Origin of the sequence: Nocardia vaccinii NBRC 15922, from assembly GCF_001613305.1 — a bacterium.
Lineage (GTDB): Bacteria > Actinomycetota > Actinomycetes > Mycobacteriales > Mycobacteriaceae > Nocardia > Nocardia vaccinii.
This window is the reverse complement of the sequence record NZ_BDCC01000060.1, coordinates 1-112,826: the sequence shown is the minus strand read 5'-3', so window position 1 is coordinate 112,826 and position 112,826 is coordinate 1. Positions and strand designations below refer to the sequence as shown.

The window sequence follows — 112,826 nt, the reverse complement described above, 5'->3', positions numbered from 1 at the left end:
TGTCGACATCGACTGGGTTGTCGACATCGACCTCCACGGCACCCAGCGCTTCGGTCAACTCTGTGCGTGGCAGGTTCTCCGCAAACCCCCGGAGCACCTGGCGCTCAGCCAAAAGCAAGGCCGTGCCCGGAGTGCCGCGCTGCGTGGTGTCGGAGTCACGCTGCTTATCGATCTGCCGCATCGGACGGTCTTGTGGAGCCCTGATAGGCACCAGCTCATGGCCGCGTTGAATCGGCTCGGGCGCTGATTCGTCCCTGAGAGTGGATCAGCTGCATGTCGCGCGTCTGGGAATCCGGTCGATGGCTTCCAGCCGACCGCTGCCGTTCGATCACCGAGTTCATCTCGATCGACCAGCGTTGCCGTTGTTCCCCTGCCACCGGCACTGCGGCGTGAGTGTCGTTCTCGCCGAACAACGCAAGATGACACGACCGACACGCCAGGGTGGTCCGAGACGGCAGCAGTTCGGCGGCGGATGCTGCTGCCGAGCGCGGAGGGTGGAAGTTGGCGGATGCGTCGGAAACGTGAGTGCAGGTGGGGACTTGAACCCCCGAACCGGGTCACCGGTGACACGGATGTGTGTGAGTGGGGAGTGGGATCTATGCTGACCCCTTCCAACAGGGCTGTACGGTAACAGGTTTGGACGAGCCTGGTCGGTGGCATTACGGTGAGTTGGATGCGCGACTGCGGTGGCGACTCCAATACGTCGGGTGATTGAAGACCGTGCCACCCCGGGGTCTCGCCCCTGAGGAGACCGGAACCGACTCTGGGTTCATTGCCCTGACCGAGGTACGGGACGCCGGAGAACGCTCGCTCATGCCGATGAGCGGGTACTCGATCGTGACCGACGCCCGGGCGGAGTCTTCATCGGGATACCGGCCAGATTTGGACAGGTAGTCCGACTGCGGGGCGAGACTTTTGCTCGGATTGTCGGCCACCGTTGGTAAGGCCAGGGCCAGAGGTAGCTGACGCCGGTTAGTTTCTCGGAGGCCGCCCAGAGCCGCTGACCGACGGCCGGATCGGCGGCCTCCCGGCTGAGCCGGGCCTCGGCGACCCGGCCTACCGTCTCCCAGAGCCTGGACGGGCCGAAGAACAGGCCGCCCCGTAAACCTGGCTCGGTGGCAGCGCGCAACTGCGGTAGCGCGCCCTGTTCCACCGGCTGGGTCGCCAGCAGGCCGACCCACGCAATCAGTCGCCCGAACCGGCCACGGTGCTCCCAGGCTCGCGGAGTCAGATTGGTACGGGTGAGACCGGGGTGGGCCAGCACGCTGATGATCGGCGATCCGGCAGCGTGCAGGCGGCGGTCAAGTTCGATGCCGAAGATCGTGGTGGCAAGTTTGGACCGGCCGTAGGCGCGAGCCGCCCGGTAGTCACGCTCGAACATCAGGTCATCGAAGTCCAAGTGAGCGTTCCTGTGGGTGATTGAGCTGAGGCTGACTACGCGGGCATTCGGCGCCGTGGCCAGGTTGCCGAGCAGCAGGCCGGTCAGCGCGAAGTGGCCCAGCATGTTGGTGCCGAGCTGTAACTCGAAGCCGTCGGCGGAAGTTCGGCGCGGGCCCAGCAGCACCACGCCGGCGTTGTTGACCAGCAGGTCGATCGCCGGATGGTCGGCGGACAGCTTCGCCGCGAATGCCCGCACGGAGGCAAGGGAGGCCAGGTCCAGCTCGCGCACCTCGACGTCACCACCGATCCGGCGGGCGGCCTCCTCGCCGGCGGCGGTGTTGCGGACGGCGAGCACGACGCGGGCACCATGGCGGGCCAGCTCGGTGGCGGTGATCAGGCCGAGGCCTGAGTTCGCGCCGGTCACTACGGCGACCCGGCCGCGTTGGTCGGGGATCTGGTCGGCGGTCCATCCGGTCATCTGCTGCTCCTGGGAATGTCGGTGCGATGGACCGTCGATGCTAGGAGCGATCCGGGCCGGCTCGGTCGTTCTCGGTTGCCTAGGTCTGCGGGACCTACCTTCGGTGGTCCGGGCCGCGGCACACTTGCGGTATGAGCAATCCGCATCCGTATGCTCGTGAGTTCGGTGATTTCCTGCGCGCGCGGCGCGGCCGGGTGCATCCACACGACGTCGGCCTGGAGCCCGGGGGGCGGCGCAAGGTCATTGGGCTGCGGCGCGAGGAACTGGCCATGCTCGCTGGGGTTACTATTGGATTAGTGACCCCTTAGCCAAGGGAGTGATCGTGATGGCGAATGGCCAGGTCACGGGCGGTAACCACACAATTCTAGACATTTATGCGCGGGTATCGCGTATCGGGGATGAGCGGCAGCGGTCCACGGGCGGGCAGGTCGAAGACTGCGAAGTCCGGGCGGCGGAGCTGGGCGCGGGGGTCGGGGAGGTGTTCATCGACGAGGGGCGCTCGGCGTGGAATCCGCGTGTGGAGCGCAAGGCGTGGGAAGCGTTGATGAAGCGGCTGGAGTCGGGCGCGACCGGTGGGGTGGTCGTGTTCGATATGGCGCGGTTCTCGCGTCGGCCGATCGAGGGGGAACGGCTGATTCTAGCGGCGGAACGCGGCCTGCTGGTCCTCGATAGTGAGGGCGAATACGATCTGTCGACTGCCAACGGCCGCAAGACTTTTCGCGATCAGTTGAATGCGGCGGCGTATGAGTCGGATCGGTTGTCGACGCGCGTGAAGCGCGGCAAGCGGGTCAAGGCCACGCGCGGGGAGTCCAACCACACCCATCGCCCGTTCGGGTACGAGCGTGACGGGACCACGGTCCGCGAGTCCGAGGCGGCGGTGATCCGGGAGATGGTGCGCCGGATCCTGGCCGGGGAAAGCTTGAGGAAGATCGCGATCGATCTCAACGATCGGGGCATCACGACCTCGGTCGGTGCACGGTGGACCGGGGACAAAGTGAAACTGGTCGCGACCAATCCGCGTAACGGCGGATACGTACCGTATCTGGGGGACATCGTCGCCCGGACCGAGGGGCCTGCGCTGATCGGCGAATCGGATTGGGATCGGCTGACCGGATTGTTCGCCGGGCGGGGCAAGGGACGACCCGCGACCGGGGAGTACGTATGTTCGGGTCTGGTGCAGTGCGGGAACTGCGGTCGCGGGTTGACCGGGCGGCCGCAATACAAGCGGGCACCGTATCCGGATGGGGAGACGCGGCGGCGGTATTGGTGCCAGAAGCGGTTGACCGGTGGCGGCTGCAACAAGGTGTCGGTGGATATGCGGCTGTTGGATACCGCGATCGGAAAGTTGGTGGTCGCGATCTTGTCGGATCCGCGTCATGCGGAGGCGATGAACGCCGCAGCGGTCGCGACGGCGGCCAAGCGGCGGCCGGTCGCCGATGAGCTGGCCCGCTCGCAGGAATTGGCGACGGTGTTGTCCGGTCGGCTCGGGCGCGGGGAGATCAGCTTGGAACGCTACGACGCTGCTGTCACGCCGTTGGATCGGCGTATCGACGAGTTGAAGGCCACCCTCGAGGCGATCGATGCCACGCGGGTGGTCGATGACTCGGCGAAGGCGCGCGCGGAATCCCTGGAAGTGTGGGAGGCACGGTGGAAAGAGGCCAACGTCGGGGAGAAGCGGTCGATGTTCAAACGCGCCCTGCACGGCAAGCGGGTAAAGATCAATCCCGCCACGACCCGGGGTCCGGTATTCGACCGGCACCGGATCGTTGTCGAGGACATCACCGCCGCCGCATGAACCGATGATTGCCGCGCCGGAACCGGCAACACCGGCATCGGGGCTGATGCAGCCCGTTCCGGCGGCCGACTCCGCGTGGGGCGAGAGGAAAAAGATTGCGCGGTCGGGGTTTACTTCCCCGCGCAGCGAGATACACTACGAGATCCAGTGTATCGACCAAAGCCTACAATACACCTAAAAATAGCATTGGAGACTATTGAGAGTATGCGGTGGGTGATGGTTCGTCAAGCTGGCACCACCCTGGCCGGTGGTGTGAACAAGTGAATCGTGATCGCTGGCCTCGATGCGTGCTACGGCAGTCGAGGAGTCGAAGCGGCACATAGGGAAACAGCAGAAACCGCGACAACCACCCCGCGACACCCCGCCACAAGCAGGAGGTTGCGGGTCAGGGAGGCTCCCATGCGCACGCCCGAGAACACCCACGAACACGACGACCCCGTGCCCGCCGACGACACGACCGTCGTTCCGCTACGCTCCGCCCGCCAGCGGCGCGCCCGCCCGGCCCCGCCGCCGTCGCGGGAGCCGGAGCAGTTGAGCTTCGACGACGACTGGATCGAGTACTGGCGCACGATCACCGACACGTGGGCACCGCTGGACCGTGACCAGATCTCGGCCATCGCCGCGATCGTCGAACAAATCGACATCCGCCGCGCCGCCGCCGACAACGACGCCCCGCGCCGTCGGCGACCAGAAGCCGCGTGAGCGCGCTCGTGAGCGAGGAAATCCCCGCCGGCGACTCGTTCGAGAAGGTCGAGCACCAGGATGCCGGCCGTTCCGCGGTGGACTGGACGGACCGGCCGACCGGCCGACGAACCGCGAGGTGGGCATCGTGATCGATCCAGTCGGTACTTGGCAACCGGTGGGCGGTGACGCTCGATGACCGGTCGCGACGAGACGGCGGCGGATTGGTCGGCGGATGGTGGTGCGGATGGGGCGTCGGATGCTCGGCGTCCTATAGCCGCCACCCCAAACGCCGAACACGACAACCGCCACACGGCAGCTCAGGCACGCATTCGAGGCAACCGAACGGAATCCAGAATGAATATCAATAACACTCATACATATTCACTCGGCGGGCGGCGCGGCGGACGTAGCGTGCATCGAGGCGGGCATCCGGACGCGGGTGCGTGGTTTCGTCTGCTCGATCGTGATCGTCGCCTGCTGGCACTGCTGTCCGAGCACAAGGCGTTCACGACCGACCAGATCGCATCGATGGAGTTCGCCTCGGTCCGCCGCGCGCAGGATCGGCTGCGGAAACTGCGCGAGATGGACATGCTCTTCGCCTTCCGCGAGTCCCTCTACGGCGGCGGCACCACCCAAACCCGCCACGCGCTCGGCTATTCCGGCGCACGCCTGATCGCGGCCCAGCGCGCCCAAAACCCTCCGGCCCCGGCCAAGTACGCCCTGGGGTTGGAGCGGCTGGCGTGCTCGCCGATGCTCAATCACCGCCTGGGCGTCAACGGCTTCTTCGCCGCACTGGCCGCCCACCGCAACCCGACCCGCGTCGGTCCGGCCACTCCGAGCTCGGTGCAGGGATTGACTCAGTGGTGGTCGGAGCGCCAATGCGCCGAGGTGTTCTGGACCCACGCCTCCGGCGAGGGCGATCTCCACCCCGACGGCTACGGCTGCTTCGAACATCACGGTCGCGCGGTGCGGTTCTTCCTCGAGTACGACACCGGCACCGAGTCGTTGAAGACCGTCGTCGCCAAACTCGGCGACTATGAAGGGTTCCCCACCGACAAGTTCGGGATCCTGTTGTTCTCGGTGCATTCGGCCCGCCGTGAGACCGGGCTACGGACCGCGCTGAACCGCGCGTTCGGCAGCTACGCCCCCGGCCTGATGATCGCGACCACCAGCCGCGATCTGACCCACCCCGACGGCCCGGCAGGACCGGTCTGGGCACTGTGGACAGCCGAGCGCGGTGATGCCCTGACCCAACGTGTACGGCTGGCCGATCTCCCCGAACGTGGCCCGCGCATCGCCCATCACACCAGTGCCGAGCAGTTGCCCTACAACGAGGCAGCCTTCGAACACGCCGACCCCCAGATCCAGAACCTGCTCTACCCCAACCAGACTCGGCCCGCCACCCGATCCCCGGCCTGGCAGAACACCGCCGAGGACAGCGTCCTCCTGGACTGGGACACCCCCGCTTAGAAAGTTGCCGCCCGGTTGGGAGTCGAGAATGCCGCCCGCGCCAGGATGATAATTGTGTGCTTGACGCCGCAGAGGGTGGCCTGCTTGCGGGGATGCTGTGCAGGACGCAGGTAGGTCGTTACGTGCGTACCGCCCTTCGATCCGAAAACGCCTGTGCCTCTTGCGTTTTCCGTGTGGGTTGGTCCGTCTTCATTGCCGGTTCTCGCCTTCCGAGGTCCAGACCACCTGTGTGGTGTCCAGATCGCCAAGCAGGTGTTTCCGAAGTTCTCGAGGTCCACTGAGCGCAACATCCATGAGAGTCGCGGCGTCGCGTCCGGTGAGTCCGAAGCGATCCGCCAGTTCTGATGGGACGGTCCTGGAGTTGCCTGCCATCTCCACGAACAGCCGATTGCGAGCCTGCTTGGCGGCGTGAAGTTCTGCCGATGCCGACCTGAATGCCTCCGACCTCGGCGGTGTTCGACCTTCCCGGCCGATATCGTTAAGCTCACCCGTTGCGTGAATAGCGGCGTTGGCACGCGCAATCCTCGTCAGCACCTCGGATACGCGGTCGGTATTCATGCGATCACGATATCCCGGGCTGCGAGTCGTTGGTCGAGCTCGTGTACCGACCGGGTATCCGCCCACGGAGAAAGTTGGTGGCGGCCCTCGAGGATGGCGGCGGCGAGCCGGGGAGACCGGTTCTGGTCTGCCAGCTCCGCAGCATGCCCGACGACGTCGGCCGCTTCCTCGATCTCATCGAGCTGAATCAGGGCACGTTCCAACTCCAGCAGGGTGACGGCTCTGTCTCGCGTGTAGGAGGTCGGCATCGTTGCCAACGCCTGTCGCGATGCCTCGGCCGCCGGGCGTGCATCACCGTGGACGGCCAGACAGTTTCCACGGTATGAGTGCATGATGCCTTCGCCCATGAAGTACGCCCGAGACTGGGAAGGGTGGCACGGTTGCAGCCCTGACAGTTCGGCTTGGGCATCATCGAGTGCGGCAAGGCACGGTGAGCGTTGATCGGCGAGTGCCAACGCTTCGGCGTTGCGGATCGCGACGTAGGCGCGCAGGTGACGGTCCTCACTCTGGGATACCCAACTGCGTGCAGCGACGGCGTAGTCCACCGCCACACGCGGACGCCGCTGCCACGTCGCGAGCTGGGAGAGGTGGCAGAGCATGTAACTGCCAAGATCGGAGTCCTCGGCTTCGTGGGCGTTCTCCCGTGCCTCGGTGTACAGCCGGGCCGACGTCGCGTGATCGCGGGCATCCCAGGCCAGCGATCCGGCCAGGCCCGTCCACTCGGCGTACAGCGACAACACATCGGGGCGTAGACCCGGCGGGCAGTTGCTCAGCATGGCAGCGGTGAACTGCTGCTGCGCCATGACAATCCCTTGCGCCGCAGGCGAACCGAGTGTGTCGTCGAGTTGCATCGCCTGATGCAGAGTTGCCCGCACCAGAGCCACCGCAGCCGAGTCCGGGCGGCCAGCACCGGAGACCAACCATGCCGCACGGTCGGCAGCCTCACTACCGAGTCCCAGGGTCGCTAACGTCCCGGCACCGACTGCACCGGCCTTGAACAGCTGACGCCGATTCACATCGTCCTCATTTTCCCGCAGTTGCTCGAAACGCGCGACGACGTCGGTTGGCGCTTTCGCGAGCATTGTCGAATAGCTGACCTGTCCAAGGCCGCCGATCGATGTTTCGCCCTTTTCCCAGCGTCTTACCGATCGCTCTGCTACTCCCAATGCTCTCGCAAAAGCGGCTTGTTTCATTCCGTAGGCGTAGCGAAGCATGACGCAATCTTTTTTGGTCCATGTCGCGACGATAACCATTGCAACCCCCTGCGGCGGATGTGGTGATCCCAACTGTAGCCACGGTGGCCGATTTTTGTCCGGCCCATGTCCGGAAATGTCCGGTAGTCCGGCGCGAACATTTCCGCAGGCCCCGCCGCCGGGTGAGATGCGGTGCCAACCGAGTGCATCGACCGACCAACTGTGACGCCCTGGTCGATGTCGTACGGGCTCCCTCGGCGGCGGGTGCCGGTCGCACACCGAGCTGCCCGTTTTGCTCTCCCCCCTTGGAGGTCCCAAACCCATGCACACCCTGGCCATGCATCACACCCTCGTTCTGACCGAACAAGCAACCCATGCTGCGCCCGAGACGCCGTTTTCCGTCGAGCGGGCGCACACCATCGTGCAGTTCCATGTGGCCTGCCGGGCGACCAAGTGCCCGCGCAAGGCCGCCGCGCTCCAAGTGCTGACCGAGGCTGGCCATTTGGTGCCGTCTGCGAGCCATCCGCGGTGAGCGCGGCGGCTCTAAAGCCGATCCGGCCTCAAAACCTGTCCCTACCAATCGATTAGGAATTCTTGATATGGGTATCTTCTCGGGGCGGCGTTCTCAGGGATTGCTGCATAATTCGACCCCCGTGCCTGGTATGCGTGAAGCGCTGGCGGAGGAGTTGTCGAGGGATAGGCAGTCGGCAAGTTTCCTCACTGGTGAGGCGAACGGATATGTGTATGCGTGCTGTCTGCGCGTGGTAGCGCAATTGGGTGTAGCGGACCTGCTCGCCGATGGGCCCGTGCATGTCGCGCATTTGGCCAAGCGTGTCAGCGCCGATGAACACGCGCTGTATCGCGTGCTGCGGCTGCTGGCCACGCGAGGGATTTTCCGGGAAACAGATTCCGGGGCTTTCGTATTGATGGACCTTGGGGCGTCGCTTCGCTCGGATTCCCGGTTCTCGGTTCGCGAGGGGATTTTGGCGGCTACGACCCCGGCGATCTATCGCGCGGGCGGTGAGTTGCTGCACTCGGTGATCACCGGCGAGCCCGCAGTGAACCATGTGTTCGGCGAGTCGTTGTTCGACTACTTCGGCACACACCCGTCGGACGGCGCAGAGTTCCATTCCGGGATGGGCCGGTATTCGGTGATCGAGAGCGAGAACTTCGCCCGAGTATGCCGGCTGCCCGAGACCGGCACGGTGGTGGATATGGGTGGAGGTCAAGGGACGCTGCTGCTGGGGATCCTGCAACGGCACCGCGCGCTTCGCGGGGTGTTGTTCGATCTTCCCCAGGTCGTCGGGAAGCACAGGCTGGGGGACTTGGACGATGCGAGCCGCTGGGAGGTGGTGGGCGGCAGCTTCTTCGACACAGTGCCTGCTGGGGATGTGTATGTGATCCAGTATGTCCTGCACAACTGGGACGACGAGCGCTGCCTGGCGATTCTGCGGAACTGTCGGCGCGGTTTGTCGTCTCCCGGTGGGCGGGTCTTCATCCACGACATGATCGTCCCGCCCGGCAACGAGCCCGATCAGTCCAAAGTCCTGGACATCGTCATGTTGTCCATCGTCACCGGCCGCGAACGGACCGAGCAGGAATTCGAACGCCTTCTCCACACAGCGGGTTTGCGGATCGTCACTATCACTCCGCCCACGCTCGGCGCTTTGTCCATCATCGAAGCCGAAGCGCTCTAACCGTTTCCTGCACGGATCCTTTTGATGATTCCCATAGACATTGGAGGAATACATGACGATATTCACTGCTGGTGTTGTCCCTCGAATAAGGATGTACACCGATGAATTCGCGGCCGATCCGCACCGTTTCTACCAGGAGATGTATCGCACCGGGGAATCGTTGCTGCCGGTCGAGCTCGCGCCGGGTATCAATGCCACGATGGCTGTCCGCCATCCGGTGGCGCTGCAGATTTTGCATGACCCAGATCATTTCCCGGCAGACCCTCGACGGTGGCAGCAGACGATACCGCCGTCCGAGCCGATCCTGGCGATGCTCGGCTACTACCCCTCGACCCGGTTCTGCGACGGCCCGGAACACCAGAGAGTTCGCCAACCCGTCAAGCTGGCGATCGATGCTGTCGATCCCAATCGTCTTCACGACGAGGTTGAACACGCAGCCCTGTCGCTGATCGAATCATTCAGCGAGAGCGGCACCGCCGACATCCTCTACGACTATTCGTTTCCCCTCGTGTTCACCGTCATGAATCGTCTGATGGGGTGCCCTGACGATCTCGCGGGGGAGATTGCCGACGGCATGACCCTGCGATTCAACGCGAAGGGCGACGAATCCGTGCGCGGCGCGAACCGGGCCAAAACCGGTTTTGAGGAGTTCGCCGCAGCGAAACGTCATCACCTCGGCAGCGACATCGCCTCAGCGATGATTCTGCACCCCCACAACCTGAATGACGCCGAACTGGTTGGTGCGTTCATGTCCTGCTACGGCGCGGGCATCCAGCCGCTGGTGAACCTCATCACCAACACGATCTGCCGCACCATGCTCGATGACCGGTTCGGTGGTGACCTGCTGGGCGGCAGCATGCTCGTGCGGGACGGCCTGGACGAGGAACTGTTCTGGGACCCATCGATGCGAGCCTTTTGCGTCCGCTACCCGACCACGCCGACGTTGTTCGAAGGCGTGTGGTTGCCGGTGGACGAACCGGTCCTGATCGGCATCACCGCATGCAACAACGATCCACAGATCCAAGGAGACCGGTGGGGGAATCGTTCGCACCTGTCCTGGGGAGCGGGCGCGCACATGTGCCCCGCCACCTCGATCGCTTACCTGATTGCGCAGGGCGCAGTCGAACAACTCCTCGATGCCCTCCCGGACATGCAGCTTGCCGGAAAGCCGACCTGGCGTTCGGGATCGTTCCAACGAGCCTTGGAAGGGCTGCGAGTCACCTTCCCGCCGTACACGATGCCTCCCCGAACACCGCCACCCCCTATCCTCCTGCCAGCAGCGCGTAGGACTCCATGATCGACGCGCCGAAAGTTACTGCCGCAGAGCACAAACGGCCTGCGGCTCGAGGTCGCACTGATGGTGACCTGATCCGCACGAGACCACCAAGGCGCAGTTGCGGGTCTGTGTCGTTCGCAGGGCCGAGGGCGATTCCACACTCCCAATGCAATGGCCTTTCAGGGCAGTTGCCAAACCCACCCACCCATCAAACGAGGGAAACGATGTCGGATACATCGATTCTGATCGGCATGACCGTAGCGCTGATAGCGGTCACGGCGGCCTACAGGTACCTACCTCTCGGATGTTGGTCCACCGCAACCTCTTTCGTTGCCAACCATCTGCACCATGCCGACACCAAAAGCACGCCCGTGCACGCCGAGGCACGGCCGCCGTGCTGGCCACACGACAGACTCGACCATCGACTGAGCCTCGACGAGGCCCACGAGATCCTGTCCTCCCGTCAGCATTACGACTGCGGCATCGAGTGCCCCCGAAAATCGGCCGCCCTCGCCGTGGTCGCCAGCACCGGCGGCTCCTCCAACCCGGATACGGCATGAGCCTGCGGGGGCCACTGCCGGAGCACACCTTCGTGTACGCGGACAGTGCGCTGGCCGAGGTGCTGTGCCACGCAAGCCTGATGGACCTGACGGTCCCACGGGCACGCGAACTGCGACAGATTCACCAGCACCACCGTCCGGATGAATGCGCCGTGCATCTGGAAGTGGCCTTTCTGCTCCTACTCGAAGGAGATGACGGGGATGGCGATGGGGACGACGGCTGACATGGGCCACGGATCTGGCCGACACGCACCACGGGCGATCAGACCTGACACCGCGGTGGGATGCGGCGCACCCCGAACCGCGGACCGCGCTTGCGCCGGACCCTGTGCCACCGCAGCTCGACATCCAGTACCTGGGATGACCGTTTCCTGAACCTCTCGCATCCGATCGCGCTCGAACCTGACTCTCGGCCGCAGTTCAGACGCTGCCGAGGAACTCAACAACCGAACGAAGGGGGCACGACTCGTGGTCCATGTGCAAATCCCTGTCCACATCGCCAGAGACACCACTCTGCGCGTCAAGATTCACGACGCATGTGGTCTGACCTGTACGTTCTGCCACAACGAAGGGACACCCGTCGCGGCCGACAACCGGCAACGGCTGCCCGGAGACTTCCTCTCAGCGGGAGCCAGCGGACGCGCGTCGATCTACGCCGCAACCAACGGTGCAAGATTCCTACCCGCTCCGGTGCCCGACAACGACGAATTCGCCGATGCGCTGCGGCTGCTCGGAAATGCCTTGGAGCTGACCGAACTACACCTGACCGGCGGCGAGCCGACCCTGCATCCGTCCGTCGCCAGGCTGACGAAGACCGCAGTCGACACCGGTTACCGGGTCGCCATGACCTCCAACGGTGAACGCGGCGAACGGGTGATACCCGACTGCGCTGCGGCCGGATTGGCTCGGGTGAACTTCTCGATATTCGGCACAACCGCCGCCGAACTTGCCGAGGTCCAACATGCGCGTTACCGCAATCCCGTTCTCGCACAACGGAAAATCGACGCACTCAAACGGTCGATTGCCGCGTGCGAATCCAACGGCGTCAATGCCAGCGCCAACATCGTGGTCCCCGACCACACTCACGCCGCCCGAGTGCATCGCCTCCTGGACCAATACTCACCACACTTGACGGTGCGTCTACTCAACTCGCTCGATCGTGGATCCGTCTCCATCGACGCCATCGAACACATCCTCACAGAACGCGGGGCCGTCGCCGAAGCGCACTACCTGACCGCAGGTGTATCCGGCGCGCGCACCGCCTACCGCCTGCCTGATCAGCGTCGCGTGTACTTCAAACAGATTCACCCGGTACGACTTCCGACGACATGCGCCGGATGCCGGTTCAACAACGGCACCGATTGCGAGGAAGGCTTCTACGGCGTACGGCTCTACTACGACCGGACCGGCACATTCCAGGTCGGCGTGTGCATCCAGCGCATGGACCTGTGCCTACCGCTACACGAATTTCTAGCCAGCCCACTGCCTCACGAGATCCTTACGTTGCGCAACACCGAATTCCAGAGGCTCGCCGCCCGGCGGGCCGGATAACGTCAACTCGACACGCCTACCCATAAGGAGAGCCACCCGTGGCCATCGAGCACGAAGCCAAGATTCTCGGCATCGATCCCGACACCATCGAGCGCAGGATCCAGGAAGAAGGCGGACGCAAACTCGGTGAACGCTTCATGCGCCGCTACGTCTATGACATCACACCCGGCGACGAGTCCAAGTGGATCAGGCTGCGCGACAACGGAACTGGCACCACACTCGCGGTAAAGGAGATCACCAGCGACGCCATCGACGGCACCCACGAAATAGAGGTGAGCGTGGACGACTTCGCCGCCACCAACGCCCTCCTCGAGATGCTCGGCTTCAAAGCCAAGTCATACCAGGAAACCAAACGAGTCAGCTTCACACTCGACGGCGCGCAACTCGAACTCGACACCTGGCCGCGAATCCCGCCCTACCTGGAGATCGAAGCCGCCACCAAGGCCGACGTCATTCGCACCGCCGAACTTCTCGGATACACCGAGTCGGAACTCACCGGCGAGAACACCATCAAGATCTACGCACGCCACGGCATCGACCTCAACACCATCTCCGAACTCCGCTTCTAATCGGAATATTAGTAGGATGAATTGCATTAAATGCAACACTGGCGTTGAGCGAGGTCAGTGTGGGCCGACTGCTGCGCACTATGGGATTGTCACCGCAGCGCCCGCTGTGGCGTGCCTACCAGCAGAACCCCGACGCCGTGGAGCGCTGGAAGCGCGAGGATTTCCCCGCCCTGCGCGAACAGGCGAAAAAATACGGTGCCACAATCCTTTTCGCCGACGAAGCCGGTATCCGCTCGGACTACCATACAGGCACGACCTGGGCACCGGTCGGCAAGACCCGGTCGTGCGCACCACCGGCGCCCGGCATTCGGTCAACATGCTCTCCGCGGTCACCGCCAAGGGCGGCCTGCGGTTCATGGTCCACGACGGCACGGTGAACTCGGCCGTGTTCATCGAATTCTGCAACGCCTGCTCTCGGGCAGCGACACACCCATCTACCTGGTCCTGGACGGTCACCCGGCCCATCGATCCAAGGCCACCCGCGAGTTCGCCGCCTCTTCCGACGGCCGGCTGCGCCTGGTCTTCCTACCCGGCTACTCACCCGAACTCAACCCCGACGAATGGGTCTGGAAGAACATCAAAGCCGACCGCATCGGCGTCACAGCAAGACCGACCTGGTCACCAAGGTCACCTCCGCCCTACACAGGCTGCAGAAACACCCCGACGTCATCCGCGGATTCTTCCACGACCCCAATCTTGCCTACATCGCCGCGTGAGTCGACATACTTACGAACTGATTAGTAAGATCGAATACCCGGCTGTGTATAGTAACAATAGGTGACGCTATTCGGTTGTAGAGACGTCCGTGTCATCTCAAAATTAGTCGGATGCTTGTTTTTTCGCCAGGTAACTTTTCAAGTTTGCAGAATCGACGATTTGCAGCGCAATGTCATCCATAATCATTAGTATATCCTTACGTAAGTCATCCCACTCGGAGAGTTCAATATAATGACTCTCCCCGTGCGCAATCTTGTTCCTAGCGCTAACTAATTGGTCATCGATTAGGTCTCTGTACTTCTCGTATGGCGTGAAGATGCAGCCGATCGACAAAAGCAGGTCCTTGAGAACCGGCGAACTCAAATTCGACTCGGTATCGATGTCCTCCTTTTTTATCGGTATAGTCGCTGGTTCGATGCCATTTTTACGAAGAAAGCGAATAACTTCGACGTGGGGGCCGATCCTTTGCGCCGGTGATGCGGCTCGTATCCGATTTCGCATACATACTGCGACAATCTCATCTCGCAGATCATCGAGGGGCAGATTGAGCGAGCTCAGATATAGCAGATAGAAGTGGATAGAGTTCTTGATAAATCCTTCCCAGTGCGCATAGAGGAGAGCTACCATAGGCCGAATTAGCGCAGCTTGCACCGCTCCTCGGCTCTGAGCTGCCTGCGCCGCGAAGATACTCATCTCTTTCTTTCGCCACGCCTGATCATCTGCAATTCTGTCGAATAATTGATCGACGGTTCGAATCTTCATTCGATCAGTTCGAGAAGAAGCTGATAGAGAATGGGATGGTCCTAGGGATGCGGCTAGATGCGCTAGTGCCACTTCTTGAGCCTTGTTTAAACTCAGGCTGCGACCACAAGTCTTTGATTCTTTGCCCCAGAGTCAACGCGTCCTTTTCTAGCCAAAACGATAGATTAGACGAAACTCCAACACCGACACATTCGAATGCCGATACCGAGAAGGCGCCTTTGAAGCTACTATCAGCGCCATCATAACGCCGAAAAGCGTCCTCACCGCCGGCGGCCGAGATCAACTTGAATGCGCTAGCGAACTCCAGGGACGCTTCCTCTCTGTCAAATTCGGAATCTGCCGCTAGTTCAAATACCCGATTGGAGAAGAACTCATCGATGTTCTTTATGTTAGCCAACTCATCGTTCTTGGTGTATCTGATAGCTAGGTACCGATATATAAGTTCAATCCCGTACCCTTCTTCCCTTAGCCGTTCACTAATACTCAGTGTAACTGTGTAGTGCTCATTTTCGGAGAGATCATTTAGCCACTCTGCCATTGTCGGATCGCGCAGGAGTATCTGCGCATTCCTGACCTCTTGGGGGGTTGCGACAGATCCGCCAGTGTTCAACCGGTCGAACAGCTCGTACTTAGCTGCCGCATCACTCTCAGGCTGAAGTATTTTTAGGTCGATTTTGGATCGTTTCAAAGCAAGTCGCTGGCCAGGAGTCAATTGCATCGAGTCCTGCTCGTTTGGCTGCTCATATACCATTCCCTCAAGCGAGGGCAGATATTTGGTGCCAGACAGTGTGCTGGCGGGCAGTAGAGCTCCTCCAGTCTGGTCCTTAAGCTCCCCCATGAACTCCAGAATAGTGCTTAGGCGCTGCAGGCCATCAACCACCTCCCAGACCCCGCTGTGTCGCTGATTCACAAAAATAGATGGAAGAGGTATTCCAAGAAGAAGACTCTCTATCAATCGAGATTTTTGCGCAATTTTCCAACGGAATAGCCGCTGGAACTCCGGGCGTATAACTAATTCCCCGTTGCGATACAGATTAGCCAATTCCCCGATCGACATCGAATAGGACTCTGTTCTGATCGTTTGACGACCAGCCTCAATCTCCTCTTGCAGGCTCATGAAATCCTTCCCCGAATGTGAAACCTATAACTGCTGTCTTCAAGTTCAGATCCTACGTGGAGCATGGGCCATCTTCCTTCACCGCTGTGTCGCGTCTGAGATGGACGGGCTACATAGACCTGGTGGTGCCGATAACTTTTGGGGTTCAGGAGACACCAGCGCGGAGTAGCCAAACCCCCGACCGCTCGGTGCTGCTATACACGCTCGTTACCGGTCTCAAGGAGCAACTCGGCTTGAGCATCAGGTAATCGAGACGGTGGCGGCCGTGCTGGTGTGCCACGGGTCGGACAGATCCTTGACCAGGCCATCTGGCATCGTTGGGTTCCTTGCTTTTGTTCGGCGCGGCGCCGACGATGGTTGAAGATGTCCCGACAGGCGGGAGCCCAACTGTTCCAGGAACGAACAAATAGAGACTGTGCGCGCCGAGATCGTCGAGACATGTGGGTCGATCGATGCGTTCATGGGTCAGTTGCGCCCGGATTGGCGGAATGGGCCGATCGCGGCGCCACCCTGGCTTGAGGATCGGCTCAAGCGACCTCGTACCGACCCGTGAGTAACGCTGCGGTGGGACGGCTCGCGGCCCGGTCCGGCCGGGACTGGGCCGACGCCGCTGAACTCGTGTCCCGGCGGGGGTCGGGAGGAGTATGGCCTGGATCTCCGGAACGGCTGAGGGCCTTCTCGGTGCGCAGTTTCATACGGTCCCGCAGACCAAACGACGATAGTTCGCTCATGTCTTCAAACACCTCATAACCGCCATGTCCCGGGGGCTCTTCAGCATCACCGTACCTACCGGGTGTCAATTCTGACGTCGAAATACCTGTCATCGGCTATCTCGAATATCCTGCACCACAGTCGTTCTCGCTGCAGACCACCCGCGCAGAGGCAATACAGGATATCGGACGACAACTACCGTTACCATTCCAATTCACATAGGCGCTACATCAGCTCCGCTTGCGTAGATCGTATTGGCCAAGCTTCACTATCAATGACTTCGTACTCCATGGGCGGTTCCAGCTTCTCCAGTACGGTAGCAACTTGCTCCGCTAAATCGCGCAGCGCATCAGCCAGGCGATCCGGCTGAGGCATATCGTCGATGGATTCTCCAACGGCGTGCACGAACTGTGCGGCTTTATTCAGCTCCAGCTCAGCCTTCACCGTCGCCTCGAATGGGGACTTGGCATTCTGTAGCTCCCGCAGCTCGGCCTCGGCATCTCTCTGCCGCTTGGCCAGATCCGCGTGAACGACCCGTGCACGCGCTCGGAGTCTGCGATCCTGGCTTGTTTTGATGTCCTGCTCGATGACCTTATAGACGTGCGGATCAGCCAAGAATGTCCGGACCCGCTTGACTCGCTCGGCCACCGGGAGGTTGATCTCTTCATCAACCTGTTTGCGGGCCTTATCGATCTGCTCCCGGCTGACACCGAACCGTTTTCGTACAGCCTCACGGCCCACCCGCTTTCCCGCCTTCACCTGTTGGCGAACATAGGCCAGCAGATCTTCGGGCGGGGCACCGTCGGACCGACGGTGGCGGCTCGGTTCATTTCCGCACCCCACGTCGGTCGGATATGCGTCCGACATCGGCTACGCGCTCGCAGCCTCGTCACTGGCCCCGGCGGTCAGCGCGCCAGCTTGCCGGACATCGGCATGCGGTATCGCCGCAACCGCCTGCTTGACCACAACCCCGATCTGTCGCGCCACCGGCATCGCCAGCTCGGGCTGTCGGCTCGTAACCAGACCCAACTGGTTCTCCAATTTGCGAGCTGCTTTCGCAAATGCGGAACCAGCCGGTGCCGTGAAGTACTTGAGGATCAACTGAGGATCGCTTGTCAAGAACCGACCGATCTCGGTCCCAGGTTCCTTTTTCCTGGTTTCCACGTTGATCTTGGTCCGGCCAACCGATGCCTCACACAGGATCATGCCGGTAGGGGCAATGTTCTTTTGAACATAGCTCGACTCGCCGGTATTGACGAAGCCCCAGACTTTGCGCATGAGGCGCTGGTGAGCTTCAGCATGTTCCGGGGTATCCGGAAGAGCCTTCACTCCGGGGCCATTCGGCAAAACCTCTGAGTACAGCTCGAACTTCGTGACGGCGTTCTTGGTCAACTCCCGATTATTGGCCACCACGTGCCGCTCTTCCATGACCTGCAGAACCGCATGTTGCAGTTGCTTGGCATCTGCAATTTGCCGTCCACTTGGTACGTCAATGCAGAAGCCCTCGTCGATTAGGGTCTGAGATTCGATCTGCTCGACCAGGTCTGAATCGAGAACGTGTTCCTGGGGTGCGGCATAGACGCTGTCGCCGTCAGCCTCTGGGCCAACGAACTGCGGCGATGATGCAGAAACAGACATTACGGCCACCTTCCGGTGCTCGGCTCAGGATCCCGCACCGTGCGGGCCTGGCGAGAGCACGAATCATGTTGCCACGCACTGACACAGCTACGCAAGCTCACGAATTGCCGCTCGGCCTATGAGGATTGAACTACGACCGTGCGGGCCGCGGATTGCTGTGGCGGTGGGACAGTGATGTGGGTGTCGGCCGAAATGTCTGTGCTGCAAGTCCTTATAGGAGTCATTGGAGGTTCGATCATGGCGGCGGAGAAGGCGCCCCGCGGCCAAAGCTATCGCATCGGGTTCGGATCGGCTCGCGGGATGGTCCCGCCGCCCGCGCCGGCATTGCCGGTCGACCTCGACCTCGCTGTCGTCGGTCCGATGGCGCGTACGGCCCGCGACCTCACGCTGCTACTCGACGTGATGGCCGGACCGGACCCGCTGCCCCACGGTCTGACATACGATGTGACACTGCCGCCTGCCCGTCACCAACGGCTCTGCGACTTCAATGTCGGCGGCTTCCAGGCCCCCGTAGTGTGCGCACCGAATCAGACCCGTGCGTCGGCGTCGGTGCCCCGGCCGCCGCCGGGCATGCGCACTCGAGTTCAAGAGGCCACTCCGGTGACGACACCGGCGAGCCCTCCTGCACCGAGCCAGGACCGAATACTGCACCGCTACGTCACCAGTCCCTGCACGACCACCCCCGCCGCGACGGGTGCCTGAACAGCAGAACCCCACGATGCCGCTTCGGCCGCACGCGCATCGTGGGGTTTTCGTTTGAAACCAGCCCTATTGCCACATTTCCGCACGTCATCTAGTATCAACTAAATAAATGCCGATCGGGCTGAGCACCGACTACTACCAGCGGATGGAGCAGGGGCGGGAGGTACGCCCGTCCGACGACGTCCTGGACGCGCTCGCCACCGCTCTCGGCCTCGACGACGAGGAACGCCGGCACCTGTTCACCCTGGCCCACGCCGTCCGCCGGCCGATGCCCACCCGGGTGAGTCGTGATCCGGAACGGGTGCCGGACAGTACACGTCGGCTGCTGCGGGTCATGAACACTCCCGCGGTCGTACTCGGCAGGCATCTCGACCTGCTCGACTGGAATCCGATTGCCGAGGCGCTGCTCGGCGCCCCGGACGGCTACCCGCCCGACCGGCTCAACATGCTCTTGCTGCTCTTCGACGACACGCTGACCCGCGAGCGGAGCTGCCCGGACTGGGAACGACAGGCCCAGGATTACATCGGCATGATGCGTGCCGCGGTCGCCACAGATCCCACCCACCCGCGCGCCACCGCGATAGTCGGTGAGCTGAGCATCCTCAGCGCTGAGTTCCGGCGGCTGTGGGCTCGCCACGACGTACGCGAGTCTGTCAGCGGCGCCAAGACCTTCCGGATCCCCGAGGTCGGGGACATCGTCCTGGAGTGGGACACCTACCCACTTCCGGGAAATCCCGGTCCGGTCATGCTGGTCTTCACCGCCGAGCCGGGAAGCGCCGACGCGGACCGGCTACAGCTCCTGGCGGCGCTGCACGCGACCCGCACGGCGCTCGACAACAAGCTCCCTCAGCAGGACACCACCACGAGGAACGTAAGCCAGGGAATCTCGATAACCGCTGAACCAGAGTGCCCGCCCCGTCGATGAGTGCGCACCACCGCGAACCGGTAATGATCGGTCACGTCGCCGTCATGGGTGATAACCACATCATCGGGCAAACCCCGCGCGGTTGTTGGTCTCAGCTCCTCCGCAGGGCCGGCTACAGCCGTCAGAGTGCACGCTCATTCCGCATACCGAGCGGTTTTGGCCATTCACAGCTTCCGCGGCAGATTCCGGCCAGAGCTTCTGGGCGGGGTGATGAGTTGGGATCGGTGGCGTCGGCGTGCGCCCGTTCTGTCACCGTCTCGCCCGATTCGTGCTCGTCTGGTGGCGGTGCGGTGGCGGGAGTCTGACCGGAATCCGTATCGTTCGGCGCGGACTGGGCGTACGGACGTACGGTACGAGGGTAGACACATCGAACGTCGAGCAAGCGTCCGGTCTGTTTCGGACGAGCGGTAAAGCACGAAATACCTTGGTGCGCAAGGGTATTAATCTGGTGCAAATTGCACTGTCCTATGCAGCGTGAAGCAATGTTCGAAGTCGCGTGCACGCATCGGCGGGTGCAGCCTCGTGCACCCGCCGACGGTGTTGTCAGAGTTCGATGGTGTCGGCCGGGGAGGGTAGTCGGTTCTGGATCAGCAGACCGAGTCGTCTTCTTCCAGCGTCGCCGCTGAATCCAGATGCGACGGAACCTACTTTCCAGAAGTCGGCCCCCGCCAGGCATCTGCAATATCCGATCGGGTTCGGCTTGAACGAAACCATCGTTGCCGCACTGGATCTTCTGCCCGAACGCGCTGGACACCGGCCTGCAACGCCGACGTCGAGCCCCGCGACGGCGCCGCCGTCGCCGAGATCACCGGCCTGATCGACCTGACGGGCTGGCCACCCGGCATGCGGGTGATCATCCGCCGCGAACGCCCGCACCCCGGCGCGCAACTGCGGTTCACCGACCACAACGGCAACCGGCTCACCGCGTTCTCCACCAACACACGCAAAGGCCAGCTCGCCGACCTCGAACTGCGCCATCACCGACGCCCGCTGCGAAGACCGCATCCGCGCCGTCAAGGACACCGGCCTGCGCAACCTGCGCTTCCGGGGCTTCGATGCCAACCGGATCTGGCTGGCCATCCTCGCGCTCGCCCTCGATCTGATCGCCCAGCTGCAGACCCTCGCCCTGCACGACCACACCGCCTGCGGCTGGGAACCGAAAGCCCTACGCCTGCATCTGTTCTCACTACCCGCGCGCCTGGTCCGTCACGTCCGTCGAGTCTGGCTGCGCCTACCGCGCACCGCACCCGCAACCAACCTTCGGGAATTGAGTTGCAGTTTCGATTGCTCGACCATGGCGGCTCGCTTCACATCCCATGCGCTGTCGCTCAGCGAGCCGTTGAAGGATCCGGTGATGAGTGTGAGGTTGCCGATCCGGTCGACGTGTTGCTGCCGGTGCTGTTCCGCGGCGATTCGGTCGGTCTCGTTGGCGATGTCAACTGGCCAGTTCGCCTTCCAGTTCCGGGGCTCACCGTAAAGACGCCCGACGTTGACCTCATGACCGGTTGCGGCGGTTAGCCACGCCGAGAGCAGGACGTCTCGCCGTCCACGGGCCAGGCGCACGACTTTTCAAGGGCCAGAACGAGCAAAAGGTGGGGCCGGTGAACCGGCCCCACCTGCGCCTATATGTCGGGGTTAGCGGACGGTATTTGAAACAGTGGGAACCGGACTGGCTCCAGAAGGTGATCGCCAAGATCGACGCTGCTCCGGCCCGCCGGCCTTCGTCGGTAGGTAGCAGCGCGGTGAAACCGCGGCGGTTGGATCGGAGACTGTCGCCAGTCACAGTCGCCGACTTGGTTGAGGGATATCAAGGTGGTGCGTCGACGAATCGGCTGTGCGAGCAGTACGGACTTTCGAAGGGTGGGCTACTGAAGATCCTTCAGGAGCATGGGGTGCAGATGCGGAACCAGCCTATGACGGAGGGAGAGATTGACTGGGCGGTAGTGCTTTACACGGAGGGGCAGTCCCTCAACGCTGTTGCACGGCAACTCGGCAAATCAAAAGGAAGTGTGTGGAAAACGCTGCAGGGGCGAGGAGTGGTTATGCGGCCCTCTACGAGGTGATCGACGGGGATGCAAACTGGATGTGCAGGCAGATTGCCGTGGGCTGTCGGAACGCCTACATTCGTCGGAGCCAAGCTGGCAGCTGATCGATGGAGAACGTCAGCTGCCCGCCAGGGGCATCCTCCAAAGGGGTCGCAAGGATCCAGCCATTTGGCAGATGGATGTGTAAGTCGTAGTACGCCACACCTCCAACGGCGTGAAGGGCACGCTGCCGCACGCTCGCAAAGTCGATGGTCACGTCGTTCGTCGCGCCGAGGGTCGGCCGAATGATTATCTCGGGAATCAGGCCATCTTTCGCGGACACGCCAAACAGGTGCTGGCCATGGTGGGCCGCGAGCTGATCAAGCAGCCACCTGACCGAGTTCTCTTGCCGCGGTGCCAGCTGGCCTGCGATAAGGCTTGAGCAACCCCGTCTGCGACCCGACAGAATGTCACCTGTTCATCGGCGGTCATTGGCAACACTGGAGGGTCATTTGGATCAGAGGTTGCAGTCATTGTTCCGGTCGTTTGATCGACCTCAAGGCGGCGATGAACCAGCGAATGCCTCATCGCGGTGGTCGCAACGTAGCTCGCCATCACTCGATCCCACACATCAGCCATCGTGCCGAAGGGCGTCAGCGGCGACACATTTCCGCCAGTGGCCTGCTGTGTCTTGAACTCAATCCGATAGCGGTTCCTCGCACCGGGACCTTGGTTCAGACTCAGTTCAACAAGCAGATCGAGTACCTTCCACGCTGCACCGAAAATCATCGCTCTAACAACTCGCAGATCGACGCCATCGCTGCCGTCGTAGGACTGGGTTCCATCGTTGGCGAGCACCCGCACCTGCGCTGGAGGAACATGAATGTTCGCGCTTATCGTTCCGCCGTCACCCAACTCGATGATGTTGCGTCCATCGACTTTAGGAACGAACGAAGCCGTATGCTGCAAAACGTATCGCTCATAGGCAGTCTCGTTATCGAACTCGGCGATGCTGGTCGGCATTTGCAATTCCTCTCGTTCAGACGTTTGGGGGCGGACCGCACACCCAGTCACGTCGTCGAACTAGCGCTCGATCCTACGAAACTGATCGTATAAGGCCGATGACTCAACGAAGCGTTGGTGCTAATATATTTGGCGTCGAGCCGGTCCGAACAGTAGTCCTGATTACTAATCCAGCAGCGATTCAATATCAGGTGCCATGTCTGGAGCGGCTTGCTTCCACACCTGGAATCCAATCACCATACCTGCTGCAGTCATCTGGAAATTATGAGCCCTAGACGAATCATACCGATCCAGGATGAGAGCAAGATCGGGGTTTAATTCCCTGATACATGCTTTTGTTTTTTCTGGCGACCAAGCTTGTTTTTGGTACAAGTCTCTGACCGGATTTCCCACCCAGCTGCTGATAGCGTTTACAAGGTCAACACTTTCGCCTCTGACAACAAATTCTCTGATAGCTGCATCGGTGAACCGGTAGCCCGCCCCTTCGTGCCCCTCGCTCCACTCATAGTAATTTGGGTCGCATCCTCGGAGTTCACGAGCAACTAAGTCTTGAGAAAACGAGTCATAGAAAATGTGCGGATACTTTGAAGCGATCAGCCGATACGCTGGTTCACCTAGGAGTTGAAAGCCGACGCCACACGCACCCATGTGATCATATTCGACGGGGTTGAGTGGTATTTTTCCATAGAATGGCTTCAGTCGCGCATCGAGCTGGTCAACCAACTCATCTAGTGTAGAAACTTGCGGAACTCGGTATTGCATTATAGAAATGACAGCCAAGGCGCGCGCCTGTGAAGCCGAGATACATGGCGCGCACCTCAATGCTTGCCTGAAGATCACTTTTCGAGAGGACTGTTCTTCTCCTTCACTAGTGGCGAGCTTCACGAGAAGATCGGACAGCATATCTCCGAGCGAACGATCGCCGGTCTCCGCGTAGCTCTTTTGAGCGTCATATACCGCCGACAGAACGCCCGGATCTTTAAAGCCATCAAGGTTGCCAAACCCACTAATAAGCTTATCGATGAGGAGGTCGATAAAATCACGAGCACGACCGTCAGCAGTCTTCCTCGCTACTCCAGCGAGAACTAGCATGTTCTCGCTAAATGTTTGCATGGCTATCTCTTTGGCCTGCTCACGTGTAACCTCGCCCAAGTTCACCACGACGGAGCCAGCAGCCTGGATCTGGAGGGCCCCATCACGAGCTTGTTGGTGTTGGTTATTCATTATTGCAGCCAACCAAGATGGGCCTGATCCAAATAATAATCAAGGTCAGGCAATTCGGGATAAAAGCGGGCTAGATTCGCCCGGGCAATTGCAATCCCCACCGTCGTTAGCTCAAACGTGCCAATCGGCGAATCGTGCCACCCTATGACAAAACCATCCATCTCAGGAATATTCTGGACAAGATCGTCGTAGACCTCGTTCCTTTGCATCAGATGCGACATCAGGAGTTCAACATATTCATTCCTTTCTTTAGAGGGATCCCGAGCAACGCCCTCCGCTATCATCTCATCCACGTTCTGATAAACGAGTTGAAGTCTGAAAGGATGCCTGCGTGCAGTTATGAATGGGTGCTCAATGGCATCTGCGAGCGGCCGGAGCTTCTCAGGTACGTTGTCGATCGTGAAGCCATTCGTGAACAGTGCAGGATATAATTTTGGAAGGTTTTCCAGCAGGTCCCATGTGACGGTCGCAGTCCCCACTCCGGCGTAGGCCATGTGCCGGTAGGCTGCCGGACTGCTGGGGAGCTTGCCAATTAGAGGTGAGAGAATTTTGCGCAGGCCAGCATAGAAATCATCGACGGTTCGCCATGGAGTGTGCCGCGTATATCTGATGGCCAGAATCGCAGACAAGGAGGCGATCTGCTCTTTGGTTAGTTTCGGAACAACCGAGAGCGCCTCGGTGAGAATGATCCCGTGTAGCGAGTCAGAAGACTCGGAAACTCGCTCCGCGAGCAAGTCAACCAGTGTATGACCGAGATCCCAGTCTCCCGATGTCGCATACTCGGTTTGCGCGCTATATATCGCTCGTTGAATGGCGGGTTCACTAGCCGATTCAACTCCGGAAGGGTATAGATCCTGCAACCGCCGCATCAACACTTCGGTGAATTGTTCAACTCGCTCGAACGCTTTCGCCATCGCGCTCTCGCTGAGCTCGGTGAAATTCTGCTTGAATACGACCATCGCGATTTCAACCACATCCGCGGCGCTGAGGCCGTGGTTATGTACCTCAACATTATTGGCCTGAATCTGTTGCGCATAGTCTCCAGCGCGCTGATCTACGTCTCTCATTTCCGTGAGTCGCCCATCCCGCCATCAAAATACACATCACCATCGGCCATGATCTGCTTGGCATTGTCCTTCGCAACCTGAGACCGGTTGCTGTTGCCTTGGACCTGTACCGAACGCTCTCCGGTCTGCGATCGTCCGCCGCCCCGCCTTAAGATGCTCCGTGGCCCATTCGATGTCGGCCAGGGGAACGTCAGTACGAATCCGAGAAGAGCAACGGCACTGACTGCTACGAACGCCCAACCTGGCCAGGTGCCACCGAGTGGTACAAGGCCAACAAACAGACTCACCGCGCCGAACAGCACGGTACCGATCCAACCGAAGTACCGCATCCCGCGACCTCCTAGCCTCGACGTAGATGTAGAGGCTACAGCCTGGTCCCGACACGGTTTGCTTGGCCGACATGGGATCTGTATAGGACGTCGTCGGACCAAGCTCGGGGGACTGCCGAACGGATGTCAGAGCTGTTCGGAATGTCTGGTGGGTCGTTCTGACACATCCGCGGTCATACGGTTCAAGTAGCGTCCGCTATCCTCCGTTTCAGTCGGGGTAACCGGACGTTACTTGAAACAGTGGGAACCGGACTGGCTCGGCAAGGTGGTTGCCAGGATCGAGGCTGCTCCACCCCGTCGACCCACGAAGACGAACACCGAAGTTGTTCAGGCGCGACGGCTTGACCGGCGGTTGTCGCAGGACATTATCATCGAGCTGGTCGACGCCTACAGAGGTGGAGCGTCCACCAACCGGCTATGCCAGCTGTACGGACTGTCCAAGGGCGGGCTGCTGAAAATCCTGCGAGAGCACGGCGTTGTGATGCGATACCAGCCGATGACCGAGGCGGAGATCGGCTGGGCAGTAAGGCTTTACAGCGAAGGCCAGTCCCTGAACTCGATTGCTCGAAAACTCGGCAAGGGGAAGGGGAGCGTCTGGAAGGCTCTGCGCAGCAGCGGAATTCAGCTTCGGTCGTAGCAGCGGGTTGATTCTCGCCCGGGCGGTCCGTCTGCTCCGTGGGCTCCTGGGGCAGAGGGATGCTTCTGGCTTCCGCGGTGGATAGTCTTTGACGTGTGACGAGCGACGGTCTCATGCGTACCACCACTGCCCGGCTCTTCGACGCCTGCTGGGCTGGGGGAATTTCCAATCCGCTGGAGGTTGTGGACCAGCTCTCCCACCTCGTGTACCTCCACGAGTTGGACCGTGCGCAGGATGACTGGGACGAGCGGGAGGTGCGATCGGAAACGATAGAGAGGGAACCGATTTTCGCTCACGATGAGCAGCACCTTCGGTGGTCCCATCTCGTTCGTCTGACTCCTCAACGAATGTTCACTACGATTGCCGACGAAGTGTTTCCGTGGCTACGCAACCACGAATTCAAGAGGTTGGCCTATTCGCATCACGTCGAGAATGTTCGTTTTACAATTCCGACGCCTGGCCTTCTGACGAAGGTCGTCGACGTGCTCAACGAGGCTCTTTCAACCAGCGACGCCGAGGCAGCCGATCTGTATGAGCATCTGCTCGCCGAGGCTGCAACGGCTGGTCGCTTTGGTGCCTTACGCACACCACTCCACCTGACAGCTTTGATGGTGGCGATGCCGGCACCTGGCCCCGACGACGAGGTATGCGATCCGACTTGCGGCATGGGCGGTCTGTTAACCGCTGCGGCGCAGTTCATTCTGACGTCCTGGTCAGGCACTGCGCAGCAGAGCAAAGCGGAAGTAAGCGGCAGGCTTCACGGGTTTGATTTCGACAGGACCATGCTGCGATTGAGCAGCATGCGGCTGGCGCTGCATGGCTACGGTGCTGCCGATCTGCGATATCGAGATAATCTCTCAGCAGAGGCTGGAACGGAGGTCGAACGTTACTCGGTCGTCCTGGCCAATCCTCCTTTCGCTGGTAGTATAGATTACGAGATTGCCGCACCCGAGTTGCTAGCGGCCATTCGGACAAAGAAATCAGAAATTCTTCATCTTATTGCCATTCTGCGACTATTGAAGCCAGGAGGGCGCGCAGCCGTAATTGTCCCCGACGGACTGCTGTTCGGCTCGACTGCCGCTCACGCTGAACTTCGTCGGATTCTCGTGGAAGAACATGGACTAGAGGCCGTAGTCAAACTGCCCAACGGTACATTCAAACCGTATGCGGGGGTGTCGACTGCCATTCTGTTCTTCACCAAATACGCTGGACAAAGCGACAACGTGTGGTTCTATGATCTCAAGGCGGACGGCTGGAGCCTGGATGACCAGCGTGTGCCACTGCTGCCAGAAGACAAGCTCGGCTTAACTCCCGAGAGCCTTCTTGACACTGCTGATCACACGCGCAACAACCTTCCAGATTTAATACGGCGTTGGCGACTACGGAACAGCAGCGAGCGTCGGCGTACCCGGTCCGAACAAAGCTTCTGCGTGACCAGATCCGAAATCGCCGAAGTGGGCTATAACTTGAGCCTGGAGAATTTTCGCCGAATCCATGAAATGCATCGGGTGGCACAAGAAGGCGTCCGTCTTGGAGACGTTGCTCAGATTTTCGCCGGCTTCGTGCGCAAATCCGATCTGGACATGGAGCGGGACGTAGCTGACACGGACGAATGGAGACGGGTTCTGACACCCGCCCTGTTGACCGACACGCTGCCGGACGGGGCAGACCTTCCCCTCCGCACAGACCAGCGCGAGCCCAAGCACAGGCTGCGGCCGGGCGACATCATCGGACGGGACCTCGCCGGGAACCGCCACTGGATGTCAGTACCGAGCCACTACGACGGCGTCCAGCCCGGGCAAGGCCTGATCGTGGTCCGGCTCACACAAGAGGTCTTCCCCATCGAGTACGTGATTGCCTACTTGTCTAGCTCGCTGGCCGAACAGCAGCTTCCCAAGTACGGCACGATTCCACGTATCCGGGCAAGCGCGATGGCTGACATCTGGATCCCCAAATGCGAAGGAGATTTATCGGAGATTCGAGACTCCCTCGTAATGCTTGCCGAAGGAGAACAGGAAGCTGCACGCATCCAGAACGAACTCCGTCAGGTTCGTAACCGAATCTTCGAGAGTGGATCGGGATCGGTCAGGCGAGAACGTTTGGATAATGCTGCTGCTATCAGCTCCCTGACGGCCGCGAACCTGCGCCGACACAACGACCCCTACATGCTGTTTCAGGACTCATACCCCTATGCCATCGCCCGCGCGGTACGCAAGTTCCGGCACTCCCGCTCGGGAGTAGAGAAACATGAGGCAGCGATCCAATGCGCCGAGTCATTGATCCTCTCACTAGGCATTATGGCGCTCGCCCTGGCCACCGACCGCGGCCACCAGGACCTGCCCGCCATCTCGCAGTGGAGTCAGTCCGTCGATCGAGGTGGCGTCTCCCTCGGCCACTGGGTGGCGGTGGTCAAGGCAGTGGCCGAGGACGCTCGGCAACACGGTGAACCCGCCGCAGGGCTCGTAGAGGCAACAGTCCGAAAAAGGGCGGCAAGGGCTTGATCGCTGATCTCGATGAATTGGTGAAACTTCGCAATAAGATTCGACACGGTGCAGGCCCTCGGACGCGAGCAGAGCTGGAAAAGAGCCTTGGGCGCATCGAACCGCTGATGCTCAACAGCCTGTCGGGATGCGCCTTCCTTGCCAGCACACGATGGGTTCACACAGACCGCCTCCAATGGCACCCCAGTTCTGGAAAGTTCCGTGTATCAGGCATGGCCTTGATGGGGGACCACCCTGACTTTGCGACAGTCACGTTCGACACCGCACGCCCTCTCGTGGACGATCGTCTCTACCTCGTTAAATCACCCGATGCGCCCCTCCTCTTGTCGCCGTTCTGCCTTCTGAGCGACTGTCCCACTTGTCTTGCGCCCGAGCTGTACTACCCCGACCGCATGACAAATTCTACGGCCCTTCTGAAAAGTCTGGACCGAGGCCATGAACTTGATAGCGAATCCGTTTTCAAGGAACTGCGTGAATGGAGTACGACAGAATAACTTTTACCCGGCATCCGAATTCACCGGACTCTGAATTACCGACTCAGAGGAAGGATTGAGGACGCGCATACAGTCGCATTCTCCGAACGATCACAACTAACCGAGAGAATTATCCCCTGGCCGTACCACCGCCGAGGTAGTCCGACAGCAGCCTTACCAGCCTATCCTCGAACAAGTACCCTGGTTTTCTCGAATTCGTCTGAGACGAGCGCCGATGCGGCATCGGCATATTTATGCTTGCTCCACTCAGAAAAATTTAACTCCCCCTTGGTCTTACGGCTGGTGAAGTAGATTCCAGCAATAGACTCACCTCGGCCAGTAACGTAAAGTTCGCACGTGCCCTGATGCTGATTGCTCCGCTCGCTAACTTCGGGACGCGGCTTGTTGGTGTATACAAATGTCAGACGCCAGCGGCCATCAGGTTCTTTGACCAGCTCACTCTGCTCGGTAACAGACGTCGACTCACCGGTAAAGAGTGTCACTCGCACGGCTGAGTCAGTTTGCGATATACGGAGCACTGTAAGAATCGGGGCGATACGCTGACCGTCACGTTCGAAGTCGCTGCGCAATTCGCCACGCCACGTACCATTCAGATTCGGCTTACCGGTAAAGAAGCGAACCAATTTCCAGGCCCATCCCCACCGCTCGTAGATCAGGAAGGAGATCGTTACGATCGAGCCCGCGAACGAGAAGGTCTTCAGTGCCGTCTGTCCATCATGGTGTTTGGATACCAGCGCGATGACAAACCAGATAATGGCTGCCACACCGATAGCTATCCGAGTACGCAACGAGTCATTCATCAGGCAGCTTCCTCGCCGAGATCGAACAAGCCGAAGACGTGAAGCATGAGATTATGAGCGTCATCCATGGCCCATTTCTGCCCCAAGCCGAAAAGAGGCTTAATCTCGTTGGGCTCCTTCCAGCCCTGCGCTGGCGCTCCAGGATTAGTCGCGCTCCAAATATAGGCGATAGCGGCAGTCAGATCGTCGGTCAGCCCCGAATCGCCGGTATGCCCGAAGTAGTCATTTGGAACCCGGTACATGAGGCACTCCATAAAGTAGCTCGGAAGCGCTTCGAGGTGCCCCGACTTCACCAGCTCATTCTCGGCTCGCTTCAGAATCCGCACCAGCTTTTTATACCGCCCGCCAGTAGCAACATTTTTCGCTCGGCCATTCTCCAATTGCTGATCTGGATAATTGACTACAGAAGTGCCATCCGTTCTGAACACTTTTTGCCCGCAATGCTGCACAACCCTGCCGTCGGCGTCATAATCGTACTTGCAAAACTTAAAAGAAGGAACAATATCTGCCTTGACCCTCCCAGTATTCTCAACCAGTTCGATTGCCGTTGTGCCAGTTGTGTCGCAGCCGTCGCCCCATTCGGACTTGAGGAACACAGCGAGGTCGTTTCGAAACTCGATACCTTCAAACGGATAGTCGCGATGACTCCGCATAACCTTGTCGGCAGGCATCAAGGCGCTATCGTCTATGTACCAGAAGGCAGTCCGAACTACAGCGATATCGACATCGCTGTCTTGACGGACGTTCGTATTGTTGGCATATGACCCTTTGGGCACGTACTTGAGGTTGGTTTCCCCCCAGTAGCTAGCCCAGGAACCGACTGCTCGACGAACCATCCGCTCCGCGCGATCTTGCATATCTTGTTCGTTCTGGCTTGACGGCTCGCAATACCGCTTCAACTTTTCTTCGAGTGCAGACATACCTTTCCTATCGCGCAAGCCGGACAACTAGAGGCAACGGCGAACCTCATGGGCGCTCAATCTCAGTAGGTCGCCGCCACTTCGCTATCCGTTCGATTGCACCTCTGCAATCGAACGTCTATGGTCAAAACGAGACGATAGCAGTATGGTTGCAGTAGTGCAACCAGACGCCACATGTCGAAAGGGAAACATGTCTGATCGGGGATCATTCGACGCGGGGGCGTTCTACGCTGCACTCAATGCGGTCCGGGATGCCCGGAATTTGATGTGGAAGGACGTCGCCCAGCAGGCAAAGGTCAGCCAATCCACGCTAACGAGGTTGGCGCAAGGCAAAAGGCCAGACGTCGATAGTCTTGCGGCCCTTGTCGATTGGGCCGGGCTGAGTGCCGACGACTTCGTGGTGCGCGTCCACAGCAAGCCAGACGACGCGGAACCCCTAGCGATGTTCTCGACCTACCTGCGGGCGGATCGTAATCTCACGCCAGAGGTCGCGGATGCCCTGGAGACGGTGGTGCGGGCGACGTACAACGTATTGAAGGAAGGCTAGACCGGGTGGCGTACTACAGAGGGTTCAAGGCCGAGGCCGAGCGGCTGGCAGTCGAAACCCGCAAGGAGATCGGTCTCACCGAATACCAGCAGCTCAACCCTCGGGCACTGGCTGGACACCTCGCCATTCCGGTGCTCACTCTCGGCGACCTCGAAGCCCACGAACCCGGGATGGGCAAGGCACTCCGGGTGCTGCACGGCAACCAGGCATCCAGCTTCTCCGGCCTGACGCTGTTCGTGGGTTCACGGCGGGCTGCGATTGTTCACAACGAAGCCCATACCCTCGGTCGGCAGGCGAGCGACATCGGGCACGAACTCAGCCACGGACTGCTGATGCATCCCCCGGCTCCGCTCCACGACGGCCGGGGCTGCCGGAAGTGGAACAGTGACCACGAGGACGAAGCCAACTTCCTGGCCGGCGCCCTCCTCATTCCGGCCAAGGCTGCATGGGGACTGGCCAAGCGACGCACCAGCTTGGAGGAGGCAGCCTGGCAGTTTGGGTGCAGCGTCGAGATGGTGCGGTGGCGGATCAATGTCACCGGGGCGCGGCGGCTGCTGGCGGGGTGAGTTCACGTGGAAGGAGACGCGCCGCAGACAGCCCGACACCTTCTCACGTCCGGTCCGACGGAGCGGCCAGCCTCTTACATGAAACACGCAGTGGTCGGACGGTTCAGGTACCGTCCTCTATCCCCTACTTCGGTCGGGCTGACAGGATTTGAACCTGCGACCACCTGACCCCCAGTCAGGTGCGCTACCAAGCTGCGCCACAGCCCGTGGCTTCCGCTTTCGCGGTGCTCGACGAGATTACCCCACTACCCCCTGGTTGGACCAAATCGGCGGGTTGCCGGGGTGGAGTCGGATCCGGTGGGTGCGGCGGGATGGCTTGGCGCGTGGGTTCGGTGTGGGGTAGGGGCCCGGCTTCGGGGTGGCGGTGTTCGGTCGTGGTTCGGGCCGGCCGTGCCGGGGGTCGGTGGGTGGGGCGGGTATTCCATACTCCGTGCTGGAATCGCTGTTGTGGCATTTTCCAAATGCATACATGAACGAATAGGTGTTTCAAGATCGATGATGTCTCGAATAGCCTGAATCGTGTGTTTGGGTCGTATCCTGCCGATTTCGTTGCCGCGTGTTCTGCCGATAGTGTGCACGGTTATGTCGACATCTGAAGATTCGAAGCCGCATCCGATCCGGGCGGTTGTATTCGACTGGCGAGGCACGCTCGTGTCCGAACTGACGCAGGAGGGTTGGGCGCGCGAGGCGTTGCGGTTGGCTCGCCGTGAACACGATGATCACGCGGTCCGCGCATTGCTGGATGAGATACGGAAAGCCGCAGGTCAACCTAATCGTCTTCAGTCGCCGCACGGGAACACCAGCGCCGAGCGGCACCGGGAGACCTACTACACGGTGTTCGCGGATGCCGGTCTGGACGACGAGCTCGCCGACGCGTTGTTCGCGGTGGATTCCGATCCGGCGTACAACATTTTCGCGGTCGACGCGGCTCACACCGTGGCATCTCTCCTCGAGAAGAATTGCAAGATCGGTGTGCTGAGCAACATTCATTTCGATATTCGCCCGATGTTCGAGGAGGCGAGGCTGCTCGATTCGATCGATACCTTCGTGCTGTCCGGCGAACAGGGAATTCAGAAGCCCGATCCGGCTATTTTCCGGCGTGCCCTGGAATTGCTCGGCACGCGCGCCGAGCAGACCCTCATGGTCGGCGACCGCGCGTCCCGTGACGGCGTCGCGATCGAGGTCGGTATGCCCACCCTGCTGGTCCCGGCGCTGACCGATCCGCAGCAGCGGCGGCTTCATCTCGTCACCAATGCGATCGGTGCGCCGCACGGTTCCGAATCCATAGGCGTGTGATCGGGTCGCGGGATCCGGGCTGAGCCGTGAAGTCCGGCAAGGCGAATCGAATCCGGCTCCCTTCAGGTGAGCCGGATGGCACGTTCGAGTGCGCCGAGTCCGGCGTCGACTGCGGTGGGCTGGGCTCGGTGGCGCAGTTCGGCGATGAGGTCGTGGACCGTCGGATGCTTGTAGACGTACTGCGGTGCCACAGCGGCGGCCCGGATCAGTTGTTCGACCGCGGCGGAATCATCGGCGAGTTGACTGTAGGCCCGGGCGATTTCGATGCGATGACGGGTCTGTCGTTCCTTGGACGGCAACCGGTCCAGATCAATGCGGTCGTGCCGCCGTAACGCGATATCGGGTCGATGCAGCGCCACGGCGATCTCCGCGGCATGGATGTCACAGTTGGTGGGTCCGAACACGGTTTGGAAGTCGTTGCGGTCCATGCCGATTCGAGCCGCCGCGGACTCCGCCTCGGCGAGATGGGCCCACGCGGACGCGGCGTCGCGTCGGCGGGCGGAGGCCACGGCGCAGCGCAGGTGCAGTGCTCCCCAGAGTGAAAGCACCTGTGGTGTAGGCGCTTTCATCAGTTCCTGCAATTCGGTGAGAGCGGCCTCGGCGACCGTGAGCGCATCGCCGATCTGGTGGGTGTGCAAGAGCACGCCGCAGCGATCCCATGCCGACCACGCCCGCATCAGCGGATCGCCCAACCGGGCCGCGGCCGTGGCGGCGTTTTCCACCGCTGTCCAGGCCAGGTCGTGATATCCGAGCTGATTCAATACGGTGCGGGCGACATGTGAGGTCTCCACGATCAAGCCGTCGACGACGTCGCGTTCGGCTCCGGAGGCCATCAACACGGCGGTGTTCAGCGACTCGGCCAGGTCGGGTAATTGCCGCATGACCTCGGGCAGGTTCGCGGCCTGCCGGCGTCGGGTGATCCGGTCGATCTCGGCGCGCAGATCTGTCAGCAGGGGCTGCGGCGCCACCGAACGCAGGCCGGGATGTCCCGACAGTCCCAGGCTCGTACGTCGCAGGGCTGTGCGAAGCGCCGGCACCGCAGCGTATTCCATGTCGGGACCGGCCTCGAGCGGCTGCCCGAGCAGCCATGACACCTCGACTTCGAGCACGCTGGAGAGCCGGTCGATCACCGAGTGCTTGTCCAGGTTGATCCGGCCGGCCTCGACTCCGCGCATCCAGGACTCGGATCGGTCCACGAGCCCCGCCAGCGCCGCCTGGCTCAGTTTCTTCGACCGCCGCGCTCTCCGTATCCGGGCACCGGTGGATATGGCGGCATCGGTGCTTGTGCCCATATATCGAGTTTATGGGGAACTGTCCCCGGAATCGTCAAGTATTTGACGGTTCCGGGCAGGGGGAAAGGGCACTATTCGGTGGAGCCATTCGGTTTCGATCTTTCACGCCGAGATTGCGAGGTGGACCGTCATGCGCAGCGATTACCCGTCCTGCGATTGCATTTGTGCGTTCTCCGCCTCGTCGGGGCGCACCGGAAGGCGGAGACCGGACGACGCTGAACGGGCGTCGCGCAGTCGAAATTCGGAGCACGGGGGTGGTTGAAGCGATTACACACACAGGTCACTCATGAGTATCGGATTACAGCAGCGGTTATTGATCAGGGAGATCCACACGATGTTCGATCATGATATTTTCGCGCGTCCGGACGACGTCGCGAACAGAGGTAATTCGGAGAGCGCTCGGCTCGCACCCGATGAAGTGCTGGTGCTGAACGCACGGGAATCCGCGCAGGTCTGGGCCGCAGCGGCGCGCGCGGCCCGGCGGCGTCGCTTCGACGAGGATCCCGTCGCGGTCGCGTCCAGCCTGATCGGCAGCTTTCCGGGGACGGTGCTCGAAGCGCTGCACAGGTTCCGCACGGTCGGTACGGAACACAACGTGTTGTTGCTCCGAGGAATGTGCGGTGATCTGCGCGGACTGCCCGCCACCCCGCCGACCCGGACGCCGCGGACGGCGATGCCGACGGTCGACGCCGCCGCACTGGTTCTGATGGCTGTGGCATGGGCATTGGGTGAGCCGTTCACCTTCCGCTCGCTGATCGATGGGCGGCTGGTCGAACATGTTGTCCCGGTACTCGGTCAGGAGCAGGCCCAAAGCGGCGCTGGGAGTGTCGCGGCGCTGGCATGGCATGTCGAGGACGGTTTCACCGAAGACCGGTGCGACCACTTCGGATTGCTGTGCCTGCGTGGCCATTCGGGCGCGGCCACGGTGGTCGCGGCAGCTCGCAATCTGGAGCTGCCCGGCCGCATCCGGTCGATACTGCGCGAATCCCGCTTCGTCATGACGCCTTCGGTGGAGCACGACATTCCGGATGCGGACTTGGTCACGATGCCGGTGCTGACCGGGCCCGCCGCGGACCCGGAGATCTGCTTCGACGCGGTCTACCAGCATCCCGCCGACCCGGATGACGAGGAGGCGGCCTCGGCATTGACCGCCCTGACCGAGGCATTGGATCGGGCGGCGATCCGTCATCACTCGCGGCCGGGGGATCTGCTGCTGGTGGACAATCGGCGAACGGTCCACGGCCGCACCGTATTCGAGCCGCGTTACGACGGCACGGATCGCTGGCTGTTGCGCACCTACACGTGCGCTTCGATCAGGGACCATCGCCGCCGGGGAGGTGGGCGCGCGATCGGCTGAGAGGCGGCCGCCGGAATCGGATCCAACAGCAGTGTTCGTCGAGGCATGTCCTCGGCGAACACCTCGCCCGGGCGGTAGTCGGGACCTCAGTGGTGGCGAGCCGATGCGGGCAAGGTCCTGTGTTCGGTGGACGACACCTCGAGCAGCTGACGAACCTCGGCCGCCTCGGGTATGGCGATGCGGCGCGATTCGAGGGCGTCCAGGAGTTCGACGATCCGTTCGTGGACCAGACCGAAGCGCAGGTCGTCGGGGAGCCGGCTCCATATGCTGCCGATCGTATGGCAGCATTGCTCGGCCTGTCCCGCGTCCAGGCCGGCCGCGGCGCCGTCGAGTTGCAGGAGTGCCAGTCCGACCCGGTCGTGTCGGGCCACCGGTAGTTCCAGCACCCGCTCACGTAACGGCGTCGCGTGCTCGTGCGCGCCGACCAGCGCCAGGGCGTTGGCCTGATGCCAGCGCAGCAGATACTCGCTGGCGTGGAAACCGTCAGCGGCGGTTGCTTTTTCGGGCAGGCGGTCGAACATCCGATCGGCCTTGCGCACCGCCTCGAGTGTTTCGCGATGTCGACCCGAACGTGCCTGTACCCCCGCCTCGGTGAGAAAACCCAACACCGTCGCCGAGTTGGCGCGTTCGGCTCCGGCCGATTGTGCGGCGCGCGCGGCGGCCAGGCCGAGGTCGAGCCGGCCATAGCCCGCGCACGCGTCACAGGTCCATGCGGCGATCCACGCCTGTACGGCGTCGTCCTGCGCGCGCCGGGCCGCGCGCCGGGCGATGCCGTACCACGCGAACGCATCGCCCGCGCCCGCCACATCGGTGAGCCGCATGGCTATCAGTCCGGCATTCTTGGCGTACAGCCGATGCAGTCTGCGCCGCAGTTCCTCGCTTCGGGTGGTCAGCAGGCAGGTCTGGATGCGGGCCAGATCCACCATCCGGGCGGGGATGAAATCCGCCGGCGCGGTGTACAAGTGGTATCCGATCCGCTCGGTCCGCTCTTCCAGCAAGGCGACCTGCGCCGCGGTGGTGGGCCGCGCGCCCGACGAGCCGATCTCCTCGCCGAACAGCTCCGCGGCCGGGTGCGCCGTGACGGCCGCGGCGCTCGCCGAGGCGAGACCGAGGAAGTGGCGTCGATCCATGGCGTCCTGAATTCCGTTGTGCGAGAGGGGCTCCAGGTCCGAGTAGTCGTTCCCGAAACCGAGCCGGTCGGGTCTGGTTCGGTAGAGGTAACAGAGCGCGTCCAGATATCGCGGCGTCGGCACGTCCTGGCCGTGCTCCCACTGCGACAGGCGCTGATGGCTCAGTCCCGCGCTGGGTGTTCCGCGCGATGCCAGCACGTCCTTCAGCAGCTCGACGGCCTCGACGAGGGTGTACCCGCGCGCGATCCGATGCGCCCGCAGCAGCGACAGGCCGCACTGGTGGTGTACGGCGAGTGCGGCTTGATGGTCGGATCCTCCCGCAAGCTGGACCGCGTGGGCCACACGCCGGGCGTGTTTGGTGCTCTGTGGGCTGTTCGGCATGCGAACCACCGGTCCCTGAATCCCGTATTCGTTTATAGCGAGACCCTCAGATTATCTCGGTGAGGCAGACCGTGTCCTTTTCTCGCGTCGTTCTGCCCGCACAGCGTGCAAAACCGCATCGCGGCCCGCGAACGGACCGAGGAATTCTTGTGCCGACATTGTTCGCGGGCGATTCTTGCGGCAAACACCGCAGAAATTCCGGCGAACCTACGGAATCGAGTCGATATGACCATCAATGAGACCGAATGGCTGATCACGAGTGACCGGATTCTGGAGGTGGCCTTCCGCGTCGACCTTCCCGAATCTCACCGCGGAATGTGGATCTTGTCGTACCTGCCCACTCGGTTGCGCCTCTCTCGTGAGCAGGCTCTCATCGGGATGACGCTGGCGGAGATCGTGCTCACCGGACAGTTCGACGACACCGGCGATCTCGTGCCCGAGATCGCGCATCTGTACGCCGACGGTCTCGGATTCGCACTCGTCGACGTGGCGTGCATGCTCGCCGCGCGCTCGTCGTGCCCGGATGTCGGCGGCGCGATCGGTCACGGGTGCGCCCGGGCCGAGCGAGTGTCGAGGAGTTGTTCCAGCGGACGCGCGTGCTGATCGAGTTCGGTGCGGTGGGTGCCGTCCGAACCGTTGGCCACGATGGTGACCAGGGGGCGGCGGCCGGGGCGTTGGATGCGGACGACGACGGAACCGTCTCGGGCACGGTCGAGTTCGGCGACGGCCACTGTGCGCAGGCGCTGCAGGACCTGCTCGGTGACGTCGTCGAGTCCGTGCTCGTCGTACAGCAGCACTTGGACGCCGCGGCCGCGGGCGGCGCGGGCGGCGGCGACGACCGGGGAGTGCGCGAGCAGGGGAGCTCGCAGGGCATCGCGTAGTTCGGCTTCCTGCAGAGCGCACTCGTCCCGGACGTCGTCGATGGATTCGGAACCGGCGAGCTGCTCCAGGAGGGGCCGGGTGAGTCGGCCGAGTCGATGCAGCTGCCGATCCCGTTCGGCGATCGCGGCGGCTTCGGCGGCTTCAGCGGAGATCCGGTGCAGGGTGTCCGCGCGCAGATCCAGGACGGTGCTGGCGACCGGGCGGATGACGCGAGCGAAGAACGTCGCGGCGACCAGCGGGGCGAGATACAGGAACGGGACGGTGAACCCGCGGGCGCCATCGGCGGGCAGGCCGACCCGGATCGCGAATTCGGTGAAGACGAATGCCATTGCGAGCCAGCTGAATACGACGCGGCCGCGCAGGCACAGGAAGGTGCACACCACCGCGGCGGAGCCGAGGGACCATTCCTGCACGGTCGTGTCGTGCCACATCGAGTCCACGGCGGAGACGATCGCGAACTGGGCCGGTCCGCCCGCGCCGAGGATGGCCAGCGAGACTCCGAGTGACGGCGGGTCGCCCGGCGTGGCGAGGATCGCGGCCATCGCCGCCGTGGTCAGGAGCAGACAGGCCAGGGCCGGCCACGGCGCGGAGATCAGCGCCGGGGTGGTCGCGATCGAGGCGGCGTAGGCGACCAGGTAGCACCCGACGAGCAGCCGGGCGGCGGGTGTGCGCATGCCGAGCAAGGTCCGCATACTCAGCGGCGCAGCGGATTTCGCAGTCGGACCGCCGTATTCGTCCAGGGCGGCGCGGCGATCGATCGGCGGTCCCGACCAGCGCAGTCGGACTGTGGTTCCCGCGCCGGGACGGGACGTTATCGCAGCGCTGCCGCCGCCCAGTTGTCGCATCCGGGCCCGGATGCTGAGCGTGATGCCGAGCCGGTCCGGACGCTCGGCGACGGGGTCGAAGCCGACGCCGTCGTCGGTGACCACCACCTGGAATCCGCCGCCGCCGAGGCGGATGCCGACGTGGCGGTATACGCCGATGCCCGCGTGCCGCAGGCTGTTTCGAACCGCCTCGCCGGCGGCCGCGGCGGTCACGCTCACCGCCGCGGCGGGGAAAGCCCACCGCTCGGCGTCGGCCGCGAGCTCGATCGCGACCGGCAGTTTCGGCTCGATCTGGTTGATCACCGCTCGCAACCGGGCGGCGGCATCGCGCGCGTCGAGCACTCGCCCGAACGGATATTCGAGGTCGTCGAGGTAGTTCAGTGTTCGTAACGCCTGCCGCCGCACGGTGTCTCGCTCGCCGCCCCGGGCGGCGGTCAGCAGGGTGGACATCACCCAGTCGTGGGTCAAGGCGGCGAATCGTGCGCGCTCGTCGGCGCGGCCGCGCATGGCGGCCGCCGACGCGGCGCCCCGGAACGCGTCGGTCTGGATCGTCTGCAGGAGACGGCCCGTGCGAACGAACATCAGCAGCCCGGCCACGAACAGGGCGCTGTAGCCGCAGGCGTAGAGCAGATCCGGCACGAACGGCACGTTCACCTCCGGCGCCCGGCCGGTGTAGTTCACGACCGTGGCGGTGAACGCCGCGACGACGAGCGTCAGCAGACTCGCCCACGCGGGCCAGGCGACCGCCGCGGACAGTCCGGCAAGCGCCGGAACGTCCGCGAGCCACTGATCGGCATGCAGTGGCAGGTGCCGCCAGGCGATCAGCCAGGCCCCGTTCGCCACGGGAAAGCCCACCGCGGCGAGCATCGCGGCTCGCCGCATCCACACCGAATCGGGATGAAAGCTCAATGCGCCCACGGCAAGTCCGGGTCCGAACACCACCGCGACGGCGAACGGGGTCCACCACATCGCGGTCATCCGGGCCTGATCGCCCATATCGGGTACGAGGAGCACGAGACCGATGAGGTACCCCACCGCGACGACGCGACCGGCCAGCCGCAGCAAGCGTTCGGCAATGGCAACGCGGTCGCCCACCATCGCAATCACCCGCCCTACCTCATCCGCCCGCCGACCCGTCCCCGTACTTTACCCGCTGGTAGACGCGGAATCCGAGGGTGATACCGGCTTCGGAGTCGAGTGGCCCCGGACCTTCGCGCAGCGAATCCGATTCGGCGGTAGGACAATCGCCGATCGCCGCGGCGCCGGCCGTGCGGTCATCGATACGAAGTCGATCACCACTGCTATGCTGCTGGCTCAGGAATGGGTGAGGAGCAATGACATTCGAGGTCAGGGCATACAGCCGTGCTCCGTTTCCGCTCGTGCTCAACCGATTACAACCCTGATCGAGGATATGTCGCACACGGCACGCACGAACAGAACGTCCACGCCGACGGACCGGCTGCACCTGCCGTGCCGTCCGTCTGCACGACCGGACCGAGGTCGAGGTGAAGCCTGAATGATCAATCCGCCGATGTACTCCGATGGTGATCGCACCGCCCTGTACAGCCCGGAATTCGCGGCCATGCCGCACGATTGCTACCGGGATATGCGCAAGCGCTACGGATCGCTGGTTCCGGTCGAGTTGTCGCCGGAGGTTCCCGCCACGCTGGTGATCGGTTACCGCACCGCGGTGCAGATTCTGCACGATCCCGCGCGTTTTCCGGTCGATCCGCGGTCGTGGGAGAAGAACGTTGCGGATGAATGTCCGGTGAAGCCGATGCTGGCGTGGCGGCCGAATGCGATGCGCAGTTCGGGTGAGGAACATCGGCGATACCGGGATGCCAACGTCGCGGCTCTCTCGGCGGTCGATCTGCACGGCATGCACGCGGTGGTGGAGCGGATCGCGGTACCGCTGATTGCACAGTTCTGCGAGGCCGGTTCCGCCGACCTGATCGTCGACTACGCACGGCCGCTGGCCTTTCAGGTGGTCAACGCGATGCTCGGCTGCTCACCCGAGATCGGCCGGCGGGTCAGCACGGGCATCATGACCATCTTCGAGGGGGACGATGCGGCGGCGGGGAACATGATGCTGATCGAGGCGCTGAGCGAACTCGTGGCGGGCAAACGTGCCGAGCCCGGCGAGGACGTCACCACCCGATTGATCCAGCATCCGGCGGGCTTCGACGATCAGGAGGTCATCGAGCAACTCGTGCCGCTGTACGGCGCGGGCGTCGAGCCGGTGCACAACCTCATCGCCAATACGCTGCTGCTGATCCTGACCAACGACCGTTTCGCGGGCAGCCTGCTCGGTGGCAGCCTGTCCACCCGCGACGCGCTGGACGAGGTCTTGTTCCTGGACCCGCCGCTCGCGAATTTCTGCATGACCTATCCGCGCCAGCCGGTCCTGCTCGACGATGTGTGGCTGCCCGCCCACCAGCCGGTGATCATCAGTATCGCGGCGTGCAACAACGACCCGGCCATCGGCGGCGGCGACTACACCGGTAACCGATCCCACCTGGCCTGGGGCGCGGGGCCGCACGCCTGTCCCGCTCGCCAGTCGGCCTATCTGATCGCCCAGGACGGTGTGGATCAGCTTCTCGACGCCCTGCCCGAGATCGAACTTTCGATCGATCCGAGCGAATTGAGTTGGCGCCCAGGGCCTTTCCACCGAGCCCTGACAACACTCCCGGTCACCTTCGATCCCGCTCGCCCCTTCGCCAGCTGGTATCCCAACTGACGACCTGCTCGCCGTGGCCCCAGCGGGTGTGGTGAACCGCCGGGTCAACGGGTATTCGGCGAGAGACGGCTCAGATGAGCCCGAGTTCCTGAGCACGAGCGCCGGCCTGGAATCGCGAACCCGCTCCGAGAGCGCTCATCAGTTCGGCGACGCGCCGACGGTAGGTGCGCACCGACAGTCCCAGGACGCGTGCGGCGGCCTCGTCGGTGGCGCCGGTGTTGAGCTGATCCAGGATGCGCGGTGCAAGCCTGCGCAATTCGGCCAGATCGCGGTCGTAGACGGCGAATTCCGTTGCCGCGCGCCAGGTCGCGTCGAACAGCGAGGCCACCCCGTGCACCACCTCCGGGACCGTCACGATGCTGTAGCTGCGCAGCCCGTAGGAGGTGTCCCCGGCGAGGATGGCCACCCGCCGATCCAGGATGATGGTCTCGCTGATGTCCTCATCGCTGATCCGCACCCCCGCGCCGCGCTCGACCATGGTGTGCAGATGTTGTGACAGCGACGGGTCCAGTAGCGCCGAGGGCCGGTAGAGCTTGCGCAGCGCGACGCCGGGACCCAGCGTGTGATGGCGGCCGTTGTGCCAGGTCGCGTGGTCCTTGGCGGCGCAGTCGAAACTGACCGCGGTGGCCTCGAACAGGTGCGCGGCGCGCTCGGATAGTTCCTGGTTACCGCGCACGACGGTGACCGATTGCGTCTGGGCCATGGTTCGAGTGTCGTGTTGTTCGCCCTGGTCGTCAACGTGTGGCAGCTTGTTGCCGAATGCGGACATCGCGCATCCCGATCGGCCAGGCTGATGAACATGACTGAGGCACAGACGATATCGGCCCGTGCGGCGGGCGAGGGGCGTTTGGGATCGTTCCGGGTGAACCGGATGGGTTTCGGCACCATGAAGCTGACGGGCTGGCCGGAAGGTAAACAGCCGACCCGCGACACCGCGATCGCGCTGCTGCGGCGCGCGGTGGAACTGGGCGTGAACCACTTCGACACCTCGCAGTTCTACGACCGCGACGGGATGAACGCCAACGAACTGCTCCGGGCGGCGCTGCACCCGTATCCGGAGGATCTGGTGCTGGTCACCAAGTTCGCCGGGATCCCGCCGGGGCTGACCCCCGACGGCCTGCGGCAGAACGTCGAGGCGAATCTGAAAACCCTCGGCGTGGACCGGTTGGATGTGGTGAATCTGCGGCTGGGTGAGGCGATCGCGCCCGCCGAGGGTTCGCTCGAGGAGCCGCTGACCGCCCTGGCGAAGCTCCAGGAGGAGGGCCTGATCACGCATCTGGGCATCTCGAATATCACTCGGGCCCAGTTCGACCAGGCTCGCGACCTCGCGCCGTTCGTGTGCGTGCAGAACGCCTACAACGTCGCGATGCGCGATGCGGATCCGCTGATCGACGCCTGCGAGGAGGCCGGGATCGCATTCGTGCCGTTCTTCCCGGTGGGCGGGTTCCAGCCGTTGCTCGCCGGACATCTGGAGACCGTCGCCACCCGGCACGGCGCGTCCGTGCAGCAGATCGCGCTGGCCTGGCTGTTGGCCCGGTCGCCGTCGATCCTGCTCATCCCCGGCACCTCGGACCCGGCGCACCTCGAGCAGAACATCGCCGCGGCGAACCTGCGGCTCACCGACGAGGATCTGGCGCTGATCGGCTGAATCCGGATCGCCGGGCCCGTGGAGCCGTGTGCGCCACGGGCCCGGGTTGTGCAGGTATCTCGGTTCGGTTGTGCTCCAGTCGTTTTCGCGCAGGCCCTCGTGGATCCGGGCGGAGCGATTGTGACTCGCAGCCATACGCCGAACCTGCGGGACCATCGGTCCCGGCGGTAATTGGCACTGCGCCAACGCCGCCTGCCGCTCGGCGGTACGCTGACCGATACCTCGCGTCGCGGCCGCCGTCGCGATGCGGCAGATCGATTCGAGAGGGTGCGATGAGCTCGGACACCGACGTGAACGCCGACGGCCAGGTGCTGCTGGAGCGGGAGGGAGCGATCGCCATCGTGCGGCTGCATCGCCCCGACCGGCTCAATGCCTTCACCACCGCGATGTGCGAACGTCTCATCGAGGTATTCGACGAGACCGATGCGGACGATTCGGTGCGCGCGGTGGTGCTCACCGGCACCGGCCGCGCGTTCTGCGCCGGAGCCGATCTCGGCGCGGGCGGGGAGACGTTCGTACTCGACGACGATCCGGACACCGGCGGCGCGCCCGCGGACACCGGCGGCCTGGTATCGCTGCGGATCTATCGGTCGAACAAACCGGTGATCGTCGCGATCAATGGCCCCGCGGCCGGTGTCGGGGTGACGATGACCCTTCCCGCGGATATCAGAATCGCTTCGGACACCGCGAAATTCGGCTTCGTCTTCACTCGCCGGGGGATCGTTCCCGAGGCGTGCTCGACCTGGTTCCTGCCGCGCGTCGTCGGCGTGTCCACCGCGCTGGAATGGACCCTGAGCGGGCGCATGGTGCCCGCGGCCGAGGCCCTCGAGCGCGGGCTGGTGCGCGAGATCGTGCCCGCCGACCGGGTGCTCGAACGGGCTCTGGAACTGGCCCGGGAGATGGTCACCGGCACCGCGCCGGTCTCGGTCGCGCTGACCCGGCAATTGATCTGGCGCATGCTCGGCGCGGACAGCCCGCAGATCGCGCATCGCGCCGAATCCCTCGCCATCTACCTGCGCGGGGCCTCGGGCGATGCCCGCGAGGGCGTGGAATCTTTTCTGGCCAAATGTGTTCCGGATTTTCCGGACCGGGTCTCGGACGGACTTCCCGACCTGTTCGGCTCGCAGTGACGGGCGGACGTCGACGGCGGATAGGCGTACTCGTCGAAGACCGGCGGTGTGGGCTTGCGGTGAAAACCCGATCGGTCGGATGGCCGGCATGACGCGTGCTCGGTCGTTGCCCGCCCCGGCCGCCGTATGCCGTTGTCGAGCGTGATCTCCGCTGGGATAAGGTTGCCGCTCTGGTTGATTCACCACGACGGAAGGGAATTTTTTCGATGGCCCGCAAGGTCATAGTCGAGCTCGTGGACGACTACGACGGAAAGTCACCGGCAGAGGAATCCGTGCTGTTCGCTCTGGACGGCGTGGAATACGAGATCGATCTGTCGGTGCTCAATGCTGCTGCACTGCGCGGCATCTTCGACCAGTGGACGCCGCACGCACGCAAGGCGGGCAGAACTTCGAAGGGCAAGGGACAGAAGCTGTCCCGCTCCTCGGCCGAGCGAGAGCAGACCGCGGCGATTCGGGAATGGGCGCGCAAGAACGGCTATTCGGTCTCCAGCCGCGGCCGCATCCAGGCCGAGGTCGTGGAGGCGTACAAGAAAGCCGGTTGAGAATCGACCGAGCCGCGGATCCGTCGCCTCCTTGCGCGCGGCGATCCGCGGCTCGTTCGGTCAGGTCGAATGCGGGCCTGTGGCTCCGCTGAAAAATGCGGCGAAGTCGCATACCTTCGCCCAGGGTGATCTCAGCGTGCTCTCAGCGGCGTTCGGCCACTGTGGCGGTGTGATACCGACCAGATCTGTGCCCTGCCGGCGAATGCCGCTTCCCGCCCCGTCCGATGTCCTCGCCCGCCGACGGGAGGCATTGTGCAGCAACTGATTCTGTCCTACGGGCTGATCGCGATCTTCGTGCTGATGGCCGCGGAGTCGGCCTGTCTTCCGATTCCGTCCGAGGTGACCATGATGCTCGGCGGAGCGCTGGCGGCCGGTGCGGTCAGCGGTCCGCATCCGAATCTGATCGCGGTGATCGTCGCGGGTACCGCCGGTAACGTCGCGGGCAGCTATCTGGCCTGGCTGATCGGCCGGTACGGCGGGCGGCCGGCGCTGCACCGCTGGGGTCGCTACGTGCTGTTGCGTCCCGAGGAGATCGATCGCGCCCAGGACTGGTTCGTGCGTCGCGGCGCGATGTCGGTGTTCTGGGCGCGTCTGCTGCCCGGCATCCGTACTTTCATCTCCCTGCCCGCCGGAATCGCCGCGATGCCGCCGCTGCGCTTCGGCGCGTACACCCTCGCCGGTTGTCTGCCGTGGACGGGGCGGCCCTGGCCGTGGCCGGGTATGCCGTCGGAGCCGATTGGCACAGTCTCGAACAATCACTGCGCGGCCCCAGCTACCTCCTCGCCGGACTGGTCGTCCTGGTCCTCGCGGTCGCCGGGGTCGTGGTTGTGCGCCGCCGACGCGCGGCCGCCTCGGCCCGGTGAGCCGAGCCGCGCGGATCATCAGCGGTTCAGCCATCCTCTGAGCGGCCCGTTCACGGTGCCCTCGCGGGGGCGCCGCGAACGTCTGGAAAGCGATCTTGCCAAATTTGCCATTCTGGTAGAGGATCTTGCCAGAAGTTCGGGTGCAGCGCCGACCGATGTGCTGGCATCCGCGGCGAAGGAGAGATCATGGATTCGACCATTCCTGCTCGGCATCCCGCGGCGCCCCGGTCCGTCCCCGGTGTGGGACTCGGCCCGTTCGCGCGGGTGCTCGGTCTGCGCGAGCCGACCGCTGCCCAGTTCCGGGAGCTGGGGGAGGCGCTGACCATCGGCGACGAGCCGATGGACGAGCTGGTGGACTGGATGTATCGCGAGGGGATGGCGACCGCGCGGCCGCTGTTCGAGCGCGCGCTGAGCGAGGGGATCGCGGCTGTGCCGGACGCGCCCGCTCCGCTGCGGGAGTTCTTCGACTATGTCGAGGCCGTGCCGGACTGGGTGGACTGGGACAAGATCCGGCGGGCCGAGCGGGTGATGAGCCTCAGCGGCCGCGACGCGCTCTACGTCGCGCGGGACATGTCCTTCCTGGGCGGGTATCTGGCCTCGGGATTCAACAAAACGCTCTTGCGCACAGGCGCTTTGGCGAAGGGGCCGGCCAAGCGTTTCGCCGAGACGACCCAGTGGGCGTTGGACGTCTCCTCCGAGGGCGGCATGATGCCGCGGGGGCTCGGCTTTCGGTCCACGGTCCGGGTGCGGATGATTCACTCGATGGTGCGCCGGCATGTGGCGGCCATGCCGGACTGGCGCGGTGCGGAGTGGGGGCTGCCGATCAATCAGACCGATATGGCCGCCACCATGGTCGGCGCGCTGATCGCGCCGACGGTGGGCGCGATCGGCCTCGGCATGCTCGTGACTCCGGGTGAGGCCGATGCCATGGCGCATTTCACGCGGTATGTCGGCTGGGTGATGGGGGTGCAGGAACGCTTCCTGCCCAACGATTTTCGAGACAGCGTCCGCATCCTGTTCCACACGATGACCGCGATCACCAACCCGGACGAGACCTCCGCGCAGCTGGCCATGCCGATGCTCGACGAGCCGCTGGGCTGGCACTATCGCTACCTGACCGGACCGCGTCGCCGCATCGCGCGCTCCCAGCATCTGTCGATCGCCACCATGTTCCTGGGCTCCGGCGCGATGCGGGAACTGGGACTGCCTCCGGTCGTGGTCCCGTGGTATCCGTTGCTGCGCATACCCTTCAACCTCGTCCGGACCGTCTGGACCCGTGCCGTCCCTGGGCAATTCGAGCGCGCCGCCACCCGCGGCCGCGCGGCGCAGCTGGCCTTCATCCGCACCCTCACCGGTACGGAGTCCGCGGATATCGGCGGCTCCGCCGAACACCTCACCGCGGTCGCCTGAGCGGTTCTCGCCGCGCCGGCGCCGCGTTCGTGGGGTGCGCCTCGAAAGATGTCCGCTCTCGGCCCGACTCACCGCTCACGCCTGTGCCTGTGCGATCGGCTCGACCGGCTGGCGCAGGATGGTGCGTAGCCGGGCCGGGGCGGTCCGGCGGAAGTCGCTGAGGTAGATCTCGTGGTGCCGACCGGTCATCGCCAGGCCCGAGCCGGGGATGAACTCGTGGTGCATGCGAGCGAGAGTTTCTCCCTCGTCGTCGAAAGAACCGATGTGCAGGGTCTGCACACAGCGGCCTTCGGCGAGGGTTTCCAGTCGTACCCGGTCCGGTACGGCCGGATTCTTCGCGGCGGCCTTGGCGACGGCAGCCTCGAACATCTCGTCGGTGATCCAGTCGGGAACCATGGACATGATCGTCCAGTTCCAGCGGGACTTGTCTCTCGCGGAGGTGAACGTCGCCATCCGCTCGGACCACCACAATCCCTCCAGCGGCATGACGACGTAATCGCGGCCGAGATCCTGTTTGCTGGCGAACTTCAGCTTGTACGCCACCGGATACAGCGCCTCGACCGCCGCGGTGAACTCCGGCGCGGTGTTCGGATCGCCCCGGCCGTCGGCCATGACGTAGCGCATCGGCGGAACCTCGACCACGCGGAACCGGCCTGAAGCAGCTCGATAGGAGTCCAGGGTCTTCCGGAAATCCGTCTTCGCCATCGCCATCCTTCCCCATTGCGCACCGTGCGTGCGACCACCCTAGCGGCGGGCACCGACAACCGATTTCGACTCGTCTTCCTGGAACTCGAGGAGCGCAGCCGGATCGGCGACTTCCGCGGTGTGGTCAACTCCGTGAGCATCTACGAGTTCACCGCGGACGCCCGGATCCGGCGGGTCGAGGTCTACTTGCAGATGGAGCTGCCGGCCTCGGGGTGATCCGAAACGGTTTGTCCGGGAACGACATTGGCCATCACCATCTGCAGGAAGGGGTCGAACAGGTCGGCGCCGTCGATATGTCCGTTGATGGTGATGCCGTTGTTGATCGCGATGAGTAGATGCGCGAGTGTCTCGGCGGGCATCAGCAACGTGCCGCCGAGACGCTCCACGTGTTCGGTGATGTACCGGGCGAGTGATTGGGCGGTCTCCTCGCGCTTGGCCGCCAACCGATGCCGGGCATCCGGATTGCGCAGCAGAAACAGCGAGAATTCCAGCCCCAGCGCGGCGGCATCCGGTGCGGCGATGGTCAACTCCCGCCACCGCTGGGCGATTTTGCCGACGTTCAGGTCATGCAGATTGTCGAAGGAGGTGATCACATCCGCGAAGCTGTCCAGGAATTGCTGCATATACCGCTCGATGACGACCAGGAAGAGCTCTTCCTTGGTGCCGAAATGCGAGTAGATGGCGCCGCGGGTGTAGCCCGCGGCCTCGGCGATATCCTCCAGCGCCGCTCCGCCGAACCCCTGCTTGGCGAAGACCTCCTCGGCGGCGTCCAGCAGCACGGTCCGGGTGTGCTCGACGCGTCGTTGTCGTGTCCATCGTTCTGCCACCAGCCCATCTTCCCAGGTCGCCGAACAGCGGAGTCGGCTACGTCCCCAAATCTCGAATACAGACCCGTATTTCATATGCAGTTGTGTATATTTCGAAACATCCACCGCCACAGGGAGATCGGGAGGAGTCCGCGATGAAGCCCGAGGACCGTATCGCCAAGCACCGCCGGATGGCCGAGAGCTATCGCGACAAATACGTCCTGCAGAAGGTGCAGGACGGCGAAACCTACGACGAGTGGGAGTTCACCGATGACGCGGTCTACACCTCGCCCTACTTCGTCGCCGGACAGGAACTGGTGCTCAAAGACGTGGCCACCTCCTTCGATCTGGCCGCCACCGTCGAGGCCAAGGCGTACTCGGTGGTCTTCCCGGATTGGAAGCCGGTGGAGTACAAGCTCTGGGCTGCCGACAACGGATTCGTGATGCGGTACCGCTGGGAGGGCACCTCCACGATCGATGGCGCGAGGATGGGCTTCTACTCGATCAGCTTCGTCGAGACCAACGAGGATGCGCGGATCACGCACTGGTCCACCTACGTCAACGACGAGGAGTACGGCCCATTCCTGCAGGCCGCCATCGGTGCGCGGGGGCCGTTCCACGGCGAGGAGTACATGCAGGCGCTGAGCCGCCATTTCGAGAAGCACGGCCTGACGATCTGACCACGATGGTGCGAGACCCCTCCCGCAAGGACCGCAGATGACCACGACCAGTACCGGCGAGCTCTACTACGACCCCTGGGATCCGGTACTCAATGCCGATCCGTACCCGATGTTCAAACGGTTCCGTGACGAATCGCCGTTGTACTACAACGAGGTTCACGACTTCTACGCGCTGAGCCGTTTCGAGGACGTCAATCGCACACTCATCGATCACCGGGGATTCAGCTCCGCGCGAGGCGTCGTTCTGGAGATCATCGAGTCCGGTATCGAGATTCCGCCCGGCGTGCTGATCTTCGAGGATCCGCCGATCCACGACCTCCATCGCAAATTGTTGTCGCGGGCGTTCACCCCGCGCAAGATCCGCGCACTCGAGTCCCGGATCAGGGAGTTCACCGTGCGGTGCCTGGATCCGCTGGTGGGTGGCGATTCGCTGGATTTCGTGAAAGATGTGGGGGCGGTGATGCCGGCGCGGGTCGTGGGCATGCTGTTCGGCATACCCGAGGACTATCAACGCAGGGTCCAACAGGACGGTGAGCGTTTCGTGCGGACCGAGCGTGGCGGCCGGATGACCGACAACCCGGACGGCCCGATCACCGATGGCCAGGTGTTCGCCGATTTTCTGGACTGGCGGATCAGCCATCCCGCGGACGATCTCACCACCGAACTGCTCACCGTCGAATTCGACGATGAGACCGGGGTGCGGCGTACATTGCGGCGCGACGAGCTGCTGATGTTCATGAACGTCGTCGCGGTGGCCGGCGCCGAGACCACTACCCGGCTCATCGGCTGGTCGGGCAAACTGCTGTCCGAACATCCCGATCAGCGCCGTCGATTGGCGGCCGACCGCACCCTGCTGCCCGGAGCGATCGAGGAGATCCTGCGGTTCGAACCACCCGCGCTGCAGGCAGCGCGTTATGTCACCGACGATGTGCGATTCCACGGCCGGACCGTGCCGCGAGGCAGCGCGATCCTGACGTTGATCGGCGCGGCCAACCGCGACGAGCGTCAGTTCGGACCCGACGCCGAAGTCTTCGATATCACCCGGGAACCGCGCCAGCACCTGTCCTTCGGTGTCGGCGCGCACTTTTGTCTGGGCAATGCCCTCGCCCGGCTGGAGGCGCGCATAGCGCTGGAGGAGATCATGAATCGCTTCCCCGACTGGGAGGTCGACCTCGACCGGGCGATATTCTCCTCGTCCTCCGCCGTGCGCGGATGGGACAGCATGCCCGCTCGCGTCTGATACCGGAGGCGCCGAACGGGCCCCGTATCAGGTGGCGGACGTCGGGTATCGGCGCGTGCTTGCGGAGCTCCCCCGGGGGTGGCCGCACGAGCGAAACCATCAGTGCGTGTGCTGTCCGCTGCCGGCGACTGTGGGCCGGGCGCGAGCGCTAACCCGCCGGGCTGAACAGCAGCTCGGCGATCTCCTCGGCGAGTGGTTCGGCAAGCGGCCCGCCTCTGAATTCGCTTGCGGCCCAACGTCTGACGCTATCGGTCAGTAGCGTCTGCGCGATGTGCGCGGCGCGGGGGACGTCGGTTCCCGCGGGCAGTTTCCCGTCGCGCTCGGCCTGTCGGAAGGGTTCCAGGAACAGGGCGGTGCGCTGGTCCTGGGCCGTATCGTCGGTCGGGGCGCGGCGTTCGAGCCGGTACGTCTCCAGGATGGTCTCGAAGACCAGTTCGGGCGGGTAGGTGCGCATCTGGCTCTCCAGGGGGCCGATGATCGCGGCGATCACCTCGACCAGCTGGTACGGGCGGGCGAGAACGGCCTCGGCGGCCAGCTGCGCGTCGCGCATCGTGAAGACCTCGACCGCGAGCAGAACGTCCTCGCGGCGCGAGAAGTACACGTAGAACAGTGCTTTCGACACGCCGGCGGCCTTGCAGATGTCGGTGACGGTGGTGTCCGCGAACCCCTTCGTGCGCCACAGCGCGAGCGCCGCCTGCATGATCGCGTTCCTGCTGGCCTGCGAGCGCGCCTGCGTCGGAACGGCTCTCGACTGACCATGGTCAGGCTTGGGGTCTCGCGAAACAATGGACATAGCAGCATTATACGGTCATCACAAATATTGACTACCGTCAGGATCGGTGCCATGCTTCCGCCACGGACACGCGCCGCGAGAGCATCCACATCCGGTTGCGGTGTCGTGCCCGGCGGAAAGGAATGCGGGTATGCGAGTCCTCCTCGAAGACGAGAAACGCTCGGCGGCAACGGATCTGCGGGCTCAGCAGGTGATTCTCCGGTCGACCCCCGCTGTCGCGGCCGTACTGCTGGTGCTGTTCGCGGCATTTCCGGGTTTCTTCCCGCCGATGTCGCCGAATATGACCGCTACGCAGGTGGCCGATTTCTATCGCGACCACACCGCGATGATCCGGCTCAGCATGGTCGGATTCAATCTCTGCGGGATACTGATCGTGCCCTTCTTCGTGCTGATCCTGGCCCGGATGCAGCGGATGCGGGGCCAGACTCACATCTTCGCCTTCTCGTATCTGTCCGCGGTGGTGGCCGGGGCTACCCTGTTCGCGTTGTCGGACATCTTGTTCGGCGTGGCCGCGTTCCGCACGGACCGGTCCGCCGATCTCATCCAACTGCTCAACGATCTGGCCTGGATCTTCTTCATCGCACCCATCGGCATGCTGGTCGCCCAATTCGTGCTCTTGGCGCTGGCGATCTATTTCGACGACGCCCGCGATCCGGTGTTCCCCCGCTGGGTCGCGCACTATTCGCTGGTGACGGCGGTGCTGATGGCCCCCTCGGCGGGAGCGGCGGTGTTCCGTGACGGTCCGCTGGCGTGGAACGGCGCGGTGTCGTTCTGGTTGCGCAACATCGCGTTCGCGGCGTTCGTCGTGGTGATGTTCTTCGTGCTGCGCTCGTCCTACCGTCGCGAGGCCCGGGCATGAGCACCGTGACGTCCACCGCCTCGGGCGAACCGGCCGAGAGCGGGACGCCCGCCCGCGGCATGCGACCGGACGTCTACCTCAGCTATTGGATATTCGCCGTGTTCTACGGCGCGCTCTCCGCCGGAGTGGTATTCATGGGCCGGGCCACGCCGCCGCCGCGGCCGGATGTCACCGATATCCAAGTGGCACACTGGTTCGCCCAGCACCACACGACCATTCGAATCGGCTTCGCGATACTGCTGGTGATCGCCGGGGGCGCGGCGATCTCCAACGGCATCATCGGATATTTCATGAAACGAATGTCCTCGGGACCGGTTCTGTCCTATGCCTACATCGCCGCGATGGGAGTGGGCGCCATTCCCGGATTTCACGTTCTGCTGGTCTGCTGGTTGACCGCGACATTCCGGCCGGATCGCGAGCCACGGGTCCTGCATCTGCTCTACGACCTGGGCATGTTGTCCTACAACGGCTCACTGGGGTGTTTCACCGCCGCCTATGCCGTAATTGCCATCGCAATTCTCTACGACCGGAATCGCATATTTCCCAAGTGGTTTGCCTACATCTCGATATGGCAGATCGTCACCGAGGTGCTCGCCACCCAGATGTGGGTGTTCCACGCCGGAGCCTTCGCCTGGAACGGCATGATCACGTTCTATATCGCGGTGGTGATCTTCGGGATCTGGGTCGGCTGCCTGCTGCTCATCATGTGGAATGCGGGACGTGCCGAAACGGCGAGTGCACCAGCACTTTACGCCCAAAAGGACGTGCGATGACGATATCCGGTCGAGACGCGTCCGAGGCGCTGGAGGAATCGTCGCCCCCGGTGGGAGGCCGGCTTCCCGGTGACCTGGACATGTGGGTTCTGGTGCTGGGAGACCTGCTCTTCTTCGGCTGCTATTTCATCGTCTACATGGTGTTCCGGGACCGCTCGCCGGATCGGTTCGCCGAGGCGCAGAAGCATCTGAACCTCGCTGTGGGTGTTGCCAATACGGTCGTTCTGCTGACCAGCTCGATGCTCGTGGCGATGGCGGTGCAGGAGGTCCGGCGCGGCGCCGCCCGGTCGGCGGAACGGTTGACATGGGCGGCGGGCGCCTGTGGCGTACTGTTCGTGGCGCTCAAGGTCTTCGAATGGCATCAGGAGATTACGCACGGTTTCACCGTTTCCCATGAATTCTTCAGCTTCTATTTCGTCCTGACCGGAATCCACCTTGCCCATCTCGTCCTGGGCCTGCTGATCCTCGGAATCGTCGTGCGCGAGCTGCGGAATCCGGTTCTTCGGCGACCACATATGGTCGAGCAAGGTGCGACGTACTGGCATATGGTGGACCTGCTGTGGGTCGTCATCTTCGCCATTCTCTATCTCATGAGGTGACCCGTGAGCTCCCAGACCACGACGCTCGTACGCCGGCTGCGGCCGGAAATGCGCAATATCGTCCTCGTATGGATCGTGCTCGTGGCGATCACCGTTCTCGCGTGGTGCCTGACCCCCGAGAATCGGGGAGACGGATCCGTGCTGGACAGCGTTCTCGTGACCGTTATCGTCGCCCTCGGAATGATCAAGTCCCGCTTGATCATCCGGCACTTCATGGAGGTGCGCACCGCACCGCGGTGGCTCCGGATCGGCACCGACGTCTGGGTGGTCGTGCTCTGGCTGACGCTGCTCGCGATAAACCTCTATCGGTGACCGCGACCGGTCGCATCCGGTCGCCGCCGTTGCGGCACAGTGGATGTCATGGGACAGGACGATGTCGAGTCGATCCGCCGGATGGCGGGATTGGCGACGCCGATGGCATTGCGGGTGGCGGTCACCCTGGGACTGCCGGATCGCCTCGTCGGCCACGGGGTTCAGGTGGACGAACTCGCCGACGAGTTGAGTGTCGCACCGGTGGCGCTCGATCTGCTGCTCGCCCATCTGGCAACGCTCGGCATCGTCGAGCCGATCGGAACCGGCTATCGCACAACCGAGTACGGCGCGAATCTGTGCGCAGACGCCGGGAACGGCCTGATCGACCTGCTCCACCTCGACGCCGCGGGCGGCCGCTCGGAGCTGGCGTTCGTGGAGCTCGCCCATACCGTCGCCACTGGCCGAGCGGGATATCGCCCGGGTCACCGAAGGCAGCTTCTTCGATCCGCTCCCAACCGGCGCGGACGCCTACCTACTGGTCGATATCCTCCACGACTGGGATGACGACCACGCCCACCGCATTCTGACCCGCTGCACCGAAGCCATGCACCCGACGAGCCGCCTGCTGATCATGGAACCGATCGGCGACATCCGGGCAACTCCCGAATTCAACCTCGCCATGCTGGTGATGTACGGCGGCCGGGAACGCCGTCTCGAAGAATTCCGCACTCTCACGGCCTCGCATCGGCTGACCATGGACACCGTCGTGGATCTGACCGACCAACGCTGCCTGCTGGAATTCCGTCCAACCGACGATCGGTGAAACGATGTCGCCGCATGGATTCCGGACGGTATCGACGAGCAGGGCGATTCGGCGCATGTCAACCCTCCTGGTCGGCACGGTGACGATCGCGAATCGTCCGCAGGGGCCGGTAGATCCCGAATCATTCTCGAAGGCGGTAATCCGCGCGCGGATTTCGTTATGCCGTAACCGGTTCGGCAGTCGCGTTCGCGGCTGTTGTTCGTGGTGGCGTGTAACAGGTCTCGACAGCGGGTAGAAGTTCTCAGCAAGGAATTGGGTCAGGCCCTACACTCGACGCACACGGATGCTTTTCTACGGAGGTGATCGGCGGTTGAATCCCAGGGATCCGCGCGACCAGCACACGGCACGATACGAACCCGGCTATCAGCCAGGGAATTATCGTGAGCCCGGCTACGGACGGGATCGTGGATACGACGCCTATCAGCAGCCCGAGTACGGATATCAGCAGCCCGAATATCCGAATCGGCAGCCCGAGTATCCGGAGCGCCAGCCGGAATACGCCGAGTATGCGGATCCGCGGCAGTATCCGGATCGGCGGCCCCGGCAGCGGCAGGGACCCGAACTGGACTCCGGCAAGTTCATCGGGGGCGTCCTGGCCGCGGCGGTGGTGACGGCGCTCGCTGCCTGGCTGTGTGCGTGGATTATCCAGGTCATCGCCACCAAGGTCACGCAGAGCGGGAAATTCGGGGTGTGGAACCCGATGGCCGAGGATGCGTACTGGTTCGCAGTGGTGGGATTCCTCTGCGCGATACTCGCCGGAGCCCTGTGGTTCCTGCTGCGCATGGGTACGCCCACACCTGGATTGTTCTTCACCTGGATCGTCGGAATCCTCACTGCCGCAGCGGTGATCATCCCACTGGTGCTCTCCGACGACGTGTGGGTCGGCATCTCCACGGGGATCGAACATCTGGTGATCGGTCTGCCGATCCTCAGCATGATCCGCATGGTGGGCGCCAGGAGTGTGGTCTACCGCTGACGGCCGGTCCGGGCAGCGGATCGGACGAGCCGACGCGCTCGACCGATTCGCTTCCACGCGTTGACCATTCGTCCGGGGACGTCTTGCGCAACCGGGCAGGGGAATTCACAATGATGTGGGCCGATCGGCTCGTCCGCACTGTGTGAGGGGCATCTCGTGAACTCCCCATATCCGCCGGATTCCGTAGGTGTGATCACCGGTCTGGATGATCTACGGGTCGATCTGGCCCGACGGCACCGGGCGACGGCCGCGGCCGGGGTAGTCGATCCCGCGGTGGTCGAGGCGGATCTCGCGGCCGTCGAGCGGGACGGGTACATCATCTGGGAAAATCTCCTCACCGCTGAGGCGTGTGAGCGCCTGCGTGCTGCGATGACGCCGCTGCTCGGCCGGACGGGTCGCAATACCTTCGAGGGTGAGCGGACCCGGCGGGCATACAACCTGGTCGACAAGACCCGTGCCTGCGACGGGCTCGTCGAACATCCCCGGGTGCTGGCCCTGCTCGACCGGCTGTTGTTGCCGAATTACCTGCTCTCGCAACTGCAGGCGATCGAAATCCTGCCCGGCGAGCGGGCCCAGTTGCCGCATCACGACGACGGTTTCTATCCGGTGCCCCGGCCACGCCCGGCACTCAGTGCGGCGACGATGTGGGCGATCGACGAATTCACCGAGGACAACGGCGGCACGGTGCTGTTGCCCGGCAGCCATCGCTGGGATGGCGAACAGCAGCCGTCGTCGGCCGATGCCCGGGTCGTCGCGCGGATGCCGGCCGGATCGTGCGCCTTCTATCTGGGTACGCTGTGGCACGGTGGTGGTGAGAACCGTTCGGGCGCTGCACGTCTGGGCTTGACCGTGCAGTACTGCGAGCCTTGGCTCCGGCCGCAGGAGGCGTACACGTTGGGCGTGGGTCGGCAGACCGCGCGAGCGGTGTCGGAGGATATGCGCCGGATGCTGGGGTACAGCATCCATCCGCCGTTCATGGGCGCGGTCGACGGCATGCACCCCAAAAGGGTCCTGGGGCAAGAGGATTCAGCCGCAATGTGACGATCACGTGGGCACCTTGCGGAGCGCGATGCGATACAGCACGAGATGTTCGGCATCGAACTGCCGGGCGGATGCCTCGAGATAGCGTTCGTACGCCTCGGTGACGGTGGCCCCGGCGATCCGCTGCGCCGCGGCGCGCTGCGCCCGCAGGCGCCGCAGCCATTCCGTGCAGGTCCGCGCGTAATCGTCGCGGTCGTTGACCAGCGAACGGAATTCGAAGAGTTTCTCCGCGGCGTGGGCGAGTTCGGCCAGACGAGGAGGTTCGGATTCCGGGAATATCTCGTTCGCCAGGAACTGTGTATCGGCGAGTGAATCCGGCCCCAGCGGCCGGTTGCCCTTGCCGATCGTCTGGATCACCAGCGCGCCGCCCGGATGCAGGAGGCCGTGACAATGCGCGAAAAACGCGCGGTAGGCATCGGTGCGTTCCTTGCGTGACAATCCGAATCGCACGAAGTGTTCCAGCGCGCCGACGCAGAAGATCGCATCGTACGGCTCATCGGGGCGGTGCGCGTTCCAGTGCTCCAGGCGCGCGTCGAAGCGATCCTCGGGATGTGTTCGGGCATAGTCGTACTGGTCGTGGCTGAGGGTGAGACCGGTGATGCGGGCGCGTGGATGCCGATCCGCGATCGCGCGGGCCAGGCTGCCCCAGCCACAGCCGATATCGAGTACTCTTTCGGCGCCGGTGATGTGGGCCTGGGCGATGAGGTAGTCGAGCTTGCGGCGCTGTGCGCGGTCGAGATCGTCCCCCTCGGCCCACAATGCGCACGAATAGGTCAGGCCGGTGTCGAGCCAGAGCCGATAGAATTCGGTGCCCACGTCGTAGTGCTGCCGGACCGCGTCCGGCGAAGCTCCTTGGTACTCTTCGGTTTCCGATGTCATGGCGAGTCTCCGCGATCTGTGGTCCGGTGTCGTGTGCGGCTCGGCAGGCGCACGGTATTTCGGGTCGGGAAGCCCCGGGCACGCAGCATCCGGGGTGATCGCGGGTCTCGCGACGCAGTCGAACGAGCCGGAAACTATTTGTCTCCGTGAATGATTCGGATAATCGAGACGCAGGAACCGTTTCGCGCCGAAGGTGATGGCTGTGGGGAGTGCGTCCCGACAGGTCGTAGTGAGGTCAGCGTGGCACCGCCAACCATTCTACGACCGGAAGGATGTTCCCGTCCAGATGGAAACATCCACCGAATTGCCGCTGGCGCAGGGTATTCCGGTCGGCTAGGCCCGCTGCCGGGCGGCGATCTGCTCGCGGGCCCACCGCGCCCATTCCTGGTTCATCGCCCAATAGCGCTGGCCCCACTCCAGGGCGAGCCGGCCGTATTCGGAGAAGTCGTCGTCGGACCATTCGGTCGACCTCTCCAGGGCTACCAGATCCTCGTACTGGTCGTGGGCGCGTTCCTCGATCGCGGTCAGATGGTCCAGGGCCTCGTGACGGGGGAGGCGCCCAAGGAAGAACACGCGCAGGAGCATGTCGTTGCGGGCGGGTGGACGCGCGGGAGCCGTGCGTAGCCACTCCCTGAGTTCGGCATCGCCCGCCGGGGTGAGTTGGTACTCCTTGCGTCGCCGCGGACCCTCCTCCGAGGCCGAGATCAAGCCCTCACCGGCGAGTTTCGTCAGCTCTGTGTAGACCTGGGTCTGCGATGCGGACCAGACGTTCGCGAGCGATCCGGCGAACCGTTGCAGCAGGTCGTAGCCGCTGGCGGGGCGGTCCGCCAGCAGACCGAGCAGGGCGTGTCTGAGGCTCATGACGGCAGCCTACATTACGGGCTTGACATGTCGGAGCCGGAGTATCAGGATGGATTGACATTCCGGTACCGGAATATCCGCAAACAACATGTCCGCTACGAAATATCCGGAGATTCCCATCATGTCCTTCCTGCGCACCTTCGCCCCCTGGATCGTGTACGCGGTCGTGCCCTCGCACTACTGGCAGTGGGCCGCGCTGATCGCCGCCTGCCTGTCGCTGATCGAGATATTCCGCCTGGCCAGGGCCGGTCGCGGGGTCACCGGAATGGTTATCGACCTCGGCTCGGCCGCATTCTTCATCGCCCTGACGATCTTGGCGTTCATCGATCCGAACACCCCGCTGCACCCGTATTCACCGGCGATCTCGAGCGGTGTGCTGATGATCGTCGCGGGCATCTCCCTGCTGGTCCGCATGCCGTTCACGATGCCGATCGCCAAGCAGTCCACACCGCCGGAGCTGTGGTCGAACCCGGCCTTCATCCGGGTCAACTACATCATCACCGGAGTCTGGGCGGCGAGCTTCGCCATCGGCTGCGTTCTGTTGGCGATCCTGGCGCACACCGATACGCCACGCACCGTGGTGCAGGTCGCCGCGTTCGCGATCCCGGCGCTGTTCACGCTCCGCTACACCGCCCGTGCGCAGGCCGCTGCCCAGGCCGCCGCGACCCCGTCGGCCGTCTAGTACCTGTGCTGTCCCGAATTCATCTGTGAAGGAGATTGTTTCGATGACCACCACGGCTCCGCACCTGCTCGGCGGCTTCGCCCCGGTCACCACCGAACTCAGCGCGACCGAGCTGCCGGTATCCGGCACCATCCCGCCCGAGCTGACCGGGTGGTATCTGCGCAACGGGCCCAATCCGCGCACTGGCGTATCCGCGCACTGGTTCGTCGGCGACGGCATGGTGCACGGCGTGCGGCTCGAGCAAGGCCGCGCGGTCGCGTATCGCAACCGATGGGTCCGTACCCGCACGTTCACCGGGGATGCGCAGCGGGACAACGGAACCGGTCGCGGCGATCTGGCTGTGGGGCAGGCCAATACGCATGTGGTCCGGCATGCCGGACGCACCTTCGCGCTGGTGGAATCCTCGCTCCCGTACGAACTCGACATGCGTGCGGGACATGAGCTCGACACCGTGGGCGCCTACGATTTCGGCGGCCGGTTACATTCCGCGATGACGGCCCATCCGAAGATCTGCCCGATCACCGGTGAACTGCACTTCTTCGGCTACGGCGCCGCCGAACGTCCGTATCTGACCTATCACCGCGCGGATGCGAACGGGAATCTGGTCTGCACCCGGCCGATCGAGGTGGCGGCTCCGACGATGATGCACGATTTCCACCTCACCGCCGGACATCTCGTATTCATGGATCTGCCAGTGGTTTTCGATCGAAGCAGGATCGAGGCGGGCACGGCCGGTATGCCCTACGGTTGGCGGCCCGAATACGGTGCGCGGCTCGGCGTTCTGGATCGTGCGCATCCCGAGGCTCCGGTGCGGTGGTTCGAGATCGAGCCCTGCTATGTCTTCCACGGCCTCAACGCGTACGAGGATCCGAGCGGGCAGGTGCTGATCCTGCAGGTCATGCGGTACGACCACCTGGGCGACGGTGTGGGCATCGATGTTCCGGCGAGCCTGTGGAGCTGGACGATCGATCTGAACACCGGTACCGTGCGCGAGCGCCGGCTCGACGATCGTCCTGGCGAGTTTCCGCGCATCGATGACCGGCTGGCCGGTCTGCCCGCCCGATACGGGCATGTGACCAGCACGGTTGCCTCCGCCTGGACGGGTGAATCGGCCGGGCTGGGCGCGCTGCACCGTTACGACCTGCAATCCGGTGACAAGACCAGTTATGTGTTCCCGGGCGGTCGCAATCCGTCCGAGGCGTCGTTCGCCCCGGCCGACGATCGGCCCGGTGGTCCGGGGTGGTTGCTGTCCTATGTCTACGATCCGGCGACCGATCGCAGCGATCTGGTCGTTCTCGATGCGCAGGATCTTGCGGCCGGGCCGGTGGCGGAGATTCATCTGCCGCAGCGGGTGCCCGCGGGATTCCACGGTAACTGGCTGCCGGACGATCCGGCGCTCGTCTTCGGTGCGGCGCCGTCCGACGCCGCGTGAGGGTTGACGCATGGTGATCGGCCTGCCGCATCAGCGAGCGGGCCGATCGTCCATTGTCCGGTGCGCGGTCCGAACCCCCGGAGTTCGTGCGGGGCCGTGGCGGTCGGGCGAGCGCCCGCGCTGTCGGCCGGAGGCCCGATGCGCCTTCGGCTCGCACACTGAGGGATTTCGGAATCACTTGTCCGAGAAGGAGTTTCGCGGTGAACACGGCAGTGTGGATTTCTCGGTGATCGGAATTTCATGTCGCAGGCCGACTCCGGGTCGCGCGAACCACGAGTGAAAAGGACCCCCCTTTTCTTCCCGTATTCATTGTACAGCGCATACCGGGGCTTGCGGCAAGGCCCCGTTCATGCTGCACAATCGCTGGCCGAAGCGACTATCCGCAGGTAGTCGGGTCAGGAAAGCGAGGGGCGTGTGGCGGCACCGGGGTACGACGAGGAATTGCGAGCCGAACGGGAATATGTGGACGGGCTGTACGCGCGCCTGGATGCCGAGCGCGCGCAGACCAAGCGGCGCTACAGCGTGGCGCTGCGCGGGAACGGGCTGTCCCCGATGGACCGGGACGTGGCGGTGCGCACTCTCGCCACCCAGGTGAAACGCCTGGACGTGGCGGACAGCAAACTGTGTTTCGGCCGACTGGACACCGTATCGGGCGAACACGCGTACATCGGCCGGATCGGTCTGCTCGACGCGGACAACGACCATGAACCCGTGCTGCTCGATTGGCGTGCGCCCGCGTCGCGGGCGTTCTATGTCGCCACCGCGGCGACTCCGGAGGATATGCGTCGTCGGCGGCAATTCCACACTCGCGGAAGGCAACTGGTCGAATTCACCGACGAGGTGTTCGGGCGGCCCGGGGCGGGGGAGCGGGGGGACGCGGCGCTGCTCGCGGCGGTCGACGCACCGCGCGGCGAGGGTATGCGCGATATCGTGGCCACGATCCAGGCCGAGCAGGACGAGATCATCCGGCTCGATCACGCGGGTGTGCTGGTGATCGAGGGCGGCCCGGGAACCGGCAAGACCGTCGTCGCGCTGCATCGGGTCGCCTATCTGCTCTACACCCAGCGTGAGCAGATCGAACGACACGGTGTGCTGGTGGTCGGGCCCAATTCGGCGTTCCTGAACCACATCGGCCGGGTGCTGCCGTCGCTGGGCGAATCGGACGTGGTGTTCACCACGACCGGCGATCTCGTGCCCGGTCTGCACGTCACCGCCGAGGACATCCCGGCCGCCGCGCGGCTCAAGGGTTCGCTGACGATCCTGGACGTGCTCGCCGCCGCGATCGCCGACCGGCAGCGGCTGCCGCAGGATCCGATCACGATCGAGCTGACCGATGTGACCGTGCGGATCGATGCCGAGACCGCGCAGTGGGCGATCCAGGAGGCCCGCGATAGCGGATTGCCGCACAACGAGGCGCGCCGGGTGTTCCGGGAGATCGTCGAGTGGGTGCTCACCGAACGCGCGATCGGCCGGATCGGCAAGGGCTGGTTGACTCGCGGGGATCGCGAAGCCTGGGAACAGCTACGCGGCGATCTGCTCGCCGAACTCGCGGACAATCGCGAATACCTCGCCGCGCTGGAGGAACTCTGGCCGATTCTGACACCTCGGGAGTTGCTGGCTTCGCTGTACAGCTCATCCGAAAGGCTCAGTGCCGCAGGCGCGGACGATACGTTGTGGCGCGCCGACGGCGCGGCCTGGACCGTGTCGGACGTACCGCTGCTGGACGAATTGGTCGATCTGCTCGGCGCGCACGAGCCGAAGGATGATCGGGCCGAGCGCGATCGCCGCGCCCAAGCCGAATATGCCTCGGGCGTACTGGATCTGATGATCGGCCGCGAGGATTCGATGGACGACGAGGACCATCTGTACGCGACCGATCTGCTCTACGCCGAGGATCTGGCCGACCGCTTCATCGAGCGCGATACTCGCGAACTGGCCGAACGCGCCGCGGCAGACCGTGATTGGACCTACCGGCACATCGTGGTCGACGAGGCGCAGGAACTGTCGGAGATGGATTGGCGGGTGTTGATGCGCCGCTGTCCGGGCAAATCGCTCACGGTGGTCGGTGATCTGGCACAACGACGTTCGCCCGCGGGCGCGCGTTCCTGGGATGCGATGCTGGCGCCGTATGTCCCGGGACGCTGGGCCTATCGGTCGTTGTCGGTGAACTATCGCACCCCGGCGGAGATCATGGGCGTTGCCGCCGCCCTGCTCGCGGACTTCGCGCCGGGTGTCCGGCCGCCGGAGTCGGTGCGCGCATCCGGTGTGCGACCGTGGGCGCGGCAGGTCGGTGCGGACGAATTGTCCTCGGCCATCGAGGAATTCGTCCGCGAGGAAGCGGATCGCGAGGGAACCAGTATCGTCATCGGACCACCGGACGTGCCCGGCGCGGTGACGGCGTCGGAGACCAAGGGTCTGGAATTCGACGCCGTGCTCGTGGTCGAGCCCGAACGCATCCTCGCCGACGGCCCTCGCGGCGCGGCCGAACTCTACGTCGCCCTCACCCGCGCCACCCAGCGACTGGGCGTCCTGCACCGCGGACCCCTGCCGCGTGCCCTGGCGGGCCGCACCGCGACGTCCGCCCGCGTCGCGAGCGGATCGGTGTAGCGCCGACGGCCGAACCGGACCTCCGCCGCGTGCGCGGACTTCGGCGGAGGTTCGGTTCGGCCGCATCACGAGCGAGCGGTGAAGCTCAGTTGCGGGTGAAGGTGATGGGCAGGCCGTCGCTGGGGAACGGCAGGGAGTGGTAGTCGATGGGCGCGACATAGTCCGGGTCGACGCTCCAGTGATAGTCGCGCAGCAGGCGGTGCATGATCGACTTCACTTCCAGCCCACCGAAATGCATGCCGAGGCATTTGTGTGCACCGCCGCCGAAGGGCTCCCACGCGAAGCGGTGCGACTTGTCCTCACGACGTTCGGGACCGAAGCGGTCGGGATCGAAGGTGTGCGGATCGGTCCAGTACTGCGACATCAGTTGGGTGAACTGGATTCCGACGACCACATCGGTGCCGGCGGGGATCCGAACACCTTGGATCACGGTGTCCTTCACCGCATGACGGACCACGACCGGGACGGGTGCGCGCAATCGCAACGCCTCGCGCATGACCAGATCGATCGATTCCAGACTCTCGAGTTCGATCATCGACGGAGCCGGGCCCAGTGCCAGCGCCTCGGCGCGGCAACGTTCCTGCCACCGCGGATGCTGGCCGAGATACTGCAGGATCGTGGAGGTGGTGATGGTGGAGGTGTCGTGTGCGGCCATCATCAGGAAGATCATGTGATTCACCACGTCGTCGTCGGTGAACCGGGCGCCGTCCTCGTCCTCGATGTGGCACAGCACCGAGAAGATGTCGTCGTTCTCCTCGGCCCGCCTGGCGGGCAGATAGTGACGCAGGAAATCCTCGAGCAACTTCCGGCCCTGATAGGCCCTGCCCCAGCGGGTGAACGGCACGTTGCCGCGCACGATCCCGGTGGCGGCCTGCACGCAGGCGATGAACGCTTTGTTGATGCGGTCCATCTCGGCCGGGCTGGTATCGGCGGCGCCGCCCATGAACAGATCCGCGGCGATGTCGAGGGTCAGCTGCTTGAGCTTCCAGTACGAGGGGAAGGATTCGCTCTCGTCCCAGTGCGCCACGCCCTTTTCGATGGCCGGGTGCAGGCGCTGGGTATACGCCTGCAGCCGGGGGCGGGTGAACGCCTGCTGCAGGATCCGGCGATGCCGCTTGTGCTCGTCGAAATCGATGAGCATCAGCCCGCCGTGGAAGAACGGTCCGACCAGCCGCGACCAGGCCGGTCCGTTGGCCAGTGCGCCGTCCTTGTTCGTCAGCGCCGCACCACATGCGTCCGCGCCGAGCAGTAGCGCCGATGTTCGCCCGAGGGAGTACAGCGGTGCGACCTGGCCGTAGTGATCCCATTCGCGCTGGAACACGGCCAGTGGATCTTTGGTGTACTCCAGCAGCGTCCCGAGCACCGGTAAGCCGCGGTCCTCCCGCCGCAGAGTCGGGATCGGTCTGGTCTCCAGAGTGTCGGCTGTCATCGCGCACCTTCAGCTTTCTGTGATGTCACTCACGCCAAGCCTGATTCAGGAAGAGCGTCCTGTCAACCTTGGTGCCGAATTCGGTGTGGCATGCTGGGGCCATGGCGGTGCAATCAGGGGTCTATCGCGGAGCGACCGCCGCCGAACGGGCCACCGAACGCCGGTCACGCCTGCTCGAGGCGGGGCTGACGGTGTGGGCGGATCCGGCGACGCGGACCACGATGACGGCCGTCTGCGCCGAGGCCGGGCTGAGCGAGCGCTACTTCTACGAGAGTTTCACCGGACTCGACGCTCTGCTCGAAGCCGTGCTGAACCGGATCGCGATCGAAATCGAGGAGACCAGTCGTGGCGCCGCCGACGCGGCCGGGGACGATCCGGAAGCCCGCATGCGAGCCTCGATAAGCGCGTTCGTGCGACTGCTGATCGCGGACCCGCGCAAGGGCCGGGTCGCGATCGTCGAATCGGTCGCAATTCCCGAATTGCGGCGCAGGCGTACCGAATTGCTTCGTCATCTGGCCCACGAATCGGCGGTCGAGTTGCGCTCCTGGCTCGGCGACTCGGGCCGCAGCCGGATCGCCGACGAAACCTCCGGCCTGCTGTTCATCGGCGGAATGGCCGAACTGATCACCGCTTGGCTGGACGGAGCCATCGAGGCGACTCCCGAGGAGATCGTCGAGGCCGCCTGCCGCGCGCTGTGCGGTCTGTATCGCTGAATCGGGCGGGCCGTGTGCCGGGCCCGGACGTGCCGCCTGACAGAATGGCGGTCCGGCCAGCACATATGAAGGGATGTTCCGGGTGGATCTGCCTGTCGAACTCGTCGAGGGGCTCGAACGGGCGTGTGCGGGAGTTCCCGAGCGGCAGTTGGCCGCCTCGGTCGATCGGTTGATCTCTCGCTATCGGGATCCGCGTCCGGCCGCGGCCCCGATTCTCGGTTCGGCCGCCGATGTGACCGCCTATGCGGCCTACCGGATGCCCGCGACCTGGGCCGCGGTCCGCAGCGTGCTCGGCCGGTTCCGCGAGCTCGTCCCCGGCTTCCAGCCGCGGTCCTTTCTCGATATCGGTGGCGGCACCGGCGCGGCGCTGTGGGCGTCGGCGGAGGTGTTTCCCTCGCTGACCGAGGCCGTCGTGCTGGATCAGGTGGACGAGGCGCTGCAACTCGGGCGACGTCTCGCCGGTGGGGCCGCGGCGGCCGCGGTCCGTTCCGCGGTGTGGCGCCAGGGCACGGTCACGGGCCTGGGGACTCCGGGCCGGGCGGATCTGGTCGCCGTTTCCTATGTGCTGAGCGAACTTTCGGAAACGGATCAGGCGGCGGTGGTCGGGCGGGCGGCCGAGGCCGCGGAGGTGGTGACCGTCGTCGAGCCCGGCACTCCCGACGGCCACCACAGAATCCTCGCCGCCCGAGACGAACTGATGACCGCGGGTCTGACGATCGTGGCCCCCTGCCCCCACCGGATGCCGTGCCCCCTCGCCGAGGGCGCCGATTGGTGCCACTTCAGCGCCCGCATCAACCGAACCTCCTTGCACCGCAGGCTCAAAGGCGGCGAACTCGGCCACGAGGACGAGAAATTCTCCTATGTCGTCGCCTCCCGCACTCCGCACCGCCAGGCTCCTGGCCGTATCCTCCGGCATCCGCTCAAGCGCAAGGGACTGGTCACGCTCCAGGTCTGCACTGCCGACGAGGGCGTCGTCCCGACGCTCGTTTCCAAACGGCAGGGCGAAACATATCGCCGCGCCAGAGATGTGCAGTGGGGCGATGCGTGGCCACCCGGTCCTGCGGCCGCTTCTTCCTGACGAGCCCTGTTCGGGAAAACTGGACTATTGACCAATTTTCGTTGGACTATTGACCAGTCAAGTGTGTGGCGGGAGTTTTTCGAACCGGTATTCAGTGGCGTTTTCCGTCAGCAGAGCTAACTACCGGCTTAATCCAGGAGTAGGTGTAACGCTGGAGGGGGTCGGAGCGATGTGCCGTCGCTGTTCACGGCTGGGTGTGATCGGTTCGTGATAAGACGAGGTAATTGACATCGTGACGGTCGGTCCGCTGATGGCGCAGTGTGCTCGGTGAGACGATTCGGCCGGGTCGGAGGGGTATTCGGCCCGGTTGACGAGATGGTGAACTTCTCGAGTCGGTTTGTTTAATTCGCAAATGCCAGTCAGCGAAAGCGGGGCGAAAGATCGGGAAACTGCCTGCTCGCGAATTTCCGGCGAATTGAAAAATTCTCACTATCTCCCCTACCTTTCGGTGCTGTTGCCGGTAATTCGAATGAACCTCGACGAATTTCCGGCAACACCTCACGGAAACCGCAAAACTAGGAGTTGACCTCGCTGATGACCGCAATCTCCCGACGGATGCTGATCTCGTTCGCTGCCGCCGCCGCCATCGCGGCCCCCGCGCTCGGCGGCATGGCCGTCGCTACCGCCGACACGACGACGCCGGCCCCTCCGACCGGCTCATTCACCTTCAACATCCCCGGACCGCAGTCCGACAAGGACAAGAAGGACGACAAGAAGGACGACGACAAGAAGGACGACGACAAGAAGGACAACGACGACAAGAAGGCGTCCGTCGAGAAGATCCAGAAGGTGCTGGACTCGATTCAGCAGGCCAAGGACCCGGAGGAGCTCGAGAAGAAGCTCGACAAGGACATCGAGACCCTCGAGGACAACGAGTCCGCGGTGCCCTCGAAGGCCAAGGACGCGTACAAGAAGTTCGAGACCGAGCTCTCGGATGCCAAGAAGAAGGAGAGCCTGGACGGCGACAAGGCCGATGACACGCTGAAGAAGATCCAGGGCGACGCCAAGTCGCTCAGTGCCGTCTTGAAGGCCGCGTCCTGATTGTGGACCTCGCGACCGCTTAGCGCGGCGTAGTCGGTTGGTGCGGCGGAACGTCCGGGTCCTTTCCTCCCGGGGGCCCGGACGTTCCCGGCGGCGGACGCGGACACTTATGCGGTCCCGCGTCGGGTCCGAGTGATATGGGGGAGAAGGCATTTCGGGGAACGTTGCCGCAGGGCGCCGCGCCAGACGCCCAACCCGTAAGCGGCATCGTCGAGCCGGCGGGCCAGCAGGTGAGTCGCCGGATTCCCGGCCGGCGGATGCGAGCGCTGCTCGGTGACGGTGTCGACGACGATCGCGGCGGCGACGGCGCGACGGACTCGGCGGGAGAACGGCAGTGCCAGAACGGTTATCGGGAACCAGTGTCGTAACAGGAGTGAGGACACCTGGCCGAGGGTGTCGGCGGCGGCGCGGGCGGTGAGTTCGGCGTGCAGACGTGGTGGGGCCTCGACGCGGCGTAGGCGGCGGTGGATGTGTCCGGCATGGGTGAGGAATGCGATGGCCGAGATCGTTGTGGCCCAGCGGTTCTGCAGCAGGAGTCCGGCCGCGGCGAGGGCGAGGGCGGGCGGTAGCGCGGCCGGTGCGACTCGTTCGCCGTGGCGGTCGGCGAGCGGGGCGGCGCTGGTTCCGTAGAGGAACTTTCGAGTGAGCCAGGGGCCGGGGGTGCGGCGGTGTTCGTGCCGGACGGTCACGTCGGCGGCATAGCGCACGAGTGAGCCGTCGCGGCTCAGACGCCAGATCAGATCCACGTCCTCGCCCAGGCGCATGGATTCGTCGAAGCCGTCGCCGAGCGCTTCCACGCGGGCGAGCAGGCAGGCTGCCGGAACCCAGCCGACGCGGGAAAGTGGTTGTACGACAGCGGAGACGGGGCCCAGATCGAGGGAGGAGCGGGCGCTCTCGTAGCGGGTGATCCAGTTTGCGGCGGGATCTTCCAGGCCGAGGATGCGCGGGGCGACCGCGGCGACGCGCGCGTCGGCGAACTGGGGCAGCAGGCGTCGTAGTTCGTCGGCGGTCACTACCGTGTCCGCATCGCAGAAAGCAACGAAAGATGTCGTGACAGTCCGTAATCCGGCATTACGTGCGACTGCCGGACCGGCGTTGACATCCAGTCGCACGAGTGTGGCATCGAACTCCTTCGCGACCTCGGCGTGTGCGAGTGGATCCGGTGAGGCGTCGTCGACGACCACGACCCGCACCCCGGTCAGGCCCGCCAGAAGACGTCGCAGGGCACGGGGCGAATCGTGTACCGGCACCACGACGGTGAGCTCTTCGAGCGGCGTCGTCCCGGTGGTGTGGGTGATCTCCGCGAGGCCGAGGCCGAGTAGCGAGTCGGCGAGGCGCGCCGCAACGGTATCGGAAACAGTGAATTCCCCTGCCGCGCCGAGAATTTCAGCGGCAGCCGGTCGCAACTTCAGCAGCCGTGTCGGGCTGCCGCCGAACAGGAGCCGTCCCTCGGCGAACCGGCGGACGCTCGCACCGAGCCGTACGCCGGTGCCTGCGGCGAGCCCGGACGAGCCGCTCACGTGCCGAAGCCTCCCTCGGCCCGCACCACCGACCCGTTCAACGCCGCACCCTCCGCCGAACAACAGAAGGCGATGGTCGCGGCGATCTCCTCGGGTTCGAGTACGCGCCGAAGACCTTGGTGCGCAGCGAGTTCGGCCGGATCGTCGATGTCGTCGTAGAGGGCGGCGGTGGCGGTGAGCATCTCGGTACGGGTGGCTCCGGGCGATACCGCGACGGCCGACATGCCGGTGCCGACCAGATCGGCCGACAGGCCCCGCACGATCCCGATGACCGCGTGCTTGCTCGCGGCATACCCGGCCAGGTGGAACAGCCCTCGCTCACCCGCCGCCGAGGCCACCGCCACGAACCGGCATCCGGCGGGATTCGGCCCGGCCAGCATGACCGGAACCGTTGCGGCGGCGGTATTCCACACACCCAGCGCGTTCACCTCGAGCAGTGCCCGCACCTCGGATTCGGGCGTCTGCCACTGCGGCTGTCCACCGGCGATGATCCCGGCCGCGGCGACGGCCGCGTCGAGCCGTCCGAACCTGGACAGCGTCTGCGCGACGGCGTCCCGAAGCTGTTCGGGCTCACGCACATCGCAGACCACCGGCAGGACTCGCTCCGGATCGGTCGCCGCCACCGCGGCCAATTCGGCCTGGGAGGCAAGCGAATACCGCACCCCGGAGGGAACGGGCCCGGTACCGCAGGCATCGATCGCGGCCACGTGACAACCCCGGCGCAGCAGTTCCCGCACCGTCGCCGCGCCGACGCCGCGTGCGGCTCCGGTGACGAATGCGACCCGCACGGGCGAGCTATCGAAGCTCATCGACAATCCTTTGCACCATCCGATCGACCAGTTCCGCACCCGCTCGCGCACTCGCCCCGGCCGGATCGCCGAGTACGCCGTTGGGTGATACCGCACGAACTCCGTTGCGCCGCAGCCGATCCATGAGCTCCGGCAGTGGCTCCACATTCCCCGCGACCGCCTCGGTCAGTGCGACATCCCCGGGTGCGAGATGCAGCATGATCGAGGTCTCGGCATATCCGGCGTGCGCGTCACCCTCGACGGCGCACGGCAGCCATCGCACGTCGTGCCGTTGCGCGCGAAGGGTTTCCACGGCGGTGCGCAGCGCGGCCACATTGCCGCCGTGCCCGTTGACGAAGACGACCTCACCCGCCCACAGGGTCAGCGAACGGGTGAGTTCGATGATCATCTCGGTCAGCACCCTCGTCCCGACCGAGAACACGCCGGGAAATCCCTGATGCTCGCCGCTCGCGCCGAACGCGATCGCCGGGGCCACCCAACTGCCGGTCCGCTCGCCCGCCCGCTGCGCGACCGCGGTCGCGATGACCGTATCGGTGGACAGCGGCAGATGCGGGCCGTGCTGTTCGGTCGCGCCGACCGGCACGAGCACCCGAGGGCGCTCGGGCAGGTCCGGATAGCGTGCGGCGGCGAGCGGAAACATCCTCAGCCGCCGAGCGTCCGGGTGAATCCCGGCTGCACGATGACGTCCTCGGGGGTGAGCTCGTGGATGGAGGATTTGCCCAGGCCCAGCAGCGCGGAATCGATTCCGCCCCGCAGGATGTCCAGGACGTTCTCCACACCGGCCTGCCCGTTGGCGGCCAGACCCCACAGGTACGCGCGCCCGATCATGACCGCCCGCGCACCCAGGGCGACGGCCTTGACCACATCGCTGCCGCGCCGGATTCCGCCGTCCAGGACGATCTCGACCTGATCGCCGACCGCGCCGGAGATCGCCGGGAGGCACCGGATCGGGGCCGGAGTGCTGTCCAGGTTGTTGCCGCCGTGGTTGGACACGGAGATCGCGGTGACTCCGGCGTCGACGGCGCGCCGTGCGTCGTCGACACGGCAGATCCCCTTGAGCATGAACGGGCCGTCCCACTCCTTGCGCATCCAGGCGATATCGTCCCAGGTGGCCAGCGGGGTCTGCATCCACTCGTAGTACGCGCCGAAGAAGGTCGGCGGCTTCTCGCCGGGCGCGGCGAGATTCGGCGTGGTCAGATCGGGAATCGTTCGGGCCTTGGCGAATTCGTAGGCCCAGCGCGGCCGGGCCAGGACGCTCAGCGCGTTCTGGCGCATCGCCTTGAAGTCGAGCTTCTCGGGGATGGTGGGCGAACCCCAGTCCCGGCCGTTGGAGAACGACCAGTCCAGCGTCGCGATCAGACCCTTCGCCCCGGCGTCGCGGGCCTCGTGCAGGCGGCGGGACATGGTGTCGCGATCGCCCATCCAATACGACTGGAAGAACGTCGCCGGATTCGCCTCGAGCACGTCCGAAAGTGGTTTGCTGGCAAACGAACTCAGTCCCATGGCGGTGCCGCGGGCGGCGGCCGCGCGGGCCACGGCGACCTCGCCGTCGGGGTGCACGGCCTGCACACCGGTGGGAGAGATGATCACCGGCAGCGAAATATCTTGTCCCAGAACGGTCGTGGACAGCTCACGGGTGTCCGACAGCCCCGCCACGTGTGGTGCGAATCCGAGTTCGCGGAACGCGGCGGTGTTGTCGTCATAGGACACGCCGGCCTCGGAACCGGCCAGCAGCGCGCTGTACACGGATTTCGGCAGACGTTTGCGAGCGCGGCGCTGTGCTTCGGCCACGGTCTCGAACCAGGCATTGCGGGACATTCGGGATTCCTTGTCTAGACAGGGCTTTCGGAGCAGGCGCGGCGTGGCATACCGAGGGATACCGCCCGCTTCGTGCCGGTTCGGGAGTGGTCCTGCGAGGGCTTGGGCGTCTCGCCCGGGGTGCGGTCGGCCAGCAGCGATTCACCGTATCCCTGCACGCATTCGGGATCCGGGCCGTCCAGCGGCAGACCGGTGAAGAACTTGGCCGCCATACAGCCGCCGCGGCAGGCATCGTAGAAATCGCAGGAGGCGCAGGCGCCGCCGCCGGTGGGCTTGCGCAGTTCGGTGAACAGCGCGGATTCCCGCCAGACACTGGCGAATCCGCCGTCGGTGAGCAGATTGCCCGCCTTGAACGTGTCGTGGATCGCGAACGGGCAGGCGTACACGTCCCCGACCGGATCGATAAGGCACACCACTCGCCCGGCGCCACACAGGTTCAGCCCCGGCAGCGATTCGCCGAAGGCGGCCAGGTGGAAGAACGAATCGCCGGTGAGCACCGATTCGCCGTTGGCCATCAGCCAGTCGTAGAGCACGCGCTGATCCGCGGCGGTGGGATGCAATTCGTCCCAGGTGTCCGCGCCGCGGCCGGACGGACGCAGCCGGGTCAGGCGCAGTGTCGCGCCGTAACGGTCGGCCAGCGCCTGGAATTCGTCCAGCTGGTTGACGTTGTGCCTGGTCACCACGACCGAGATCTTCGCGTCCCGGAATCCGGCGTCGGCCAGGTTCGCCAGTGCGCGGGTGGCCATATCGAACGATCCGGGCCCGCGGACCGCGTCGTTGACCTCCGCGGTCGCGCCGTCCAGCGAGATCTGCACGTCCACGTAGTCGGTGGCCGCGAGTCTCGCGGCGCGCTCGGGGGTCAGGCGCACGCCGTTGGTGGAGAATTTGACGCCGACGTCGTGCGATACGGCGTAGTCGAGCAACTCCCAGAAGTCGCTGCGCACGGTGGGCTCGCCGCCGCCGATGTTGACGTAGAACACCTGCATGCGCTGCAGCTCGTCGATGACTGCCTTGCACTGTTCGGTGCTCAGCTCGCGCGGGTCGCGGCGGCCCGAGGAGGACAGGCAGTGCACGCAGGCCAGGTTGCAGGCGTAGGTGAGTTCCCAGGTCAGGCAGATCGGGGCGTTGAGGCCGCGTTCGAACTGCTCGATGAGCCGGGGGACGGGAGCGGGAGCGGGTGCGGGGTCGGGAAGCAGAGTCGTCATGGAGTGCGGGCCTCCGGCTTTCGAGGGGTGATCATCTTGCTGCGCGCCAGGGCGGCGAGCGCGGACACGTATCGTTGCTGCTCATTCGCCGGAACGCCGGCGCGGTCGATCGCGGACAGCGCCGAGGGACATTCGGCGAGCTGTTCGACGACGCCGACCAGCTGTACCGACTTCAGGAAAGACAGCTTGCGCGTGTGGAAGTCGTAGGCCAGGGCCCCGAAGGGCTCGCTGCGCAGCGAGACCGTCGGAGCCAGCTGCCACGCCGAGCGGGCATCGAATGCCCCCTCGGCGCCGGCGTTCGCGTTCACCTCAGTAGACACCGCACATGCCATCGATCGAGACGTCCTCGACGAGGCTGTCCGCGGCGGGGTCGAGCTGGGTGTCGGTCTGGGTCTGCTGGGCGGCTGTGCCGTATTCGGTGCGGTTGTGCTCGCTCATGACTCTCCTTCGGAGTGCTGAATGTGTGATCTGGATAATAATGGCACCGGAGGCCATAAAGGAAGGGGGCCGACGAATTCTGCTAACTTCGCTGGGTGAGCGATCGAGTGCGCAAATCACCGGGCAGACCCCCGGCCACCGATCACGGCGCGATCGAGGCGGTGGCCTTCCGCCTGTTCGCCGAGCGCGGTTTCGACGCGACGTCACTGGACGACATCGCCGCGGCGGTGGGGGTCGGCCGTCGGACGCTGTTCCGCTATTACAAGTCCAAGAACGACATCCCGTGGGGACAGTTCGACGCCAGCCTCGTACATCTGGCGCGGCATCTGGACGATATGCCCGAGGATGTGCCGGTGCACGAGGCGGTGCAGCGGGCGGTCATCGAATTCAACCGGCTCGATCCCGACGCGGTCGCCTCACATCGGCAGCGGATGCATCTGATTCTGGCAACGCCTGCGCTGCAAGCGCATTCGGTGCTGCGCTATCAGCAGTGGCGCGCGGTGATCACGAATTTCGTGGCGCGGCGGTTCGAGCTGGATCCGGGAGATCTGTTGCCGCGCACCGCCGGACAGGTGACCCTGGCGCTCGCGCTGAGCGCCTACGAGCAGTGGCTCGAGGACTCCGAGTCGTCGCTGGAGGCGTTGCTGGCATCGACGCTGTCGGCGTTGCGGACGTACCTTGCTGCGGGCGTAGGCAATTCGGATTCCGCGCCGTCCGACGCGGATTCCGCGTAGGCGTCGGGTCAGCGCCCGAACGCCTCGTACAGCTCCGGCAGGAACCTCGACAGGTGATGCATCTCCTGCCCGCAGTGCATCAGTAGATTACGGGCCACGTCCATGCCCAGCACCACGTCACGGGGATCGACGGCGGCCCCGCGCTCGGTGGCGCACAACGCTTGTCCCGCATCGGGCGCGTGTAGTCCGTACAGATTCAGGTAGAAGCGGCTGCGCATCTCCACGCCACCGGGCACCGGCCGGACCTGGTGCGCGAGCCAGCCGAGATCCACCGGCGCGACCGAACTGCCGACCCGGCCGAATACCACGGTGTGCCCGTCCGGGACAGTGAACCCGTGCCGGGCCGGGTCGTCGAAGCGGATCGCGAGCTGCTGGAGTTTCGGGCCGATGTACTCGTCGACGTAGGAGATGTTGCCGACGTACCTGGTGCGATCGGATACCGGAGCGGCGGTTCTGTCGACGGCGATCGAGGCGTACCTGTGCGCGTCCGGGTGCCACAGCTTGTATCGGGCCGAATCATTCGAGTGCCAGCCGAACCACCAGTCCCACATCCGGGCGGTCACCCGGGGCATCTCGGTACGGCATGCCACCCAGGAGATCCCGGTCGCGGTCTGCCCGTACCCGGTCTCGATCGGCGAATAGCCCGTCGGCGCGAGTTCGCGGGTGAGGCCGGTGAAGTCGGGAATGCGCGCGGCCGGGACGGGCGGTCCGGCGAAGGCCGCCCGTACCGGATCGGGCGCCGGGAGCGTGTGGGCGGTCATGAAGCGCGAGAACGGTTTTGCCCAGTCCTGTGCGGAATATCCCGGATAGCGGGGAGGACATATCGGCTGCTCGGCCCGTGCGGACCCGCGCGCCCACGGGCCGATCGCCAGCGCACCGGCCAGTGCGCCGCCCGAGAGCAGGGCGGCGCGGCGGGAAAGTCTCACATTGCGCACCATCGGGCGAAGATAACCCGGACCCGTTGCGGGCGTAGGTGGCTCGCCCGATCCTGGGCAGGTGGCAGGGTCCGGCCGGATCGGTTGGGAAGGTTCACAATCGGCTGCCGCGACTACCCCGATCGGGAAGAGGCACGGTCCTCAGCGTGACCCGGCAGCCAGATCGGGATGAGCGCGTCCGGCGATCAACGGCAAGTCGAGGAAGGTTCGGATGCCCGGCTCGGCGGCGCAGACGTAGGGAATCGAATTGACGCAGTGGTTGGCCGTGGCCACGATGCCGGGATTGCGGCGCAGTCCCTCCGCGACGCTCGCGGGCTGCCAGCCGTGGATGACCACGAATGTGTCCGGGTCGCCGTGGATTTCGATTTCGTAGCGTTCGCCCTGCGGGCCGAACTCCCACGCCGGTTCGAGGTTCTCCTCGCCCATCAGCCAGTTGACCGCGATCCGCACCACGACCTGGTCGTCGATCGTCGCATCCCACTGGAACCGTTGGGCGGCAACCTTTCCCGGCTCGATGACGCCCATCGGCGAGTCGATCGGCGCGGCGGCGACGGCGACGTCGTGCGAGGTGCCGATCGTCGCCTCGGCGAAACCCAGGGTGTCCAGGCACATGCGCACCGATTGGGTGAATCCGCCGGACAGCAGGCCCAGCATGGGGCTCTTGTACGCCTCGTCCGGGGTGCCGCCGAAGCCCATCACCCAGCGCAGCACATCGGGGGCGTTGTAGGTGCGCATATCGGAGAACTCCTCCGCGCGCACGAAGGTGACCGCCGAGGACATCGCCGAGAGCACCAGCGGATGCAGTTCGGTGGTGCCGCCGGGATTGATGCCGGTGCCGTGCAGGGTGACTCCGGCGGCCACGGCCGCCTGCGCGAGCGCGGCGTCGCGTTCTCCCGGATAGAACCAGCCCACCGGTGTCACGATGTTCTTGCCCGAGCGCAGGATTCGCGTGACCTCCTCGGAATTCGGGATCAGCGGGGAGTAGACCACCGCATCGGCGTCCAGCGCGAGGATGGCGTCGATGTCGTTCGACGCGGCGACCCCGAGCGGGTCGATGCCCAGGATCTCCCCGACATCCATACCGTTCTTGTCCTCGGAATGGACGTAGCATCCGGCGAGTTCGAGTTCCGGGTGCCGAAGCACGGCCTCGATCGCGGCCTTGCCGACGCCGCCGGTCGCCCACTGCACAACCCTGAGCATGAGCCCTCCTTCGTGGTGATAACTCTCCGAGTGAAATTCTCTTCCGCATGGGCAGCCTATCGTCTGGACTGGTGTCTATAAATGTGTTCGGACTTGTGCTACGGTCACCCGCATGAAACGGCTGGGTAGCGGAGTCGTGCAGGTCGGCGGCCTTGCCGCGGGTGTACGGGCGGCAGATTGAGATGGCCGGCACGCTCGATGAACTCGGCTACTACCTGCTGGCGGGTGCGGGCGGTAGCGGGCCCGGCGCGCTGATCGAGGAGGCGCGGGCGGGGGAGGAGATGGGGTTCGGCACCGCGTTCATCTCCGAGCGGTGGAACATCAAGGAGGCCGCCTCGCTGGTCGGTGCGGCGTGCGCGGTCACCGAACGCATGCGGATCGCCACGGCCGCAACCAATCACAACACCCGGCATCCACTCGTGACCGCATCGTGGGCGACCACGATGCATCGTCTCTCCGGTGGCCGGTTCACCCTCGGTATCGGCCGCGGCATCGCACCCATGCAGGCCGCCTTCGGGGTGCCGCCGGTGACCACGGCGCAGATGGCGGACTGGGCGCAGGTGATGCGCCGATTGTGGCGCGGGGAGACCATCGTCGGTCATGAGGGCCCGATGGGCCGGTATCCGGTTCTGGTGCTCGATCCCGACATGGACGAGGACATCCGGCTCGGTCTGGTCGCCTTCGGCCCGAAGAGCCTTGCCCTGGGCGGACGTTCGTTCGACGACGTCATCCTGCACACCTACTTCACGCCCGAGACCCTGCGCCGCTGTGTCGACACGGTGAAAACCGCGGCCGAACGCGCCGGTCGCGATCCCGCCGATGTCCGGGTGTGGTCCTGCCTGGCGACGGTGGGCGATCATCTGCCCGAACCGGTCCGGCTGCGTAAGACCGTCGCGCGGCTCTCGTCGTATCTGCAGGGTTACGGCGATCTGATGGTGCGGACGAATCGCTGGGATCCCGCTGTGCTGGAACGCTTTCGGAACGACCCGGTGGTCGGCTCGATCCCGGGTGCGATCGACGCCAAGGCCACCGACGAACAGATCGAGCATATCGCCGGACTGATTCCGGACGAATGGCTCGCCGCCTCGGCCACCGGGTCGCCCGCCGCCTGCGCCGATCGCGTTCGCGCCGAATTCGATCTCGGGGCGGACCACGTCATCCTGCACGGCGCCTCGCCGCGGGAATTGCAGCCGATCGTCGCGGCCTATCGCGACGATACCGAGGAGATTCGATGACGGTGCCGGACGATATCCCCACGGATGCGACGGAACTCACCCCCGAGCGGCTCACCGCACTACTGCGTGACGCGGGGCATGACGTCGTCGTGGAGTCCGCGACCGCCATGCCGATCGGGTCGGGCCAGATGGCCGGGTCCTTCCGGCTGAACCTGGGGTACCGGGGCGAGACCCGGCTTCCGGTCCGGATGGTCGCCAAACTCGCCACCGGTCCGAAAGAGCAGCGGGAGTTCGGATCCGGCGCATTTCGCAACGAGGTGCGCTTCTATCGCGACCTCGCGACGACGGTTCGGGTGCCGGTGCCTCGCGCTCACGCCTCGGTGGTGTCCGAGTCCGGCAGTGAATTCCTCTTGCTGCTGGATGATCTCGCTCCCGCGCAGCAGGGTGACCAGATCGCCGGATGTACGGTGCCGCAGGCGCGTGCGGTCGCCGTCGCGGCGGCCGCACTGCACGGACCGCGCTGGTGTGACGAGACGCTGCTGCGCGAACCCGGGCTCGCCCTGCCGACCGAGGCGGATCGCGATTTGATGGAATCGGTTCTCGCCCCGATGACCACGGCCTTCCGGAACCGATTCGCCGATCGCCTCACCGCGCCGGAATCCGCCCTCCTGGACTGGCTCGAGGCGACCGCGGGGAAGTGGCTGGTCGCCCCGATCGAACAATTCGCCCTGCTGCACGGTGATCTGCGGGTGGACAACATCATGTTCGGCCCCGAGGACGCTGTTACCGTCATCGACTGGCAGACCATCACGCCCGGACATCCGCTGCGCGACATAGCGTTTCTCTTGTCCACCAGCCTCACCGTCGAGGACCGGCGGGCCGCGGAACAAGGTCTCCTGGCCGACTACCACGAGGCCCTGCTCGCCCACGGCGTCACCGGTTACTCGCTGGACCAGTGCCGCCGCGACTACGCCGCCTCGCTGATCCAAGCCCCGCTGATCATCGTCTTCGGTTGCGGCGCAGTCCAACCCACAGAACGCGGCGACCGCATGTTCCGCACCATGCTCGCCCGCAGCGCCGCCGCCGTCCAGGATCTCGTGCCGGGCGCACTGGGCTGACCACGGACGGTGATCGGTGCCGCTTCGTATCCGGTTGCGCGGATGGGTTCCTGAGCTGATTGCCGGAAACACCGGCCCCCGTGCGGCCGTTCAGGATTCGCGTAGCGGGTCGGCTCGCAGACCCGGCATGACGAAGCGGCGCATGTGGCGCAGGACCGCGGCGGGGTCGTCGGCGTCGATCGTCTCGCCGTGGATGGTGCCGAGAGTGATCAATACCCGTGCGACCCATTCGGCTACCTCGGTCAGGTCGTGGTGGGGGTGGATCTCGCCGCGGGCGGCGGCGGCCTCGACGTAGGGCAGCCAGAACGAGGCAAGATCAGGCACCAGGCCCGATACGCCCGCGCCGGCGCAGGCGGCGAACTCCTCGGGTTCGGCCATGCGCAGCCGCAGGGGGAGCGCGCCCGGCTCGTCGTAGGTGTGCCGGCCGATGCGCACGCCCGCGACGAGTTGTTCGGTGAAGGTGTCGAGGGTGTCCAGTTCGGCGCGGGCATCACTCCAGTAGGAATCGCTCAGCCGCACGATCGCCGCACCCAGCAGCGTCGCCTTGTCCGGGAAATGCCGGTACAGCCACGCCCGCGACACCCCGGCCTCCTCGGCCACCTCGCTGACGGTGGTAGCGCGAATTCCCTTGCGCGCCAACAGTGTCTGGGCCGCGTCGAGTAACCGGTCCATCACCTGTGTCGTCGGTGCCTCGGTCACGCGCCCCGCTTCCGCCTCGAAGGTCCGCCGAGGGCGGATCGCCACTGGTTCCGCGAAAACCATAGCAAAGCGTAGACAGTTCTGAGATTCTGTCTACCGTAGACAGAATCGTCTATCTGTCTACTGGGCTCGGAAGGATCGGGAATGTACCTACCGCGTACCGCCGTGATCGGCGCCGGTATCAGCGGGTTGACCGCGGGCAAGATGCTCAACGACTACGGCGTGCCGTACGTGTGCTTCGAATCCTCCGACCGGGTCGGGGGCAACTGGGCGTTCGGCAATCCGAACGGCCACTCCAGCGCTTACCGGTCCCTGCATATCGACACCTCGAAGCATCAGCTGTCCTTCCGCGACTTCCCGATGCCGGAGAGTTATCCGGACTTCCCGCATCACACCCAGATCAAGCAGTATCTCGACGACTATTGCGCGGCTTTCGATCTCGGCTCGGCCATCGAATTCGGCAACGGCGTCACCCACGCGCGGCGGCTGCCCGGCGGCGGTTGGGAACTGGACACCCAGCGTGGGGAGACCCGGCGCTTCGACCTGCTGGTGGTGGCCAACGGACATCACTGGGATCCGCGGTACCCGAATTTCCCGGGCGAGTTCACCGGCGAGACGATGCACGCGCACCACTACGTCGACCCGCGCACCCCGATGGACTTCAGTGACCGGCGAATCCTGGTGGTGGGCCTGGGCAACAGCGCGGCCGATATCGCCGTGGAGCTGTCCTCGAAGGCGCTGGGCAACCGGCTGACCCTGTCCACCCGCTCGAGCGCGTGGATCGTGCCGAAGTACATCGCCGGTCGTCCCGCCGACAAGTACTACCGCACGACCCCGTATCTGCCGCTGTCCTGGCAGCGCAAGATCGCCCAGTGGGGGCAGCCGCTGACCGCGGGGCGGCCGGAGAACTACGGATTGCCCACGCCGAATCACAACTTCTTCGAGGCGCATCCGACGCAGTCGGTGGAACTGCCGCTTCGGCTGGGCTCCGGTGATGTGCTGCCCAAACCTGATATCACCCGATTCGACGGGCGCACAGTGCATTTCGAGGACGGCAGCAGTGATGACTTCGACATCGTCATCTATGCCACCGGCTACAACATCACCTTCCCGTTCTTCGATCCCGACTTCATCAGCGCCCCGGACAACCGGATCGATCTGTACAAGCGAATGTTCCTGCCCGGCATGGACGATCTGGTGTTCGCCGGATTCGCACAGTCCACCCCGACCCTGTTCCCGTTCGTCGAATGCCAGGCGCGACTGATAGGCGCGTACGCGATCGGCCGCTACCGCCTGCCCGCCGAGTCCGACATGCGCCGGGGCATCGTCGCGGACCAGCAGCGCTACACCGGCCACATGCTCGACCGCCCCCGCCATACCCAACAGGTCGACTACTTCCTCTACGAGCACGACATGCGCACCCGCGAACTACCCGCCGGAGCCCGCCGCGCCGCCTCGGGCGGTCCACCGACCTGGTCGCACGCGGGTGAGCAGGAGGTGAGCCGATGACCGCGGATGTCCGCGCTGGTGGCCGCGCCGCTTCGGAGATAACCGGGGCTGATCGGCGGCATATGTCTGTTGATCACGAGATGACTCACTCGGCAGGGAGTTTCGGATTCACCCGCGGCGGGGTTCGCGCCGCGGTGCGCTGGGAAGCATCGCGATCGTGGCTCCGGCTGCGGATGGGCGGATCGGCAGCGACGCAGGAGGTGAACGGATGAGCGCGGACTATCGGCAGATCTCGTTCGATTCGGATGGAATCGACTGTGATGGATGGTTTTTCGATCCGAGTCCGGGTGGCGCGTTCGAGCGGGCCGCGGGGCATCCGGCGGTGGTGATGGCGCACGGTTTCGGTGGGACGAAGGATTCCGGACTCGCGCCGTTCGCGCGGGCCCTGCGGGACGCCGGACTCGCCGTGCTCGCATTCGACTACCGAGGCTTCGGCGCTTCGGGAGGTGTTCGGCGGCAACGGGTTTCGATGGTCGAGCAGGCGCAGGACTATCGGGCCGCCATTGCGGCGGCCGGGCGGCAGCCGGGGGTGGACGCCGCGCGGGTGATCGTGTGGGGCGTGTCGATGTCGGGTGGTCACGCGCTGACCGTCGCCGCGGATCGCACGGACGTGTGCGCCGTGATCGCGATGGTTCCGCTGGTGTCCGGGGCGGCCGCTGGGCGCCTGGCGTACCAGCAGTTGGGCGCGGGGGCGATCGCCGGATCGACGGTGACGGCGGTGCGCAGTGCGCTCTCGTCCCGGGTCGGGCGGGAGGCGGTGATGATGCCGCTGGTCGGTCGTCCGGGCGAACGCGCGGCGCTGACCGCCGAGGGATATTACGAAAGCTATCTCGCCCTGGCCGGTCCGACCTGGCGTAACGAGGTGGACGCCGCGGTCGGTCTGGAACTCGGCGGTTATCGGGTCGGGCGGTGCGCGAGTCGGATCGGTGCGCCGGTGCTGACGCAGATCGCCGATTTCGACCGGGTGGCGCCGCCGCACGCCGCGGCGAAGGTCGCCTTCACGGCGCGAGCCGAGGTGCGGCACTATCCGTGTGACCACTTCGACGTGTTCCCGGGGCAGGCGTGGTTCGAGGCCGCGGTCGCCCACCAGATCCGTTTCCTGAGCAGACATCTCGTCGAGGCGGCTCCGGTCGCTGCGAAGCTCGATGCGGAGCGGACCGCATGAGCGCGCCGCGGGATCGCACGGCCGTGGTGACGGGTGGGGCATCCGGTATCGGTGCGGCGACGGTGCGCGCCCTGGCCGCCCTCGGCTACCGGGTCGTCGTCGCCGATATCGATGCGGCCGCGGCCGGGCGGTTGGCCGACGAACTGGGTGACGCGGTCACATCGGTGGCGGATGGACGTGACCGACGAGGATTCGGTAGCCGAGGCGTTCGCCGCCGCGGCGGGCGCGGATGCGGTCGTGCACTGTGCGGGCGTCTCGGTACCCGGCCCGATCACCGAACTCGAACTCTCCGGTTGGCGCACGACCGTCGACGTCTGCCTGACCGGTACCTTCCTGGTGATCAAACATGCCGGCCGCCATCTGGCGGACGGCGGCAGCATCGTCTGCATCGCGTCCCTCAACGGCCGGCAACCGGGAACCGGTATGGCGGCCTACTGCGCCGCGAAGGCCGGAGTGCTGATGCTGGTCGAGGTCGCCGCACTCGAACTCGCCGAACGCGGCATCCGGGTGAACGCCATCTCCCCGGGCCTGGTCGACACGCCGCTGGTGGCCGGTGTCGCGCTGGTGCCGGGGCTGCGCGAGGAATATCTGGAGAACACCCCGCTCGGGCGCAGCGGCCGCCCGGAGGAGATCGCGGGTGCGGCGGTATTCCTCGCCTCGGAGCACACCCGCTGGATGACCGGCGCGACGCTCGATCTCAACGGTGGCGCCCACCTGCGGCGCTATCCGGATGTGCTGGGACGTGTCCGGGCGATGTCGGAGAATCCCGCTGGCTCGTAATCCATTGTGCGGCAGATTATTACGAGCACCATAGCAGTGGAACTCGCCTGCGCGATCGATGAAGGTGCGGCGCGAAGCGCGCATGATCGCCCCGAGCGGCAGCGGAATACCGGGTGTCGCATCCGGGTTCGCAATTCTCGACTGTGGCAAAGGTGTAGCGGGCGCAGTATGGTACCCGCGCGCGGATTCGCCGGTCTCGGGGCCCGACTTGTTCGCGGGTCGAGGAAGGTGTCGACCGGCCGCGGGGCGGACGGGAGGATTGCGTTGCTGCGTGACGTGGCTTCCGAACTGGCCCAGACACTCGTTCGGTTGGTCAAGCGCGAGGGGCGCGCTGCGGAGAGGCCGCTACGGGACGTCGCGGGCGAACTTCATGACGTCTCCGAATACACCGAGTCCGATGCGGCGTCCGCGCATGGGATTCACCGCGACGAACCCGACCCTGCGACCGGAGCGCTCGGGTCGTCCGGGTCCGCGCAACCGGATGAACGCGCACCACTGGTGGTCGCGGATGAACTGCAACGGATCCACCTGTCGGGCGCGAAAGCGATATGGACGAATTTCCGTCCGAAGGATATGCACCTGCGCAAGTTCGAGGCGTGGATCCTGGCCAAGACCGCGGGGCCGCTCCCGGAGCTCGACGAGGCCTTCGGGTGCAACTGCAACGAGATGATCATGTGGGCTGCCGCGCGCCGGAACGTGCTCACTCGCGATCAGTTGCGTGAGCAGTTCGCCCCGTTGCTGAGCGGCAGAGCGCGGCGCGCGCGAAGCCGGGGCATACTGCCGGACAACTTCGAGCACAACCTGGTTCGCACGATGCTTCCGCACGGCACGCAGCGCTATCTCCCGGACGATCCGCTCGGCCCCCGGCCCGAGCGTGGCGATCTGATCATCTGGTCCGGATGGGGTGAGCAGAACGCGCACACCGCCATGGCGACCGGACGTCTCGTCGGCGCGAATCGTGATCCGGAGGTGTACTCGTTCTGGCCCCCGCCGAAGCAGCCGCTGGCCCTCGGCACGCTGACCGACGCGGTGCAGGTCACGACGGTCGGTGAACTGACACCGCACATCAGAGTGCCGCAGGACCCCACGTTCCGGATCGATTTCGGCCGGGGCCCGTGGTAGCGGTCAGGATTGGGCGAGGGTCCGGGCGATGACGAGGCGCTGGATCTGGTTGGTGCCCTCGAAGATCTGGGTGATCTTGGCTTCGCGCATGTAGCGCTCGACGCGGAAGTCGCGGGTGTAGCCGTAGCCGCCGAGGACCTGCACCGCGTCGGTGGTGACTTTCATGGCGGCGTCGGTGGCGATCAGTTTGGCAACGGATGCGTTGCGGGAGTAGGGGAGTCCCGCGTCGCGGCGGCGGGCGGCGTCGAGGTAGGTGGCGCGGGCGGAGTCGACGGCGGCGGCCATGTCGGCGAGCAGGAAGCCCAGGCCCTGGTGGTCGATGATCTTGCGGCCGAACGTGGTTCGCTCCTGGGCGTAGGCCACGGCCTCGTCGAGTGCGGCCTGGGCCAGGCCCACGGCCACGGCGGCGATGCCGAGGCGTCCGGAATCCAGTGCGCTGAAGGCGATCTGCAGGCCCTGGCCTTCCTCGCCGATGCGGCGTGCGGAGTCGATGATCGCGTCGTCGTAGTGTGCGGTGGTGGTGGGGACGGCGGTCAGGCCCATCTTCTCCTCGGGCTTGCCGAAGCTCAGGCCGGGGGTTTGCTTGTCGACCAGGAAACACGAGATGCCGCGTGAGCCTTCGCCGGTGCGGGCGAACAGGGTGTAGAAGTCGGCCACGCCGCCGTGGGTGATCCATGCCTTGGTGCCGGAGATGCGGTAGCCGTCCGAGGTGGGGGTGGCCTTGCAAGCCAGTGCCGCGGCGTCGGAACCGGCCTGTGGTTCGGACAGGCTGTACGCCCCGATCATGTTGCCGCCCAGCATATCCGGGAGCCAACGCTGTTTCTGGTCATCGGTGCCGAACATCATCAGGGGATGACACGAGAGGCTGTGCACGCTGACCGCCACCGCCACTGCGGCCCACCGGGCCGCGATCTCCTCGAGCACCTGTAGGTACACCTCGTACGGCTGGTCGCCGCCGCCCCATTCGGACGGATACGGCAGGCTCAGCAGCCCGGCCGCACCGAGCGTGGCGAAGACGCCGTCGGGGTAAGTCTCGGCCTTCTCGTGGGCGTCGACGATCGGTGCGAGCGCCTTGTCGGCGATATCGCGGGTCAGCTGGATCAGATCATGTGCCTCGGCGGTGGGCAGCAGACGATCGACGGCCACGGACAACTCCCTTGCCACTCGAAAGAAATAGGTACGTGAACAAGTACCGGGTTACGAACTACGGTACTGTCGAGCAGCATAGTACTACAAGGAGTACTTCAGTACTGCTTCGGATATGGCATCATCGCGGATATGGCTCCGACCGAGTTCGCCACGCAGCGGCGCACCGAACTGTTCGACGCTCTGGTCGATCTGTTCCTCGCCGAGGGTTTCGCGCACCTGACCCTCGGCGATATCGCCACCCGCCTGCGTTGCTCGAAGTCCACGCTCTATACCCTCGCCGGAAGTAAGGAGCAGCTGGTCCGTGCCGCGACCGTGCATTTCTTCCGGCGCGCCACCGAGGAGGTCGAGGCCCGGGTCCGGCCGATCACCGGTGCGCGCCGGCGGATCGTGGCGTACTTGTCCGCGGTCGGAACCGAATTGTCGACCGCCTCGGATCGGTTCATGACCGATCTGGACGCCTTCCCGCCCGCTCGCGAGATCTACGAGCGCAACACCCGCATCGCGGCCGCCCGGGTGCGTGAACTGATCGACGAGGGCGTCGCGGCGGGTGAATTCCGCGGCGTCCATGCCGCATTCGCCGCCGACCTCACCGCCACCATGATGGTCCGCATCCAGCAGGGCGGCGTGCGGGACCGCACCGGACTCGATGACGCCGACGCCTATCGGGAACTGGCCGGCCTGCTCACCGCGGGGATCAGCGCCTGAAAGTGGCTGCGGCGCGGGGCGGGGTGTCGGCGTCATCGAGTCCGCTGCGATCCCGCCGCTCACCGGGTTGTCCGGCCTTCGCGTAGGAATGCGGCAGCGGCAGGAGACGGCCGCGCCGCCTGACTCACACGCCGGGGGCCAGCGCGGCAACAGTCATGCGCCGCAATACATCTCGGGTTACGGCTGGGGACGTGCCGGCCATGCTGTGTGGTGTGGAGTTGATCAGTCCGAAGATGGCGTGCGCCTTGGTGCGCGCCTCGGTCTCCGACAGCCCCGGATCGGTTTCGCGCAGTACCTGCACCCACAGTTCGACGTAGCGGCGCTGATACCGGCGCACCTGGCGGCGGGCCGAGTCGGGCAGCGATCCCAGGTCGCGGTCCTGGATGCGGATCAGATCGGACTCGCCGAGTGCGAAGTCGAGATGGAATTCGATCAGGCCCGCGATGGCCGTCGCGGGGTCGGCGGCCGCGGCCACCACATCGGTGCCGCCCTCGAACAGTCGCGCGCTGATGCCCACGAGCAGTTCGACCAGGACCGCTTCCTTGTTGGGGAAGTGCCGGTAGACCGCGGGGCCGCTGATGCCGACGGCGGACCCGAGGTCTTCGAGCCGGACTCCGGCGTAACCGCGCTCGGCGATCAGGCGGGCGGCCGCGGTGAGCAGCTGCCGGCGCCGGTCGGCCTTGGCCTGGCTGCGCCGGGTGGGTCTCGGCTCGTCGCTCGGCTCACGGTCGGGCAGCACCGCCGAATCTCCTCTCCGTGCACGCGTGTGTGGACAACTCAGTTAATCACAGTTATCTTAAATTCGGTGAGCGAGTATTAACCGAATCGACTCCACGGTCACGAATGGCCGGAATACGACGGGCGGCGAGATGGGTCTGGACCGGGTCGGCAACAGAGCCGAACACGAGCGGCTGGTGGCGGAACTGCGCGAAAACCTCCGGGTCGCCGCACTGGGCGGCGGCGAGAAGGCGCGCAAGCGGCACATCGACCGCGGCAAGTTGCTGCCGCGGGACAGGGTCAACACGCTGCTCGATCCCGGCAGCCCGTTCCTGGAACTGTCCCCGTTGGCGGCGAACGGCCTCTACGACGACCAGTGCCCGGGCGCCGGCATGATCTCCGGCATCGGGCGGGTATCGGGACGTGAGTGCGTGATCGTCGCGAACGACGCGACAGTCAAGGGCGGCACCTACTACCCGATGACGGTGAAGAAGCACCTGCGCGCGCAGGAGGTGGCGCTGCAGAACAATCTGCCGTGCATCTACCTGGTCGATTCGGGTGGAGCGTTCCTGCCGCGCCAGGACGAGGTGTTCCCGGATCGCGAGCATTTCGGCCGGATCTTCTACAACCAGGCCACGATGAGCGCCAAGGGGATCGCCCAGATCGCCTCGGTGATGGGTTCGTGCACCGCGGGTGGCGCCTACGTTCCGGCGATGAGCGACGAGGCGGTGATCGTGCGCAATCAGGGCACGATCTTCCTCGGCGGTCCGCCGCTGGTGAAGGCGGCCACCGGTGAGGTGGTCACGGCCGAGGAACTCGGCGGCGGCGATCTGCACTCGAAGGTCTCCGGGGTGACCGATCATCTCGCCAGTGACGACCAGGACGCACTGCGGATCGTCCGGAACATCGTCGCCACGCTCGGGCCGCGCGCGGCGCGGCCGTGGGAGGTGACGCCGGCACTCGATCCGGTCGCGGACCCGTCCGAGTTGTACGATGTGGTGCCCACCGACTCGCGCACACCGTACGACGTGCACGAGGTGATCCGCAGGGTGGTCGATCGCGGCGACGCCGACGGCGGTTCGAGCTTCCAGGAGTTCAAGGCCGAGTACGGTAAGACGCTCGTCACCGGTTTCGCCCGGATCCACGGGCATCCGGTCGGCATCGTCGCGAACAACGGGGTGCTGTTCGGCGAGTCGGCGATGAAGGGCGCGCATTTCATCGAGCTGTGCGACAAGCGCAGCATTCCGCTGCTTTTCCTGCAGAACATCACCGGATTCATGGTCGGGCGGGAGTACGAGGCCGGTGGGATCGCCAAACACGGCGCGAAGATGGTGACCGCTGTGGCCTGTGCGCGGGTGCCGAAGCTGACCGTGGTCATCGGCGGTTCCTACGGCGCGGGCAACTATTCGATGTGCGGGCGTGCCTATTCGCCGCGATTCCTGTGGATGTGGCCCAACGCCCGGATCTCGGTGATGGGCGGCGAGCAGGCGGCCTCGGTGCTGGCGACGGTGCGCAGCGAGCAACTCGACTCCTCGGGCAACCCGTGGTCGGCCCGCGACGAGGAGGCGTTCAAGGCGCCCATCCGGGAGCAGTACGAGGCGCAGGGCAATCCGTACTATTCGACCGCGCGCCTGTGGGACGACGGGATCATCGACCCCGCCGATACCAGAACCATTCTCGGACTTGCTCTTTCGGCGTGCGCGAACGCGCCGATCGAGCCGGTTTCCTACGGCGTGTTCCGGATGTGATGACGATGAGCAGAATGACGACGACATCGGCGGACGGCGAGCCCCGCCTCTTCCACACCGTGCTGGTGGCCAATCGGGGCGAGATCGCGGTGCGGGTGATCCGCACGCTGCGGGCGATGGGCATCCGGTCCGTCGCGGTGTACAGCGAGGCGGATGTGGATGCGCGGCATGTGCGCGAGGCGGATGTCGCGGTGCTGCTCGGTCCCGCCGCGGCGCGGGAGAGCTATCTCGATATCGGCAAGGTGGTGGACGCCGCGCGCCGGACGGGCGCGCAGGCCGTGCATCCGGGATACGGATTCCTTTCCGAGAACGCCGATTTCGCCGCGGCACTGGATGCGGCGGGGATCGCGTTCCTCGGTCCGTCCGCGCACGCGATCGAGGTGATGGGCGACAAGATCACCGCGAAGAACGCGGTCGCGGCGTTCGACGTGCCGGTGGTGCCGGGGATCGCGAAGCCGGGACTGACCGACGCCGACCTGATCGCCGCCGCCGCGGACATCGGATATCCGGTGCTGGTCAAGCCGTCGGCGGGCGGTGGCGGCAAGGGCATGCGAATGGTCGAGAATCCGGCCGATCTGCCCGCCGCGCTGGTCAGCGCCCGGCGTGAGGCGGCCTCCGCATTCGGTGACGACACGTTGTTCCTGGAGCGATTCGTGTTGCGGCCCAGGCATATCGAGGTGCAGATTCTCGCCGATGCGCACGGCAACGTGATCCATCTGGGCGAGCGCGAGTGCAGTCTGCAGCGGCGGCATCAGAAGGTGATCGAGGAAGCTCCCTCGCCCCTGCTCGACGAGGCGACGCGTGCCCGGATCGGGGCCGCCGCGTGCGATACCGCCCGCAGTGTCGATTACGCGGGCGCGGGGACGGTGGAGTTCATCGTGTCCGCGGATCGCCCGGACGAGTTCTTCTTCATGGAGATGAACACCCGGCTGCAGGTCGAACATCCGGTCACCGAACTGGTTACCGGCCTGGACCTGGTGGAATGGCAGGTGCGGGTCGCGGCCGGTGAGAAGCTGACGATCACCCAGGACGACATCACGATGACCGGGCACGCGATCGAGGCGCGCATCTACGCCGAGGATCCGGCGCGCGGGTTCCTGCCCACCGGCGGCACGGTCGTGGATCTGGTCGAACCGGCCGGTTCCGGGGTTCGCGTCGATTCCGGTCTGCGGGTGGGGACGGTCGTGGGCAGCGATTACGACCCGATGCTGGCGAAGGTGATCGCGCACGGCGCCGATCGCGCGGCGGCGCTGCGCGGGCTCGATCGGGCGCTGGCCGAGACCGCGGTGCTCGGTGTCGTCACCAATATCGAGTTCACGCGCTTCCTGCTCGCGGACCCCGATGTGGTGGCCGGTCGCCTGGACACCGGGCTGCTGGACCGGCGGGTGGCGGATTTCGTGGCCGCCGAGCCCTCGGACGATCAGATCATCGCCGCCGGGGCGTACCGGTGGTTGAACCTGTGGCCGACCGGCGCGGCCGATCCCTGGGATGTGCCGAGCGGATGGCGGGTGGGCGGTCCGCAGCCGACCACGTTCCGGTACGCGACGGCCGGTCGCGTCGTGCACGTCGGCATCACCGGCAGCCCCGGCGCGGCGGTCGTCAGGCTCGAGGACGGCCAGGCCCGACCGCTCGCGGCCTCGCTGAGCGGGTCCGAACTTCGGGTGCGGATCGGCGGCCTCGGCGAGACCTACCGAGTCGCGGAACAGGACGAAAACCTCTGGCTGGCAACGTCTTCGGGTGTCGTGACGATCCGCGAGGTGGCGGAGGAGAACATCCGCGCCGGCGACGAGCACGCCGGGGAGGCGGAGCTGACCAGCCCGATGCCGGGCTCGGTCATCGCGGTGGGCGTCGAATCCGGCGCCGCCGTCACCGCCGGAACGACGATCGTGGTCGTCGAGGCGATGAAGATGGAACACGCTCTCACCGCGCCGGTCGACGGCACGGTCGAGATCCATGTCTGCGCCGGCGATCAGGTCAAGGTCGACCAGTTGCTGGCGCGTGTGATTCCCAACGAGCAGAACGAGCAGAACGAGAAGGACGCCGAGAGATGACCGACTATCTATGCACGGGGGCGCTACCGGACGACTACGCCCAGCTGGCGAAGACGGTCCGCGACTTCACCCGGTCGGTGGTCGCGCCGGTCGCCGCCGAGCACGACGCCAACCACACCTTCCCGTACGAGGTGGTCGCGGGCATGGCCGAACTCGGCCTGTTCGGCCTGCCGTTCCCGGAGGAGTACGGCGGTCAGGGCGGCGACTACTTCGCGCTGTGTCTCGCGCTCGAGGAGCTCGCCAAGGTCGACCAGTCCGTGGCGATCACTCTCGAGGCGGGCGTCTCGCTCGGCGCGATGCCGGTGTACCGCTTCGGCAACGAGGCGCAGAAGCAGGAGTGGCTGCCGCGGCTGACGAGCGGAAAGTCCTTGGCCGCCTTCGGATTGACCGAACCCGAGGCGGGCAGCGACGCCGGGGGCACGCGCACCACCGCCATCGAGGACGGTGCGGACTGGGTGATCAACGGCAGTAAGCAGTTCATCACCAACTCCGGTACCGACATCACGAAACTGGTCACCGTGACTGCGGTGACGGGCGTGAAAGACGGTGGCAAGAAGGAGATCTCGACGATCCTGGTGCCCACCTCGACCCCCGGATTCACCGCGGAACCGGCCTACGACAAGGTCGGCTGGCATGCCTCGGACACCCATCCGCTCAGCTTCGACGACGTCCGGGTGCCCCGGGAGAATCTGCTCGGGGAGCGCGGGCGCGGCTACGCGAACTTCCTGCGGATCCTGGACGAGGGCCGCATCGCGATCGCGGCGTTGTCCGTGGGCGCGGCGCAGGGCTGCGTCGACGAATCGGTCCGCTACGCCAAGGAGCGCGAGGCGTTCGGGCGGCCGATCGGTGCGAATCAGGCGATCGCGTTCAAGATCGCGCGAATGGAGGCGCGTGCGCACACCGCCCGCACCGCGTACTACGACGCGGCGGCATTGATGTTGTCGGGCAAGCCGTTCAAGAAACAGGCGGCGATCGCGAAGCTGGCGGCGAGCGAGGCGGCGATGGACAACGCCCGGGACGCGACGCAGATCTTCGGCGGCTACGGATTCATGAACGAATACGCCGTGGCGCGGCATTACCGGGACTCGAAGATCCTGGAGATCGGTGAGGGCACCACCGAGGTGCAGTTGATGTTGATCGCGCGGGAGGCGGGACTGTGAACCAGGAACCGGCGACCGACGGGCAGCCGCGCCGAATCGTGCAGCGCGGGTTGTGGTTCGAGGAGTTCGAGACCGGCGCGGTATACGAGCACCGCCCGGGACGCACCGTCACCGAGGCGGACAACGTCCTGTTCACCACGTTGACGATGAACACCCAGGCGCTGCACCTGGACGCCGCGTTCGCCGACGACCTGCCGCCGTTCAACGCGCGACTGGTGAATTCCATGTTCACCCTGTCCACCCTCGTCGGCCTGTCCGTGGCGCAGCTGACGCAGGGCACGATCGTCGGCAATCTCGGGTTCTCCGAGATCGCGTTCCCCAAGCCGGTATTCCACGGTGACACGCTGTACGCGGAGACCGAGATCCTGGAGAAGCGAGAGTCCAGGAGCCGCCCGGGGGAGGGCATCGTGACCTTCGCCCACACCGCTCGCAATCAGCATGGTGACGTCGTCGCGACCGCGGTACGCAAGACGATGGTGCGCAAACGGCCGGAAGGACAGTGAGATGGATTCGACGCAGGCGTCCTGGACCCCGGCGGGTCCGGCGTGGTTGTTCTGCCCGGCCGATCGACCCGAACGGTTCGCCAAGGCGGCGGCTGCCGCCGATGTGGTGATCCTGGACCTCGAGGACGGCGTCGCGGCGGCGGATCGGGTGGCGGCGCGGCAGGCGATGATCGATACGCCGCTCGATCCGGAGCGGACCGTGGTGCGCGTCAACGCGCACGGTACCGAGGATCAGCGCCTGGATCTGGAGGCGTTGCGCGAGACCCGCTACACCCGGGTGATGTTGCCCAAATGTGAATCCGCGGAACAGGTTTCCTCGCTCGCGCCGTATCCGGTGATCGCCCTGATCGAATCGCCGCTGGGCGTGGTGACGGTCGCGGAATCGGCGCGGGCGGCCAATACGGCAGCCGTGATGTGGGGTGCGGAGGATCTGGTCGCCGGTCTCGGCGGCACCGCGAGCCGCCGCGCGGACGGCACGTACCGGGATGTGGCGGTACATCTGCGGTCGAGTTGTCTGCTGGCCGCCAAGGCGTACGGCAAGCTGGCGCTGGACGGGGTGTTCCTGGATATCGGGAATCTCGACGGGCTGCGTGCGGAGGCCGATGACGCGGTCGCGGTCGGATTCGATGTGAAGGTCGCGATCCACCCGAAACAGGTGGCGGTGATTCGCGCGGCCTACGCACCCACTGATGAGGAATTGGACTGGGCCCGAAGGGTTCTCGCGGCGGCAGGGAACGAGCGCGGAGTATTCGGCTTCGAGGGCAAGATGGTCGATGCTCCGGTGTTCCGGCACGCCGAGCAGATCGTGCGGCGAGCGGGTGACCAGCGCGTCGGCTGAGGAGCACAGGCCGGTCAGAGGGATTTGAGCCGGACCGAGAGCCGATGGGCATGCTCGAGCAGCAGCCTGCCCAATTCGGTTCGTCTCGGTTCCCGGAAGCGGGTCTCGACGCCGGTCAGGCTCAGGGCCCACGCGGGGCGTCCGCCCCGGTCGAACACCGCGGCCCCGATACCCCAGCTGCCCTCGACGATGAGTCCGGGATTCACGGCGTACCCGTCGGCCAGGGTCGTCCGGATGCGTTGTCGCACTTGCTCTTCCGAATGCACCTCGCCCCACTCGGGTGCGAGATCGGTGTGCCGGAGGTAGTCGTCGATCTCCCGGGCCGGGAGGTGACTCAGAATGGCCAGGCCCGCCGAGGCCACGCCCAGCGGAAAACGTTTGCCCTCGTGCAGGACATGCGAACGCAGCGGGAAACTGCCCTCACGACACAGGATGCAGACCGTCTCGTCGCCTCGATGCGCGGACAGGAAGGCGCTCTCACCGGTGAGCCGGGAGATCTGTTCGACGATGTCGCGAGCGTGGTCCGTGATGTCGTATCGGTTCGTGGCCACCGCGCCGAGCAGATACAGCTCGGGGCCGAGCGACCAGCGTCCGGTCTTAGCGTCCCGGTCCGCGAGGCCCTGTTCCGCCAGCGAGACCAGCAGTCGGTGTGCGGTCGGCCGGGCCAGGCCGGTGGTATTCGCCAATTCGGTGGTCGATGCGCCATCGGAGCGGTACGCGCTGATGGCCCGCAGCAGGCGCGCGGCTCGCTCGACCACATGCGAGCTCTCCTGCGTTGACCGAGGCATTCGTCCAGCATAGCCGACCGCGTTCATTATGTGGACGCCATGGCGGTGAACCGCTCGAATATCGAGCACTTCATTCGAGACGCTTTCGAGGTAGAGCCCGATATTGTTCACTATCGGGGAAGCAGTGTGACGTCCGTTCAGTGGACGAAAGGTGCGGTACCCAAGTGGCGGTGAAGATATACGATTCGGCGGCCGAGGCCGTCGCGGACATCCCCGACGAAGCTTCGCTCGCGGTGGGCGGATTCGGCCTGTGCGGCATCCCGAACGAGTTGATCGGCGCGCTGTCCGATCGCGGGGTGTCGGGGCTCGAGGTGTTCTCCAACAACTGCGGCGTCGACGACTGGGGGCTGGGAATTCTGTTGTCGGCCGGGCGGATTCGCCGCGTCACCGCGTCGTACGTCGGGGAGAACAAGGAGTTCGCGCGGCAATACCTGACGGGCGAGCTGGAAGTGGAGCTCACCCCGCAGGGCACCCTCGCCGAGCGGCTGCGCGCGGGCGGCGCCGGAATCCCGGCGTTCTACACCCCGGCCGGGGTCGGGACGCCGATCTCCGAGGGCGGGCTGCCCTGGCGCTACCACGCCGACGGCTCGGTGGCGATCGCGTCCCCGCCCAAGGAGACGCGCGAGTTCCGCGGCCGCACCTACGTACTCGAGGAGTCGATCGTCGCCGACTTCGCGCTGGTACACGCCGAAGTCGGCGACACCCTCGGCAATCTCGTCTTCGACAAGACCGCGATGAACTTCAATCCGCTGGCCGCGATGGCCGGTCGCACCACGATCGTGCAGGTGGAGAACCTCGTCGAGGCGGGCGAGCTGGACCCGTCGAAGGTGCATCTGCCGGGCGTGTTCGTCCAGCGACTGGTGCATACGGGTGTGCAGGAAAAACGGATCGAGAAGAGGACGGTGCGGAGCGTCACCACGCAGCGCCCCACTCGTGACGGAAAGGACGCAGCGTGAGCTGGACGCGAGAACAGATGGCGGCGCGTGCGGCGGCCGAGATGGCCGACGGTGAGTACGTGAACCTGGGGATCGGACTGCCGACCTTGATTCCGAACCACCTTCCCGAGGGCGTGAACGTGGTGCTGCACTCGGAGAACGGCATCCTGGGCACCGGTCCGTATCCGACCGAGGACGAGGTCGACCCGAACCTCATCAACGCGGGCAAGGAAACCGTGACGGTGAATCCGGGCGCTGCGTTCTTCGATTCGGCGTTGTCGTTCGGCATGATTCGCGGCGAGCACATCGATACCGCGGTGCTGGGTGGTATGCAGGTCTCGCGCGAGGGCGATCTGGCCAACTGGATGGTGCCCGGCAAGATGGTCAAGGGGATGGGCGGCGCCATGGATCTGGTGCACGGCGCCCGGCGCGTCATCGTGGTCATGGAACACACCGACCGTGACGGCGGCCCCAAGATCGTCGAGCGGTGCTCGCTGCCGTTGACCGGCAAGGCCGTGGTGCATCGCATCATCACCGATCTCGGCGTCATCGATGTGCGGGACGGCACGCTGCTGCTGCGCGAGCTCGCGCCCGATGTGACCGTCGAACAGATCACCGCCGCAACAGGTTACGAACTGATCGTCGCACTGGAGGAACAAGCCCATGTCTGATGCACATACTTCCGTCATCGTCGCCGGAGCCCGGACACCTGTCGGTAGGCTGCTCGGCGGTCTGTCCGGATTCAGCGGCTCGGATCTGGGCGGTTTCGCGATCAAGGCGGCACTGGACAGGAGCGGCGTCGCGCCCGAACAGGTCGACTACGTGATCATGGGTCAGGTGCTGACCGCGGGTGCGGGCCAGATTCCCGCGCGTCAGGCCGCGGTGGCCGCCGGTATCCCGATGGATGTCCCGGCGCTGACGGTCAACAAGGTGTGCCTCTCGGGCATCAACGCGATCGCGTTGGCGGATCAGCTGATTCGCGCGGGTGAGTACGAAATCGTTGTGGCCGGTGGGCAGGAATCGATGAGCCGCGCGCCGCATCTGCTGACCAAGAGCCGCGAAGGGTTCAAATACGGCGACGCGACCCTGGACGATCACATGATCGCCGACGGCCTGCAGGACATCTTCACCGGTCAGGCGATGGGCGTGCTGACCGACGCCCGCAATGCCGTGGACGCCATCAGCCGCGAGGATCAGGACGCTTTCGCCGCCGCCTCACACCGCAATGCCGCCTCGGCCTGGAAGAACGGTGTGTTCACCGACGAGGTGACGCCGGTGTCAGTGCCGCAGCGCAAGGGCGATCCGATCGTGGTGAGCCAGGACGAGGGGATTCGGGCCGATACGACCGTCGAATCGCTGGCCAAGCTGCGTCCCGCCTTCGCCCCGGACGGCACCATCACCGCGGGTTCGGCCTCCCAGATCTCCGACGGCGCCGCCGCGGTGGTCGTGATGAGCAAGGCCAAGGCCCAGGAGCTCGGCCTGAGCTGGATCGCGGAGATCGGCGCGGCGGGCGTGGTGGCCGGCCCGGACTCCACCCTGCAGGAGCAGCCCGCCAACGCGATTGCCAAAGCCTGTGCGCGGGAGGGTATTTCACCGACCGACTTGGACGTGGTGGAGATCAACGAGGCGTTCGCGGTCGTCGGGATCGCGTCGGCCCGGAAGCTGGGTATCGATCCGGAAAGGGTGAACGTCAACGGCGGCGCGATCGCCATCGGCCACCCTCTGGGCATGTCCGGCGCCCGCATCGTGCTGCATCTGGCGCTGGAGTTGAAGCGCCGCGGCGGCGGTGTCGGCGCGGCGGCCCTGTGCGGCGGCGGCGGCCAGGGCGATGCGCTCATCATCCGATCGGCCGGATGACCTGAGCCCGAGTGAGCCCGGTCGGCCGCGTCATCGAGGCGGCCGACGGCTCGTTCGGGTCGATGCCGCTCACAAATCCGTCCCGTCGGACGACGCTCCGTCTCCGGGTGCTCTGCCGCGCCTACGTTCTTCCTCGCCGGGACCCGACAGTGGGCGAGGTGAGACCCCGATGAGGATGAGTCCAGCTACGGCACGCACGCCGATACCGAATTCCGCCGGGGCGAACCCCTCGGCACCGCACGAAGACGACGACGTGGCTCGGCGGTCGGCTAGGCTCGATGGCGTGGAAGCTGTGGCGGGTCCGACGAATGGCGTCGCGGCTCGGCCCGATTACAGCGCGGCCAAGCAGCGCACGATCGATACGGCGATACGGCTGTTCGCCGAACACGGTGTCAGCGGCACCTCGTTGCAGATGATCGCCGATGCGGTCGGAATCACGAAAGCGGCTGTCTACCACCAGTTCCGGACCAAGGACGAGATCGTGGTGGCGGTCGTCGAGTCCGAATTGGCCGGTTTGGCGGCGGCGGTGTCGGTCGCCGAATCCCAGGACGACGCGGAGTTGGCCCAGCGGGTGCTGGTCGAGCAGGTGGTCGCGCTGGTGGTGCGGCGTCGTCAGTTGGTCGGGATGTTGCAGACCGATCCGGTGCTGGCTCGGTCCCTGGCGGAGAACGAGCCGTTCCAGCGGATGATCGAGGGGCTGATCGCGGCGCACGTCGGCGATGTCGGTGAGAGCGGGATCAGGGTGAAGGTCGCGATGGTCTCCGCCGCGATCGGTGGTGCGGTGACTCATCCGCTCGTCGCCGATCTCGACGACGAGGTGCTGTTCACGCATCTGCTGGAGATCACTCACCGACTGCTCCGGATGCCCGGCTGACCGGATCGCTCACTTGGCGGCGGTGAGTAGCGTAGCGGGTTTGGCTGCGAGCGATGACTGCGGACCATAGTGTCCATTGGCCTGCGGGCAGGAGTGGGTCGTGTCCGGTGAGTGTGGCGACTCGTTTGAGTCGGTAGTCGACGGTGTTGACGTGGATGTTGAGGCGGTGGGCGATGGCTTGGCGGCTCAGGATGCCGGGGAGGTGCAGGCGCAGGGTCTGCATGAGGTGGGGAGCGTGTTCGATGGGGGTCAGGACGGCGGCGAGTTGATCGCGGGCGGGACCGGGGCGGGTGAGTTGGTATTCCACGGCCAGGTCGGTGAGTCGGTGTAGTTTGCCGATGCGGCCGAAGACCTGTGCCAGGTCGAGTAGTTCGTGTGCGTGGCGTACGGCGTCGGGGATGGTGCCGGGTGGTGCGGTGGTGGTGGCTGCGGTGAGGCCGGCTCCGGCCGCGGTGGACAGGCGGGTGAGTATCCGGTCCAGGACGGTGTCGTCGCGGGGAGTGGGGATGAGCAGGGTGCCGCCTTGGTCGGACAATCGTGCCAGGGCTGTGTGGCCGGTTCGGCGTTCGAGCTCGAGGGTGACTCTGCTGCGGGTGTGGGGGCGGAGCGGGTTGTTCCTGCCGCGCAGGGGAAACGCCACCGCCACCACGGCGTAGGAGTGGGCGAGGGCGATGCCGCATTCGCGGGCCGGGCTGGTGGGGTCGCGGCCGTCGAGTAGTGCGGATATCAGTCGTTGCCGGGGGGTTTGCCGGTCGCCGAGTTCGGTCAGGTACGCGGTCGATATCGTGGCCAGGACCGTGGTGAGGGTTTCCACGATCGTCTCCGGCAGGCCGGAGCCGGTCGCGGCGCACGGGTCGAGGCGGTAGGTGTGCACCACGCGGTCGGTCAACTGTCTGTGCACCGTTTCCAGCGGTATTCCCGCTTGCGCCCATTCGACCGCGGCGGCCTCGGCCTCACGTGTGGTACGGGCGGAGGCGGCACCCGCGATGATCGAGCCGATCAGGGCACGACAGGCGCGTGTCGCCATCGGGTCGGGTCCGGTGGACAGCGGTGCGAGGCCGAGAGACATCGAATCACCCGAGTACATCCCTGCCTCCGTTTCTCCTCGTCGAGTGGTGAACGGCGCGGGAGAGGTCGGAATATCGAGGAGTGCCGAACATCGAAACCGTGACCTAGCCGATCAGCTAGTTAGAGGCTAGCTGAACGGCAAGGCGGGGACAAGGCCCCTTTCCACCCGGGACTACCACCCTCGGCTCGCCGCCGCATCGCAGATCTCGCGAAACGGCACATAGCCGATCAACTAGCCGTTATGGCAGAATGAATATGCGGGATTCCGTCCGGGCTTCGAATTCTATTTCGTGCGCGAATCAGCCGGGTAGCCGGAAGAGTCGCTGCGCCAGGTGCATCAGATGCGAGCGCAGGGTGGCGTTGTCGAAATTCGCGACCAGTGGGTGTGCGGCCGCACCGCCGATGGCCGCCATCAGCATCGAGGTCGGGACCTGCACGCTGCCGGCCGCATCACCGGTCTCGAGGACCGCGAACAAGCGATCCATGACCCGGTGGAACGGTTCGTAGTCGGCCAGGAACTCCGTGATGACCGGATCGGTCTGCAGCATCCCGACCAGGCCGCGCCGCTCGATCGTCAGATCGATCATGCGGCTCAACAGCAGCTCGCGGGCGGTCACATCGCATTGTTCGGCCTCGGCCTCGTCGACCGCGGCCTCGAGCCAGGCCAGTTCGGTGGTGACCACGCCGAGCACGATCTCGAACTTCGTGCGGAACTGGAAATAGATCGCCGCCTTGGTGACCCCCACCGCGTCCGCGATCATCTGCAATGACGTTCCACTCACGCCGTGCTGATCGAACAACTCCACCGCGGCGGCGATGGTGCGGGCCTGTGCCGGGGTGTACGCACCGCGAACCGCCGAATCGGTCAGCGTGCTGTCGACGGAACTCACAGGACGAGAATAGGTGATGTTTCATCGAGCCGGTAGCCGACCGGACGATTGTCCGCGGCAGCCGTTCCTTGTTGTGGGCGCACTGAGGTTTTCCGCCGCCACCCCTGTTGCTTCCCCGGATATTCGACCGGCCGATTGAGCACTCCCGGTGCGGGAGTTAGCGTCGTTCCCGCAGCCCGAAAGGGATTTCAATTCTTCCGGTAACCCGCGTCAGCGCGTGCCGTCTCCTGCCGAGCCGCGACATTCGCGGGTCGCTGTTGTGTGCGGTGAATTCGATGCCGTGCGCTTTCCGGCATATTTTGGAGGTCGATCGATGTCTGTCATCACCCGTCGTGCACTACTCGGTGGGGCGGCAGCGGCGGGGATAGCCGGTGCGGGAACGGGTTTCGCGAACGCGGCCGGGCGCGGTATCGCAGCCGCGGTCGGCAGGGTCCGAGTCGTGCGGGAGGACCACCGGGTGATCGTGATCGGTTCGGGCTTCGGCGGCGGGGTCACCGCGCTGCGACTGGCTCTGGCCGGTGTGCCCGTGCTGGTGCTCGAGCGGGGACTGCGGTGGCCGACCGGCCCGAACTCCGAAACCTTCCCGCGCGCAACGTCTCCCGACAAAAGGATCCTGTGGTACGGGTCCGCGCCGCAGTTGTTCGGCAAGCCGGTCGGGTTCGATCCGTACGCCGGTCTGCTCGAAACGGTGACGAGCGAACACATGACCGCGTTGTGCGCGGCCGGAGTCGGCGGCGGATCGCTGGTCTACCAGGGAATGACGCTCGAACCCGCGAAAGATGTGTTCGAAACCCAACTTCCGGCACAGCTGGACTGGGACACCATGCACCGGGTTCATTACCCGCGCGTGGCGAAGATGCTGCAGATTGCCGTGGCCCCCGACGAATTGATCAATACCCGCAATTACACAGCCGTGCGGGTCTTCGCGGATCATGTGCGGAAAGCCGGATTGCCGCTGTCCAAGATTCCGATGCCGATCGATTGGAATTACGCCCTCGCCGAGATCCACGGCAAGATGAAGCCGTCGTACACCAACGGCGACGGTGCGCTCGGCGTGAACAACGGGGGTAAACATTCGGTCGACGTCACCTATCTCGCCGCCGCGGAGGCGACCGGGAAGGCCACGGTCGCGCCCCTGCACCGCGTCACCGATATCGAGTGCGCGAAGGACGGCCGCTGGACGGTGCACGTGGATCGGACCGACGCCTCCGGCAGGGTCGTGGAGAACAAGATCCTCACCACGCCAGCGCTGGTGATGGCCGCCGGGAGCCTGAACACCACTCGGTTGCTCGTGCGTGCCGCCGCCGAGGGCCGGATTCCGGATATGCCCGACGGGCTCGGTGGCGGCTGGGGCACCAACGGCGACCGCATCTACACCTGGACCTGTTTGGACGCGGACGTCGGCTATCCGCAGGGCGGACCGGTCGTGTACGGCAGCCTGAACTGGGGGAATCCCGCCACCGCCGCGACGGTGATCCAGGCGTCGATTCCTCCGATGGGCCTGGATGCGCGGACCACGATGCTGGTCGGTTACGGCGTCAGCAATGCCCGCGGCCGCTTCGTCTACGACTCCGGCCGGGGCGAGGCCGTGCTGCAATGGGCCGAAGAGGGCGACGCCGCCGCGCAGAACGGCTATATCGGACCGCTGGTCCGCAAGGTCGCGGGCCCGGCGAGCGTGCTCACCGATACCAATGCCGCGATGCCGTCCACCTGGCATCCGCTGGGCGGCGCCCCGATGGGACCGGTGTGTGATCTGGACGGCCGGGTGCACGGGCACCGCGGCCTGTACGTACTCGACGGCGCGCTGATTCCGGGCAACAGCGCGGCCTGCAATCCGTCCATGACCATCGCGGCGGTCGTCGAACGCGCCCTGGACAACCTCGTCCGGCACGACGTGGGCTCGATCATCTGAGCCATCCCGGCCCGCATGCCGTTATCGGGCTCCGGCCCGCATCGCAACCCCCGGGATGCCGCCGACAACCCTGCGCTCGCCGATCGGCGACGCCGCGCGACGTGGCCGCCTCCGGCCGATTGGCTGGAGGCGGCCACGGACGTCACGTCATGGACCTCGTTCACGTCGACAACCTGGCATACGCGACAGCGGCCGCAATGGCCCGTGGCCGGACCGGGCACGGCGAGTGCTGTGCCACCTCACCCCGTCGCCGGTGAACAACCGGCTGATCGCCATCACGGGGCGCGACCGCAGCTACGACAGCACCTGCGCCCGCACCGATCCGGGCCGTCGGCCACTCCTGCCTTCGCCGCCGGACCGGACGATCTGCGCACGTCCGGGCCTGTCGGCGGGGCTGTGGCGGTGCCGGGCGACACGAGGAACAGGGTGGGTGCTATCGGCCGGCCGATAGCACCCACCCTGTCCGTTGATCGGCGGGTGGATCTTCTGGTTACGAGGTGATGACTCCGGACGTGCTGGGAGTGCGTCCGTGTCGCATGAACAGCGCGACGACGAGTGCGACCAGCACCGTGGCGGCCATGAACCAGAAAGTGAGAATGTATCCGCGATCGGCGAACACCTGGGGGATGGGTTGGGTGACCGAATGCCCCATGACCTCGATATGGGCTTTCAACGGATGCGCGGCCTGGAATGCGGCCAGGATCGCGGTGCCGATGGCCGAGCCCAGGCCCATCGTCACACCGAGCATGCCCGATCCGACGCCTTGTTGCTCTTCGGGCAGGGCGTCCACGATCAGGACCGAACCCGCGGTGTAGAACAGGGCGAAGCCGATGCCGAACACTCCGGCCAGTATCGCGAACGCCTGCCAGGAGTAGTGCGGGATGACCAGCGCGAAGCCGACCGCGCACAGTGCGGTGATGACACAGGCGACGATCGCGTGGATCCGCACGCCGACCCGACGGGCCAGCAGCCCGCAGATCGGGCCGGCGATCATGGCGACGATGCCGGTCGTGATGCCGATGTGCAGGGCGTAGGCCAGGAGGCTGAAACCATTGCCGTAGTGATAGCCGGGATCGAGGGTCACATGCACCACCGACGGCGGCAGCGTAACGCCGGTCATCTGGTGCGCCTGGTCGATAACCCCTTGCACCACGGACTGTTTCAGCCCGTCCGGACTGGGGGTCTGGGTCATGTACCCGGTGGCGGTGGGCATCACCGCGAGCACGCCGATACCGAAGAGCATCAGCAGTAGCGTGAGGCTGACCTTGGGGCTGAGCAGCAGGCGGACATCCATGATCGGTGCGCTGGAACGGAATTCGATCAGCACGAACGCGGCGACGAGGATCAAGCCGCCGATGAGCCAGGCCAGTGTGGCCGGATGGCCCCACTTCCATTCCTGGCCCTTGTCGACGTAGACCAGGATCAGCAGGGTTCCGGCCGAGAGTGCGAGGATGCCGAACGGCTGGATGCGCTGGCGGACACGGAGTTTGGTCTCCGGGACGACGACGGCCATCACGAGCATCGCGGCCAGCACGTAGATGGCCAGGAACCAGAACATCGCGCGCCAGTCGTAATTGTCGACCAGAAGTCCGGCGATGACCGGGCCCAGCACCGCGGAGAATCCGACGCCGCTGGCCACGACCCCCAATCCGATCGGAATGTACCTGCGCGGCAGCAGATCCCGGACCAACCCGTAGGTGATGACGGTCATCGCGACGGTGAACGCCTGCAGCCCGCGTCCGACCAGGAATACCCACCAGTTGCTGGTCACCGCGTCCAGCAGACTGCCGACCAGGAAGAACACCCCGCACAGCAGGAAGATCTTCTTCTTGCCCCACATATCGCTGAGCTTGCCCAGGATCGGTGTGGTCGCCGCGCCCACGATGCCGGGCAGGATCACCGCCCAGTTGATATCGGCCCCGACGTCCGAGAACGTCTTGGTGATCTTCTGCAGAGCCGAGCCGACCATCGTCAGCTGGAAGGTGGTGACCTCCGATAGCAGCACCATGGCGACCACGATGGCGAGGATCCGCCAGCGTGGGGCGTCGTCTGCGAGGCGGCCGGTATCGGGCGCGGCGATATCGTCCGATTCCGGAGTGTTGGGCAAGGTGGCCATAGGCCCTCCCACGCGGAGTTGATAACAAGACTCTTCGAAAGGTAGAGCCTTGTTCTCAATGTGTCCGGCGTATGGGCACTGTGAAAGTGCACAGGAAATCGCACCGGTTCACTGGCGCGACGAACGACCTACCGAATCGCGGGACATTCGTTCGGTGCCGGCTCACCGCGGAGTCTGGCGTCGATCCAATCGGTCGCGCCGTTGGCTCCGTTGATCATGGCGGAGACATGATCGCCCGGGACCGTTCGGAATTCGGCGTGCACGCCGAATTCGCACTGGCGGCTGTACATCCGGCGCGGCCCTTCGATCGGGATCCAGAAGTCGTTGTCACCGTGATAGATGTACAGCGGGACGGTCGATGTGCGGTCGGTCAGGTTCGTGAGGCGTTCGATCCGGGCGGCGATATCGCTCTCCAATGGGTGATCGATATTCGCGGTGACGTCGATCGGGATGCCTACCGCGCCGAGCGGACCGTCGGCCTCGCCGCAGATATCCTTCAACGGCGAGATCGCCGCCCACTGGGCCAGGTGATTCATGTACTGCAACATCTCGGGATGTTCGCGTGACATCGCCAGCGTCACCGACAGCAGGATGCCCGAGGCGCTGTGGCCGTTGAATACGTGCGCCACCGCGCCGTAATCGGTCACCAGGCCGCCGATCGCGGCTCCCACCAGCGACTGCGCCAGGTCCGGAGCGTATTCGCGCTGGAGCATCGCCGTCGCGTACGCGGCGATCGCCCCTCCGGAGTAACCGGTCACCGCGTACCGGCTGGCCCGGAAATCGGCCGCGAACAGCGACCGCACGGCCCGAATCGAATCGAGGGTCAGATGCCCGGCCACGACGGGTTCGGCGTACGCCATATACGGACCCTCGTGGTCGGGGATCAGCACCGCCTGTCCCTTGTGCAACGCCGCCCCGACCGAGGGGAGAAAGACGTTGATGCCGTTGTTGTCTCGGACTCCGTGCGCGATGGTGTAGCCGGGCGTGCAGTGCAGACCGAGGGCGTTGATCGGCATGGTGTCCACGTTCACCGGCCGGGGACCGGGGCCGGGCCACTCGGCGGCGGGAACGAGGAACGTCGCCGTGCCGAACGAGGGGGCGCCGGTCGAGGAGGTGGTTCGGAACTTCACCAGCGAGGCGTGCGCGATCGGGGCGTTGAACAGCGCGGCGGCCGACGCGGTGATGTCCCGGGTCTCGATCGTCTCGCCGGGACGCAGGGCCGCGAGATCCGCGGGCCAGCTGTCGAACGTGGGATCACCCGCGGGCGTAGGGAGTACGGACTTCCACAAGGCCGACTCCTTGCCATTCCCATCCGCTTGCGCCGGTGCGGGAAGTCGCGGCGGCGGAACGGTGCCGTCGATCCATTTCTGCAACGGGGACGGCGCCGCGTCGCCCGGCGTCGGCGAGAATTGGGAATCACCGGACGATCCGTCATCCGCGCGCGCGGGCTGCGCCGCCAATGACGTACAGCCGGCGATCAGGATAACTACGGTCAGTATCAGGGTTCTCAAACCAGCATCCTTGTTTTCGAGTGCCGATCGCTGCACGCCCTTGTACATCAGTATTCGGCGGTAGTCGTTCGCTCCGAAACCCGTGCGGGCCGGAGTATTTCACCGTGCGCGCGAATGCGGTATTCGCGTCAGTGCGCCGGGCATTCATCGGGCGCGGGTTCGCCGCGCAGGCGTGCGTCGAGCCAATCGTTCAACCCGGCGTAGCCGGTGAGGAAACCGATCAGATGTTCGCCGGGGACGTCGCGGAATACCCCGGGCACGCCCTTTGCGCATTGCTGCCGGTACATCTTCTCGGCGTCCTCGATCGGGAGCCACCAGTCGAGTCCGCCGTGGTAGATGTACAGCGGCACACCCGATTTCCGGTTGCTCAGATCCAACTGCCCGTACATCTTCTCGGCGTACGGGCTGTCGAGCGGGTCACCGATGTTCGCGGCGACGTCGAGCGGGAATCCGGCCACGCCGAGCGGTCCGTCCGCGTCGCCGCAGATGTCCTTGATCGGCGAGGTCGACACCCACTGGGCGAGATGATTCATGTACTGCAACATCTCGGGATGTTCGCGCGACATCGCCAGCACCACCGACAGGAGAATGCCGGATTCGATATTGCCGTTGAATCGGTGCGCCACATCCCGGTAATCGGCGACCAACCCGCCCGCGGCGGCTCCGACGAGAATGTTTTTCAGATCGGGTGCGTATTCGTTCATCAGCATGGCCGCGCCATAGGCGGCGATCGCGCCGCCCGAATACCCGTTGACGGTGAAACGGCTGTCGGTGAATTCGCCCGGCGTGCTGTTGCGCACGGCGCGAATGGAATCGAGCATCACATGTCCGGCGATGTTCGGTTCCGCGTACGCCATCCGCGGGCCTTCGTGATCGGGCAGTACGACCGCGTACCCCTGTCCGAGCGCCGCCCACACGGTCGGCAGGAATACGGCCAGATCGGTGTTCGGCTTGTCGAATATCCCGTGCGCCATCGTATAACTCGTGGTGCAGTGCGCGCCCAGGGAGTTGATCGGCAGTGCGTTGACCTGAACGGGCCGAGCCCCCGGCCCCTTCCACTGTGCGGCCGGGACGATCAGGGTCGCCGTGCCGAAGGACGGGGTCCCGGTCGCCGAGGTGGTCCGGAACTTCAGCAGGACCGCGCGCTGGATGGGTACCGCCACGAGCGGGGCCGCGGTGGCCGTGACATCGCGTGCTTCGAGAATCTGGCCGGGTTGCGCGGCAGCCAGGTCGCCGGGCCAGGCATCGAAGAGAGGATCACCGGTGGGCGGGGACAGCACGCCGCGCCACAGGGCGGTCAGTTGGTCGTCGCCGGTATGCGGCAGTGCCGGAACGGTGTTGTCGATCCACTGCTGCAACGGGGTGGGGCCCGCGGTGCCGGGCATCGGCTGCGTGCTCGGGTTGATCTGCGCACCGGGGTCGGCATGGGCCGACTGTGCGGCCACGGCGGCACTTCCGACCAGTGCTGCGGAAATCGCAACTGCAAGTAACGCTTTCACCACGAATCCTCGCATCGAAATACTCGGTTCGGTCGAACCTCCACGAGTATCGGCCCCCGGTACCGCTTTTCACGAATTGATGGCGCATCTCTGTGACCGATTCGGCATCCGCTCGAGCCTACTTGTGTCGGATCCCAACTTCTCGCCCGGGGAATCTGTCGGCGACCGTACCCGCGTCCGGAAGTTCCGCCGTGCGTGCGTAATTCGGTCGATCATCCCTCGGCGAGCGGTGCGGGGCCGTCGTGGTTACGGTCCCGCACCGCGGGATTCGACCCGGCCGATGCCGGCGCGCGCATCCAGGCGATCGGATCGGGATCGAGCGGACTGCCCGGCGGAACGTGGGTACGGCCGCTGGGCACGACGCCGACTCCGACGATGATCCGGGCACTGTCCCGGATACGCGGCAGCACAGCGGCATTCGCCGATCGCGCTGCCACGGTGAGCATGTCCAGAGGTCAGCGGAGTCCGGCGAAGAGGTCCGTTTCCTGATCGGGCGCGGCGGCAACGCGGTTGATGTGGCGGACGAAGGTTTCGGTGCCGAAGATCATCTGCTGCAGGTCCGAGGGCATGCGCAGGAACGGAACGCTGTCGCTCTGGCTGGCGTGGGCTTCGAGTGCCTTGATCTTTCGTTGGGCGTACGAGGCGACATCCACCACCGTGGTGATCCGATCCATCGGCGTGCCGAAGTCCTCCGGCGGCTCGAAGTCGACCAGACCCTTGGCTCGCAGCGTCTCGAACATCTCGAGGGAGCTTTCGCGCGGAATCGCGGTGTAGTACAGCTTGGCCGGGATACCGGTCGCCGTCGTCGCCGCGACCGCGATGCGGTTGGCCTGGATGTGGTCGGGGTGGCCGTAGTTGCCGTTCTCGTCGTAGGTGACGACGACCTGGGGGCGGTAGCGCCGGACCAGGTCCGCGAGTCGTGCGGCCGACTGCTCGATCGGAATATTGCGGAAGGATTCCGGATCGTGGTTCGCGTCCCAGCCGTCCATACCCGAATCGCGGTATCCGAGCAGTTCGACGTGCTCGATCCCCAGCAGCGCCGCGGACTCACGGAGCTCGGAAAGCCGTTGCGTCCGTACGTCATTCGCGTCGTGTCCGGGCTCGCCGGGTTTGATGCCGCCGGGCGCGTCCCCTTGTTCGCCGTTGGTGCAGGTCACCAGCACCGTGCGAATATCCTCGGCGGCGTACCGCGCGAAAATCCCACCGGTGCTGATGACTTCGTCGTCCGGATGGGCGTGTACGGCCATGATCGTCAGTTGGTCGGCCATGAGTCCCCGTCTGTGTGTGCTCGGCGATACGGTGTTGCCACTCTACGAAGCAACACCGACACCCCAGCGCTCATTCCGCGCGCACCGGGATCGGGCCGCGGGCTAGCATGGGCCGGTGAGCTCATCGCCGGAGCAGGCGGAGATCGATTCCGGTGCACTCGAGGCGCTGCGGGTGCCGCTGACCGGGTACTGCTATCGCCTGCTCGGCACCGCCGCCGACACCGACGATGCCGTGCAGGAGACGTTGCTCCGCGCCTTCACCCGATTCGATTCCTACGATCCGAGCCGGGCCGGGTTGTCGACCTGGGTGCACGCCATCGCCACGAACATCTGCCTGGACATGTTGCGCGCGGCGCGGCGGCGCATGCTGATCTGGGAAGGGCCGTCCGCGGACGGGTTCGATCCCGATGCGGTGCTGCCCGGCCGGTGGTTGGATCCGATGCCCGACTCCCGGCTGATCGGCACCGGCGATCCCGCCGAGCTGGCGGTACGACGCGAATCGGTGCGGCTGGCCTTCATCGCGGCATTGCAGCATCTGCCACCGCGGCAGCGGGCCGTGCTGGTCCTGCGTGATGTGCTCGCCTTCACCGCCGCGGAGGCCGCGGACATGCTCGGCGTCAGTACCGCGGCGGCGAACAGCGCGTTGCAGCGGGCCCGCCTCACCCTGGCCGCCGCGCGGACGGCCGAGCCCCGCCTCGAACCCGTCGACGAGAACCTGCTCCGGCGCTACACGACGGCCTTCGAGAACCACGACGTCGCCGGGCTCGCCGCGGTGCTGTGCGCGGACGCCGAATCGGGTATGCCGCCGTTCGCCTGGCGGATGACCGGCCGCGATGCCACGGTGCGGATCTTCGCCTCGAGCGATGCCTGCGCGGGGGACCGGATGGTGCCGGTCCGGATGAACGGAGTGACCGGCGTGGGGCAGTACCGTCCCGATGCCGACGGTGTTCTGCGGCCGTTCGCGCTGGTGGCCGTGCACGCACGCGACGGCCGGGTCGCGCAGGTGGTCACTTTCCTCGGCAGTGGGGCCAGATTCGCCGAATTCGGGTTGCCCGCGACAATCCGCTAGCCCACCGATTATTTCCGGTCGTCCCGGTCGTAACAGTGACGACTCCCTTTTCCCGGACCGGAAGGATCGCCGGATGACCACCGACAACCTGACTCCCGAGCGTGCGCACACGATCGCCGAACGCGAGCGTCTCGCCGATCTGCTGGCCGAATTGACCCCGGCCCAGTGGGCGGCGTCCTCACTGTGCGACGGGTGGCGAATCCGCGAGGTGGTCGCCCATATGACCATGCCCTATCGGACCAAGCCGCCCGCGTTCCTGATCGGGTTGATCGCGGCCCGCTTCTCCTTCGATCGCTATGCGGACAAGGCCGCGCACCACGACACCGCACGACTCTCGGACCCGGAATTGCTCGCCGCGCTGCGCGACAACGCGCGGCACCCGTGGCGTCCGCCGGGCGGCGGAGCCGCGGGCGCGCTGAGCCACGACGTCATCCACGGCCTCGACATCACCGAGTCTCTCGGCCTCCCGCCCGCACCCCCGGAACGCATCGCCATGGTGCTGCGCAGTTCGACCCCGAAATCCTTCTCCTACTTCGGATTCGACCCGGCCGGACGGCAACTGCGGGCCACCGACGCCGACTTGGTCCTGGGGTCGGGCGCGCCGGTCACCCTGTCCGCCAAGGACATCCTGCTCACCGTCACCGGTCGCAGAGCCCTGCCCACGAACTGATACCGACGCTGCAGCGGCTAGAGGGCGCCCTTCGCCGCATCGCCCGCGGGGACGGCCTCGAGGACCTGAACGTCCAGCGGGCCGGCAACCAGGTCTTTGAGGCCCTCGTTCATGGCTTTGATGCTCGGCGCGCCGCCGTGAACGCCCAGGGCGGCCATATCCCGCCACTTCTCGACGAAGACGAAACGGTCCTTGCCCCTGTGCAGGGCATACAGCTCACACCCGTCCTCGTCGTGGACTTCCGGGATGAGGCGGGTGAGCACCTCCGCGACCTCGTCGAATTTGTCGGGCTTCGGAGTAATGGTGGCAACGATCACAGGCACGAACCGAGGGTACCAGCTGGTACGGCAGCCCGGTTCAGGTCCGAGAGGCCCGGCTGCGAAGGGATCGGTGAGCCGTCGACCGTCTGATATACCTTGGCGCATGGGTGATCTCATCGACCTGACCGGTAGAACGGTGATCGTCACCGGGGCGTCGTCGGGGATCGGCGCGGCGACCGCGCGGGCGTTGCGTGCCGCCGGGTCGCGGCCGGTCCTGGCCGCGCGCCGGGCCGATCGGCTGGCCGGGTTGAGCGCGGAACTCGGCGGCGCGTTGGCCGTACCCACCGACGTGACCGACGCGGGGCAGGTGCGTGACCTGGTCGCGGCCACGCTGGAGCGGCACGGCCGCATCGACGGCTTGGTGAACAACGCCGGGGCCGCCATGACGGGCCCGGTCGCCGATGTCGATCTAGTCGAGTACCGGAGGATTCTCGAGCTGAACATCGCCGCTCTCGTCGGTGTCACCCAGGCCGTACTGCCCGCCATGCGGGAGCAGCGGTTCGGCCGGATCGTGAATATCAGTTCCGGGACCACCCGCCGGGTGGCGACCGGCTACGGCGCGTACGCGGCGACGAAATCGGCGGTGAACATGCTCAGCGCGGTGTTGCGCGACGAGTTGGCCGCGGACGGGGTAGCGGTGTCGCTACTGCTGCCCTCGATTACCGCGACCGAGTTCGGCGACGGCATGTTCCAGCTCGGCGTCTCGCCGCGGCCCGGCATGGTGCCGCACCATCCGGATTACGTGGCGAGCGTGGTGCTGCGGCTGCTGCGCACGGGCGAGGACACTTTCGACATCCCACACGGCTCCGAGCAGCCCGGCATCGCTCGCGTGCCCGACTGAACGCCGCGCCGCACGGCGGAACGATTCCAGCAGTTGCCCGGTCGAATGGCGCGGTGGCGTGCCGCACCGAATCCGTTACCGGCGAAGAACTTTCGTCTCCGGCGGCCCGAGGCCTTCCGAACCGGCGAATCCTCGGCGAAACGGCGCGGATGCCGGGCGGTACGTCGGAATCGGCGTCGAATGATGCTGCGCGCTTGCGGGATACCGCCGTGGCGGGTGAGGTGCCGATGATGGCCGGTGTTCGAACCTGCGGTCGCCCAGTGGCATTCAGGGTGCGACAGTGATGCCGAGCAGTGCGGCGACGATAGTGGTCGCATTGTCCACGAGAGGTTCGCGTTCGATCGTCAGGTGACCGTCGGTCCACTCGAGGTATACGGCGGTCAGTGCACCGGCGAGGGCGGTGCCGATGGTGGCGAGCGTGTCGTCGCTGCTGCTGAACAGGGTTTCCGCGGCAGGGCCGAGCAAGGGGGCCAGTCCGCGGAACACTGCCGGGGTGCGCTGGGTGATGTGGCGGCGCAGGTGGTCGTCGGCCAGGGGCTCTCGTAGCAGGACGCGTGCGCGTCGCGGGTCTTCCTCGAAGAAGTCGGCGCAGGTCTGCAGCGCCGTCCGGATGGCAGCGTACGGGTCGGTTCCCGGTGTGATGGCTGAAAGCCGTTCGAACAGAGCGGCTTCGGTGCGGTCGTACACCGCGCCCAGGAGCGTTTCGCGGTTGTCGAAGCTTTCGTAGAAGTACCGCGGACTCAGATTCGCCTGCCGGATGACCGCCCGCATGGTGACCGCACCCGCGCCCGCGGTGCCGAGCAGGTCGAAAGCGCAGTCGAGGAGTTGCCCGCGTCGCTCGCCGGATCGGTCCTGGAGGGTCTGGCCTCGCCACAGTTTGGGTGCGTTGGTCACGAACCCATCCTCGCACCCGGGTTCATCATGCACATTGACATCACCCGATTCTAGATGAATCATATGATTCATCTTTGCGGAACCCTCACATCGTGGTGGCCGCGTCGGTCGTGTGAAAGGTGCGTCATGTTCGACGAGGAACAGTTTCAGCAGGCCCTGCGGCAGCCGCGGTTGTCCGAACCGGTCCCGGAGTTCCTGAATGCCAATCGCGCGGTGCCGATTCGGGCGATACCGGAGGCGGAATTGCAGGCGAGCACGCTGGCGTGGTTCGACGATTTCCAGCGCAAGCTGGAGTTCTACGGCAAGCTCGGGGTGGATCTGAGCTGGGTGATGGAGTGGGCCAAGAAGTACTGGTGGAGTTTCCTGGTCCGGGATATGAGCCTGAACGACGAGCTGTACGCCCCCGACGTGCGGTACACCGACGTGACCACGTTCGGCCGCACGATCGTGGGGATCGACGAGTTCGTGAAGTACAACTTCGCGTTCTTCGACGCCATCCCGGACTGGCGATACGATCCGCTGCCCGGGCAGGCGTATCTGGATGTGACGCCGGATGGCTTGGTGCGCACCGTGATTCGCTATATCGGCAGTGGTCATTGGACCGGTCCGCTGCGGCTGTACCCGTACGACGACACTGCTCCGGTGATCTACGGCAACGGGCGTTTCATCCAGTGCCCGGCGGTGGATCGGTATCATTTCAACGCCGACGGGCTGATGGAGGAAGGGGAGACCCTCTACGACTTCCTGGACGCGACTCAGCGTGGCGGTGTGCTGCCGCGTGATGACAGCTGGCAGTTCCGCGCGTTGATGGCCGCGTCGAAGGTGCCCGCGCTGTTGTCCCGGTTCGGTGCGATGAGGTGGTGATCGCCGTGCGGGGGACGTACGGCTCACCGACCGTGCTGGTTGGTGCGGTGAGTCGACTTCTCCTCGGGCAAACTGACAAACGCCGTGTCATCGGCATGGGCGGATGTTCGCCCTACGCAGATGTGCGGTCCATTCCTATCGCCCTGAGCATGCGTCGCTCACTGGCATCGTCGGGCGAACCGCCCGTGTCGGCGAATCCGTGACGTTGATACAGCTGGATCGCGGCCCGGTTGTCAGCCTTGACCGACAGACCGATGTCACGGCCGCCCGCCCAGTCCACAACTGCGCTCACTGCCGCGTCGCCGAGACCTCGCCCCCGGGCAAACGGTGCGACCCACAGCGATATCAACTCCACGGCACCGGTGTCGTCGACGTACCCGCCGACCATGCCCGCGGGCACGTCACGCCACCGGACGACCGCATTGAACGGAACGTCGGTGAGCCGTGCGCGCCATCGTGTTTCGGTGTCGCGGGAGCCGCTCCATTCGGCGATTGTCGATCCGAACGCCGCCGGAGCTTCCGTGAGTGCCTCTCGCCGGAGCCGACGCCAGATCTCCCAGTCGTCCGGACCGATCATCTGCACCTCGATCACACCGCCACCTCGAGTCGTTCGAACTGCCGCCGCCGACGATAACCAATACGCGTAGCGTGCCACCAGCGAATATTCTGTCGGAAA

The 112,826-nt window shown here is 65.1% G+C and carries 113 protein-coding genes, 1 tRNA gene and 3 pseudogenes (1 of these 117 running past the window's edge); 69 read left to right on the top strand and 48 right to left on the bottom strand.

Annotation, left to right across the window (positions count from 1 at the left end):
- Window positions 1–181, bottom strand: the 5' portion of a protein-coding gene (locus NV1_RS32050) for a hypothetical protein (RefSeq protein ID WP_067899981.1). It extends 17 nt beyond the left edge of the window; only the first 181 of its 198 coding nucleotides appear in the window; it begins with the start codon at window positions 179–181; its stop codon lies off the left edge, out of view.
- Between the two features lie 630 nt (window positions 182–811).
- Complete coding sequence (locus NV1_RS32040) at window positions 812–1,858, bottom strand: oxidoreductase (RefSeq protein ID WP_084526048.1); 1,047 nt, start codon at window positions 1,856–1,858, stop codon at window positions 812–814.
- Window positions 1,859–1,989: 131 nt separating this feature from the next.
- Between NV1_RS32040 and NV1_RS44030 the strand changes: the two genes are divergently transcribed.
- The 4 genes from NV1_RS44030 (at window position 1,990) to NV1_RS32025 (ending at window position 5,807) form a co-directional block, all read left to right on the top strand.
- Window positions 1,990–2,166, top strand: coding sequence for a hypothetical protein (locus NV1_RS44030; RefSeq protein ID WP_245714034.1), 177 nt, complete (start codon window positions 1,990–1,992; stop codon window positions 2,164–2,166).
- A gap of 17 nt (window positions 2,167–2,183) precedes the next feature.
- Window positions 2,184–3,653 (top strand): recombinase family protein, encoded by a 1,470-nt coding sequence (locus tag NV1_RS32035; RefSeq protein WP_157117496.1) that lies wholly within the window; start codon window positions 2,184–2,186, stop codon window positions 3,651–3,653.
- Between the two features lie 399 nt (window positions 3,654–4,052).
- Entirely contained in the window at window positions 4,053–4,355 is a 303-nt protein-coding gene (locus tag NV1_RS32030) for a hypothetical protein (protein ID WP_067899970.1), read from the top strand.
- Between the two features lie 336 nt (window positions 4,356–4,691).
- Window positions 4,692–5,807, top strand: coding sequence for a replication-relaxation family protein (locus NV1_RS32025; protein ID WP_245714028.1), 1,116 nt, complete (start codon window positions 4,692–4,694; stop codon window positions 5,805–5,807).
- Between the two features lie 189 nt (window positions 5,808–5,996).
- On the opposite strand, the gene NV1_RS32020 is transcribed toward NV1_RS32025, so the two are convergent.
- Entirely contained in the window at window positions 5,997–6,365 is a 369-nt protein-coding gene (locus NV1_RS32020; RefSeq protein ID WP_067899966.1) for a hypothetical protein, read from the bottom strand.
- The gene (locus tag NV1_RS32015; RefSeq protein WP_157117495.1) at window positions 6,362–7,618 is read right to left on the bottom strand and encodes a helix-turn-helix domain-containing protein; all 1,257 of its coding nucleotides are present in this window, start codon (window positions 7,616–7,618) and stop codon (window positions 6,362–6,364) included. The genes NV1_RS32020 and NV1_RS32015 overlap by 4 nt, the downstream gene beginning before the upstream one ends.
- A gap of 262 nt (window positions 7,619–7,880) precedes the next feature.
- On the opposite strand from NV1_RS32015, the gene NV1_RS32010 reads away from it, so the two are divergent.
- The 10 genes and pseudogenes from NV1_RS32010 (at window position 7,881) to NV1_RS44725 (ending at window position 13,927) form a co-directional block, all read left to right on the top strand.
- The gene (locus NV1_RS32010; RefSeq protein ID WP_067899960.1) at window positions 7,881–8,090 is read left to right on the top strand and encodes a hypothetical protein; all 210 of its coding nucleotides are present in this window, start codon (window positions 7,881–7,883) and stop codon (window positions 8,088–8,090) included.
- 130 nt (window positions 8,091–8,220) lie between these two features.
- Complete coding sequence (locus NV1_RS32005; protein ID WP_169813457.1) at window positions 8,221–9,255, top strand: methyltransferase; 1,035 nt, start codon at window positions 8,221–8,223, stop codon at window positions 9,253–9,255.
- A gap of 52 nt (window positions 9,256–9,307) precedes the next feature.
- Window positions 9,308–10,552 carry a cytochrome P450 family protein gene (locus tag NV1_RS32000; protein WP_067899955.1) on the top strand — a complete coding sequence of 415 codons (1,245 nt, stop codon included), beginning with the start codon at window positions 9,308–9,310 and terminating at the stop codon, window positions 10,550–10,552.
- A gap of 203 nt (window positions 10,553–10,755) precedes the next feature.
- On the top strand, window positions 10,756–11,091 hold the full coding sequence (locus tag NV1_RS31995) for a hypothetical protein (protein ID WP_067899953.1): 336 nt from the start codon (window positions 10,756–10,758) through the stop codon (window positions 11,089–11,091).
- The gene (locus NV1_RS31990; protein WP_067899950.1) at window positions 11,088–11,315 is read left to right on the top strand and encodes a hypothetical protein; all 228 of its coding nucleotides are present in this window, start codon (window positions 11,088–11,090) and stop codon (window positions 11,313–11,315) included. The genes NV1_RS31995 and NV1_RS31990 overlap by 4 nt, the downstream gene beginning before the upstream one ends.
- Window positions 11,316–11,559: 244 nt before the next feature.
- Window positions 11,560–12,642, top strand: a complete 1,083-nt coding sequence (locus tag NV1_RS31985; RefSeq protein WP_067899948.1) for a radical SAM protein — start codon at window positions 11,560–11,562, stop codon at window positions 12,640–12,642.
- 38 nt (window positions 12,643–12,680) lie between these two features.
- Window positions 12,681–13,211, top strand: coding sequence for a class IV adenylate cyclase (locus tag NV1_RS31980; RefSeq protein WP_067899945.1), 531 nt, complete (start codon window positions 12,681–12,683; stop codon window positions 13,209–13,211).
- A 44-nt stretch (window positions 13,212–13,255) separates the two neighbouring features.
- A complete protein-coding gene (locus tag NV1_RS47010) occupies window positions 13,256–13,588 on the top strand; it encodes a winged helix-turn-helix domain-containing protein (RefSeq protein ID WP_373864678.1) in 333 nt (110 codons plus the stop codon).
- Window positions 13,528–13,739 (top strand): annotated as a pseudogene (locus NV1_RS47005) (transposase); the annotation flags it as partial. The gene NV1_RS47010 and the pseudogene NV1_RS47005, both read left to right, overlap by 61 nt.
- 32 nt (window positions 13,740–13,771) lie before the next feature.
- Window positions 13,772–13,927 carry a hypothetical protein gene (locus tag NV1_RS44725; RefSeq protein WP_169813453.1) on the top strand — a complete coding sequence of 52 codons (156 nt, stop codon included), beginning with the start codon at window positions 13,772–13,774 and terminating at the stop codon, window positions 13,925–13,927.
- A gap of 103 nt (window positions 13,928–14,030) precedes the next feature.
- On the opposite strand, the gene NV1_RS31975 is transcribed toward NV1_RS44725, so the two are convergent.
- The 4 genes from NV1_RS31975 to NV1_RS31960 form a co-directional block, all read right to left on the bottom strand.
- The gene (locus tag NV1_RS31975) at window positions 14,031–14,690 is read right to left on the bottom strand and encodes an MAE_28990/MAE_18760 family HEPN-like nuclease (protein ID WP_067899941.1); all 660 of its coding nucleotides are present in this window, start codon (window positions 14,688–14,690) and stop codon (window positions 14,031–14,033) included.
- Window positions 14,691–14,694: 4 nt separating this feature from the next.
- Complete coding sequence (locus NV1_RS31970; RefSeq protein ID WP_067899939.1) at window positions 14,695–15,807, bottom strand: GmrSD restriction endonuclease domain-containing protein; 1,113 nt, start codon at window positions 15,805–15,807, stop codon at window positions 14,695–14,697.
- A gap of 936 nt (window positions 15,808–16,743) precedes the next feature.
- Window positions 16,744–17,385 (bottom strand): hypothetical protein, encoded by a 642-nt coding sequence (locus NV1_RS31965; protein ID WP_157117494.1) that lies wholly within the window; start codon window positions 17,383–17,385, stop codon window positions 16,744–16,746.
- A 3-nt stretch (window positions 17,386–17,388) separates the two neighbouring features.
- Complete coding sequence (locus NV1_RS31960) at window positions 17,389–18,156, bottom strand: hypothetical protein (RefSeq protein WP_067899934.1); 768 nt, start codon at window positions 18,154–18,156, stop codon at window positions 17,389–17,391.
- Between the two features lie 237 nt (window positions 18,157–18,393).
- Here NV1_RS31960 and NV1_RS46495 point away from each other — a divergent pair, with 237 nt between their 5' ends.
- From NV1_RS46495 to NV1_RS46060, 3 genes and pseudogenes are all read left to right on the top strand, one after another.
- A complete protein-coding gene (locus tag NV1_RS46495) occupies window positions 18,394–18,858 on the top strand; it encodes an amidase family protein (RefSeq protein ID WP_067899931.1) in 465 nt (154 codons plus the stop codon).
- A gap of 109 nt (window positions 18,859–18,967) precedes the next feature.
- The gene (locus NV1_RS31950) at window positions 18,968–19,783 is read left to right on the top strand and encodes a helix-turn-helix transcriptional regulator (RefSeq protein WP_084526045.1); all 816 of its coding nucleotides are present in this window, start codon (window positions 18,968–18,970) and stop codon (window positions 19,781–19,783) included.
- Window positions 19,784–20,453: 670 nt separating this feature from the next.
- Window positions 20,454–21,032: pseudogene (locus NV1_RS46060) on the top strand (transposase); the annotation flags it as partial.
- On the opposite strand, the gene NV1_RS31940 reads toward NV1_RS46060, so the two are convergent.
- From NV1_RS31940 to NV1_RS31920, 4 genes are all read right to left on the bottom strand, one after another.
- Window positions 20,990–21,346 (bottom strand): HNH endonuclease family protein, encoded by a 357-nt coding sequence (locus tag NV1_RS31940; RefSeq protein ID WP_067899925.1) that lies wholly within the window; start codon window positions 21,344–21,346, stop codon window positions 20,990–20,992. The pseudogene NV1_RS46060 and the gene NV1_RS31940 overlap by 43 nt on opposite strands.
- Window positions 21,347–22,128: 782 nt before the next feature.
- Window positions 22,129–22,830: a hypothetical protein gene (locus NV1_RS44025; RefSeq protein ID WP_157117492.1), complete on the bottom strand. Its 702-nt coding sequence runs from the start codon at window positions 22,828–22,830 to the stop codon at window positions 22,129–22,131.
- 165 nt (window positions 22,831–22,995) lie between these two features.
- Window positions 22,996–24,054, bottom strand: coding sequence for an LPO_1073/Vpar_1526 family protein (locus NV1_RS44020; RefSeq protein ID WP_157117491.1), 1,059 nt, complete (start codon window positions 24,052–24,054; stop codon window positions 22,996–22,998).
- Window positions 24,054–25,121, bottom strand: a complete 1,068-nt coding sequence (locus NV1_RS31920) for an LPO_1073/Vpar_1526 family protein (RefSeq protein WP_067899912.1) — start codon at window positions 25,119–25,121, stop codon at window positions 24,054–24,056. Before NV1_RS31920 ends, NV1_RS44020 begins: the two co-directional genes overlap by 1 nt.
- A 561-nt stretch (window positions 25,122–25,682) precedes the next feature.
- Here NV1_RS31920 and NV1_RS31915 point away from each other — a divergent pair.
- Both NV1_RS31915 and NV1_RS31910 read left to right on the top strand, forming a co-directional pair.
- The gene (locus NV1_RS31915; protein ID WP_245714027.1) at window positions 25,683–26,087 is read left to right on the top strand and encodes a helix-turn-helix domain-containing protein; all 405 of its coding nucleotides are present in this window, start codon (window positions 25,683–25,685) and stop codon (window positions 26,085–26,087) included.
- Between the two features lie 95 nt (window positions 26,088–26,182).
- Window positions 26,183–28,588: an HsdM family class I SAM-dependent methyltransferase gene (locus tag NV1_RS31910; protein WP_067899909.1), complete on the top strand. Its 2,406-nt coding sequence runs from the start codon at window positions 26,183–26,185 to the stop codon at window positions 28,586–28,588.
- A 655-nt stretch (window positions 28,589–29,243) separates the two neighbouring features.
- Here the strand turns inward: NV1_RS31910 and NV1_RS31905 are convergent.
- Both NV1_RS31905 and NV1_RS31900 read right to left on the bottom strand, forming a co-directional pair.
- Entirely contained in the window at window positions 29,244–29,882 is a 639-nt protein-coding gene (locus NV1_RS31905) for a Cap15 family cyclic dinucleotide receptor domain-containing protein (RefSeq protein ID WP_067899907.1), read from the bottom strand.
- Window positions 29,882–30,802, bottom strand: coding sequence for a nucleotidyltransferase-like protein (locus tag NV1_RS31900; RefSeq protein ID WP_067899904.1), 921 nt, complete (start codon window positions 30,800–30,802; stop codon window positions 29,882–29,884). Before NV1_RS31900 ends, NV1_RS31905 begins: the two co-directional genes overlap by 1 nt.
- 190 nt (window positions 30,803–30,992) lie before the next feature.
- Between NV1_RS31900 and NV1_RS31895 the strand changes: the two genes are divergently transcribed.
- Complete coding sequence (locus tag NV1_RS31895; protein ID WP_067899901.1) at window positions 30,993–31,349, top strand: helix-turn-helix domain-containing protein; 357 nt, start codon at window positions 30,993–30,995, stop codon at window positions 31,347–31,349.
- A 5-nt stretch (window positions 31,350–31,354) separates the two neighbouring features.
- Window positions 31,355–31,915: an ImmA/IrrE family metallo-endopeptidase gene (locus tag NV1_RS31890; protein WP_067899899.1), complete on the top strand. Its 561-nt coding sequence runs from the start codon at window positions 31,355–31,357 to the stop codon at window positions 31,913–31,915.
- 133 nt (window positions 31,916–32,048) lie between these two features.
- On the opposite strand, the gene NV1_RS31885 is transcribed toward NV1_RS31890, so the two are convergent.
- A tRNA-Pro gene (locus tag NV1_RS31885) sits at window positions 32,049–32,122 on the bottom strand.
- 375 nt (window positions 32,123–32,497) lie between these two features.
- On the opposite strand from NV1_RS31885, the gene NV1_RS31880 reads away from it, so the two are divergent.
- Complete coding sequence (locus NV1_RS31880; protein WP_281181926.1) at window positions 32,498–33,211, top strand: HAD family hydrolase; 714 nt, start codon at window positions 32,498–32,500, stop codon at window positions 33,209–33,211.
- A gap of 62 nt (window positions 33,212–33,273) precedes the next feature.
- Here NV1_RS31880 and NV1_RS31875 read toward each other — a convergent pair whose 3' ends face one another.
- Entirely contained in the window at window positions 33,274–34,503 is a 1,230-nt protein-coding gene (locus tag NV1_RS31875) for a helix-turn-helix domain-containing protein (protein ID WP_067899895.1), read from the bottom strand.
- A 334-nt stretch (window positions 34,504–34,837) separates the two neighbouring features.
- On the opposite strand from NV1_RS31875, the gene NV1_RS31870 reads away from it, so the two are divergent.
- Window positions 34,838–35,860, top strand: a complete 1,023-nt coding sequence (locus NV1_RS31870) for a TauD/TfdA family dioxygenase (protein WP_169813455.1) — start codon at window positions 34,838–34,840, stop codon at window positions 35,858–35,860.
- Between the two features lie 86 nt (window positions 35,861–35,946).
- Here NV1_RS31870 and NV1_RS31865 read toward each other — a convergent pair whose 3' ends face one another.
- Window positions 35,947–37,371, bottom strand: coding sequence for a helix-turn-helix domain-containing protein (locus NV1_RS31865; RefSeq protein WP_067899889.1), 1,425 nt, complete (start codon window positions 37,369–37,371; stop codon window positions 35,947–35,949).
- Between the two features lie 225 nt (window positions 37,372–37,596).
- Here NV1_RS31865 and NV1_RS44015 point away from each other — a divergent pair, with 225 nt between their 5' ends.
- On the top strand, window positions 37,597–37,974 hold the full coding sequence (locus NV1_RS44015; protein ID WP_157117490.1) for a hypothetical protein: 378 nt from the start codon (window positions 37,597–37,599) through the stop codon (window positions 37,972–37,974).
- Here NV1_RS44015 and NV1_RS31855 read toward each other — a convergent pair.
- On the bottom strand, window positions 37,914–40,175 hold the full coding sequence (locus NV1_RS31855) for an ATP-binding protein (protein ID WP_067899883.1): 2,262 nt from the start codon (window positions 40,173–40,175) through the stop codon (window positions 37,914–37,916). The two genes, NV1_RS44015 and NV1_RS31855, sit on opposite strands and share 61 nt — an antisense overlap.
- Window positions 40,176–40,593: 418 nt before the next feature.
- On the opposite strand from NV1_RS31855, the gene NV1_RS31845 reads away from it, so the two are divergent.
- Window positions 40,594–41,814 carry a cytochrome P450 gene (locus tag NV1_RS31845; protein ID WP_067899877.1) on the top strand — a complete coding sequence of 407 codons (1,221 nt, stop codon included), beginning with the start codon at window positions 40,594–40,596 and terminating at the stop codon, window positions 41,812–41,814.
- 70 nt (window positions 41,815–41,884) lie between these two features.
- Here NV1_RS31845 and NV1_RS31840 read toward each other — a convergent pair whose 3' ends face one another.
- On the bottom strand, window positions 41,885–42,517 hold the full coding sequence (locus tag NV1_RS31840) for a helix-turn-helix transcriptional regulator (RefSeq protein ID WP_067900063.1): 633 nt from the start codon (window positions 42,515–42,517) through the stop codon (window positions 41,885–41,887).
- Window positions 42,518–42,613: 96 nt separating this feature from the next.
- Between NV1_RS31840 and NV1_RS31835 the strand changes: the two genes are divergently transcribed.
- The 5 genes from NV1_RS31835 (at window position 42,614) to NV1_RS31815 (ending at window position 47,407) form a co-directional block, all read left to right on the top strand.
- Complete coding sequence (locus NV1_RS31835; RefSeq protein ID WP_218027261.1) at window positions 42,614–43,462, top strand: oxidoreductase; 849 nt, start codon at window positions 42,614–42,616, stop codon at window positions 43,460–43,462.
- A 272-nt stretch (window positions 43,463–43,734) separates the two neighbouring features.
- Window positions 43,735–44,592 carry an enoyl-CoA hydratase-related protein gene (locus NV1_RS31830; protein WP_067899874.1) on the top strand — a complete coding sequence of 286 codons (858 nt, stop codon included), beginning with the start codon at window positions 43,735–43,737 and terminating at the stop codon, window positions 44,590–44,592.
- A gap of 206 nt (window positions 44,593–44,798) precedes the next feature.
- Window positions 44,799–45,134 carry a histone-like nucleoid-structuring protein Lsr2 gene (locus NV1_RS31825; protein WP_067899872.1) on the top strand — a complete coding sequence of 112 codons (336 nt, stop codon included), beginning with the start codon at window positions 44,799–44,801 and terminating at the stop codon, window positions 45,132–45,134.
- 252 nt (window positions 45,135–45,386) lie between these two features.
- Entirely contained in the window at window positions 45,387–46,319 is a 933-nt protein-coding gene (locus tag NV1_RS31820; protein ID WP_245714026.1) for a DedA family protein, read from the top strand.
- Window positions 46,238–47,407 (top strand): oxygenase MpaB family protein, encoded by a 1,170-nt coding sequence (locus tag NV1_RS31815; RefSeq protein ID WP_245714032.1) that lies wholly within the window; start codon window positions 46,238–46,240, stop codon window positions 47,405–47,407. Before NV1_RS31820 ends, NV1_RS31815 begins: the two co-directional genes overlap by 82 nt.
- A gap of 75 nt (window positions 47,408–47,482) precedes the next feature.
- Here the strand turns inward: NV1_RS31815 and NV1_RS31810 are convergent, their stop codons facing one another.
- Window positions 47,483–48,112 carry a GyrI-like domain-containing protein gene (locus NV1_RS31810; protein WP_218027260.1) on the bottom strand — a complete coding sequence of 210 codons (630 nt, stop codon included), beginning with the start codon at window positions 48,110–48,112 and terminating at the stop codon, window positions 47,483–47,485.
- A 15-nt stretch (window positions 48,113–48,127) separates the two neighbouring features.
- Here NV1_RS31810 and NV1_RS31805 point away from each other — a divergent pair, with 15 nt between their 5' ends.
- On the top strand, window positions 48,128–48,328 hold the full coding sequence (locus tag NV1_RS31805; RefSeq protein WP_067899862.1) for a hypothetical protein: 201 nt from the start codon (window positions 48,128–48,130) through the stop codon (window positions 48,326–48,328).
- Here NV1_RS31805 and NV1_RS31800 read toward each other — a convergent pair.
- Window positions 48,295–48,939, bottom strand: coding sequence for a TetR/AcrR family transcriptional regulator (locus NV1_RS31800; RefSeq protein ID WP_067900057.1), 645 nt, complete (start codon window positions 48,937–48,939; stop codon window positions 48,295–48,297). The genes NV1_RS31805 and NV1_RS31800 overlap by 34 nt on opposite strands.
- A gap of 134 nt (window positions 48,940–49,073) precedes the next feature.
- Between NV1_RS31800 and NV1_RS31795 the strand changes: the two genes are divergently transcribed.
- Window positions 49,074–49,598, top strand: coding sequence for a nuclear transport factor 2-like protein (locus tag NV1_RS31795; RefSeq protein ID WP_067900055.1), 525 nt, complete (start codon window positions 49,074–49,076; stop codon window positions 49,596–49,598).
- A 37-nt stretch (window positions 49,599–49,635) separates the two neighbouring features.
- Window positions 49,636–50,838 (top strand): cytochrome P450, encoded by a 1,203-nt coding sequence (locus NV1_RS31790; protein WP_067899859.1) that lies wholly within the window; start codon window positions 49,636–49,638, stop codon window positions 50,836–50,838.
- 148 nt (window positions 50,839–50,986) lie between these two features.
- Here NV1_RS31790 and NV1_RS31785 read toward each other — a convergent pair whose 3' ends face one another.
- Window positions 50,987–51,631, bottom strand: coding sequence for a TetR/AcrR family transcriptional regulator (locus NV1_RS31785; RefSeq protein WP_084526043.1), 645 nt, complete (start codon window positions 51,629–51,631; stop codon window positions 50,987–50,989).
- Between the two features lie 130 nt (window positions 51,632–51,761).
- On the opposite strand from NV1_RS31785, the gene NV1_RS31780 reads away from it, so the two are divergent.
- The 8 genes from NV1_RS31780 to NV1_RS31750 all read left to right on the top strand — a co-directional run bounded on the left by NV1_RS31780 (window position 51,762) and on the right by NV1_RS31750 (window position 56,954).
- Window positions 51,762–52,490 (top strand): hypothetical protein, encoded by a 729-nt coding sequence (locus NV1_RS31780; RefSeq protein WP_067899854.1) that lies wholly within the window; start codon window positions 51,762–51,764, stop codon window positions 52,488–52,490.
- Window positions 52,487–53,263 carry a hypothetical protein gene (locus NV1_RS31775; RefSeq protein WP_067899850.1) on the top strand — a complete coding sequence of 259 codons (777 nt, stop codon included), beginning with the start codon at window positions 52,487–52,489 and terminating at the stop codon, window positions 53,261–53,263. The genes NV1_RS31780 and NV1_RS31775 overlap by 4 nt, the downstream gene beginning before the upstream one ends.
- Entirely contained in the window at window positions 53,260–53,862 is a 603-nt protein-coding gene (locus NV1_RS31770) for a cytochrome c oxidase subunit 3 (protein ID WP_067899847.1), read from the top strand. Before NV1_RS31775 ends, NV1_RS31770 begins: the two co-directional genes overlap by 4 nt.
- A gap of 3 nt (window positions 53,863–53,865) precedes the next feature.
- A complete protein-coding gene (locus NV1_RS31765) occupies window positions 53,866–54,174 on the top strand; it encodes a cytochrome C oxidase subunit IV family protein (RefSeq protein WP_245714025.1) in 309 nt (102 codons plus the stop codon).
- Between the two features lie 48 nt (window positions 54,175–54,222).
- The gene (locus NV1_RS45250) at window positions 54,223–54,678 is read left to right on the top strand and encodes a methyltransferase family protein (protein ID WP_218027259.1); all 456 of its coding nucleotides are present in this window, start codon (window positions 54,223–54,225) and stop codon (window positions 54,676–54,678) included.
- Window positions 54,560–54,937 (top strand): methyltransferase, encoded by a 378-nt coding sequence (locus tag NV1_RS45245; RefSeq protein ID WP_218027265.1) that lies wholly within the window; start codon window positions 54,560–54,562, stop codon window positions 54,935–54,937. Before NV1_RS45250 ends, NV1_RS45245 begins: the two co-directional genes overlap by 119 nt.
- Window positions 54,938–55,220: 283 nt before the next feature.
- Complete coding sequence (locus tag NV1_RS31755) at window positions 55,221–55,913, top strand: hypothetical protein (RefSeq protein ID WP_067899843.1); 693 nt, start codon at window positions 55,221–55,223, stop codon at window positions 55,911–55,913.
- Between the two features lie 156 nt (window positions 55,914–56,069).
- Window positions 56,070–56,954 (top strand): phytanoyl-CoA dioxygenase family protein, encoded by an 885-nt coding sequence (locus NV1_RS31750; protein WP_245714024.1) that lies wholly within the window; start codon window positions 56,070–56,072, stop codon window positions 56,952–56,954.
- Between the two features lie 3 nt (window positions 56,955–56,957).
- Here the strand turns inward: NV1_RS31750 and NV1_RS31745 are convergent, their stop codons facing one another.
- Together NV1_RS31745 and NV1_RS31740 are read right to left on the bottom strand one after the other, a co-directional pair.
- Entirely contained in the window at window positions 56,958–57,833 is an 876-nt protein-coding gene (locus NV1_RS31745) for an SAM-dependent methyltransferase (RefSeq protein ID WP_067899840.1), read from the bottom strand.
- Window positions 57,834–58,166: 333 nt separating this feature from the next.
- Entirely contained in the window at window positions 58,167–58,694 is a 528-nt protein-coding gene (locus NV1_RS31740) for a PadR family transcriptional regulator (protein ID WP_067899836.1), read from the bottom strand.
- Between the two features lie 88 nt (window positions 58,695–58,782).
- Between NV1_RS31740 and NV1_RS31735 the strand changes: the two genes are divergently transcribed.
- The 3 genes from NV1_RS31735 (at window position 58,783) to helR (ending at window position 63,415) form a co-directional block, all read left to right on the top strand.
- Window positions 58,783–59,376 carry a hypothetical protein gene (locus tag NV1_RS31735; RefSeq protein ID WP_218027258.1) on the top strand — a complete coding sequence of 198 codons (594 nt, stop codon included), beginning with the start codon at window positions 58,783–58,785 and terminating at the stop codon, window positions 59,374–59,376.
- Between the two features lie 43 nt (window positions 59,377–59,419).
- Window positions 59,420–60,808: a carotenoid oxygenase family protein gene (locus tag NV1_RS31730; protein WP_067899832.1), complete on the top strand. Its 1,389-nt coding sequence runs from the start codon at window positions 59,420–59,422 to the stop codon at window positions 60,806–60,808.
- Window positions 60,809–61,222: 414 nt separating this feature from the next.
- Complete coding sequence (gene helR, locus NV1_RS31725; protein WP_174557503.1) at window positions 61,223–63,415, top strand: RNA polymerase recycling motor ATPase HelR; 2,193 nt, start codon at window positions 61,223–61,225, stop codon at window positions 63,413–63,415.
- Window positions 63,416–63,500: 85 nt separating this feature from the next.
- Here helR and NV1_RS31720 read toward each other — a convergent pair whose 3' ends face one another.
- Entirely contained in the window at window positions 63,501–64,844 is a 1,344-nt protein-coding gene (locus NV1_RS31720; protein ID WP_067899830.1) for a cytochrome P450, read from the bottom strand.
- Window positions 64,845–64,945: 101 nt separating this feature from the next.
- On the opposite strand from NV1_RS31720, the gene NV1_RS31715 reads away from it, so the two are divergent.
- The 3 genes from NV1_RS31715 to NV1_RS31705 all read left to right on the top strand — a co-directional run bounded on the left by NV1_RS31715 (window position 64,946) and on the right by NV1_RS31705 (window position 67,676).
- Entirely contained in the window at window positions 64,946–65,557 is a 612-nt protein-coding gene (locus NV1_RS31715; RefSeq protein ID WP_067899827.1) for a TetR/AcrR family transcriptional regulator, read from the top strand.
- Window positions 65,558–65,639: 82 nt separating this feature from the next.
- Window positions 65,640–66,635: a small ribosomal subunit Rsm22 family protein gene (locus tag NV1_RS31710; protein WP_218027257.1), complete on the top strand. Its 996-nt coding sequence runs from the start codon at window positions 65,640–65,642 to the stop codon at window positions 66,633–66,635.
- A gap of 534 nt (window positions 66,636–67,169) precedes the next feature.
- Window positions 67,170–67,676, top strand: coding sequence for a hypothetical protein (locus tag NV1_RS31705; RefSeq protein ID WP_157117488.1), 507 nt, complete (start codon window positions 67,170–67,172; stop codon window positions 67,674–67,676).
- Window positions 67,677–67,783: 107 nt separating this feature from the next.
- Here the strand turns inward: NV1_RS31705 and mftF are convergent, their stop codons facing one another.
- Genes mftF through mftA form a run of 7 tightly spaced genes read right to left on the bottom strand, consistent with a single transcriptional unit; the run spans window position 67,784 to window position 73,466 of the window.
- Window positions 67,784–69,196 (bottom strand): mycofactocin biosynthesis glycosyltransferase MftF, encoded by a 1,413-nt coding sequence (gene mftF, locus NV1_RS31700; protein WP_067899819.1) that lies wholly within the window; start codon window positions 69,194–69,196, stop codon window positions 67,784–67,786.
- Window positions 69,193–70,005, bottom strand: coding sequence for a mycofactocin-coupled SDR family oxidoreductase (locus NV1_RS31695; RefSeq protein WP_067899818.1), 813 nt, complete (start codon window positions 70,003–70,005; stop codon window positions 69,193–69,195). The genes mftF and NV1_RS31695 overlap by 4 nt, the downstream gene beginning before the upstream one ends.
- Window positions 69,992–70,645 carry a mycofactocin biosynthesis peptidyl-dipeptidase MftE gene (mftE, locus tag NV1_RS31690; protein WP_067899814.1) on the bottom strand — a complete coding sequence of 218 codons (654 nt, stop codon included), beginning with the start codon at window positions 70,643–70,645 and terminating at the stop codon, window positions 69,992–69,994. The genes NV1_RS31695 and mftE overlap by 14 nt, the downstream gene beginning before the upstream one ends.
- Window positions 70,646–70,647: 2 nt before the next feature.
- Window positions 70,648–71,823: a pre-mycofactocin synthase MftD gene (gene mftD, locus NV1_RS31685; protein WP_067899811.1), complete on the bottom strand. Its 1,176-nt coding sequence runs from the start codon at window positions 71,821–71,823 to the stop codon at window positions 70,648–70,650.
- Between the two features lie 14 nt (window positions 71,824–71,837).
- Complete coding sequence (mftC, locus tag NV1_RS31680; RefSeq protein WP_067899808.1) at window positions 71,838–73,028, bottom strand: mycofactocin radical SAM maturase; 1,191 nt, start codon at window positions 73,026–73,028, stop codon at window positions 71,838–71,840.
- Window positions 73,025–73,336 carry a mycofactocin biosynthesis chaperone MftB gene (mftB, locus tag NV1_RS31675; RefSeq protein ID WP_245714023.1) on the bottom strand — a complete coding sequence of 104 codons (312 nt, stop codon included), beginning with the start codon at window positions 73,334–73,336 and terminating at the stop codon, window positions 73,025–73,027. The genes mftC and mftB overlap by 4 nt, the downstream gene beginning before the upstream one ends.
- A 1-nt stretch (window position 73,337) precedes the next feature.
- A complete protein-coding gene (gene mftA, locus NV1_RS31670; RefSeq protein ID WP_067899802.1) occupies window positions 73,338–73,466 on the bottom strand; it encodes a mycofactocin precursor MftA in 129 nt (42 codons plus the stop codon).
- A gap of 95 nt (window positions 73,467–73,561) precedes the next feature.
- On the opposite strand from mftA, the gene mftR reads away from it, so the two are divergent.
- Window positions 73,562–74,200, top strand: coding sequence for a mycofactocin system transcriptional regulator MftR (gene mftR / locus NV1_RS31665; protein WP_067899799.1), 639 nt, complete (start codon window positions 73,562–73,564; stop codon window positions 74,198–74,200).
- Window positions 74,201–74,208: 8 nt separating this feature from the next.
- Here mftR and NV1_RS31660 read toward each other — a convergent pair whose 3' ends face one another.
- Both NV1_RS31660 and NV1_RS31655 read right to left on the bottom strand, forming a co-directional pair.
- Entirely contained in the window at window positions 74,209–75,138 is a 930-nt protein-coding gene (locus NV1_RS31660) for a DAPG hydrolase family protein (protein ID WP_067899796.1), read from the bottom strand.
- A 138-nt stretch (window positions 75,139–75,276) separates the two neighbouring features.
- Window positions 75,277–76,335 (bottom strand): NAD(P)H-dependent amine dehydrogenase family protein, encoded by a 1,059-nt coding sequence (locus NV1_RS31655; protein ID WP_067899794.1) that lies wholly within the window; start codon window positions 76,333–76,335, stop codon window positions 75,277–75,279.
- A gap of 182 nt (window positions 76,336–76,517) precedes the next feature.
- On the opposite strand from NV1_RS31655, the gene NV1_RS31650 reads away from it, so the two are divergent.
- The gene (locus NV1_RS31650) at window positions 76,518–77,570 is read left to right on the top strand and encodes a TIGR03857 family LLM class F420-dependent oxidoreductase (RefSeq protein WP_067900039.1); all 1,053 of its coding nucleotides are present in this window, start codon (window positions 76,518–76,520) and stop codon (window positions 77,568–77,570) included.
- Complete coding sequence (locus tag NV1_RS31645; protein WP_067899789.1) at window positions 77,567–78,628, top strand: phosphotransferase family protein; 1,062 nt, start codon at window positions 77,567–77,569, stop codon at window positions 78,626–78,628. Before NV1_RS31650 ends, NV1_RS31645 begins: the two co-directional genes overlap by 4 nt.
- A 90-nt stretch (window positions 78,629–78,718) precedes the next feature.
- Here the strand turns inward: NV1_RS31645 and NV1_RS31640 are convergent, their stop codons facing one another.
- Window positions 78,719–79,327 carry a TetR/AcrR family transcriptional regulator gene (locus NV1_RS31640; RefSeq protein ID WP_245714022.1) on the bottom strand — a complete coding sequence of 203 codons (609 nt, stop codon included), beginning with the start codon at window positions 79,325–79,327 and terminating at the stop codon, window positions 78,719–78,721.
- A gap of 144 nt (window positions 79,328–79,471) precedes the next feature.
- On the opposite strand from NV1_RS31640, the gene NV1_RS31635 reads away from it, so the two are divergent.
- The 4 genes and pseudogenes from NV1_RS31635 (at window position 79,472) to NV1_RS31620 (ending at window position 83,903) form a co-directional block, all read left to right on the top strand.
- Window positions 79,472–80,836 (top strand): flavin-containing monooxygenase, encoded by a 1,365-nt coding sequence (locus NV1_RS31635; RefSeq protein ID WP_067899786.1) that lies wholly within the window; start codon window positions 79,472–79,474, stop codon window positions 80,834–80,836.
- A 208-nt stretch (window positions 80,837–81,044) separates the two neighbouring features.
- The gene (locus tag NV1_RS31630; protein WP_067899782.1) at window positions 81,045–82,001 is read left to right on the top strand and encodes an alpha/beta hydrolase; all 957 of its coding nucleotides are present in this window, start codon (window positions 81,045–81,047) and stop codon (window positions 81,999–82,001) included.
- Window positions 81,998–82,781, top strand: a pseudogene (locus NV1_RS31625) (SDR family NAD(P)-dependent oxidoreductase). Before NV1_RS31630 ends, NV1_RS31625 begins: the two are co-directional and overlap by 4 nt.
- A gap of 264 nt (window positions 82,782–83,045) precedes the next feature.
- Window positions 83,046–83,903 (top strand): hypothetical protein, encoded by an 858-nt coding sequence (locus NV1_RS31620; RefSeq protein ID WP_157117487.1) that lies wholly within the window; start codon window positions 83,046–83,048, stop codon window positions 83,901–83,903.
- Between the two features lie 3 nt (window positions 83,904–83,906).
- On the opposite strand, the gene NV1_RS31615 is transcribed toward NV1_RS31620, so the two are convergent.
- Entirely contained in the window at window positions 83,907–85,049 is a 1,143-nt protein-coding gene (locus NV1_RS31615; RefSeq protein ID WP_067899777.1) for an acyl-CoA dehydrogenase family protein, read from the bottom strand.
- A 132-nt stretch (window positions 85,050–85,181) separates the two neighbouring features.
- Between NV1_RS31615 and NV1_RS31610 the strand changes: the two genes are divergently transcribed.
- Window positions 85,182–85,757, top strand: coding sequence for a TetR/AcrR family transcriptional regulator (locus NV1_RS31610; protein WP_067899774.1), 576 nt, complete (start codon window positions 85,182–85,184; stop codon window positions 85,755–85,757).
- Window positions 85,758–85,881: 124 nt separating this feature from the next.
- Here the strand turns inward: NV1_RS31610 and NV1_RS31605 are convergent, their stop codons facing one another.
- Complete coding sequence (locus NV1_RS31605) at window positions 85,882–86,493, bottom strand: SACE_7040 family transcriptional regulator (protein ID WP_067900034.1); 612 nt, start codon at window positions 86,491–86,493, stop codon at window positions 85,882–85,884.
- Window positions 86,494–86,626: 133 nt separating this feature from the next.
- Here NV1_RS31605 and NV1_RS31600 point away from each other — a divergent pair, with 133 nt between their 5' ends.
- From NV1_RS31600 to NV1_RS31580, 5 genes are read left to right on the top strand one after another with little or no spacing between them, the layout of a single operon-like run.
- On the top strand, window positions 86,627–88,222 hold the full coding sequence (locus NV1_RS31600) for a carboxyl transferase domain-containing protein (protein WP_067899772.1): 1,596 nt from the start codon (window positions 86,627–86,629) through the stop codon (window positions 88,220–88,222).
- Between the two features lie 5 nt (window positions 88,223–88,227).
- Window positions 88,228–90,273 (top strand): acetyl/propionyl/methylcrotonyl-CoA carboxylase subunit alpha, encoded by a 2,046-nt coding sequence (locus NV1_RS31595; RefSeq protein WP_373864677.1) that lies wholly within the window; start codon window positions 88,228–88,230, stop codon window positions 90,271–90,273.
- Entirely contained in the window at window positions 90,270–91,433 is a 1,164-nt protein-coding gene (locus NV1_RS31590; protein WP_067899770.1) for an acyl-CoA dehydrogenase family protein, read from the top strand. Before NV1_RS31595 ends, NV1_RS31590 begins: the two co-directional genes overlap by 4 nt.
- Window positions 91,430–91,936, top strand: a complete 507-nt coding sequence (locus tag NV1_RS31585; protein WP_067899767.1) for a MaoC family dehydratase — start codon at window positions 91,430–91,432, stop codon at window positions 91,934–91,936. The genes NV1_RS31590 and NV1_RS31585 overlap by 4 nt, the downstream gene beginning before the upstream one ends.
- 1 nt (window position 91,937) lies before the next feature.
- A complete protein-coding gene (locus NV1_RS31580) occupies window positions 91,938–92,774 on the top strand; it encodes an HpcH/HpaI aldolase/citrate lyase family protein (protein WP_067899764.1) in 837 nt (278 codons plus the stop codon).
- 14 nt (window positions 92,775–92,788) lie between these two features.
- On the opposite strand, the gene NV1_RS31575 is transcribed toward NV1_RS31580, so the two are convergent.
- Entirely contained in the window at window positions 92,789–93,562 is a 774-nt protein-coding gene (locus NV1_RS31575) for an IclR family transcriptional regulator (RefSeq protein ID WP_067900029.1), read from the bottom strand.
- Between the two features lie 170 nt (window positions 93,563–93,732).
- Between NV1_RS31575 and NV1_RS31570 the strand changes: the two genes are divergently transcribed.
- From NV1_RS31570 to NV1_RS31555, 4 genes are all read left to right on the top strand, one after another.
- Window positions 93,733–94,518, top strand: a complete 786-nt coding sequence (locus NV1_RS31570; RefSeq protein WP_373864676.1) for a CoA transferase subunit A — start codon at window positions 93,733–93,735, stop codon at window positions 94,516–94,518.
- Entirely contained in the window at window positions 94,515–95,168 is a 654-nt protein-coding gene (locus NV1_RS31565) for a 3-oxoacid CoA-transferase subunit B (protein ID WP_281181925.1), read from the top strand. The genes NV1_RS31570 and NV1_RS31565 overlap by 4 nt, the downstream gene beginning before the upstream one ends.
- Entirely contained in the window at window positions 95,161–96,354 is a 1,194-nt protein-coding gene (locus NV1_RS31560) for an acetyl-CoA C-acetyltransferase (protein ID WP_067899756.1), read from the top strand. Before NV1_RS31565 ends, NV1_RS31560 begins: the two co-directional genes overlap by 8 nt.
- 283 nt (window positions 96,355–96,637) lie before the next feature.
- A complete protein-coding gene (locus NV1_RS31555; protein ID WP_245714021.1) occupies window positions 96,638–97,228 on the top strand; it encodes a TetR/AcrR family transcriptional regulator in 591 nt (196 codons plus the stop codon).
- Here the strand turns inward: NV1_RS31555 and NV1_RS31550 are convergent.
- Entirely contained in the window at window positions 97,197–98,297 is a 1,101-nt protein-coding gene (locus NV1_RS31550; RefSeq protein ID WP_169813454.1) for a PucR family transcriptional regulator, read from the bottom strand. The genes NV1_RS31555 and NV1_RS31550 overlap by 32 nt on opposite strands.
- A 298-nt stretch (window positions 98,298–98,595) precedes the next feature.
- On the bottom strand, window positions 98,596–99,186 hold the full coding sequence (locus NV1_RS31545) for a TetR family transcriptional regulator (RefSeq protein ID WP_245714020.1): 591 nt from the start codon (window positions 99,184–99,186) through the stop codon (window positions 98,596–98,598).
- 313 nt (window positions 99,187–99,499) lie between these two features.
- Here NV1_RS31545 and NV1_RS31540 point away from each other — a divergent pair, with 313 nt between their 5' ends.
- A complete protein-coding gene (locus NV1_RS31540; RefSeq protein WP_067899744.1) occupies window positions 99,500–101,098 on the top strand; it encodes a GMC oxidoreductase in 1,599 nt (532 codons plus the stop codon).
- Between the two features lie 490 nt (window positions 101,099–101,588).
- Here NV1_RS31540 and NV1_RS31535 read toward each other — a convergent pair whose 3' ends face one another.
- From NV1_RS31535 to NV1_RS31515, 5 genes are all read right to left on the bottom strand, one after another.
- Complete coding sequence (locus tag NV1_RS31535) at window positions 101,589–103,214, bottom strand: MFS transporter (RefSeq protein ID WP_067899741.1); 1,626 nt, start codon at window positions 103,212–103,214, stop codon at window positions 101,589–101,591.
- A gap of 128 nt (window positions 103,215–103,342) precedes the next feature.
- Window positions 103,343–104,725 (bottom strand): lipase family protein, encoded by a 1,383-nt coding sequence (locus NV1_RS31530; protein ID WP_245714019.1) that lies wholly within the window; start codon window positions 104,723–104,725, stop codon window positions 103,343–103,345.
- 128 nt (window positions 104,726–104,853) lie between these two features.
- A complete protein-coding gene (locus NV1_RS31525) occupies window positions 104,854–106,224 on the bottom strand; it encodes a lipase family protein (protein WP_245714018.1) in 1,371 nt (456 codons plus the stop codon).
- Window positions 106,225–106,436: 212 nt separating this feature from the next.
- A complete protein-coding gene (locus NV1_RS31520; RefSeq protein WP_067899735.1) occupies window positions 106,437–106,670 on the bottom strand; it encodes a hypothetical protein in 234 nt (77 codons plus the stop codon).
- A gap of 9 nt (window positions 106,671–106,679) precedes the next feature.
- Window positions 106,680–107,492: a PIG-L family deacetylase gene (locus tag NV1_RS31515; RefSeq protein WP_067899731.1), complete on the bottom strand. Its 813-nt coding sequence runs from the start codon at window positions 107,490–107,492 to the stop codon at window positions 106,680–106,682.
- A gap of 115 nt (window positions 107,493–107,607) precedes the next feature.
- Between NV1_RS31515 and NV1_RS31510 the strand changes: the two genes are divergently transcribed.
- The gene (locus NV1_RS31510) at window positions 107,608–108,561 is read left to right on the top strand and encodes an RNA polymerase subunit sigma-70 (RefSeq protein ID WP_067899730.1); all 954 of its coding nucleotides are present in this window, start codon (window positions 107,608–107,610) and stop codon (window positions 108,559–108,561) included.
- Window positions 108,562–108,634: 73 nt separating this feature from the next.
- A complete protein-coding gene (locus NV1_RS31505) occupies window positions 108,635–109,231 on the top strand; it encodes a maleylpyruvate isomerase family mycothiol-dependent enzyme (RefSeq protein WP_067899727.1) in 597 nt (198 codons plus the stop codon).
- Between the two features lie 17 nt (window positions 109,232–109,248).
- Here the strand turns inward: NV1_RS31505 and NV1_RS31500 are convergent, their stop codons facing one another.
- Window positions 109,249–109,554: a putative quinol monooxygenase gene (locus NV1_RS31500; protein WP_067899724.1), complete on the bottom strand. Its 306-nt coding sequence runs from the start codon at window positions 109,552–109,554 to the stop codon at window positions 109,249–109,251.
- A gap of 100 nt (window positions 109,555–109,654) precedes the next feature.
- Between NV1_RS31500 and NV1_RS31495 the strand changes: the two genes are divergently transcribed.
- Window positions 109,655–110,392, top strand: a complete 738-nt coding sequence (locus NV1_RS31495; protein WP_067899722.1) for an SDR family oxidoreductase — start codon at window positions 109,655–109,657, stop codon at window positions 110,390–110,392.
- 267 nt (window positions 110,393–110,659) lie between these two features.
- Here the strand turns inward: NV1_RS31495 and NV1_RS31490 are convergent, their stop codons facing one another.
- Complete coding sequence (locus NV1_RS31490) at window positions 110,660–111,286, bottom strand: TetR/AcrR family transcriptional regulator (RefSeq protein ID WP_245714017.1); 627 nt, start codon at window positions 111,284–111,286, stop codon at window positions 110,660–110,662.
- Window positions 111,287–111,412: 126 nt separating this feature from the next.
- Here NV1_RS31490 and NV1_RS31485 point away from each other — a divergent pair, with 126 nt between their 5' ends.
- Window positions 111,413–112,150: a nuclear transport factor 2 family protein gene (locus tag NV1_RS31485; protein ID WP_067899718.1), complete on the top strand. Its 738-nt coding sequence runs from the start codon at window positions 111,413–111,415 to the stop codon at window positions 112,148–112,150.
- Window positions 112,151–112,262: 112 nt separating this feature from the next.
- Here the strand turns inward: NV1_RS31485 and NV1_RS31480 are convergent, their stop codons facing one another.
- Window positions 112,263–112,742: a GNAT family N-acetyltransferase gene (locus NV1_RS31480; RefSeq protein WP_067899715.1), complete on the bottom strand. Its 480-nt coding sequence runs from the start codon at window positions 112,740–112,742 to the stop codon at window positions 112,263–112,265.
- Window positions 112,743–112,826 lie beyond the last annotated feature (84 nt).

What these genes read in the sequence shown, in the direction of transcription:
- NV1_RS32040 (WP_084526048.1), bottom strand. Translation starts at nt 1,858, where the DNA reads ATGACCGGATGGACCGCCGACCAGATCCCCGACCAACGCGGCCGGGTC.
- NV1_RS44030 (WP_245714034.1), top strand. Translation starts at nt 1,990, where the DNA reads ATGAGCAATCCGCATCCGTATGCTCGTGAGTTCGGTGATTTCCTGCGC.
- NV1_RS32035 (WP_157117496.1), top strand. Translation starts at nt 2,184, where the DNA reads ATGGCGAATGGCCAGGTCACGGGCGGTAACCACACAATTCTAGACATT.
- NV1_RS32030 (WP_067899970.1), top strand. Translation starts at nt 4,053, where the DNA reads ATGCGCACGCCCGAGAACACCCACGAACACGACGACCCCGTGCCCGCC.
- NV1_RS32025 (WP_245714028.1), top strand. Translation starts at nt 4,692, where the DNA reads ATGAATATCAATAACACTCATACATATTCACTCGGCGGGCGGCGCGGC.
- NV1_RS32020 (WP_067899966.1), bottom strand. Translation starts at nt 6,365, where the DNA reads ATGAATACCGACCGCGTATCCGAGGTGCTGACGAGGATTGCGCGTGCC.
- NV1_RS32015 (WP_157117495.1), bottom strand. Translation starts at nt 7,618, where the DNA reads ATGGTTATCGTCGCGACATGGACCAAAAAAGATTGCGTCATGCTTCGC.
- NV1_RS32010 (WP_067899960.1), top strand. Translation starts at nt 7,881, where the DNA reads ATGCACACCCTGGCCATGCATCACACCCTCGTTCTGACCGAACAAGCA.
- NV1_RS32005 (WP_169813457.1), top strand. Translation starts at nt 8,221, where the DNA reads ATGCGTGAAGCGCTGGCGGAGGAGTTGTCGAGGGATAGGCAGTCGGCA.
- NV1_RS32000 (WP_067899955.1), top strand. Translation starts at nt 9,308, where the DNA reads ATGACGATATTCACTGCTGGTGTTGTCCCTCGAATAAGGATGTACACC.
- NV1_RS31995 (WP_067899953.1), top strand. Translation starts at nt 10,756, where the DNA reads ATGTCGGATACATCGATTCTGATCGGCATGACCGTAGCGCTGATAGCG.
- NV1_RS31990 (WP_067899950.1), top strand. Translation starts at nt 11,088, where the DNA reads ATGAGCCTGCGGGGGCCACTGCCGGAGCACACCTTCGTGTACGCGGAC.
- NV1_RS44725 (WP_169813453.1), top strand. Translation starts at nt 13,772, where the DNA reads ATGGGTCTGGAAGAACATCAAAGCCGACCGCATCGGCGTCACAGCAAG.
- NV1_RS31975 (WP_067899941.1), bottom strand. Translation starts at nt 14,690, where the DNA reads ATGAAGATTCGAACCGTCGATCAATTATTCGACAGAATTGCAGATGAT.
- NV1_RS31970 (WP_067899939.1), bottom strand. Translation starts at nt 15,807, where the DNA reads ATGAGCCTGCAAGAGGAGATTGAGGCTGGTCGTCAAACGATCAGAACA.
- NV1_RS31965 (WP_157117494.1), bottom strand. Translation starts at nt 17,385, where the DNA reads ATGTCGGACGCATATCCGACCGACGTGGGGTGCGGAAATGAACCGAGC.
- NV1_RS31960 (WP_067899934.1), bottom strand. Translation starts at nt 18,156, where the DNA reads ATGTCTGTTTCTGCATCATCGCCGCAGTTCGTTGGCCCAGAGGCTGAC.
- NV1_RS46495 (WP_067899931.1), top strand. Translation starts at nt 18,394, where the DNA reads ATGGCGGCGGAGAAGGCGCCCCGCGGCCAAAGCTATCGCATCGGGTTC.
- NV1_RS31950 (WP_084526045.1), top strand. Translation starts at nt 18,968, where the DNA reads ATGCCGATCGGGCTGAGCACCGACTACTACCAGCGGATGGAGCAGGGG.
- NV1_RS44025 (WP_157117492.1), bottom strand. Translation starts at nt 22,830, where the DNA reads ATGCCGACCAGCATCGCCGAGTTCGATAACGAGACTGCCTATGAGCGA.
- NV1_RS44020 (WP_157117491.1), bottom strand. Translation starts at nt 24,054, where the DNA reads ATGAATAACCAACACCAACAAGCTCGTGATGGGGCCCTCCAGATCCAG.
- NV1_RS31920 (WP_067899912.1), bottom strand. Translation starts at nt 25,121, where the DNA reads ATGAGAGACGTAGATCAGCGCGCTGGAGACTATGCGCAACAGATTCAG.
- NV1_RS31905 (WP_067899907.1), bottom strand. Translation starts at nt 29,882, where the DNA reads ATGAATGACTCGTTGCGTACTCGGATAGCTATCGGTGTGGCAGCCATT.
- NV1_RS31900 (WP_067899904.1), bottom strand. Translation starts at nt 30,802, where the DNA reads ATGTCTGCACTCGAAGAAAAGTTGAAGCGGTATTGCGAGCCGTCAAGC.
- NV1_RS31895 (WP_067899901.1), top strand. Translation starts at nt 30,993, where the DNA reads ATGTCTGATCGGGGATCATTCGACGCGGGGGCGTTCTACGCTGCACTC.
- NV1_RS31880 (WP_281181926.1), top strand. Translation starts at nt 32,498, where the DNA reads ATGTCGACATCTGAAGATTCGAAGCCGCATCCGATCCGGGCGGTTGTA.
- NV1_RS31875 (WP_067899895.1), bottom strand. Translation starts at nt 34,503, where the DNA reads ATGGGCACAAGCACCGATGCCGCCATATCCACCGGTGCCCGGATACGG.
- NV1_RS31870 (WP_169813455.1), top strand. Translation starts at nt 34,838, where the DNA reads ATGTTCGATCATGATATTTTCGCGCGTCCGGACGACGTCGCGAACAGA.
- NV1_RS31865 (WP_067899889.1), bottom strand. Translation starts at nt 37,371, where the DNA reads ATGCCGAACAGCCCACAGAGCACCAAACACGCCCGGCGTGTGGCCCAC.
- NV1_RS44015 (WP_157117490.1), top strand. Translation starts at nt 37,597, where the DNA reads ATGACCATCAATGAGACCGAATGGCTGATCACGAGTGACCGGATTCTG.
- NV1_RS31855 (WP_067899883.1), bottom strand. Translation starts at nt 40,175, where the DNA reads ATGGTGGGCGACCGCGTTGCCATTGCCGAACGCTTGCTGCGGCTGGCC.
- NV1_RS31845 (WP_067899877.1), top strand. Translation starts at nt 40,594, where the DNA reads ATGATCAATCCGCCGATGTACTCCGATGGTGATCGCACCGCCCTGTAC.
- NV1_RS31840 (WP_067900063.1), bottom strand. Translation starts at nt 42,517, where the DNA reads ATGGCCCAGACGCAATCGGTCACCGTCGTGCGCGGTAACCAGGAACTA.
- NV1_RS31835 (WP_218027261.1), top strand. Translation starts at nt 42,614, where the DNA reads ATGACTGAGGCACAGACGATATCGGCCCGTGCGGCGGGCGAGGGGCGT.
- NV1_RS31830 (WP_067899874.1), top strand. Translation starts at nt 43,735, where the DNA reads ATGAGCTCGGACACCGACGTGAACGCCGACGGCCAGGTGCTGCTGGAG.
- NV1_RS31825 (WP_067899872.1), top strand. Translation starts at nt 44,799, where the DNA reads ATGGCCCGCAAGGTCATAGTCGAGCTCGTGGACGACTACGACGGAAAG.
- NV1_RS31810 (WP_218027260.1), bottom strand. Translation starts at nt 48,112, where the DNA reads ATGGCGAAGACGGATTTCCGGAAGACCCTGGACTCCTATCGAGCTGCT.
- NV1_RS31795 (WP_067900055.1), top strand. Translation starts at nt 49,074, where the DNA reads ATGAAGCCCGAGGACCGTATCGCCAAGCACCGCCGGATGGCCGAGAGC.
- NV1_RS31790 (WP_067899859.1), top strand. Translation starts at nt 49,636, where the DNA reads ATGACCACGACCAGTACCGGCGAGCTCTACTACGACCCCTGGGATCCG.
- NV1_RS31785 (WP_084526043.1), bottom strand. Translation starts at nt 51,631, where the DNA reads ATGTCCATTGTTTCGCGAGACCCCAAGCCTGACCATGGTCAGTCGAGA.
- NV1_RS31780 (WP_067899854.1), top strand. Translation starts at nt 51,762, where the DNA reads ATGCGAGTCCTCCTCGAAGACGAGAAACGCTCGGCGGCAACGGATCTG.
- NV1_RS31775 (WP_067899850.1), top strand. Translation starts at nt 52,487, where the DNA reads ATGAGCACCGTGACGTCCACCGCCTCGGGCGAACCGGCCGAGAGCGGG.
- NV1_RS31770 (WP_067899847.1), top strand. Translation starts at nt 53,260, where the DNA reads ATGACGATATCCGGTCGAGACGCGTCCGAGGCGCTGGAGGAATCGTCG.
- NV1_RS45250 (WP_218027259.1), top strand. Translation starts at nt 54,223, where the DNA reads ATGGGACAGGACGATGTCGAGTCGATCCGCCGGATGGCGGGATTGGCG.
- NV1_RS31755 (WP_067899843.1), top strand. Translation starts at nt 55,221, where the DNA reads ATGCTTTTCTACGGAGGTGATCGGCGGTTGAATCCCAGGGATCCGCGC.
- NV1_RS31745 (WP_067899840.1), bottom strand. Translation starts at nt 57,833, where the DNA reads ATGACATCGGAAACCGAAGAGTACCAAGGAGCTTCGCCGGACGCGGTC.
- NV1_RS31740 (WP_067899836.1), bottom strand. Translation starts at nt 58,694, where the DNA reads ATGAGCCTCAGACACGCCCTGCTCGGTCTGCTGGCGGACCGCCCCGCC.
- NV1_RS31735 (WP_218027258.1), top strand. Translation starts at nt 58,783, where the DNA reads ATGTCCGCTACGAAATATCCGGAGATTCCCATCATGTCCTTCCTGCGC.
- NV1_RS31730 (WP_067899832.1), top strand. Translation starts at nt 59,420, where the DNA reads ATGACCACCACGGCTCCGCACCTGCTCGGCGGCTTCGCCCCGGTCACC.
- NV1_RS31720 (WP_067899830.1), bottom strand. Translation starts at nt 64,844, where the DNA reads ATGACAGCCGACACTCTGGAGACCAGACCGATCCCGACTCTGCGGCGG.
- NV1_RS31715 (WP_067899827.1), top strand. Translation starts at nt 64,946, where the DNA reads ATGGCGGTGCAATCAGGGGTCTATCGCGGAGCGACCGCCGCCGAACGG.
- NV1_RS31705 (WP_157117488.1), top strand. Translation starts at nt 67,170, where the DNA reads ATGACCGCAATCTCCCGACGGATGCTGATCTCGTTCGCTGCCGCCGCC.
- NV1_RS31695 (WP_067899818.1), bottom strand. Translation starts at nt 70,005, where the DNA reads ATGAGCTTCGATAGCTCGCCCGTGCGGGTCGCATTCGTCACCGGAGCC.
- mftE (WP_067899814.1), bottom strand. Translation starts at nt 70,645, where the DNA reads ATGTTTCCGCTCGCCGCCGCACGCTATCCGGACCTGCCCGAGCGCCCT.
- mftD (WP_067899811.1), bottom strand. Translation starts at nt 71,823, where the DNA reads ATGTCCCGCAATGCCTGGTTCGAGACCGTGGCCGAAGCACAGCGCCGC.
- mftC (WP_067899808.1), bottom strand. Translation starts at nt 73,028, where the DNA reads ATGACGACTCTGCTTCCCGACCCCGCACCCGCTCCCGCTCCCGTCCCC.
- mftA (WP_067899802.1), bottom strand. Translation starts at nt 73,466, where the DNA reads ATGAGCGAGCACAACCGCACCGAATACGGCACAGCCGCCCAGCAGACC.
- NV1_RS31660 (WP_067899796.1), bottom strand. Translation starts at nt 75,138, where the DNA reads ATGGTGCGCAATGTGAGACTTTCCCGCCGCGCCGCCCTGCTCTCGGGC.
- NV1_RS31655 (WP_067899794.1), bottom strand. Translation starts at nt 76,335, where the DNA reads ATGCTCAGGGTTGTGCAGTGGGCGACCGGCGGCGTCGGCAAGGCCGCG.
- NV1_RS31650 (WP_067900039.1), top strand. Translation starts at nt 76,518, where the DNA reads ATGGCCGGCACGCTCGATGAACTCGGCTACTACCTGCTGGCGGGTGCG.
- NV1_RS31645 (WP_067899789.1), top strand. Translation starts at nt 77,567, where the DNA reads ATGACGGTGCCGGACGATATCCCCACGGATGCGACGGAACTCACCCCC.
- NV1_RS31635 (WP_067899786.1), top strand. Translation starts at nt 79,472, where the DNA reads ATGTACCTACCGCGTACCGCCGTGATCGGCGCCGGTATCAGCGGGTTG.
- NV1_RS31630 (WP_067899782.1), top strand. Translation starts at nt 81,045, where the DNA reads ATGAGCGCGGACTATCGGCAGATCTCGTTCGATTCGGATGGAATCGAC.
- NV1_RS31610 (WP_067899774.1), top strand. Translation starts at nt 85,182, where the DNA reads ATGGCTCCGACCGAGTTCGCCACGCAGCGGCGCACCGAACTGTTCGAC.
- NV1_RS31600 (WP_067899772.1), top strand. Translation starts at nt 86,627, where the DNA reads ATGGGTCTGGACCGGGTCGGCAACAGAGCCGAACACGAGCGGCTGGTG.
- NV1_RS31595 (WP_373864677.1), top strand. Translation starts at nt 88,228, where the DNA reads ATGAGCAGAATGACGACGACATCGGCGGACGGCGAGCCCCGCCTCTTC.
- NV1_RS31590 (WP_067899770.1), top strand. Translation starts at nt 90,270, where the DNA reads ATGACCGACTATCTATGCACGGGGGCGCTACCGGACGACTACGCCCAG.
- NV1_RS31580 (WP_067899764.1), top strand. Translation starts at nt 91,938, where the DNA reads ATGGATTCGACGCAGGCGTCCTGGACCCCGGCGGGTCCGGCGTGGTTG.
- NV1_RS31575 (WP_067900029.1), bottom strand. Translation starts at nt 93,562, where the DNA reads ATGCCTCGGTCAACGCAGGAGAGCTCGCATGTGGTCGAGCGAGCCGCG.
- NV1_RS31560 (WP_067899756.1), top strand. Translation starts at nt 95,161, where the DNA reads ATGTCTGATGCACATACTTCCGTCATCGTCGCCGGAGCCCGGACACCT.
- NV1_RS31550 (WP_169813454.1), bottom strand. Translation starts at nt 98,297, where the DNA reads ATGTCTCTCGGCCTCGCACCGCTGTCCACCGGACCCGACCCGATGGCG.
- NV1_RS31540 (WP_067899744.1), top strand. Translation starts at nt 99,500, where the DNA reads ATGTCTGTCATCACCCGTCGTGCACTACTCGGTGGGGCGGCAGCGGCG.
- NV1_RS31535 (WP_067899741.1), bottom strand. Translation starts at nt 103,214, where the DNA reads ATGGCCACCTTGCCCAACACTCCGGAATCGGACGATATCGCCGCGCCC.
- NV1_RS31520 (WP_067899735.1), bottom strand. Translation starts at nt 106,670, where the DNA reads ATGCTCACCGTGGCAGCGCGATCGGCGAATGCCGCTGTGCTGCCGCGT.
- NV1_RS31515 (WP_067899731.1), bottom strand. Translation starts at nt 107,492, where the DNA reads ATGGCCGACCAACTGACGATCATGGCCGTACACGCCCATCCGGACGAC.
- NV1_RS31505 (WP_067899727.1), top strand. Translation starts at nt 108,635, where the DNA reads ATGACCACCGACAACCTGACTCCCGAGCGTGCGCACACGATCGCCGAA.
- NV1_RS31495 (WP_067899722.1), top strand. Translation starts at nt 109,655, where the DNA reads ATGGGTGATCTCATCGACCTGACCGGTAGAACGGTGATCGTCACCGGG.
- NV1_RS31485 (WP_067899718.1), top strand. Translation starts at nt 111,413, where the DNA reads ATGTTCGACGAGGAACAGTTTCAGCAGGCCCTGCGGCAGCCGCGGTTG.